Annotated in this window: 84 protein-coding genes; 47 read left to right on the forward strand and 37 right to left on the reverse strand. The window is 68.6% G+C overall.

The features are described 5' to 3' along the window. The first annotated feature begins 159 nt into the window (after positions 1-159). The 5 genes from LC068_RS13340 (at position 160) to aguB (ending at position 7224) form a co-directional block, all read left to right on the forward strand. Positions 160-1407: a capsular biosynthesis protein gene (locus LC068_RS13340; protein WP_226638003.1), complete on the forward strand. Its 1248-nt coding sequence runs from the start codon at positions 160-162 to the stop codon at positions 1405-1407. 175 nt (positions 1408-1582) lie between these two features. Next, a complete protein-coding gene (locus tag LC068_RS13345) occupies positions 1583-4774 on the forward strand; it encodes a TonB-dependent receptor (protein ID WP_226638005.1) in 3192 nt (1063 codons plus the stop codon). A gap of 229 nt (positions 4775-5003) precedes the next feature. Next, positions 5004-5990 carry an agmatine deiminase family protein gene (locus LC068_RS13350; RefSeq protein ID WP_226638007.1) on the forward strand — a complete coding sequence of 329 codons (987 nt, stop codon included), beginning with the start codon at positions 5004-5006 and terminating at the stop codon, positions 5988-5990. Beyond that, on the forward strand, positions 5987-6361 hold the full coding sequence (locus LC068_RS13355; RefSeq protein WP_226638009.1) for a hypothetical protein: 375 nt from the start codon (positions 5987-5989) through the stop codon (positions 6359-6361). Before LC068_RS13350 ends, LC068_RS13355 begins: the two co-directional genes overlap by 4 nt. After that, positions 6358-7224: an N-carbamoylputrescine amidase gene (aguB, locus tag LC068_RS13360; protein ID WP_226638011.1), complete on the forward strand. Its 867-nt coding sequence runs from the start codon at positions 6358-6360 to the stop codon at positions 7222-7224. Before LC068_RS13355 ends, aguB begins: the two co-directional genes overlap by 4 nt. Here the strand turns inward: aguB and LC068_RS13365 are convergent. From LC068_RS13365 to LC068_RS13385, 5 genes are all read right to left on the reverse strand, one after another. Then, positions 7208-8041, reverse strand: coding sequence for a phosphatase PAP2 family protein (locus tag LC068_RS13365; RefSeq protein WP_226638012.1), 834 nt, complete (start codon positions 8039-8041; stop codon positions 7208-7210). The genes aguB and LC068_RS13365 overlap by 17 nt on opposite strands. Next, complete coding sequence (locus tag LC068_RS13370) at positions 8023-8550, reverse strand: hypothetical protein (RefSeq protein ID WP_226638013.1); 528 nt, start codon at positions 8548-8550, stop codon at positions 8023-8025. Before LC068_RS13370 ends, LC068_RS13365 begins: the two co-directional genes overlap by 19 nt. An 88-nt stretch (positions 8551-8638) precedes the next feature. Further along, complete coding sequence (locus LC068_RS13375) at positions 8639-8914, reverse strand: ribonuclease (RefSeq protein WP_226638014.1); 276 nt, start codon at positions 8912-8914, stop codon at positions 8639-8641. Positions 8915-8986: 72 nt separating this feature from the next. After that, positions 8987-10033: a 1,9-bis(guanidino)-5-aza-nonane synthase gene (locus LC068_RS13380; protein WP_226638015.1), complete on the reverse strand. Its 1047-nt coding sequence runs from the start codon at positions 10031-10033 to the stop codon at positions 8987-8989. Positions 10034-10135: 102 nt separating this feature from the next. Then, on the reverse strand, positions 10136-11401 hold the full coding sequence (locus LC068_RS13385; RefSeq protein WP_226638016.1) for a type III PLP-dependent enzyme: 1266 nt from the start codon (positions 11399-11401) through the stop codon (positions 10136-10138). A gap of 204 nt (positions 11402-11605) precedes the next feature. On the opposite strand from LC068_RS13385, the gene LC068_RS13390 reads away from it, so the two are divergent. Next, positions 11606-12361 carry a LytTR family DNA-binding domain-containing protein gene (locus tag LC068_RS13390; RefSeq protein WP_226638018.1) on the forward strand — a complete coding sequence of 252 codons (756 nt, stop codon included), beginning with the start codon at positions 11606-11608 and terminating at the stop codon, positions 12359-12361. Between the two features lie 3 nt (positions 12362-12364). Here LC068_RS13390 and LC068_RS13395 read toward each other — a convergent pair whose 3' ends face one another. From LC068_RS13395 to LC068_RS13405, 3 genes are all read right to left on the reverse strand, one after another. Beyond that, the gene (locus tag LC068_RS13395) at positions 12365-13840 is read right to left on the reverse strand and encodes a carotenoid oxygenase family protein (RefSeq protein ID WP_226638020.1); all 1476 of its coding nucleotides are present in this window, start codon (positions 13838-13840) and stop codon (positions 12365-12367) included. 23 nt (positions 13841-13863) lie between these two features. Beyond that, positions 13864-14295: a DUF2141 domain-containing protein gene (locus tag LC068_RS13400; protein WP_226638022.1), complete on the reverse strand. Its 432-nt coding sequence runs from the start codon at positions 14293-14295 to the stop codon at positions 13864-13866. 197 nt (positions 14296-14492) lie between these two features. Further along, positions 14493-14891, reverse strand: a complete 399-nt coding sequence (locus LC068_RS13405) for a metallopeptidase family protein (protein ID WP_209120068.1) — start codon at positions 14889-14891, stop codon at positions 14493-14495. 146 nt (positions 14892-15037) lie between these two features. On the opposite strand from LC068_RS13405, the gene LC068_RS13410 reads away from it, so the two are divergent. Further along, positions 15038-17377, forward strand: coding sequence for a sensor histidine kinase (locus tag LC068_RS13410; RefSeq protein ID WP_404825223.1), 2340 nt, complete (start codon positions 15038-15040; stop codon positions 17375-17377). Between the two features lie 32 nt (positions 17378-17409). Further along, entirely contained in the window at positions 17410-18264 is an 855-nt protein-coding gene (locus LC068_RS13415; RefSeq protein WP_226638026.1) for a haloacid dehalogenase-like hydrolase, read from the forward strand. Between the two features lie 6 nt (positions 18265-18270). Here the strand turns inward: LC068_RS13415 and LC068_RS13420 are convergent, their stop codons facing one another. Genes LC068_RS13420 through sdhC form a run of 7 tightly spaced genes read right to left on the reverse strand, consistent with a single transcriptional unit; the run spans position 18271 to position 23199 of the window. Then, entirely contained in the window at positions 18271-18594 is a 324-nt protein-coding gene (locus LC068_RS13420; protein WP_226638028.1) for a PilZ domain-containing protein, read from the reverse strand. Further along, a complete protein-coding gene (locus tag LC068_RS13425; RefSeq protein ID WP_226638030.1) occupies positions 18591-19367 on the reverse strand; it encodes a kinase in 777 nt (258 codons plus the stop codon). Before LC068_RS13425 ends, LC068_RS13420 begins: the two co-directional genes overlap by 4 nt. Positions 19368-19399: 32 nt before the next feature. Continuing rightward, complete coding sequence (locus LC068_RS13430; RefSeq protein WP_209120046.1) at positions 19400-19720, reverse strand: 2Fe-2S iron-sulfur cluster-binding protein; 321 nt, start codon at positions 19718-19720, stop codon at positions 19400-19402. Further along, entirely contained in the window at positions 19720-20523 is an 804-nt protein-coding gene (locus LC068_RS13435) for a succinate dehydrogenase iron-sulfur subunit (protein WP_226638032.1), read from the reverse strand. The genes LC068_RS13430 and LC068_RS13435 overlap by 1 nt, the downstream gene beginning before the upstream one ends. A 3-nt stretch (positions 20524-20526) precedes the next feature. Continuing rightward, on the reverse strand, positions 20527-22326 hold the full coding sequence (gene sdhA, locus LC068_RS13440) for a succinate dehydrogenase flavoprotein subunit (protein WP_226638034.1): 1800 nt from the start codon (positions 22324-22326) through the stop codon (positions 20527-20529). A 1-nt stretch (position 22327) separates the two neighbouring features. Further along, positions 22328-22738 (reverse strand): succinate dehydrogenase, hydrophobic membrane anchor protein, encoded by a 411-nt coding sequence (gene sdhD, locus LC068_RS13445; RefSeq protein ID WP_226638036.1) that lies wholly within the window; start codon positions 22736-22738, stop codon positions 22328-22330. Further along, positions 22735-23199 carry a succinate dehydrogenase, cytochrome b556 subunit gene (sdhC, locus tag LC068_RS13450; protein WP_226638037.1) on the reverse strand — a complete coding sequence of 155 codons (465 nt, stop codon included), beginning with the start codon at positions 23197-23199 and terminating at the stop codon, positions 22735-22737. The genes sdhD and sdhC overlap by 4 nt, the downstream gene beginning before the upstream one ends. 176 nt (positions 23200-23375) lie before the next feature. Between sdhC and LC068_RS13455 the strand changes: the two genes are divergently transcribed. Beyond that, positions 23376-23987 (forward strand): hypothetical protein, encoded by a 612-nt coding sequence (locus LC068_RS13455; protein ID WP_226638039.1) that lies wholly within the window; start codon positions 23376-23378, stop codon positions 23985-23987. On the opposite strand, the gene LC068_RS13460 is transcribed toward LC068_RS13455, so the two are convergent. Continuing rightward, a complete protein-coding gene (locus LC068_RS13460; protein ID WP_226638041.1) occupies positions 23962-24399 on the reverse strand; it encodes an HIT domain-containing protein in 438 nt (145 codons plus the stop codon). The two genes, LC068_RS13455 and LC068_RS13460, sit on opposite strands and share 26 nt — an antisense overlap. Before the next feature lie 84 nt (positions 24400-24483). On the opposite strand from LC068_RS13460, the gene mdh reads away from it, so the two are divergent. Beyond that, a complete protein-coding gene (gene mdh / locus LC068_RS13465) occupies positions 24484-25446 on the forward strand; it encodes a malate dehydrogenase (RefSeq protein ID WP_209120039.1) in 963 nt (320 codons plus the stop codon). 86 nt (positions 25447-25532) lie between these two features. Then, on the forward strand, positions 25533-26870 hold the full coding sequence (locus LC068_RS13470) for a TrkH family potassium uptake protein (protein ID WP_226638043.1): 1338 nt from the start codon (positions 25533-25535) through the stop codon (positions 26868-26870). Between the two features lie 4 nt (positions 26871-26874). Here LC068_RS13470 and LC068_RS13475 read toward each other — a convergent pair whose 3' ends face one another. Beyond that, complete coding sequence (locus tag LC068_RS13475; RefSeq protein ID WP_226638045.1) at positions 26875-27459, reverse strand: YbjN domain-containing protein; 585 nt, start codon at positions 27457-27459, stop codon at positions 26875-26877. After that, complete coding sequence (gene zapE, locus LC068_RS13480; protein WP_226638047.1) at positions 27459-28604, reverse strand: cell division protein ZapE; 1146 nt, start codon at positions 28602-28604, stop codon at positions 27459-27461. The genes LC068_RS13475 and zapE overlap by 1 nt, the downstream gene beginning before the upstream one ends. 152 nt (positions 28605-28756) lie before the next feature. On the opposite strand from zapE, the gene LC068_RS13485 reads away from it, so the two are divergent. Then, entirely contained in the window at positions 28757-29803 is a 1047-nt protein-coding gene (locus LC068_RS13485; RefSeq protein WP_226638049.1) for an aspartate-semialdehyde dehydrogenase, read from the forward strand. Then, positions 29803-30726 (forward strand): EamA family transporter RarD, encoded by a 924-nt coding sequence (gene rarD, locus LC068_RS13490; protein ID WP_209120035.1) that lies wholly within the window; start codon positions 29803-29805, stop codon positions 30724-30726. Before LC068_RS13485 ends, rarD begins: the two co-directional genes overlap by 1 nt. On the opposite strand, the gene hisN is transcribed toward rarD, so the two are convergent. Both hisN and LC068_RS13500 read right to left on the reverse strand, forming a co-directional pair. Continuing rightward, entirely contained in the window at positions 30723-31508 is a 786-nt protein-coding gene (gene hisN / locus LC068_RS13495) for a histidinol-phosphatase (RefSeq protein ID WP_226638051.1), read from the reverse strand. The genes rarD and hisN overlap by 4 nt on opposite strands. A gap of 41 nt (positions 31509-31549) precedes the next feature. After that, entirely contained in the window at positions 31550-31939 is a 390-nt protein-coding gene (locus tag LC068_RS13500; protein WP_404825221.1) for a helix-turn-helix domain-containing protein, read from the reverse strand. Positions 31940-32127: 188 nt separating this feature from the next. On the opposite strand from LC068_RS13500, the gene LC068_RS13505 reads away from it, so the two are divergent. Continuing rightward, positions 32128-32370 (forward strand): GlsB/YeaQ/YmgE family stress response membrane protein, encoded by a 243-nt coding sequence (locus tag LC068_RS13505; protein WP_226638053.1) that lies wholly within the window; start codon positions 32128-32130, stop codon positions 32368-32370. A 77-nt stretch (positions 32371-32447) separates the two neighbouring features. Here the strand turns inward: LC068_RS13505 and typA are convergent, their stop codons facing one another. The 5 genes from typA to LC068_RS13530 all read right to left on the reverse strand — a co-directional run bounded on the left by typA (position 32448) and on the right by LC068_RS13530 (position 40064). Then, on the reverse strand, positions 32448-34280 hold the full coding sequence (typA, locus tag LC068_RS13510) for a translational GTPase TypA (protein ID WP_226638055.1): 1833 nt from the start codon (positions 34278-34280) through the stop codon (positions 32448-32450). A 171-nt stretch (positions 34281-34451) separates the two neighbouring features. Then, positions 34452-36506 (reverse strand): OPT family oligopeptide transporter, encoded by a 2055-nt coding sequence (locus tag LC068_RS13515; protein WP_226638057.1) that lies wholly within the window; start codon positions 36504-36506, stop codon positions 34452-34454. Positions 36507-36637: 131 nt separating this feature from the next. After that, entirely contained in the window at positions 36638-38062 is a 1425-nt protein-coding gene (locus LC068_RS13520) for an ArnT family glycosyltransferase (protein WP_226638059.1), read from the reverse strand. 41 nt (positions 38063-38103) lie between these two features. Next, positions 38104-38928, reverse strand: a complete 825-nt coding sequence (locus LC068_RS13525; protein ID WP_226638061.1) for a phosphatase PAP2 family protein — start codon at positions 38926-38928, stop codon at positions 38104-38106. A gap of 338 nt (positions 38929-39266) precedes the next feature. Next, entirely contained in the window at positions 39267-40064 is a 798-nt protein-coding gene (locus LC068_RS13530) for a LytTR family DNA-binding domain-containing protein (protein WP_226638064.1), read from the reverse strand. Positions 40065-40177: 113 nt separating this feature from the next. On the opposite strand from LC068_RS13530, the gene mutM reads away from it, so the two are divergent. The 9 genes from mutM (at position 40178) to gyrB (ending at position 50303) form a co-directional block, all read left to right on the forward strand. Next, entirely contained in the window at positions 40178-41041 is an 864-nt protein-coding gene (mutM, locus tag LC068_RS13535; RefSeq protein ID WP_226638066.1) for a bifunctional DNA-formamidopyrimidine glycosylase/DNA-(apurinic or apyrimidinic site) lyase, read from the forward strand. A gap of 3 nt (positions 41042-41044) precedes the next feature. Beyond that, positions 41045-41587: a DUF1697 domain-containing protein gene (locus tag LC068_RS13540; protein WP_226638068.1), complete on the forward strand. Its 543-nt coding sequence runs from the start codon at positions 41045-41047 to the stop codon at positions 41585-41587. Positions 41588-41629: 42 nt separating this feature from the next. Continuing rightward, complete coding sequence (locus LC068_RS13545) at positions 41630-42430, forward strand: enoyl-CoA hydratase-related protein (RefSeq protein WP_226638071.1); 801 nt, start codon at positions 41630-41632, stop codon at positions 42428-42430. A 116-nt stretch (positions 42431-42546) separates the two neighbouring features. Then, positions 42547-42816, forward strand: a complete 270-nt coding sequence (gene rpsT, locus LC068_RS13550) for a 30S ribosomal protein S20 (RefSeq protein ID WP_209120025.1) — start codon at positions 42547-42549, stop codon at positions 42814-42816. A gap of 490 nt (positions 42817-43306) precedes the next feature. Continuing rightward, the gene (dnaA, locus tag LC068_RS13555) at positions 43307-44755 is read left to right on the forward strand and encodes a chromosomal replication initiator protein DnaA (RefSeq protein ID WP_319002528.1); all 1449 of its coding nucleotides are present in this window, start codon (positions 43307-43309) and stop codon (positions 44753-44755) included. A 190-nt stretch (positions 44756-44945) separates the two neighbouring features. Then, positions 44946-46064, forward strand: coding sequence for a DNA polymerase III subunit beta (gene dnaN / locus LC068_RS13560; protein ID WP_226638073.1), 1119 nt, complete (start codon positions 44946-44948; stop codon positions 46062-46064). Positions 46065-46067: 3 nt separating this feature from the next. After that, complete coding sequence (locus tag LC068_RS13565) at positions 46068-46484, forward strand: SseB family protein (protein WP_226638075.1); 417 nt, start codon at positions 46068-46070, stop codon at positions 46482-46484. Positions 46485-46582: 98 nt separating this feature from the next. Continuing rightward, complete coding sequence (gene recF, locus LC068_RS13570) at positions 46583-47716, forward strand: DNA replication/repair protein RecF (protein WP_226638151.1); 1134 nt, start codon at positions 46583-46585, stop codon at positions 47714-47716. Positions 47717-47873: 157 nt separating this feature from the next. Then, complete coding sequence (gene gyrB / locus LC068_RS13575) at positions 47874-50303, forward strand: DNA topoisomerase (ATP-hydrolyzing) subunit B (protein WP_226638078.1); 2430 nt, start codon at positions 47874-47876, stop codon at positions 50301-50303. Here gyrB and LC068_RS13580 read toward each other — a convergent pair. Together LC068_RS13580 and LC068_RS13585 are read right to left on the reverse strand one after the other, a co-directional pair. Next, complete coding sequence (locus LC068_RS13580; RefSeq protein WP_226638079.1) at positions 50300-53428, reverse strand: ATP-binding protein; 3129 nt, start codon at positions 53426-53428, stop codon at positions 50300-50302. The genes gyrB and LC068_RS13580 overlap by 4 nt on opposite strands. Positions 53429-53490: 62 nt before the next feature. Beyond that, positions 53491-54102 (reverse strand): response regulator transcription factor, encoded by a 612-nt coding sequence (locus LC068_RS13585; protein ID WP_226638081.1) that lies wholly within the window; start codon positions 54100-54102, stop codon positions 53491-53493. 383 nt (positions 54103-54485) lie between these two features. Between LC068_RS13585 and LC068_RS13590 the strand changes: the two genes are divergently transcribed. The 13 genes from LC068_RS13590 to LC068_RS13650 are packed head-to-tail and all read left to right on the forward strand — an operon-like array spanning position 54486 to position 65560. Then, entirely contained in the window at positions 54486-55187 is a 702-nt protein-coding gene (locus tag LC068_RS13590; RefSeq protein WP_226638083.1) for a TorF family putative porin, read from the forward strand. A 30-nt stretch (positions 55188-55217) separates the two neighbouring features. Beyond that, positions 55218-57854, forward strand: a complete 2637-nt coding sequence (locus LC068_RS13595; RefSeq protein WP_226638085.1) for a methyl-accepting chemotaxis protein — start codon at positions 55218-55220, stop codon at positions 57852-57854. After that, positions 57854-58144 carry an STAS domain-containing protein gene (locus LC068_RS13600; protein WP_209120016.1) on the forward strand — a complete coding sequence of 97 codons (291 nt, stop codon included), beginning with the start codon at positions 57854-57856 and terminating at the stop codon, positions 58142-58144. The genes LC068_RS13595 and LC068_RS13600 overlap by 1 nt, the downstream gene beginning before the upstream one ends. Beyond that, entirely contained in the window at positions 58141-58506 is a 366-nt protein-coding gene (locus LC068_RS13605; protein WP_226638087.1) for a response regulator, read from the forward strand. The genes LC068_RS13600 and LC068_RS13605 overlap by 4 nt, the downstream gene beginning before the upstream one ends. Positions 58507-58515: 9 nt before the next feature. After that, positions 58516-60789: a chemotaxis protein CheA gene (locus LC068_RS13610; protein WP_226638089.1), complete on the forward strand. Its 2274-nt coding sequence runs from the start codon at positions 58516-58518 to the stop codon at positions 60787-60789. A gap of 3 nt (positions 60790-60792) precedes the next feature. Next, positions 60793-61251 (forward strand): chemotaxis protein CheW, encoded by a 459-nt coding sequence (locus LC068_RS13615; protein WP_209120013.1) that lies wholly within the window; start codon positions 60793-60795, stop codon positions 61249-61251. Then, positions 61248-62111, forward strand: coding sequence for a CheR family methyltransferase (locus tag LC068_RS13620; protein ID WP_226638090.1), 864 nt, complete (start codon positions 61248-61250; stop codon positions 62109-62111). Before LC068_RS13615 ends, LC068_RS13620 begins: the two co-directional genes overlap by 4 nt. Further along, the gene (locus LC068_RS13625) at positions 62104-63153 is read left to right on the forward strand and encodes a protein-glutamate methylesterase/protein-glutamine glutaminase (RefSeq protein ID WP_226638092.1); all 1050 of its coding nucleotides are present in this window, start codon (positions 62104-62106) and stop codon (positions 63151-63153) included. The genes LC068_RS13620 and LC068_RS13625 overlap by 8 nt, the downstream gene beginning before the upstream one ends. Continuing rightward, on the forward strand, positions 63153-63542 hold the full coding sequence (locus LC068_RS13630) for a response regulator (RefSeq protein WP_226638094.1): 390 nt from the start codon (positions 63153-63155) through the stop codon (positions 63540-63542). The genes LC068_RS13625 and LC068_RS13630 overlap by 1 nt, the downstream gene beginning before the upstream one ends. Further along, positions 63542-64108, forward strand: a complete 567-nt coding sequence (locus tag LC068_RS13635) for a chemotaxis protein CheD (RefSeq protein ID WP_226638096.1) — start codon at positions 63542-63544, stop codon at positions 64106-64108. The genes LC068_RS13630 and LC068_RS13635 overlap by 1 nt, the downstream gene beginning before the upstream one ends. Positions 64109-64119: 11 nt before the next feature. After that, positions 64120-64464, forward strand: coding sequence for a hypothetical protein (locus LC068_RS13640; protein ID WP_226638098.1), 345 nt, complete (start codon positions 64120-64122; stop codon positions 64462-64464). Then, positions 64458-65072 carry a response regulator gene (locus LC068_RS13645; protein WP_226638100.1) on the forward strand — a complete coding sequence of 205 codons (615 nt, stop codon included), beginning with the start codon at positions 64458-64460 and terminating at the stop codon, positions 65070-65072. The genes LC068_RS13640 and LC068_RS13645 overlap by 7 nt, the downstream gene beginning before the upstream one ends. Next, positions 65069-65560 (forward strand): hypothetical protein, encoded by a 492-nt coding sequence (locus LC068_RS13650; protein WP_226638102.1) that lies wholly within the window; start codon positions 65069-65071, stop codon positions 65558-65560. Before LC068_RS13645 ends, LC068_RS13650 begins: the two co-directional genes overlap by 4 nt. Here LC068_RS13650 and LC068_RS13655 read toward each other — a convergent pair. After that, the gene (locus LC068_RS13655) at positions 65557-65994 is read right to left on the reverse strand and encodes a surface-adhesin E family protein (protein WP_226638104.1); all 438 of its coding nucleotides are present in this window, start codon (positions 65992-65994) and stop codon (positions 65557-65559) included. The two genes, LC068_RS13650 and LC068_RS13655, sit on opposite strands and share 4 nt — an antisense overlap. 122 nt (positions 65995-66116) lie before the next feature. Between LC068_RS13655 and LC068_RS13660 the strand changes: the two genes are divergently transcribed. Then, positions 66117-67106 carry an alpha/beta fold hydrolase gene (locus LC068_RS13660; protein WP_226638106.1) on the forward strand — a complete coding sequence of 330 codons (990 nt, stop codon included), beginning with the start codon at positions 66117-66119 and terminating at the stop codon, positions 67104-67106. A gap of 4 nt (positions 67107-67110) precedes the next feature. On the opposite strand, the gene recQ is transcribed toward LC068_RS13660, so the two are convergent. Next, a complete protein-coding gene (gene recQ / locus LC068_RS13665; protein WP_226638108.1) occupies positions 67111-68976 on the reverse strand; it encodes a DNA helicase RecQ in 1866 nt (621 codons plus the stop codon). Between the two features lie 72 nt (positions 68977-69048). On the opposite strand from recQ, the gene LC068_RS13670 reads away from it, so the two are divergent. The 9 genes from LC068_RS13670 (at position 69049) to LC068_RS13710 (ending at position 77499) form a co-directional block, all read left to right on the forward strand. Further along, positions 69049-69948 (forward strand): class I SAM-dependent methyltransferase, encoded by a 900-nt coding sequence (locus LC068_RS13670; protein WP_226638110.1) that lies wholly within the window; start codon positions 69049-69051, stop codon positions 69946-69948. After that, positions 69945-70679, forward strand: a complete 735-nt coding sequence (locus LC068_RS13675; RefSeq protein WP_226638112.1) for a 16S rRNA pseudouridine(516) synthase — start codon at positions 69945-69947, stop codon at positions 70677-70679. Before LC068_RS13670 ends, LC068_RS13675 begins: the two co-directional genes overlap by 4 nt. A gap of 57 nt (positions 70680-70736) precedes the next feature. Further along, a complete protein-coding gene (locus tag LC068_RS13680; RefSeq protein ID WP_226638114.1) occupies positions 70737-71951 on the forward strand; it encodes an NAD(P)/FAD-dependent oxidoreductase in 1215 nt (404 codons plus the stop codon). 32 nt (positions 71952-71983) lie between these two features. Continuing rightward, positions 71984-72652, forward strand: a complete 669-nt coding sequence (locus LC068_RS13685) for a phosphoribosylanthranilate isomerase (RefSeq protein WP_226638117.1) — start codon at positions 71984-71986, stop codon at positions 72650-72652. Beyond that, entirely contained in the window at positions 72649-73863 is a 1215-nt protein-coding gene (gene trpB, locus LC068_RS13690) for a tryptophan synthase subunit beta (protein WP_226638119.1), read from the forward strand. Before LC068_RS13685 ends, trpB begins: the two co-directional genes overlap by 4 nt. 160 nt (positions 73864-74023) lie before the next feature. Next, the gene (gene trpA, locus LC068_RS13695) at positions 74024-74854 is read left to right on the forward strand and encodes a tryptophan synthase subunit alpha (RefSeq protein ID WP_226638121.1); all 831 of its coding nucleotides are present in this window, start codon (positions 74024-74026) and stop codon (positions 74852-74854) included. A 10-nt stretch (positions 74855-74864) separates the two neighbouring features. Continuing rightward, positions 74865-75764 (forward strand): acetyl-CoA carboxylase, carboxyltransferase subunit beta, encoded by a 900-nt coding sequence (gene accD / locus LC068_RS13700; protein WP_226638123.1) that lies wholly within the window; start codon positions 74865-74867, stop codon positions 75762-75764. A 107-nt stretch (positions 75765-75871) separates the two neighbouring features. After that, complete coding sequence (locus LC068_RS13705; RefSeq protein ID WP_264182441.1) at positions 75872-76219, forward strand: endonuclease domain-containing protein; 348 nt, start codon at positions 75872-75874, stop codon at positions 76217-76219. A gap of 5 nt (positions 76220-76224) precedes the next feature. Beyond that, entirely contained in the window at positions 76225-77499 is a 1275-nt protein-coding gene (locus LC068_RS13710) for a bifunctional folylpolyglutamate synthase/dihydrofolate synthase (RefSeq protein ID WP_226638128.1), read from the forward strand. On the opposite strand, the gene trxA is transcribed toward LC068_RS13710, so the two are convergent. The 7 genes from trxA to LC068_RS13745 all read right to left on the reverse strand — a co-directional run bounded on the left by trxA (position 77496) and on the right by LC068_RS13745 (position 87566). Continuing rightward, positions 77496-77837, reverse strand: a complete 342-nt coding sequence (gene trxA / locus LC068_RS13715) for a thioredoxin TrxA (RefSeq protein ID WP_226638131.1) — start codon at positions 77835-77837, stop codon at positions 77496-77498. The two genes, LC068_RS13710 and trxA, sit on opposite strands and share 4 nt — an antisense overlap. 82 nt (positions 77838-77919) lie before the next feature. Next, a complete protein-coding gene (addA, locus tag LC068_RS13720) occupies positions 77920-81375 on the reverse strand; it encodes a double-strand break repair helicase AddA (protein ID WP_226638133.1) in 3456 nt (1151 codons plus the stop codon). After that, positions 81372-84452, reverse strand: a complete 3081-nt coding sequence (gene addB / locus LC068_RS13725) for a double-strand break repair protein AddB (protein WP_226638135.1) — start codon at positions 84450-84452, stop codon at positions 81372-81374. The genes addA and addB overlap by 4 nt, the downstream gene beginning before the upstream one ends. Continuing rightward, entirely contained in the window at positions 84449-85147 is a 699-nt protein-coding gene (gene murU / locus LC068_RS13730; protein ID WP_226638153.1) for an N-acetylmuramate alpha-1-phosphate uridylyltransferase MurU, read from the reverse strand. Before murU ends, addB begins: the two co-directional genes overlap by 4 nt. A 29-nt stretch (positions 85148-85176) precedes the next feature. Continuing rightward, entirely contained in the window at positions 85177-86265 is a 1089-nt protein-coding gene (gene amgK / locus LC068_RS13735) for an N-acetylmuramate/N-acetylglucosamine kinase AmgK (protein ID WP_226638137.1), read from the reverse strand. Continuing rightward, positions 86258-86728, reverse strand: a complete 471-nt coding sequence (gene tsaE, locus LC068_RS13740) for a tRNA (adenosine(37)-N6)-threonylcarbamoyltransferase complex ATPase subunit type 1 TsaE (protein WP_226638140.1) — start codon at positions 86726-86728, stop codon at positions 86258-86260. The genes amgK and tsaE overlap by 8 nt, the downstream gene beginning before the upstream one ends. Next, the gene (locus tag LC068_RS13745; RefSeq protein ID WP_226638141.1) at positions 86721-87566 is read right to left on the reverse strand and encodes a 1-acyl-sn-glycerol-3-phosphate acyltransferase; all 846 of its coding nucleotides are present in this window, start codon (positions 87564-87566) and stop codon (positions 86721-86723) included. Before LC068_RS13745 ends, tsaE begins: the two co-directional genes overlap by 8 nt. Before the next feature lie 121 nt (positions 87567-87687). On the opposite strand from LC068_RS13745, the gene LC068_RS13750 reads away from it, so the two are divergent. Beyond that, positions 87688-89829 carry an alpha/beta hydrolase family protein gene (locus LC068_RS13750; protein ID WP_226638144.1) on the forward strand — a complete coding sequence of 714 codons (2142 nt, stop codon included), beginning with the start codon at positions 87688-87690 and terminating at the stop codon, positions 89827-89829. Between the two features lie 135 nt (positions 89830-89964). Here the strand turns inward: LC068_RS13750 and LC068_RS13755 are convergent, their stop codons facing one another. Then, positions 89965-90276 (reverse strand): hypothetical protein, encoded by a 312-nt coding sequence (locus LC068_RS13755; RefSeq protein WP_226638146.1) that lies wholly within the window; start codon positions 90274-90276, stop codon positions 89965-89967. Positions 90277-90663 lie beyond the last annotated feature (387 nt).

Raw genomic sequence — 90663 nt, forward strand, 5'->3', positions numbered from 1 at the left:
GGCTTCCGGACCGGTCCGGCCTCTCCCCGCGAGAGACCGGACCCCCGGAGCCCTTCAGGCGGATAACGCCTTTGCGCACCCCCGTCGTGGTCACCCACGGCGGGGGTGTCGCTTTGGGGGGCACTGGACAGCCGGGCCGGGCCGGGGGATGGGGAAGGCGTGTCCCTCGCTGCTCATCCTTCGTCAGCCCGACCCCCGGAACCGGCTTCCCTTGAGGGGCGCCGCTTTCTGATCGCGAGCGCCCCCTACGGGCCCTTCTCCCGCGCCCTTGCCCGGTCGCTGGAATCGCGCGGCGGCCATGTCGAGCGGCTGATCCTCAATGTCGGCGACCTGTGGGATTGGCGCAGGCCAGGGGGGCAGCGCCATCGCGGCTCGCTGGAGGCGTTTCGACGCGGCCTCGCCGCCCGCCTTGAGCCCTTCACCGATGTGATCGTCTTTGGCGACACCAGCGCCCACGCCCGCGCGGTGCTGGCCGAAGCCCGCGCCCTCGGATTGGGCATCTGGCTCCTAGAGAACGGCTATTTCCGTCCGGACTGGATCACTCTGGAGCGTCAGGGGGTGAATGCGGAAAGCGCGGTCCCGCGCGACCCGCGCGCCTTTGCGACCGTTGTCGCCGTTGAGCCGAAGCCTGCACCGGTCGGCCGGATCCTGCCCTGGCATGTCCTGCACATCAGCCGATACTATCTGCTTGAGCTGCTCGGCCGCCCGGTCTTTCCCCATTTCCGGCCGGAGTACGACCCGTCGCCCTGGCGCCAGGCGCTGGGCCATGTCGGTCGTGCGGCGAGGATCCGGCGTCACCCCGCCCGCCGGCGGGTCCGGCGGCTGCTGGATGAGCGCACACCCTTCATTCTGGTCTGCCTGCAGAGGGACGGCGACAGCCAGCTGGTCCGCCACTCAGAGTTCAGGGACAACCGGTCGTTTCTGGGCGCGGTGCTGGACAGCTTCGCCGACCATGCGCCCGAAGGTCTGCATCTCGTGGTCAAGGGCCACCCGCTGGATGCCGGAGTGGTCGATCTGGAGCGGATGACGCGCGACCTCGCCCGGGCGCGGGGTGTCGGCGCCCGGGTCCATCCCCTGGATGGCGGAAGCTTGGCCGAACTGTGCCGGGCCTCCTGCGGACTGGTCGTGAACAACTCCAGCGCGGCCCTGTCGGCCCTCGGTTTCGGAACGCCGGTCAAGGTGCTGGGTCGCGCCTTTTTTGACATGCCGGGCCTGACCGATCCGGCACCCCTCGATGCCTTCTGGCATAACCAGACACCGCCGGACCCGGACCTGTTTGCCCGATTCCGGACCTGGGTCATCGACAACACCCAGATAAACGGCGGCTTTCACGGACCGGCTGTTCGCCGCCCGACGGCAGATGCGATCGCCAGGGCCATGGCTGCAGCAGCGCGCCCTGCTGACTAGCCAGGGGGCCGAAGTGTGGCCGCCGCGCCACCCTCGGGGCCCTGTCATATCACTGTCATCTTATTGTCGTCGGAGCTTCCCATCCCCGGCCTAGAGGGGGCCCACTGTCATCTTTCGTCGCGCGTGTGCCCAATTCCGGGCCGTTCCGTGGCGAGTCAGCGGGGATACGCAAGACATGCTGAAGAAGTTCGCCTACGGCGCCTCGGTTGCCGTGCTCATGATGACCGCGGCCACCGCGGTTCATGCCCAGGAAACCACCGGTGCCCTGCGCGGCACCGTCCTGAACGACAGCGGTACGCCGGTGGCCAACGCCACGGTCACCGTGACCCACGTGCCGTCGGGCACCCGTTCGGTCGCCGTCACCGGCGCCAACGGCCAGTACAGCACCCGCGGCCTGCGCGTCGGCGGTCCGTACACAGTGTCGGTCGAGGCTGCCGGCCTGTCGGGCAGCCGCGAGATCGCCAACATCGGCATCGGTGATGCCTCGGTCGCCGACGTCTACATCTCGGACGGCTCGACCGTTCTGGACGAAGTGGTCGTGATGGGCACCGCCGGCGGCGTCGTTCAGACCGCCATCGGCCCGAACGCTGTCTTCACCGCTGAAGACCTGCAGAACGCCCCGGCCATCAACCGCGACATCCGCGACGTGATCGCCATCGACCCGCGCGTCTACGTCGACGAAGCCTTCGTCGATGCCGTCCAGTGCGGTGGCGCCAACCCGCGCTTCAACAGCCTGACGGTCGACGGCGTCCGTCTGAACGACAACTTCGGCCTGAACTCGTCGGGCTATCCGACCGAGCGCATGCCTTTCTCGTACGACGCCATCCAGCAGGTGGCCGTCGAGCTGGCCCCGTTCGACGTCGAATACGGGAACTTCACCGCCTGCAACATCAACGCGGTCACCAAGTCGGGCGGCAACACCCTGTCGGGCGGCTTCTTCTACGACTACAGCGACAACGAGCTGACCGGCGCCGACCTGGAAGGCCGCTCGGTCGATCTGGGCGTGTTCGAGGAAACCCGCTGGGGCATCAACGTCGGCGGGCCGATCATCCCCGATCGCCTGTTCTTCTTCGCCGCCTATGAAAAGCTGGACGGCGTGAACTTCTTCGACCGCGCGCCGGCCGGTGCCGGTGGCGCCGAAGTGCAGGGCTTCTCTCAGGCCCAGTACGACGAAATCCTCGACATCGCCCGCAACGTCTACGGTTTCGACCCCGGTGGCGTCCCCGCCCCGCAGCCGAACGAAGACGAAAAGCTGCTCATCAAGCTGGACTGGAACATCAACGACCAGCACCGCGCGGCCTACACCTATAACTACAACGACGGCTTCAACATCACCGAGTCGGACGGTGACTCGGACGAGTTCGAGTTCTCGGGCCACCTGTATGAGCGCGGCGCCGAACTGAACGCTCACGTCCTGCAGGTCTTCTCGGACTGGACCGACAACTTCTCGACCGAGTTCCGCATCGCCTATTCGACGCTGGACAACCGCCAGATCCCGCAAGGCGGCCTCGATGTCGGTGAAATCCAGATCAACACCTCGTTCGACCACGACAACGACGGCAACGCCTCGCGCGCCATCGTCTACCTTGGCGCTGACGACTCGCGTCACGCCAACGTGCTCAGCTACGAAACCATGAGCTACAAGCTGGGCGGCGCCTACCGGATGGGCGACCACCAGTTCACCTTCGGCTACGAGCGTGAAGAGCTGGACGTGTTCAACCTGTTCGTCCAGCACGTGCAGGGTGAGTTCCGCTTCAACAGCATCACCGATTTCCGCAACGGTAATGCCTCGCGCGTCTATTACGGCAACGCGGCCTCGCTGGACCCGAACGATGCGGCGGCCAGCTTCGCCTACGCCACCAACACCGCCTATGCCCAGGACGAATGGGTCGTCTCGAACGACCTGACCGTCACCTTCGGTCTGCGCTATGACTGGTACGGTTCGGACGATGAGCCGATCCTGAACGCGAACTTCGTTGCCCGTAACGGCTTTGCCAACACGGCCACCCTGGACGGCAAGGGTCTGCTGCAGCCGCGCTTCGGTTTCCGCTACGACTTCAACGAAAGCCTGCAGTTCCGCGGTGGTTTCGGCCTGTACTCGGGCGGCAACCCCAACGTCTGGCTGTCGAACAACTATTCGAACGACGGCATCACCAACATCCAGGTCAACCGTCGCAACATCAACGTCTTCACCGGCACCAGCGGCACGCCGCTGTTCGACATCCCCGATGTCCTGATCTCGGATGTGACCTCGGGCGCGCCGAACGTTGCCACCAACGCCCTGGATCCCGACTTCGACCTGCCGTCGTCGTGGAAGTTCGCCCTGGGTGCGACCTACTGGTTCGACAATGCGTTCCTGGGTGAAGGTGTCCGCTTCGACATGGACCTGCTGCACTCGGAAACGAATAATGCGGCGATCATCAAGGACCTGACCCTGGAGCAGGTCGACACCATGGCTGACGGCCGTCCGGTGTACCGCGCCATCGACCGCAGCGATCCCGACTGCGCCGTTGACCCGGCCTCGGCCGCCTGCTCGAGCCGTTCGTTCAACAACGACTTCCTGCTGACCAATACGGACGGCGGATCGCAGACGGTGGTCTCGGCCAGCCTGACCCAGTCGTATGACTGGGGCTTCGACTGGACCCTGGGCTATGCCTACACCCAGGCCGAGGACGTCAACCCGATGACCTCGTCGGTGGCCTTCTCGAACTTCGCCAACGTCGCGGTGTTCGATCCGAACAACCCGGATACGGCCAAGTCGAACTACGAAATCCCGCACCGCATCACCCTGCAGCTCAACTATGAGCGCGAGATCTTCGGCGACTACGCGACCCGCTTCACCCTGTTCGGCCGCGCCAACGAAGGCCGTCCGTACAGCTTCGTCTTCGCCAGCGATGACGGCGACGTGTTCGGTGACAGCGTCGACTTCCGCCACCTGCTGTACATCCCGACCGGTCCGTCGGACCCGAACGTGGTGTTCCAGCCGGGCTTCGACCAGGCTGCCTTCTTCAACTTCATCGACGCCAATGATCTCGGCCAGTACGCGGGCTCGACCATGCCCCGTAACGCCGTCCAGAGCGGCTGGTGGAGCAAGTTCGACCTGCGGATCGAACAGGAGCTGCCGGGCCTGATGGAAGGTCACCGCACCGCGGCCTTCATCGTGGTCGAGAACCTCGGCAACCTGCTGAACGACGAATGGGGCATCCTGCGTGAAGCCTCCTTCCCGCTCGCCCAGGGCGTGGTCGATGTCGATCGCAACGCCGCCGGCCAGTACATCTTCCAGGAGTACATCCAGCCCGCCGGTCAATCGCGCGTGACGGATGCCTCGCTGTGGGAAATCCGCGTCGGCCTGCGCTACAGCTTCTAAGACGTAGCCACAGACTGAAGATCAGGGGCGGGCCGGAAACGGTCCGCCCTTTTTCTTTTTTTGCCCTAACGCTCGCGACGCGGTCGCTCGCTGCTTGAGGGCGGGATATTCGCCCTACTGCTCGGCCCGCGGCGCCTCGCTGCTTGAGGGCTGTCTTGAGGGTTGGGTTGAGGGGGGGGCGGTTCATGCCTATCTGGTGCGGCCCGCCGCGATGAAGGATGATCCCCGCATGAGCGTTTTCCCCGTGCCCGCCGAATGGACGCCGCATCGCGCGATGTGGGTCGGCTGGCCCAGCCATGCCGAGCTGTGGGAAGACGACCTGCCGGCGGCCCAGGACGAGGTCGAGGCCCTGGTCCGGGCGCTGGCAGGTCCCGGGCGCGAGCAGGTGCGCCTGATGGTCGGCAAGGCCGAGGTGCTGGAGGCCGCGCGGGCGCGCTTTGCCGACGTGGACGGGGTGACGGTGGTCGGGGGCCGGTTCGGGGATATCTGGCTGAGGGACACGGGCCCGATCTTCGGTCAGGGCTCGGCGCGGGCGGCCGCGTTCCGGTTCAACGGCTGGGGCGGGAAATACGAGCTGGAGCATGACGACACGGTCGCCACCCAGATCGGCGAGGCCTCGGGCACGCCGCTGGACCGGCACGACTTCATCCTCGAGGGCGGGGCGCTGGATCATGACGGCCGGGGTACGATCCTGACGACGCGCCAGTGCGTGCTGAACCCCAACCGCAATCCGGACTGGACCGAGGCGAAGGCCGAGGCGGCCCTGTCGGACGCGCTTGGCGCGACGCGGGTGGTGTGGCTGGGCGATGGCCTGCTGAACGATCACACCGACGGCCATGTCGACAATCTGGCCCGGTTCGTCGGGCCGGGCATGGTGGCCTGTCCGGTCGGCTGGGGCGAGGACGATCCCAATGCCGACGTCTACGATGCCGCGGCACGGGCGCTCACAGCCGAGGGCCTGACAGTCATCCGCATTCCCTCCCCCGGCCGGATCGAGGACGAGGACGGCGAGCCCATCCCTGCCAGCCACATGAATTTCCTGATCGCCAACGGCGCGGTCATTGTGCCGACCTATGGCGACGAGGGGGCCGCGAGGGCTGCTTGCGGCGCGCTGGCCACCGTCTTTTCGGGCCGCGAGATCATTGCCCTGCCGTCGCTGGCCATCCTGACCGGCGGTGGGTCGTTCCACTGCATTTCGCAGCAGGAACCGGAATGAGTGACGTCACCCTCTTTCGGCCGGTCGGCGATGCCGAACTGAAGCTCATCGAGGAGTCCGGTTGGACGGCATTTCCGCCGCGTCTTCCGGAGCAGCCGATCTTCTATCCGGTCATGAACATGGACTATGCCGAGCAGATTGCCCGGGACTGGAACTCGAAGCATGAGCCCTCCGGTTGCGGTCACGTTGTCGCCTTTCGCATGCCCGATGAAGTGACCCGGCGCTGGCCGGTACAGGTCGCGGGCGGACGCATCCATGAAGAGCTGTGGGTGCCAGCGGACCAACTGGGCGACTTCAACGCCATGATCCTTGGCCCAATCCAGCGTATCGCAACCTATCGCGAAGGCGTTCGCGCAAAGGAGGTCTCATGACCCGCTCGATTTCTGTCGCCGCCATCCAGACCGCGTATGGCGAGGATATGCAGGCCAATATCGACAAGACGGTCGACCTCGTCCGCCAGGCGGCGTCGAAGGGCGCGCAGGTGATCCTGCCCTCGGAGCTGTTTCAGGGGCCGTATTTCTGTGTGTCGCAGGAGGAGCACTGGTTCGGCACCGCGTATCCGTGGCGCGAGCACCCGTGTGTGACCGCCCTGTCGCCCGTGGCGGCCGAACTGGGGGTGGCCATTCCGGTGTCGATCTTCGAGCGCGAGGGGCCGCACTATTTCAACAGTCTGGTGATGCTGGACGCCGACGGGCGACCGCTGGGCGTCTACCGCAAGAGCCACATCCCTGATGGCCCGGGGTATCAGGAGAAATACTATTTCCGGCCGGGTGATACGGGCTTCAAGGTCTGGGACACGCGCTTCGGGCGGGTCGGGGTCGGCATCTGCTGGGACCAGTGGTATCCGGAGACGGCGCGCGCCATGATGCTGCAGGGCGCCGAGGTCCTGATGTATCCGACCGCCATCGGGTCTGAGCCGCACGACGAAGAACTGGACACGGCCGAGCCCTGGCGCCGGGCCATGCAGGGCCATGCGGTGTCGAACGTGGTGCCGGTCGTCGGTGCCAACCGCATCGGTCATGAGATGGTGACCGACAAGGGGCAGACCTTCTACGGGCATTCCTTCATCGCCGATCACCGGGGCGATCTGGTCGAGAGTCTGGGCCGGGACGAGGAGGGCGTGCTGGTGCACAGCTTCGACCTCGATTTTCTGGATCGCCACCGGGCGGCCTGGGGCTTTTTCCGCGACCGGCGGACGGACCTTTACGGACCTCTGGTCAGCCCTCGCCCCTGAGGGCGCGCCGCTCGGCCGCGCAGGCCGGGTTTTCGAGCGGATCCTGCTGGGCCCGGTCGATCTCGGCTGCGGCGCGCCGGGCGAGGGCGGCATAGTCCGGATCGGCACGCACCGCCTGCCAGATGCTGTGGCCCAGCCGCTCCCCTGCCGTGACGTCCTGCGGCCAGGCGAGGCCACAGATCGACAGGCTGTGGCCGATCTGGCGTCCGGTTTCACGGATGGCATCGGCCCGCCCGGGGGCCACCTCGGCCATGGCCTCGGCCCAGACGGTCGCCAGTCCCGCCCCGCCCGACGGCGACCAGCCATGACCCGCATCGCCGTCCGGCAGACGGACACAGGCCGTGCGGCCGGTGCCGAGGTCGATGGGACGCGGACGGGCGGTGCGAAGGCGCTGCCACAGGGCCTCCACATCGCGACTGAGGCGGGTGAACAGCTCGATGACGGCAGGCGTGTCGGCGTCGCCCAGCCGCGTTCCGAGCGCACAATCGAAATGCTGAGGGGCGAAGACCGGGCGCAGCTCCACATGGCGAATGGCCAGGTACCAGCGGTCGGAGCCGGGGGTTTGCCCCTCCCGCAACCACACCGCCCGATCGGCGGCGACATCCGCCGCGGTGGGTCCGGCGGCAGGCTGCTGGGCACCCGCGAGGTCATCGAGGGCGGAGGGCGTGAGGAACCCCGGCTGGGCCACGGCAACCGGCAAGGGATGCGAGCGGGCGCTCTCGCCGATGGGCGCACAGCCGGTTGCGAGCAAGAGGGCGCACAGCGCCGGGGCGACCCCGGTCGGCGTGCGACGCCGCCCTATTGGGCGACGGTCCACGTCACCGAGACCTGGGTCTGGTCGGCGTCGCCCTCGGCGGGCTGGGCGACGACCTGCAGGGTGGCACCGCGGCCTTCGGGATCGACGGCGGCATAGGCCTGGGCCTCGCCCTGTTTGAGGGCGGAGACGGTCGACAGGCCACTGTCGCGGGCCCGGCTCTGGTAGAAGTCGATCACGGCTTCGGGGCTGTCGGTCGTGGTGAAGCGTACCGAGCCACCAAGATCCGTTTCGGCTGCGTCGCCGGCGGGCAGGATTTCAGCGCCGGGATAGGCGCGGGCATAGGCGGGTGCGGAAGAGTCCGACGCCGCCACCGGGGCGGGGCTGTCGCTGGCCGGCCGGGCCATGCCGGACCCGTCGGTGGAGGGGGCAGCCGCCTCGGCCGCGTCGGCTTGCGGCGCCGGTTGGTCAGACCCCTGACTGCACGCCGCAACGCCGAGGCAGGCCGCGATGGCGGTGGTCAGGGCGAGGCGCACAGGCATTCCGCGCGCGATGGCTTGAACTCTCATCATCCCGTTTCTGACTCTGGTCCGGAGCACATGTCCGGAAGCGTGGGCGCGTGACGTTGGCCCATGACCGTGACGCCATCAAGGCGTTTGTTCAGCCCTTGTCCGAGGCGCCTTCGCGCGCCAGACGGGCGTTGATGGCCTCGGAATCCGGGTCGATGTCCGAACCGGTGGCCGAGCCGCCCTGGAGCGAGCCGGCGCGGGTGTCCGAGCCCGAGTCGCTGCCGGTCAGGGCGCGATCGAGGTGGGCCTGATCGAGGCTGTCCGACAGGGCATCCGGCGTATGGCCCAGATCGGCGCGCTCACCGACGCTGCGGGCCTCGCGGGACTCGTCCGTCTCAAGGGTGTCGGGGGTGTCGGGATCGGCCATCTGCGGTCTTGCCTCCTTGATCGAAGGTAAGCGCTCGCAGACGGCCCGGGTTCCCGTATCGATCGGGGGCGATCAGCCCTCGAACAGCTTTTGCCAGCGCGGCTTCACGCGGTTCTTCCACGCGCCGCGGTGATAGGCATCCGAGCCGATCAGCGGCACGACCGTGGTCGCTTCGGCGAACACCATCTGTTCGTAGGTCGTCGAGACCTTGCCCCAGCTGGCGGCTTCCTTGAGCGTCGACGACGAGCAGGCGCCGTCGCGCACATCGGCGACCGTGATCTGGACGGCGTATTTGTGCATGTCCGCCTCGACGCCGAGGATTTCGGCGCAGACGACCGTGTCCTGGGCGAAATTCTTGGGCACGCCGCCGCCGACCATGAACAGGCCGGTGGTGCCGGCCGCGATCTTGATGTCGGTCAGTTCGCGGAAGTCGGCGATGGCGTCCAGCATCATATAGGGCTGACGGGCTGCGGCGCGTTCCTTCTGGTGCTTGACCAGACCGAAGCCGGCCGAGGAGTCGACGAAGGCCGGGCAGAAGATCGGCACGCCCTCTTCATAGGCGGTCTGGATCAGCGAGCCGGGCTTTTTGGCGTTGCCCTCGGACAGCCATTTGCCCATTTCCCAGATGAATTCGCGCGAGGAATAGCCGCGCGGTTCAAGGCGGTTGGCGATCTCCAGGATGGTGTGGTCGCAGGCCTGGAGCTCTTCCTCATCGATGTAGGTGTCGTAGATCCGGTCGATGTAGTTGTCGCGCAGCACATTGTCGTCGACGGGGCCGGCGGCCTGATAGTGTTTGAAGCCGAGGGCCTCGAAGAAATCCATGTCGACGATCGAGGCGCCCGTGGCGACCACGGCATCGATCATGCCCATCTTCACCATGTCCCGGTAGACGTGCATGCAGCCGCCCGCCGAGGTCGAGCCGGCCAGGATCAGCCACGGCGAGCAGTCCTTGTCTTCCAGCGCCATGTTGAAGATGTCGGCGGCGCGGGCGGTGTCGCGCGACGAGAAGCTCATCTTGCGCATCGAGTCGATGATCGGACGCGCGTCGAAGCTGGTGATGTCGATGTGCTCGACGGTGTTCTGAAGCAGTTCGGCCTTCTGATTGGACGGTGCGTTCATTTCAGCGGTTTCCCTTTTGATTTGAGCGCCCGTCCGTAATGAAGATGCAGCGGCCCGGACGGAGCGACGGGCCGCTGCTTATACCCTTGTCTGTGTAACCGTTCAGCGTCGACGCGACTTGCGCTGTCCGGCCTTGCCCTTCGGACGGCTGAAACGAACGACCTTGCGGGCCTGTTCCTCGGCCGAGGTGCGCACGGTCGGGATCGACCGGGGCGCCAGGCCGTAGAGCGAGGCCATGGGGGCGTCCTCGACCGCGGCGATGTCGTGCACGCCATAGCCGTTGAAGCCGGTGGACATGGCCACGCCATAGGCGCCCAGCATGCCGATCTCGATATAGTCACCCTCGCGGATGTCGGCCGGCAGGTAGAAGGGCCCGGGCATGTGGTCGATCGAGTCGCAGGTCGGCCCGTAGAAACGGAACGGCTTGAGATCGCCCGAGGCCGGCGCGTCCCGCACCAGCTTGACCGGGAAGGGCCAGCGCGAGTGGGTCGCGTCGAACAGCGAGCCATAGCTGCCGTCGTTCAGATACAGGGCGTCGCCCTTGCGCAGCTCGACCTGGCACAGGATGGAGCTGGACTCGGCGACCAGCGCCCGGCCAGGCTCGCACCACAGCTCGGTGGTTTCCGAGACGGGCATTTCGTTGAAGCCGCGGTGAATGGCGTCGGCATATTCCTGCATGTCCGGCGGGACCATGCCCGGATAGACCGAGGGGAAGCCGCCGCCGACATCGACGATGTCGACGAACACGCCCGCGCGGCTGATCGACCGGCCGACCTGGGCCATGGCGGCCTCATAGGCGGACGGGCGCATGCACTGCGAGCCGACGTGGAAGCTGACGCCCATCAGCCCGTCCTTGACCGCCTGACGCACGGCCAGCAGCAGGGACGGGGCCTGATCCGGCGAGACGCCGAACTTGCCCGACAGGGTATAGGCCGCGCCGTCGGCCGAGACGGCCATGCGCACCACGAGGTTCAGATCGGTGGCCTGACCGGTGGCGTCCAGAATCTTGTGCAGTTCCTCGACGCAATCGAGCGAGAAGGTGCGGACGCCGTGATCGAAATAGGCCTTGGTGATCGCGGACCGGCTCTTGACCGGGTGCATGAAGGCCAGACGTGCCGAAGGGCTGACCGAACGGACCAGTTCGATCTCGGCGAGGGAGGCAACGTCAAAGGCGGTGACACCGGCGTCGACCAGGGTCTCGATGACCCAGCGCGACGGATTGGCCTTCACCGCATAGAAGACGTCGGCCTTCAGATTGTCCTGGAACCAGCGCGCCGCTACGGAAACTGAACGCGGCCGCACGAGGGCGACGGGACGTTCAGGGGACCGCTCACGGACCAGGTCCAGGGGAAGCTGGTACGTGCGCAATTCACGTAACCCCCTGTAAATTGTTAACCCAGACCGGCGTTAGCGGCGCAAGCATGGGACCTACGGGGTCCGCCGGAACCCGCGATATGGGGAAAAGCCCCTGTCATGTAAAGCGGTAATTTCATGTCCGTTCCCTCGACTGTCCTTGCGGGGCGGGGAGGGAGGCGCCATTCAGGGGGCCGGTTCGGGGAGAGGCGCGACGGCATGAGCCTGACGTCAGAGACAACGCGGGACTTTCTGCGGGGGGTCGGCATTGCGGCCCTGGCCGGGGTCGTGATCGCGCTGAGCGGGGCCTTCACCGGGCCGGGCCTGTCGCTGACCGCGCGGCTGACCTACTGGGTGCCGATGATGGTGGCGGGGGCCAGCTGGGGGCAGGTCTGCTCGCTCGTGGTGGACCGCTTTATCAATCTGGACGACCGGCCTTGGCTGATGGCCGGTACCCTGACCGCCGTCATGTTCGGGCCTCTGCTGCTGATGGTCTGGGCGGCCACGGGGCTCTATTTCGAGCGCGAGCTCTATCCGGTGGCGGCCATGCGCGACATGGCCCTGCCGGTGCTGATCGTCACCGCGACCATGAGCGCCATCAATGTCTTCGTCACCCGGGCGCGGACGGTCGAGACCCATGAGGCCCCGGCCGGACAGGCCCCGGCGCGGTTTCTGGATCGGTTGCCGCCGAAGCTGAAGGGGGCGCGGCTGATCGCGGTGCAGTCCGAGGACCATTATCTGCGCCTGCACACCGACCGGGGCTCGGACCTGATCCTGATGCGGCTGGCCGACGCGTTGGGCGAGCTGGAGGGGCTGGAGGGGGCCCAGACGCACCGCAGCTGGTGGGTGGCGCGCGATGCCGTGACCGAGGTGGCGCGGGGCGACGGGCGCGCCGTGCTGACGCTGGACGGCGGGCTGACGGTGCCGGTCAGCCGCCGCCATGCCCGCGCCCTGCGCGCTGCGGGCTGGTACTGAACCTCACCCGGCCCAGATGCCGTGGAAGCCGGCGGGCACGGCCGTGTGCGAGCGCCAGCTGGCCACCGGGCCGTCGGCCAGCCGGGCCATGTCCAGCACATGGAGCTCGGTCGCCTGTTCGCGCAGATTGATGGTCGGCCCGACCAGCCAGGCGTCGGTCTCGCCGCTGCGGCCCGGTTTGGGCACCACGACCATTTCCTCGACCACCTGATCAGGACCGAAGTCGTACTGGGCGTCGCGGCCGGTCGACCAGTCATAGAGGCCGACGGCGCTGGCAAACGGCCGGTCGGCGTGCTCGCCCGAAGTGTGCAGGCTGTAGCGCCGTGCCAGACCTGCCCGGCGCGGATCGCTGCGCGGAAACTCGGCGATGAAGGCCGTCCGCTCCAGCTGCGCGGAGCCGTCCGGACGCAGGGCCGCCAGCGCCAGACGGGCGGGCTCGCCACCGACGGGCACGCCGTTCAGGATTTTCGAGGCGCCGGCTGCGGCAAAGCGCATGTCGTCGGTGGCGCAGACGTCGAAGCGGATGGTGCCGTCCGCCTCCTCCCAGGCCTCGCCCAGATGAAAGAAGCCGAAGTCGGGCAGTTCGAACTCGCGGCGCACGGCGAGGTCGTCCTTGTCCAGCACCAGAACCCGGGTGCCGGTGCCGGCCTGCCACTCGAAGCCGCTGGAGAAGGGCATGGTCTGGCGGACCTGCACCCAGGGCTGCAGCACGATCACCAGATGGCGGGCCGTGGCGGTGAAGTCGTGCACATAGGACGCGCGCGGCAGGCGGACGACGCGGGCGTCCTCCAGCGCACCGTCGGCGGCGAGGCGCCAGACAATGGCCTGGGTGCCGTTCATGCCGAGGTTCCAGATGCGGCCGTCGCGCTCGACCCGGGGGTGGGCGAGGAAGGGCATGGACTTCAGGTCGTCGCGCAGGGTGACGAAGCCGCGTGTCTCGAGGGTGTCAGGGTCCATGGCCATGGGTGAGCCGCCCTCCCACAGGGCCCACAGGTCGTCGCCGACCCGGAGCACCGAGGTATTGGCCGCATTGGCGTCGTCGTTGGATCCGATGCGGGCGCGCGGGTCGCCCGGGCTGCCGAAGCCGGGCACGACCATGGCGTCCATCTCGGCTTCCTGACGGCGCTTGGGCGTGTCGGCGAAGCGGGCCGACAGGGTCGCCTGACCGTCCGCGACGCCGAACCGGCGGATCAGGCCGTCCCCGTCGAACCAGTGCTCGGCCGAGCCGCCCGGACGGCGGAATTTGGCCGGTCCGTTGCGGTAGAGGGCGCCCTCCAGTCCCGCCGGGGCCCGGCCGTGGATGCGGGTCAGGCGATGGGGTGCCAGATCCCGTTCGACATCGCGGGTGACCAGGCCCCAGTCCGAGGTGACGGCCTCCTGGGCGCTGATCAGCCGGGCGGCCTCGGCCACATCGGGGGTGACCACGGTGCTGCCGAGGGCTGCGGCCCCCAGCAGGAAGGATCGACGGGACGGGATCATGGCGGAGCTCCTCTCGCGTTCGATCAGCGCAGGATCAGGGTCTGGACGGTGTCGCCCTCAACGGTGAAGCGGGCTTCGCTCCAGCTGGCCGGACCCATGTTGCCGAGCGCATTGTTGGAGAAGGCATAGGGCTCGATCGGCATGCCGAACGGATTGGTGTCCATGTCGCCATTGCCGTTGATGTCGTGGAACGACTTGATGGCGTAGCTGCCGGGCTCCAGCCCCTCGAAGGTGACGCTGACGGTCGTGGCGTCGGCGGGGATGACGGCGTTCCGCACGGGGCGGTTGGTGTTGTAGTCCGCCTCGGAGGCGAACAGCACCAGCATGACCGAGCCGGTCGAGCGGCCCAGTTCGAACTCAACCTTGACCGACGCATCCTGGGCGTGGGCATCGGGGGTCAGGGTGGCGGTGGCGAGGGCGGCGACGGCGGCCATCAGGGCGATGCGGGTCTTCATGACAATCTCTCCGGTCAGGGGGACGGGGCGGGGCGCCCTGTCGATGACCAGACCCTGACCGTGCGCTCCGGCTGGCGCCACGCCGCTTACGGAAAGTGCCGCCCCGCCTTCGCCAACGGACAGGTCGAACCCCCGCCCGTTCACTGGCGATGCGCGAATGACCAGCTGTTATCGGGACGGGCGACGGTGCCCGGGACTCAGTCGTCCTCGATCCGGTCGATGTCGTCGTCGGTCAGGCCGAAATGGTGCCCGATCTCGTGGATCAGCACATGGGTGATCAGGGTGCCCAGCCCCACATCGCCGCGCTCGCACCATTCGTCGAGGATGGGACGGCGGTAGAGGAAGATGCGAGAGGGTTCGGCCGCGGGGCCCATCTCGTCGCGCCGTCCGACATCGACGCCGTGATAGAGGCCGGTCAGCTCGAACGGATCCTCCATGTCGAACGCCGCCAGGGTCCCGGCATCGGCAAAGTCGTCGACGCGCAGCACCACATCCTCGGCCAGGCCCTTGAAGGGTTGGGGCAGGGCATCGAGCGCCGCGCGGGCGAGGGCGGCGAAATCATCCAGCGACGGGGCGAGGGGGTCCGCCTGCCACAGGGCGGTCGGAGGCGAGGAGGCGTGGGCCAGGGCGGGTCTCCGGAAGCGTGCGGGGGTGGCGGTGCAAGCGGCCCATCTTGGGGTATGGTGAACGGGCGAATCAAGCCGCCGGTCCCGGTCCGGCGGATGGAGGTAGGGCTAGCGTGATCGCGGGAGCGGACATCGCCTATGTGGCCACGGTGGGAGCCGCAGGCCTTGCGCTGGCGGTCAGCGCCTGGGCGTGGCGGCTGGACGCCCGTGCGCGCCGCACCGAGGCCGCGCTGGAAGCCGAGCTGGAAAGCCGGGCGGACCTGATCGCCACCCGCGATGCCTGTCTGGCCATGATGCGCGAGGTGCGGGTGCAGATCGTCGCCGATACGGACGGTGGTCTCTGCGCCGGTCAGGTGTTTGGAGACCCAGCCCTGATGGAGGCCCTGTCCGAGGGCGAGCGGGCGGCCGGCGATGTGCTGATCGACCGTGTGGTGGCGGCCGATGCCGCGCGGATGAAGGCGCTGGTCGACTCGGGCGTCGCCTTTGACCTGGCGCTGCAGACCGACAGTGGCGTGTGGCGTATCGAAGGGCGGGCGCTGGCGGGATCGGCCTGGCTGCGGTTCACCGATGCCGAGATCACGGCGGGGCTGGGCGCCGGCGAGAGCGCGGCGGGTTTGCTGGCCGATGCCTCTCCGGTGCCGACCTGGGTGGTGGACTCGACCGGTCGTCTGGCCTGGGCCAACCGGGCGTGGCTGGCGGCGGTGCGCGCCGAAAGCCTCGAGGACGCCCTGCAACGCCAGCTGACCTTTGACCGCGGGGCCGAGGCGATCGTGGCCGATGCCCTGCGGCAGGCGACCCGGCAGGAAGGTTTCCGCTGGACCACCACGGATGGCCGCAGGAAGGCCTGGCGCATTCTGGCCGAGCCCAGCGTGGGCGGTGGTGCGGTGACCGCCTTTGCCATCGAGATGACCGAGGCCGAGGAGACGCGCGACACCCTGCGTCGTCACGTCGAGGCCCATGACGAGACGCTGAACCATCTGGCCGATGCGGTGGCGATCTTCGGCCCGTCCAAGCGGCTGGCCTTCCACAATACGGCCTTCCAGACCCTCTTCGATCTCGACCCCGCCTGGCTGGACGAGCGGCCCACCCATGCCGAGCTGCTGGACCGGTTGCGTCAGCGGCGCCTGCTGCCCGAGGTGATCGACTATGCCGGCTGGCGCGCGCGCGAGCTGGAGTTCTACGGGGCGACCGAGGCCGCGCCTGACGACAGCTGGTCCCTGCCCGACGGGCGCACCCTGCGCGTCGTGCGCCAGCCCCACCCGCTGGGCGGCATCCTGCTGATCTTCTCGGACATCACCGACGAGCTGAACCTGCGCAGCCGCTTCAATGGCCAGTTGCAGGTGCAGCGCGCCACGCTGGACAAGCTGAACGATGCGGTGGCCGTGTTCGGGTCGGACGGGCGGCTGCGGCTGCACAATGAGGCGTTTTCCGCCTTCTGGGGCCCGTCGCCCCAGCGCTTCGACCCGCAGGCCGATTTCGAGGCCGTGGCCGAGGTGTGCCGCAAGGTTCTGCCCGATCCCGGCCTGTGGCTGGGGCTGAAGGCGCGGGTGGCCGACCCCGATCCCGAAAGCCGCGTGGCGGTGTCGGGCGAGGGACGCACGGTCGATGGCCGCATCACGGCCTGGCAGACGCGCCCGCTGCCGGACGGGGCGACCCTGGTGGCCTTTTCCGATGTGACGGCCCAGCGCGCGCTGGAACAGGCGTTGCGCGAACGCGAGGCGGCGCTGGCCGAGAGCCAGGCGCTGAAGCGCGAGTTCGTCGGCAGTGTGTCCTATGAATTGCGCACGCCGCTGACGACCATCGTCGGATATTCGGAACTGCTGGAAGCCTCGGGCGAACTGCCGGATCGCAGCCGCCAGCATGCGGGCGCCATCCGCGTGGCCGCTACCCAGCTGGCGCGCTCGATCGACGATGTGCTGGATATGGCCCAGATCGACGCCGGCGAGATGGACCTGACGCTGCAACCGATCCGGCTGGCCGATCTGCTGAGCGAGGCGGCCGAGGCTGTCCGGCCACGGATCGAGGGGCGCGGGGCGCGCCTGCTGGTCAGCATTCCGCGCGACATCGGCGAGATCGAGGCCGACCGCACCCGCGTGGCCCAAGCGCTGGATCACCTGCTGGACAATGCCGCCCGGGCCGTCGCGGAGGATGGTCTGGTGACGCTGGAGGCCGTGGCGGGCGAGGGCGAGGTGCGGCTGCGCGTCTCGGACACCGGGCGGGGCATTCCCTACCACCTGCAGCCGCATGTGTTCGACCGGTTCGTCCGGCGTGAGCGGGGCGGGCCGGGCGTGGGGCTGGCCCTGACCAAGGCGCTGGTCGAGCTGCACGGTGGGTGGGCCGAGGTCGAGAGCGTGCCGGGCGAGGGGGCGACCTTCAGCCTGCACCTGCCGCGGGTGACCCCGGCGGCGGTGGCTGGCGAAGCGGTTCGCTTTGACAGGGCGGGTCCGGCTCACTAACCCGTCGCGGCATCAACGCCGAGGGACATTCCATGGCCAGACCGCTGCTGAAGACCGCCCTGATCTATGATTTCGACGGCACGCTTGCCCGCGGAAACATGCAGGAGGTCAGCTTCATCCCTTCGGTCGGGATGGAGAAGGGCGCCTTCTGGGAAGAGGCCGAGACCCTGACCCGGCAGGCCGACGGCGACGGCATCCTGATGTACATGCAGCTGATGCTGCAGCGGGCGCGCGAGAATGATGCGCCGATCACGAAGCGGGCGCTGCGCGACCATGGCCATGATGTGAAGCTGTTCGACGGGCTGAAGACCGATCTGACGGGGCCGGGCTGGTTCGACCGCATGAACGCCTTCGGCCGGTCCTATGGTCTTGATATCGAACACTATATCATCTCGGCCGGGCTGGAGGAGATGATCGACGGCTGTCCGATCCGCGACGCCTTCCGCCACGTGTTCGCGTCGAAATTTGTCTATGACGAGCACGGGGTGGCCGTCTGGCCGGCGGTGGGCGTGAACTACACGACCAAGACCCAGTATCTGTTCCGCATCAACAAGGGCGTGCTCAACCACTTTGAGCACGACAAGATCAATCGCTTCATCCCGGACGCCGAACGCCCGGTCCCGTTCGAGCGGATGATCTTCCTCGGCGATGGCGACACCGATGTGCCGACCATGAAGATGATGCACACCAAGGGCGGCTTCTCGATCGCCGTCTATGACCCGCGCAACAGCGAGCGTGACCAGCAGAAAATCTATTCGCTGATCAGCGAGGACCGGGTGAATTTCGTGGCGGCAGCGGACTATCGCGAGGGCTCACCGCTGGACCTGATCGTCAAGGGATTGGTCGGCCGGATCGCCGTCAATGCCGGGACCATGCCGGCGGGCTGACCGGCGTCAGCGGCCTCCGGCCCGGTGCCAGGCGTCGCGCACCGCGATCAGGCGGGAGGGCACCAGACCGCGCAGGGTGGCGCCCTCGCCGGTGCGCTTCAGCCCGGCGTCCATGCCCTTTTGCCAGACGACCTGGACCGGGGTGGCGACGCCGAGGGCGATGTCGACGATGTGGAGCGCCGGCGGCAGGCTGATCTGGCGGTCCAGACGGATGCGCAGGCCCGAGCGCGACTGGTCCACCAGCCGGCAGGTGTGCTCGACCGCATGGGCGACCAGCAGGGCGCGGCCATTGGCCGGGCTGCGGGGTTCAAGGCGACGCTCGATGCTCATCCGGATATAGGCCCCGGCACACGGTTTCGATCCAGTTTCACGGTGACGTCACCGGTGACGCCGCCTGCCAGCATGCGCCGGGTGACGCGTTCGAAATACTGGATGAAGTCGGCAAGGCGCGCGCGCTCTTCTGCCGGCAGGTCGACGGGATCGACACCCAGCAGATCGGCCTCCTGCTGGCAACGCCAGTCGAGCACCCCGTCGAACGACGGCGCCTGAAGGAACAGGATGGCGTCGAGGCTGTCGGCGAACGCGCGGTACGGCCCGCCGACGAACCCGTTGACTGCGCGGCGCCACTGGCCGTCCGGGTCGCGGCCCTGCTCCAGCGCATTGACCGGGCGGTCGAGGGCGGCGTCGTCCTCGGCCAGGGCGCCCAGGCACCAGGCGTCGATCAGTATGGCCGAGGGCCGCCCCCGATACGGTCGCCAGCGATCGCGGGGCAGGCGGTCGTCGCCGCGCTTGTCGAAGTCAGGCAGCCAGGTGGTGTCGTCGGGTCCGGCCGCCGCCAGTCGATCCATGATGTCCGACAGCAGGTCCAGATCGTGGGTGCCCGGCGGGCCGCGCATGACGAACAGGGGGTGGACGTCGCGGGCCATGGCCTCGCGCTCGGCCCGGGTCAGATAGACGTCGTCGATCGAGATCTGGGCGGCGCCATGAGCATGGGCGGCGGCCCGGGCCAGGGTGGTCTTGCCGGACCCTTGGGCGCCGACGATGGCGATGCGGGCGGGGCGATCTCCGGGCGCCGCCTCGATCAACCGGCCTACCAGAGCCACCAGATCGGGGGCCGCGATGTCGGCCGGGGCGCTCAGTGCTGGTGTTCGGGCAGGCGCACGATCAGGCCGTCCAGGTCGTCGGAGACCCGGATCTGGCACGACAGGCGCGAATTGGGTTCGACGTTTTCGGCGAAGTCGAGCATCGACTCCTCCATGGCGCTGGCCCGGCCGGTCTCGGCGGCAAACGCCTCGTCCACATAGACGTGACAGGTGGCGCAGGCGCAGGCCCCGCCGCAGTCGGCGTCGATGCCCGGGACATTGTTGCGAATGGCGCCTTCCATGACGCTGAGGCCGTTCTTGACCTCCACGACATGCTCGGTGCCGTCATGCTCGATATAGGTGATCTTCGCCATCAGGCGGGCGCCTTGGCCTTCTTGCGGGCCGGCGAGACCATCAGCTTCTTGGTCTCGGCGATGGCCTTGGCCGGGTTCAGGCCCTTCGGACACACCTGGGCGCAGTTCATGATGGTGTGGCAGCGATAGAGCTTGAACGGGTCCTTGAGGTCGTCGAGGCGCTTGTCGGTGGCGTCGTCGCGGCTGTCGGCGATCCAGCGGTAGGACTGCAGCAGGGCGGCCGGCCCGAGGTATTCGGTCTGGTTCCACCAGTAGCTGGGGCAGGAGGTCGAGCAGCAGGCGCACAGGATGCACTCGTACAGGCCGTCCAGCTTCTCGCGGTCCGCCGGGGTCTGCAGGCGTTCGGTGGTCGGGTCGGGCTCGTCCGACTGCAGGTAGGGCTGGATCGAGTCGTACTGGGCGTAGAACAGGGTCAGGTCGGTGACCAGATCCTTGACCACAGGCTGGTGCGGCAGGGGCGCGATCGAGATGTTGGACGACGAGCATTCGTCCCAGCCCTTGGTGCAGGCCAAGGTGTTGCGCCCGTCGATGTTCATCGAGCACGAGCCGCAGATGCCCTCGCGGCACGAGCGCCGGAACGACAGGGTCGGGTCGATGGTGTTCTTGATGTGGATCAGGGCGTCCAGCAGCATCGGGCCGTGGTCGTCGGCCGACACCTCGAACACGTCCCAGCGCGGATTGGCATCGACCTCGGGGTCGTAGCGATAGACCTTGTAGGTCTTGACGTTCTTCGCCCCCTTCGGGGCCTTGTGCACCTTGCCGCGCTTGGGCTGGGACGCACGGGGGAGGGAGAGTTCAGCCATGGCTTAGTACACCCGCGCCTTGGGTTTGATGTAGTCGATCTCGTCGGTCAGGGTGAAGTCGTGGACGGCGCGATAGTCGATCTTCACCGTCTCGCCCGGGCCCTTCCAGGCCAGGGTGTGCTTCATCCAGTTGGCGTCGTCGCGGTCGGGGAAGTCCTCGCGCGCGTGGGCGCCGCGGCTTTCCTTGCGGTTGGCCGCGCTCTCGATCGTGACCACGGCCTGGGCGATCAGATTGTCGTATTCCAGGGTCTCGATCAGGTCGGTGTTCCAGATCATGCCGCGGTCGGTGACGCGGATGTCGCCGATGGCGCCGTCGATGTCGCGCAGCTTGGCGACGCCCTCGTCCAGCGTCTTGCCGGTGCGGAAGACGGCGGCGTCGGACTGCATGGCCTTTTGCATGCGCAGGCGCAGCTGGGCCGTCGGGGTGTCGCCCGAAGCGTTGCGGAAGCGATCAAGGCGGGCCAGGTGGCCGTCGGTCGCCGAGGCCGGGGCGTCGGGGACCTTGGAGGCCTTGTCGACGACCTGACCGGCGCGCAGGCCGGCCGCGCGGCCGAACACCACCAGGTCGGTCAGGGAGTTGGAGCCCAGACGGTTGGCGCCGTGCACCGACACGCAGGCGGCCTCGCCCACAGCCATCAGGCCGGGGACCACCACGCTGTCGTCGTCGCCGGCCTTGGTCAGGACCTCGCCGTGATAGTTCGTGGGGATGCCGCCCATGTTGTAATGGACCGTCGGCAGCACCGGGATCGGCGCCTTGGTCACATCGACCCCGGCGAAGATCTTGGCCGACTCGGAAATCCCCGGCAGGCGCTGGTGCAGGATCTTCGGGTCGAGGTGGTCGAGGTGCAGGAAGATGTGGTCCTTGTTCGGACCGACGCCGCGACCCTCGCGGATCTCGATGGTCATCGAGCGGCTGACGACGTCACGGCTGGCCAGATCCTTGGCCGAGGGGGCGTAGCGCTCCATGAAGCGCTCCCCTTCCGAATTGGTCAGATAGCCACCCTCGCCCCGAGCACCCTCGGTGATCAGGCAGCCGGCGCCATAGATGCCGGTCGGGTGGAACTGGACGAACTCCATGTCCTGCAGCGGCAGGCCGGCACGCAGCACCATGGCATTGCCGTCACCCGTGCAGGTGTGGGCGCTGGTGGCCGAGAAGTAGGCGCGGCCGTATCCGCCGGTCGCCAGGATGACCATCTTGGCGCGGAAGCGGTGCAGCTGCCCGGTGTCGAGTTGGAGCGCGGTGACGCCGGTGCAGGCGGCGGGGCCCGAGGCCTGCTCCTGCATGATCAGGTCGAGTGCGAAATATTCGACGAAGAACTTCACCTCGCGGCGCACCGACTGGCCGTACAGGGTGTGCAGGATGGCGTGGCCGGTGCGGTCGGCGGCGGCGCAGGTGCGCTGCACCGGGCCCTCGCCAAAATTCTTGGTCATGCCGCCGAAGGCGCGCTGGTAGATCTTGCCCTGCTCGTTCCGGCTGAAGGGCACACCCCAGTGCTCCAGCTCATAGACGGCCTTGGGGGCTTCGCGGACCAGATATTCGATGGCGTCCTGATCGCCCAGCCAGTCCGACCCCTTGACGGTGTCGTACATGTGCCAGCGCCAGTCGTCCTCGCCCATATTGCCGAGGCTGGCCGAGATGCCGCCCTGGGCCGCGACCGTGTGCGAGCGGGTCGGGAAGACCTTGGTGACGCAGGCGACCTTGAGGCCCTCGCGGGCCGCGCCGAGCGCCGCGCGCAGGCCTGATCCGCCCGCGCCCACGACGACGACGTCATATTCGTGATCGACGAATTCGTAAGAGGCCAATCTACCAGACTCCGAAGCCCGCCGGCAGCGGGTCCGAACCCGTCGCCAGTCGCGTGATGAACAACAGGCCGACCGCCGCCAGCCCCAGACAGACAAGCGCGTTGAGGCCCAGCAGCAGGCCGAGGGTCGAGCGCTTGTGGATATAGTCCTCGACGATTACCGTGATACCCATGTTGGCGTGCCACAGGGTGACCAGCCAGGTTGCGGCCAGCACCCAGGCGTTGAGGGGCTGGGCGAACCAGTCCAGCGCGCCCTGATAGCCGGTGCCCGCGATCATGGCGGCGGACCACAGGGCCCACAGGATCAGCGGCACCAGAACCAGCGACGACAGCCGCTCGGCCAGCCAGGCGCCGGCGCCCTTGTGCTCGGCGACCTTCACATTCTTGCGGTACAGGGCCTTGTGCGCGCTCACAGCGTGACCTTTCCGGCAGAGAAGAGCCAGGCCCAGAAGGCCAGGGTGGCGACCAGGGCGAACACCAGGGTGGCGGTGGTCAGGGTCGAGGCACCCTTCGGCGTCAGGCCCGCGCCCGTATCCCAGATCAGGTGCCGGACGCCCGAGGCTAAGTGATAAAAGCCCGCCAGCGACAGGGCGAACCAGACGATCAGGCCCAGCGGCGAGCCCGCCAGGGCGGCAAAGGTGTCGTAGGCTTCAGGCCCGAACGCCAGGGCGCCCAGCCACAGGGCCACCAGCACCAGTCCGCCGACCAGACCCGCGCCGGTGATCCGGTGCAGGATCGATCCCAGCATGGTCACGTGCCAGCGCCAGATCTGCAGGTGGGGCGAGGTCGGACGCACGCGTCCGTTCGGCTGCGGGGTGTAGAATTGGGGCGGCGTGGCCTGGGGCGCGGCGCTGCCCGGAATCGGGTCCGACATGCGAATGGTTCTCAAAAACCTGGGACAAAACAACGGACGGAGGAACAGGGAAGGCTTTAGAGAGGCGCGCGCGGCCCTGTCAACGAACCGCGGCGCCACGGGAGAATATACGGCCCCGGACACAGACCGGTCGCATGGGGTGGCCGAATGTCGCGCTGACGCGTTAGGGTCGGGCCATGAAGCTGACTGCCCTTGCCCTGCTGATCGCCCTTGCTGCCCCCGGGATCGCCACTGCACAGGATCCCGGCGTCGCCCCCCTGCCCAGTCAGGCCCTCTATGAGGCCCCGCCCATCCGGCCGTTCGAGCCCACGGGGGATCTGGGCGGCGAGGCGGAGGGCGACTCCAGTTCGACCTATCGCGGTCCGGTGCGCGCGACCGTCGCCATCGATGATTACCGCGGCCAGTTCGAGGCCGGGCCCACCGATGCGGCACTCGCCTATGACCAGGGCGTGACCTCGGCCGAGCAGCGCATGGACCAGCGCATGGGGCCGATGGACGGTGCCTGGCAGCTGGTGGGCGAGGACGGCGCCGTGCTGATGGCGCTTGTGCTGAGCGATCCCGGCTCGGGCCTGCCGATCGAGGGGGCGTGGATGTCGCGGGTGACGCCGGGCGCCGGCACCCTGACATCCGGCCGGCGTGAGAGCGACGCCGTAACCCTGCTGCTGATTGCCCAGGGCCCGGCCGAGGGCGGCACGCTGGAGCTGGTACGGTCCGGTCGCGGCTGGAGCGGCACGCTTCAGGGCGAACGCCGGCGCCTGACGGTCAGTCTGGTCCCGCGTCAGGACTAGACGCGCGGATCAGGGCCAGCAGCCGGTCGCGCTCCGACCCGGTCCAGCGATGCGCCGTGCCCCGGCCCCAGACGGGGTCGGGCCAGACCGGATCATCGCGCCGACGCCCGATCACATGCAGGTGCAGCTGGGCGGTGACATTGCCGAGCGCGGCCATGTTCAGCTTGTCGACCGGCCGCCCCAGCGCCTCGCCCATCCTGCGGATCAGCCGCCCGGCGCTCAGGCCCTCGTTCAGGAACCGTGTGCGGTCCCCGGGCGACAGATCCTCGATCTCGACCGCGCCCGGCACGCGCGGGATCAGGATCAGCCACGGAAACCGGGCATCGTCCTGCAACCGCAGCTGACAGAGCGGCCAGTCGGCGACGGCAAGGGATCCGGGATCAAAGGCCGGGTCGGCGGCAAAGGCGGTCATGCGCCCAGCCTTGCAGTGCGCCCCGCCCGGGTCTAGACCGCGCGCACCGAATTCCTCCCTCAAGCCTTCTTCAGGAGACTGTCCATGGCTCGCGCCAAGATCGCCCTCATCGGTGCCGGAATGATCGGCGGCACCCTGGCCCACATCGCGGCGCGCGAAGCGCTGGGGGATGTGGTGCTGTTCGACATCGCCGAGGGCATGCCGCAGGGCAAGGCGCTGGACATCGCCGAAGCCACCGCCGTGATCGGCACCGACGTCGCCCTGAAGGGCGCCAATGACTATGCCGACATCGCGGGCGCCGACGTCTGCATCGTCACCGCCGGTGTGCCGCGCAAGCCGGGCATGAGCCGCGACGACCTGATCGGCATCAACCTCAAGGTCATGAAGGCCGTCGGTGAGGGCATCAAGGCCCACGCGCCGAACGCCTTCGTCATCTGCATCACCAACCCGCTCGACGCCATGGTCTGGGCCCTGCAGAAATTCTCGGGCCTGCCCAAGGAGAAGGTCGTCGGCATGGCCGGCGTGCTGGACTCGGCCCGCTTTGCCTATTTCCTCGCCGAGAAGACCGGCGTGTCGATCCAGGATATCCACGCCTGGACCCTGGGCGGTCACGGCGACGACATGGTGCCGATGGTGCGCCACTCGACCGTCGGCGGCCTGCCCCTGCCGGACGCGGTTTCGGCCGGTTTCCTGTCGCAGGGCGAGCTGGACGCCATCGTCGAGCGCACCCGCAAGGGCGGCGGCGAGATCGTGGCCCTGCTGAAGACCGGTTCGGCCTTCTATGCCCCGGCGGAATCGGCCATCGCCATGGCCCGCTCCTATCTGCTGGACCAGAAGCGCGTCCTGCCCTGCGCCGTGCACCTGAACGGCGAATACGGCCTGTCGGACCTGTATGTCGGTGTTCCGGCCCTGATCGGCGCCGCGGGCGTCGAGAAGATCATCGAATTCTCGACCAATGACGACGAGAAGGCGATGCTGCAGAAGTCGGTCGACTCGGTGAAGGGCCTGATCCAGGCCTGCAAGGACGTCGACGGCTCGCTGGCCTGATATCCCGCAACCGGGGCGGCTTCGGCCGCCCCGCTGCACCGGCGCATCGTGCGCCCTTTCGGACATGAAGTCCGGAGACATCCTCAATGACACGCGCGCTTCGGGGCTTGCGGTTCTGGCTGGGAACGCTCAGCACGCCGCGTCTGCTGCTGCTCGGATACGGGGTATACATGTTGGCGGGGTGGGCCTTGCTGGCCCTGCCGCTGGCACACTCGGAACCTGTCCGACTGATCGACAGCCTGTTCATTGCCGTCTCGGCCGTATCGACCACGGGTCTGGTCTCGATCGACCCGGGCGGCAGTTTCAACCTGTTCGGCGAGATCGTCATCCTGGCACTGATCCAGGCCGGAGGTCTGGGCTATATGACGCTCGGCTCGATCGCCGCCCTGGCCCTGAAACGTCGGCTCAGTCTGGCCCAGCAGCACGCCGCTCTCGGCGCCTTTGGACTGCCGGCCGACTTCGATCTGAGGCGGTTCCTGCGGGAGATCGGCGGGTTTGTGCTGTGCGTCGAGGCCGCGGGCGCGGTCCTCCTGTGGATCCTGTTCGCCCGGGCCGGGGTCGAGAATGCCCTGTGGAACGGCATCTTCCACAGTGTGTCGGCCTTCTGCACCGCCGGCTTCAGCCTGTTCGCCAACAGTCTTGAGGACTTCCGGGCGGACACCGCCGTCAATCTGGTCGTCGCGGTTCTGGCCTATCTGGGTGCCATCGGCTTTCTGGTGTTCGCCGATATCTGGGAGAACCTTCGGAGGCGCCGACACGCGCTGGGCTTCGTGAGCCGGGTGATCCTTGTGACCACGCTGGCGTTCTCAGCCTTCGGGACGCTGCTTCTGTATTTCGTGGAGCCGACCATCGCTGCCCTGTCGGGGGGAGACCGCCTGCTGGCCGCCTTCTTCCAGGCGATGACCGCCACGACGACCGTCGGCTTCAACACCGTGCCCATGGGGCCGCTGGCGGTCGGCTCGGTGATGGTCATGTATCTGTTGATGATGTTCGGCGCCTCACCGGCAGGGACCGGCGGGGGCCTGAAGTCCACCACCTTGGCCACGCTGGTTGCGCTGGTCGTCGCCACCCTGAGAGGCCAGACCCAAGTCAGCGTGTTGGGGCATGCGGTGCCGCCCGACCGCATCCAGCTGGCTGCGGCTTCGATCTCGTTCTACGTGCTGGTGCTGTTCGTGGCGGTGTTCGGCCTCGCCTGGTTCGAGGACGTTCCGCTGGAGGCGCTGGCCTTCGAGGCAATTTCGGCGATCGGCACGGTCGGCTTGTCGACCGGCGTCACCGGGGGCCTGACGGACTTCGGCAAGGCCACCATCATCGCCCTCATGTTCATGGGGCGCGTCGGGGTTCTGACCTTCGGCCTCGCGCTGGCCGCCAATGTCAGGCGCGGGCCCGGCGAGCGAGCCGGACCCGACGACCTGATCTATTGAGGGCCTAGGAGCCGGTGGTCGGCAGGGTCACCGGAGCGGCCGGAGCAATCTCGGTCGTCGGCGCGATCAGGCTTTCGATGAAGCGGGCCAGCAGTTCCAGCCAGACCACGGTCGGGTCGTTCAGCTGTTCGGCGTCCAGACCCGGCTGCAGCAGCACATCGAACTGCAGCACCGCCGAAGGGCTGCCATCGAGGTTCGACTGCAGATAGGCCTTCACAAAGCGCTGCTCGCGGTTCCAGGCATTGATCCGCTCCAGCGACAGGCCGCCGGCCACGACATTGGCGGCGAACTGAATGTCCTGGCAGCGGCCGGTGGCGTCGCAGCCGTAGAAGAAGATCAGCCAGTTGGTGGTGCCGTCGTTGACCTGCAGCAGGGTCTGACCCTCGACCGTCCGGGGCTCCTCGACCGTGGCGCCCTTGGCCACCAGCCAGGTGCGGACTTCGGACGGGGTGAGGCCGAGCACCGGGTCCTGTGCGGCGGGCCGGGCGGCGGGCGCTGTGCCCGGATCGGTCGCCGCCAGCGACGGGGCCGCCATCAGCAGCAGCGGGGCGACGGCCAGGGCGGCCAGGGTGCGGGGGGTGGTGAACATCAATCTCTCCCTTGGAGCTTTGGGTCGTTCATGGTGGGCGACGGCGGCGATCCTGTGGCGGCCAGCCAGCCCTTGCCGGTCATTTCCTTGAGCCGGGATACGGTCCGGCCGAATTCGAAGGTCTCCTGCCCCTCCGGATAGAGGCGTTCGGCGGGGGCCGCTGCCAGCACAACCAGACGGGTCCTGGCTTCATACAGGGCGTCGATCAGGGTCACCAGACGGCGGGCGGCGGCGTGGTCGTCGGGGCGCAGGACCGGGACTTCCTCGAGGAACAGGGTGTGGAAGCGGTCGGCGAGGGCGAGGTAGTCGTTCGGGCCCAGCGCGCGCTGGCACAGATCGGCGAAGGTGGCGCGGGCCATGCCGCCGACCGTGCGGGGCAGCCGGATTTCCCGGCCCAGCACGTCGAGGGCGGCCTCGGCCTCGGGCTCGTCCCCGCGCAGACGCTGCCACAGGGCGTCGAACCCCGCCCGCCCGTCGGCGTCGGTGGAGTCGTACCAGGCCGGGGCCGAGGCGAGGGCGTCGATGCGCCAGTCCCTCGAACCTGCGACCTCGACCCGTTCGCAGCGCGCCTCGATAAGATCGATGAAGGGGACGAAGAGCTCGCGGTTGACCCCGTTCAGATACAGGTCCTGCGGCCGGCGGTTCGAGGTGACGGCCAGCACCACCTTGTGCTCGAACAGAGCCTGGAACAGGCGTCCGAGGATCAGGGCATCGGCGATATCGGTGACCTGCAGCTCGTCGAAGCACAGCAGGCGGGCCTCGGAGGCGATCAGGGCGGCGACCGGTCCGATCGGATCATCGCCTTTCCACTGGCCGAAGGTGGCCTTGCGCGCCCGCTTGTCGCCCTCGCGCCAGCTGCGGATCAGCCCATGGACGCGCGACAGGAAGGCGTGGAAGTGGGCGCGCTTCTTCCGGGGCTCCTGCACCTGGGCGAAGAACAGGTCCATCAGCATGGACTTGCCGCGTCCGGGCGGGCCGTAGAGATAGACGCCGCGCACATCGGGCACGCCGCCGAACAGGCCGCGCCGGCCCAGGTCCTTCTCCAGCCGGGCCAGGGCCTTGAGGGCTGCGTCCTGACCCGGATCGGGCTTGAGGATGCCGTCTTTCAGCTTTTTCGCGTGGGCGCGTTCGATACGGGAAGCCATGGGTCCCGCCTAGCGGGTGCGCGCGGGACTGAAAAGCGATTGCGTGGGGCGGGGGAATGATTACATGGGCACCGTACCCCGCATCCCCCACCCTGCCCTTGAGCAGCGCGCGTCCGTGGCGCGCGCGCAGGGCGTCCGAAGGACAGACCATAATGGGCTATCGCGTCGCCGTCGTAGGTGCCACCGGCAATGTCGGCCAGGAAATGCTGAACATCCTGGAGGAGCTGAACTTTCCGGTGTCGCAGCTGCACGCCATCGCCTCGCGCAAGTCGCAGGGCGTCGAGGTGGCCTTTGGCGAGAAGACCGTCAAATGCGAAAATCTTGAGACCTTCGACTTCTCGAAGGTCGATGTGGTGCTGATGAGCGCCGGCGGCGACGTCAGCCGCGAATGGTCGGAACGGATCGGCAAGGCCGGCCCGATCGTCATCGACAACTCCTCGGCCTTCCGCATGGACCCGGACGTGCCGCTGATCGTGCCGGAAGTGAACCCGGACGCGGTCAAGGATGCGCGGAAGAAGAACATCATCGCCAATCCGAACTGTTCGACCGCCCAGCTGGTGGTGGCGCTGAAGCCCCTGCATGACGCCGCGAAGATCAGGCGCTGCGTGGTCTCGACCTATCAATCGGTGTCCGGCGCGGGCAAGGAGGCCATGGACGAGCTGTGGACCCAGACCAAGGCCATCTATGGTCTGGGCGACGCCACGCCGAAGGTCTTCCCCAAGCAGATCGCCTTCAACCTGATCCCGATGATCGGGGCTTTCCGCGACGACGGCTATACGGATGAGGAAGCCAAGATGTGGGCCGAGACCCACAAGATCCTCGATCCGGAGATCAAGCTGACCGTCACCTGCGTGCGGGTGCCGGTGTTCGTCGGCCATTCGGAATCGGTCACGGTCGAGTTCGACCGTCCCATCTCGCCCGATGAGGCCCGGGAGATCCTGCGTGAGGCGCCCGGCGTGCTGGTCGTCGACAAGCAGGAGGCCGATGGCTACGTCACTCCGGTTGACGCAGCGGGCGACTTTGCCGTGTTCGTCAGCCGGATCCGCAAGGATCCGACCGTCGAGAACGGCCTGAACCTGTGGGTCGTGTCCGACAATCTGCGCAAGGGCGCGGCGCTGAACGCCGTCCAGATCGCCCAGCTGCTGGACGAGACCGGCACCATCAAGCCCGCTGACGGCTATCGCGGCCTGACCGTCTGATGACGACGGCCGCGCCGGACGGTCGCGCCGCCCTGCTGGCGGGGTTGGGGTGCTATGTGCTGTGGGGGCTGTCGCCCCTGATCTATCAGCCCATGGGTGCGGCGGGGGCCGATGCCTTCGAGATCATGGGCCACCGGGCCGTCTGGGGCGTGGTCTGGGCCGCGGTGCTGGTCGTCTGGGCCCGGCAGTCGGATCAGGTGAAGGCCGCCTTTGCCGATCGCCGGACACTGGGCTGGCTGATCCTGTCGACCACGCTGATCGCGCTGAACTGGGGCCTGTTCGTCTGGGCGGTGAACCACGGCCACACGCTGGAGACCAGCCTCGGCTACTATCTGAACCCGCTGTTCAACATGGCGCTGGGCGCATGGCTGTTCCGCGAGCGGCTGAGCCGGGCGGGACTGGTGGCTATTGCGCTGGCGGCCACGGGCGTGGCCCTGCAGGCCGTGGCGCTGGGCCGGCTGCCGATCATCTCGCTGACGCTGGCGGTGTCGTTCGCCGCGTATGGGGTCATCCGGAAGCGCGTGCGGGCCGAGGCCCAGGCGGGCCTGTTTGTGGAATGCCTGATCATGGCGCCCTTCGGTCTGGCCTGGCTGATCTGGCTGCAGATGCAGGGCACGGGCGTGTTCTTCGACAGTCCGAACGCGGCCTTCTGGCTGGCCATGGCCGGGCCCGTGACGGTCGGCCCACTGGTGCTGTTCTCGTGGGCGGCCCGACGGCTGCCGCTGACGACCATCGGCTTCCTGCAGTTCATCGCCCCGACGATCAGCTTCGTCATCGGGGTGAGTCAGGGTGAGGAGTTCACTTGGCTGCGCGGGGTGTCGTTCGGCTTCATCTGGCTGGGGGCCGCTGTCTTCCTGTGGGCGGCGTGGCGGCGCGCTCGCCTGTCGCGCAAGGCCCTGGAATCGCAGGCCGAGCCGGTCTAACCGACCGCGCGGCGCAGCGTCAGGAGCGCCTGATCCGTGAGGGCGGCATCGCCCACAGCCAGAATGCGGCCGTCGTCACGGGGCGTTTCACCCAGCCAGTCGGTGACCCGCCCGCCCGCGGCCTCGATCAGGGCGACCAGGGCCGTCCAGTCCCAGGGCTTGAGACCCGTCTCGGCCACCAGATCGATGTGGCCCGAGGCCAGCATGGCATAGGCATAGGCGTCGCAGCCCAGCCGCGCGAGGCGGGCGGTCGCGCGGACCTGTCGCCAGCCGCCCAACTCGGCCCCGGTGAAGATGTCTGGGTCGGTGGTGGCGATGACGGCATCATTCAGTTTCGGGCAGGGGCGGGTGGCGATCGGCGTCTCGGCTCCGCGCGTGACGCAGCGCGCGCCGGACGGACCGCCGAGGAAGACTTCGTCGAGATAGGGCTGGGCGACGGCGCCCACCACGGGGCGTCCCCGATGGGTCAGGCCGATCAATGTGGTCCACAGCGGCAGGCCGGCGACGAAGGCGCGGGTGCCGTCGACGGGATCCAGGACCCAGACATAGTCGGCGTCCGGGCGGTCGGCGCCGTATTCCTCGCCGACGATGCCGTGGTCGGGAAAGTGCGACTCGATCAGGCGTCGCATGGCCGCCTCGGCGCCCCGGTCGGCCTCGGTCACCGGGTCGAAGGCGCCCGGTTTGCCCTTGTCCTCGGCGGCGGCCCCCGTGCGGAACAGGGGCAGGGTCACGTCGGCGGCGACGCGAGCGAGCTCGAGGGCGAAGGCTTCATGTGCGGTCATGGGTGGGCGGCATACAGACGCCGCCGCCCGTCGTCACCCATTTAAGCTACGGCGTCGCCTTCAGAATGCAGCGACTTGGCCAGATCCAGCAGGCGACGGCGCGGACGCTCGCCCAGCTGATAGTAGGCCTGGATCAGGTCGAGGGTTTCCTTGCGCGAGAACATCTCGCCTCCGGCGCCGCCGGCGGTCTCGCTGCGCTCCAGCGCCTCGGTCAGGCCGTCGTAGAAATAGCTGACGGGCGTTTCCAGCGCCTCGGACAGCTGCCACAGGCGGGCGGCCGAGATGCGGTTGGCGCCGCACTCATACTTCTGGATCTGCTGGAAGCGGATGCCGACCTGGGTGGCCAGCTGCTGTTGCGTCAGGCCCAGAAGGCGGCGGCGGCGGCGCAGGCGGCGCCCCAGGTGAAGATCGATGTCAGTGGCCATGGCCATTTCCCCATGTTGCGACCTGTCCCGAAACGGAACGGCTCGCCCTTCACGCGGCAAACCTCGTGCCGGGGTCGCGTGACGGGGGAATGACGGCGGTATGCGAATCCCGATGGGGCGCGGCCTGCATGCAACCCGGGGGCAGGGGCGCGCATTAAAGGTTCAGCTTGGACGCTCTAAGGAAGGAAGCTCACATGAATATCATTTTCTGGATCATCGTCGGTATCATTGCCGGCTGGCTGGCTGAACAGATCATGGGCCGCAGCCACGGCCTTCTCACCAATCTGATCGTCGGTATCGTGGGTGCCGTGATCGGTGGTGTCCTGGCCAATGCCCTCGGCTTTGCCTGGGGTGGCTGGATCGGTTCGACCATCGTCGCCACCATCGGCGCCATCATCCTGCTGTTCCTGCTGGGACTGGTGAAGCGTCGCGCCTGATCGGCTGACGATCTGAAAACAGAAAGGGCGGCTCCCTGCGGAGCCGCCCTTTTTCATGTCCGGAAGGAACGCCAGCCCTATTCGGGGCGGACGCGCTTCTTGCGGAAGCTGGGATTCAGGACCTGCTTGCGCAGGCGGATCGACTTGGGCGTCACCTCGACCAGTTCGTCCTCGTCGATATAGGCGATGGCCTGTTCCAGGCTCATGACGCGCGGCGGGGTCAGGCGCACGGCCTCGTCCTTGCCGGCGGCGCGGACGTTGGTCAGCTGCTTGCCCTTGATCGGGTTGACGTCGAGATCGTCCCAGCGGCTGTTCTCGCCGATGATCATGCCCTGATAGGTGCGCTCGCCCGCGCCCACGAACATGACGCCGCGGTCCTCGAGGTTCCACAGGGCGAAGGCGGCGGTTTCGCCATCCGAGTTGGAGATCAGCACGCCCTTCAGGCGGCCGGCGATCTCGCCCTTGTGCGGTTCATAGTGGCTGAAGACGCGGTTCAGCACGCCCGAACCGCGCGTGTCGGTCAGGAATTCGCCCTGATAGCCGATCAGCGAGCGCGACGGGCACATCAGGCTGATGCGGGTCTTGCCGGCACCCGAGGGGCCCATGTCCTTCAGCTCGGCCTTGCGGGCCGACAGCTTTTCGATGACCACGCCGGTGTATTCGTCATCGACGTCGACGACGACTTCCTCGATCGGCTCCAGCCGCTCGCCGTTCTCGCCGGTCTTGTAGACCACGCGGGGGCGGCTGATGGACACCTCGAAGCCTTCGCGGCGCATGTTCTCGATCAGCACGCCCAGCTGCAGTTCGCCGCGACCGGCGACCTCATAGGCGTCGGCGCCCGGGGTCTGGGTGACGCGGATGGCGACATTGGCCTCGGCTTCTTTCAGCAGGCGGTCGCGGATGACGCGCGACTGGACCTTGTCGCCCTCGCGGCCGGCCAGCGGGCTGTCGTTGACGCCGACGGTCATGGAGATGGTGGGCGGATCGATCGGCTGGGCGTCGAGCGCTTCGGTGACCTCGAGCGCGCACAGGGTGTCGGCCACGGTGGCCTTGGCCATGCCCGCGATGGCGACGATGTCACCGGCCTCGGCGCCCTCGTCGATCGGCTGGCGCTTCAGGCCCCGGAAGGCCAGCACCTTGGTGATGCGGCCCTGCTCGATCATCTTGCCGTCGCGCGACAGGGCCTTGATCGGCATGCCGGGGATGGCCTTGCCGGACTCGATGCGTCCGGTCAGCAGGCGGCCCAGGAAGGGGTCGCTCTCGATCAGCACATTGAGCATCTGGAACGGCTTGTCGGTGTTCTCGGCAACGGCGGGCGGCGGCACATGGTCGACGATCAGGTCGAACAGGGGCGCGAGGTTGTCGTTGGGCTTGTCCAGATCCAGCGTCGCCCAGCCGTTGCGGCCCGAGGCGTAGATGTGGGGGAAGTCCAGCTGTTCCGGGGTGGCGCCGATGGCCTCGAACAGCTCCATGGTCTCGAGGTGCACGCGGTCGGGATCGGCGTGGGCGCGGTCGACCTTGTTGATGCAGAGGATGGGGCGCAGGCCCATCTTGAGCGCCTTGGTCAGCACGAATTTGGTCTGGGGCATGACGCCCTCTTCGGCGTCGACCAGGATGACGCAGCCGTCGACCATGCCGAGGATCCGCTCGACCTCGCCGCCGAAGTCGGCGTGGCCGGGGGTGTCGATGATGTTGATGCGGGTCTCGCCCGCCTTGCCGTTCCACAGGACCGAGGTGGCCTTGGCCAGGATGGTGATGCCGCGCTCGCGCTCCTGATCGTTGGAGTCCATGGCGCGCTCGGTGGTCGCCTCATTGGCGCGGAACACGCCGGACTGGGCCAGCAGCTGGTCCACCAGGGTGGTCTTGCCGTGGTCGACGTGGGCGATGATGGCGACGTTGCGAAGGTTCATGGAGCTATCAGACGTGCAGGGCGGCCGGCAGATGCGGGCCGCAGGGTGAGGGCGACGGTGCGGGGAGCGCGCGCCTCATACAGGTCCGGGCGACGAAAGGCCAGCCGTCGCCGGTTTTCATTGCCGGGGAGGAGGGGCCCCGGCGCCGCTCCGGACGCCAAGGCCCTTGGATCAGACTTTCGCCGAGCGTCCGCGGACCCAGCTGTAGAGCGCAAAGGTCAGGACGACGAAGGCGACAATGCCCGCAGTCATGGCCGGCCAAGCGCTGCCCTCGGGCAGCAGGGCCAGTGGCGCCTCGTTGCGGGTGGCGACGATGATGCCGGCGTAGATGACGCCGAACAGGCTCTCGCCGACGATCAGGCCGGACGCCAGCAACACGCCCATGCGCCGCGCCACATCGGCAAAGCGGGTGCCCGAGACGGCCCGGTCATACAGCCAGCCGCAGACGGCGCCCACGACCAGCATCATGGTGACGGCGGCCGGCAGGTAGAAGCCGATGCCGACGGCCAGCGGCGGCAGCTTGATCCGCCCCTTGCTGGCGCCCGACAGCACGATGTCGAGGACGATGATGACGACGCCGATCAGGGCGCCGAGGCCGATCAGGTCCCAGCGCAGGTCGCCGCCGATCACGCCGCGGGCGAGCGCCGAGATCAGGGTGGCTTGCGGGGCGGCCAGGGGCTGGTTGGCGATGCCGGGAGGGCCCCCCTCGAAGCCGAACGCGCCGTTCATCTGGTTCAGGATGAAGGGGATGACCAGGGCGCCGGCGACCACGCCGACGATCAGGGCCGTCTGCTGGCGCCAGGGGGTGGCGCCGACCAGCTGGCCGGTCTTGAGGTCCTGGAGGTTGTCATTGGCGATGACCGCGACGGCAAAGACCACGGCAGTGACGATCAGGGCAAAGGCGATGATGGCGGGATCGGCGGGCACGCCGGCCACGGCCATGACGCCCAGCATCAGCACCGAGGCGATGACGATGGCGAGGATGCCGACGCCCGAGACCGGGCTGTTCGACGAGCCGATCAGGCCGGCCATATAGCCGCAGATGGCCGCCACGGCGAAGCCGATCAGGGTCACATAGACCAGCCCGCCGGCGACCAGCATGGCGGTCGATCCGGCCAGAACCGGCGTGGTCTGGGCGAACCAGGCCAGCACGGCGGTGATGCCGGCGAGCGCGGCCAACGACAGGCCGCCGACGATCCGGATCGGAATGTCCTGCTCGGTGATGTCCAGGGCCATGCCCTCATTGCGGCGGGCCTGGGCGGCCAGCGCCGAGGTGAGGCCGCCGATCAGGGGGCCGGCCAGCTTGATCAGGGTCCAGATGGCGGCCACGCCGATCACGCCGGCGCCCATGAAGCGAACCTCGCGGCTCCAGACGGTCCCGGCCAGCTCCTCGGCGGACACGCCCGCAGGCAGGGTGCCGGCGATCGAGGGAATGCCGTGGGCGGTCAGCCAGGCGATGGTGTCGGGCGAGGTCAGGATCGGCACGGCGATCGCCCAGGCCAGGATCAGGCCGAACAGCTGGGCCAGACCAACCGACAGGCCGATCAGATGGCCCGCGCCCAGCAGGGCGAACTGCATGCCGAAGCCCATGCCCGTCGCGCCGCCGCCCAGGGCGGCCGGCAGTTTGAAGTAGCGGGCGGCTTCTCCGGCAAAGGCCCGGGCGGCGATCAGCCAAGCATAGACGGCCGAGACCACGGCGCCGACGACAACGACCAGCAGGCCGGCCTTGTTCTCGCGGACGGCGCTTTCGGTCTGCTGGGCGCCGCGCGAGCCGACCTTCAGCACCTCGGCGGCGGCGACGCCTTCGGGGTAGGGCAGGCCGCCGCCGGTGACGAGCGCCCGTCGCAGCGGGATGGAGAAGGTCACGCCCAGAATGCCGCCGAAGATGCAGATCAGGGTCGAGATCCAGAAGGGGAATTCCAGCCACCAGCCGATCATCACCAGCCCGGGCAGGACGAAGATGATCGAGCTCATCGCGCCGCCGACCGAGGCGACGGTCTGGACGGTCATGTTTTCCCAGATGGTCGAGGTGCGGAAGCCGCGCAGCAGGGCCATGGAAATGACCGCCGCCGGAATGGCCGAGGCGAAGGTCAGGCCGACCTTGAGCCCCAGATAGGTGTTGGCGGCGGTGAAGATCACCGCCAGTACGCAGCCCAGCACGAGCGCGCGGAGCGTCAGTTCAAGGCGCCGGCGCTTTCCGGACGCGGAAGTATCGATGTCGGTCATGATGGTCCCCTCGTTGAGGGGAACCTAGGCCCGGGAAGCGCCTCCCGACAACTGGATTTGCAGACCGCCTGGCCTCCTCCGTCGCAAAAGGCCGGGGCGGGTCGGACCTCAACGCTCCGGGGTCGAAACCGTCAGGGGGCGTCCGGGGTCGGCGCCGGCCCCGAGGTGCACGGGGCCGGTCGACTGGCGGCCCCGCCGGTCACCACGAACAGATGGCGCGTCCGGCGGCCGATCCGTCCGGTCCTCACCGTGACGGGGGCGAGGCGGCGTGCGGCCGGAAGGCGATCCATGTCAGGGCAGGCCGTAGCCAGCAGGGCGGGGCGCCCTGCGTCGGCGGCGTCCAGCGCGCGGGTCATCTCATAGTAGTTGGCCGGCCCCTGCCCCTCCGGGGTCGGCCAGACGCGCACCTGAAGGGGACTGTTCCGAAGGTAATAGGTCAGCTGGGCGGCGTCGGCCCGCGTCTCGGCGATCACGGTGCTGACCCCCTGTTCCCGTGCCTGCCTTGCGACCGCCCGGGACAGGTCGGACCAGCCGCGGACCTGCCTGTACGGCTCGCTCCCGGACACGCCGACCCGGTCCGGCCAGGCATCTCCCACCAGCAGCAGAGCCTGAAGCGCCACCCCGAGAAGAAGCCCGACCGGCCAGAGGGGGAGGCGCTGCCGTGCAAACAGCAGCCCACTGAGGACCCAGACCGCGATCAGGGCCGTGGCCGCCCAATTGGCATGGGCCCGACCCATAAAGGCCAGCACCGTCAGAGCCAGCAGGACCGGCAGCGACAGCGCCAGCAACAGCCGCTCGTCCGGGCGGAGCGTCGAGCCGCGGGCGGCCTCCATGGCGACCGCCGCCAATGCCACCGGCCCGGCCAGAAGGAATTGCGCCGCGATGAACTCAAGGCCGCTGCCGACGTCCAGCGCCAGACCCTCGCCCCGGGCATTGTCGGCCGTGTGCTGAAGGGTGACGGCACCGTTCAGGGCGTTCCAGGCGAGGTTGGGACTGAAGATGAACAGACCGGCGGCCAGGGCCAGCCAGACGTCGGGCCGCCGGAGGGTCCGTCGGCTGTCAGCGTCGACCAGCGCGGCGATCGCCAGACAGGGCAGCAGATAGGCCATGGCATATTTGGAGAGCAGGCCGAGGCCGAAGGACACGGCCATCAGGGCCAGCCAGCCCCGGCCGCTCCCCGCCCGGAGCCGCAGGAAGGCCAGCACAGCCAGCGCCCAGAACATCAGCAGCGGTGCGTCGGTCGAGGCGATCCGCGCCGAGAAGGCTGCGCCGGGGGCCAGCAGCACGCCGAGGCCCGCCCACCACGCCGCCCTGCGTCCGCCGAGGGTGGCGGCGGTGGCCGAAACAGCGAGGGCGGTGATCGCCCAGCTCAGGGTCGAGGGGGCACGGACGCAGGCCTCGGTCGATCCGCACAGGGGCTCGGCCGCAGCGATCATCCAGGCCAGAAATGGCGGCTTGGAAAAATAGCCCCAGGCGAGGTTCTGGCTCCACGCCCAGTATTGGGCTTCATCGACATAGAGGTCGGTCCGGGCGGTCCACAGGCCGATCAGGCGCACGGCGGTGAGGGCCGCGACAGCGCCAACCAGGCCGAGAGGGATCAGGCCAGGGCGGGATCCCCCTGCCGCGCGCGACGTCTGCGCCGCGCCCGGCGCGCCGCCAGGGGGCAGTGGAGCATAAGGCGATGTAGAAGGCAGAGAACCAGAGCGGTGATGGCCCATGACAACACAATGTCCGACAGGAAGTGACCGCCGAACACCAGGCGGTTGAACGACAGGGCGGCCGCGTAGGCGAAGGCCGCCGGGATCAGGATGGCGCGCCACGGTTGCGGCGTCATGACGACCGCTGCCGCCGCAATCCAGGCGGCGGAAGAGGCCTCGCCCGAGACAAAGGAACAGTTGGAGGCGCACTGGTCGGTCATCGCCCAGGCCCGGGTGAAAACGGCCTCGCCGCCGAATGTGTCGATCTGGATCGGGCGGGCCCGGCCCCAGCTGGACTTGAACAGGCCGTTCACGACCAGACCCGAGGCCATAGCCAGGCCGGCGATCAGGAACAGCGCCTTCCTCGCCTCGCGGCGACGGGTCCACACGCCGCGCACGGCAACGACGAGTAACGCCAGCAGGACCAGACCCATGACCCAGGTCGACGACCGGCGCAACGCCTTCAGCGCCGGGTGAGAGGCGGCGACGAACCCTTGATCGGCATCGAAGAAGACCTGGCTGACGGCAAGATCCACGCCCGGAAGCAGGACGAAGAAGGCCGACAGGATGACGGTCGCGACGAGGGCGACGTGCACGGGCGAGGCGGTGTCGATGCCTGCGGCCCACGACAGCCTGAGCCGCTGGATCTCCCGGCGCAGGCCGTGCGGGGTTCCGGTCCATCGACCGGCCGGGGCCGCTCCGGACACCGTCTCCACATGCGTCATCGATTTCCCCGAACCGGACGTCGCCCGGGGAATGCGAATGCCTGACTCGTGCGGCGCCCGCGTCACCGATCCGTGTGGGCCCGGTGTCGTTTCGGCGCCGGTTCTGTTGCAGGCCGTCCCGGATCGGACGGACGGCGGGGACAGGTTCAGCGTGTCCGCGGGTCGCGGACTCATGGGTAGGAGCTCATCGGTCTTGCCGTCCGGGCTGGCGCTTGCGGTACGGGAAGCACTGATGAGGGAGGCCGGGAGACCCGGCTAACGCCAATGCACGAACGGTCGTCCTGGCTGCACGAGTGGCGCGATCAGGGCACGAAAGTCGCGCCCGGCCTCACGAAAGGTCAGGCCCGCGCGAGGTTGGCGGCCACCTCTGCCCGCCGGTTTCGCGCCACCGGCAGGGTCAGACCGTTGGACAGACGCACGGTGGTGCGGCCCCCCTCCCGCGTCACCTCGGCGACGAACGCCGGGTCGATCCAGTGCGAGCGATGGATGCGGACCCCGGCGTCGGGACACAACTGCTCAAGGGCCTCGCCGAAGCCCTGCAGGATCAGGCTGTCGCCCCTCGTGGTATGGACCCGCAGATAATGCAGCTCTGCGCTCAGGGCGATGAGTTGCCCCCGTCGACCCGGCGGCAGCCGCCGCATGAAATCCGGCTCCGCGCCCTGACCGTTGCCCTCTGGCGTTGACGGGGGCGCCGGCTCGGACAGGCGCAGAAACCGCACGGCGTTCAGGCCCAGCCAGACCAGGGTCGCCGGGGCGGCGAGGCTGGCCCATTCCTCGATCAGCCCGACCCAGGTCCAGCCGCTCGCTTCGGCGGGATCGAGGGGGCCGACCATCAGATGGTCGAGCAGCAGCGCTATCGGCGTCAGAACGGTCGACGCCAGGATTCCCGCCGCCAGGATTGCGGCCCAGGGGTTGGCCTTGGGCGCGACATGGCGGGAGACGAGGACCTGCGCCCCCTGTGCGAGCGCGAGGAACAGGAAGACATGCGCGCCCCAGAAAGCGATCAGCGCGGGCACACTCAACACCTGCGTCGGCGTCGGCTCCAGAAAGACGAACAGGGCGGTCAGGCCTGCGCCCGCCGTGGCCAGAAAGCCGGGCCATGTGCGCGTCGGGTCGATCCGCTCAAGCAGGGTCATGGCCGAGAAATACCACCACTGCCCGGCAAGCCAAGCGACAGACTGCCCTTTCGGCGTGTCGCTGTCGCCGCCCGTCTGCTAGGGACCGGGCAGTTGTTCCGAAGGCCCATGCGATGCCCGAACTTCCCGAGGTCGAAACCGTCAGGCGGGGTCTGGAGCCGGTGCTGGCCGGGGCCACCCTTGGCCGGGTGCGCCAGAACCGCGCCGATCTGCGCTTTCCGTTCCCCGACCGGTTCGCGGACCGGCTGGAGGGGGCGACCGTGCTGTCGGTCGGGCGCCGGGCCAAATATCTGCAGCTGCCGCTGTCGACGGGCGAGACCTGGGTGACCCATCTGGGCATGACCGGGCGGTTCACCCTGGATGGCGATCCGCTGGGGGAGTTCGAGACCGATGCCCCGGCGCGCGGGCCGCACGAACATCTCAGCCTGTGTGCCACGCGAGACGGAACGGCCACGCGGGTCGGCTATGCCGACGCGCGCCGGTTCGGCTTCATGGGCCTGATCCCGACCGATGAGGTCGAGGCGCATCCGTGGTTCGCCGGCCTGGGCCCCGAGCCGATGGGCAACGGCTTTTCTGCGGATCATCTGAAGGCCCGCTTCAGGGGCCGCAATCAGCCGGTCAAGGTGGCCCTGTTGGACCAACGGCATGTGGCGGGGCTGGGCAATATCTATGTGTGCGAGGCGCTGTGGCGGGCGCAGATCTCGCCCTTTGCCGCGTCGGGCAGCCTGTCGGCCGCGCGGCTGGAGCGGCTGACGGTCGCCGTGCGCGATGTGCTGGCCGAAGCCATTGCGGCGGGCGGATCGACCCTGCGTGACTTTGCCAATGCCGAGGGCGGGCAGGGCTATTTCCAGCACCGCTTTGATGTCTATGGCCGGGAAGGAAAGCCCTGTCGCCGCAATGAAGACCATCCGGTCATCCGGCGCGAGGTCCAGGGCGGTCGCTCGACCTTCTGGTGCCCGGCCTGTCAGAGGAGGTAGGGCGTGGACCAGCGCATCATCCTGTTTCGCGGCATGAATACCGGCGGGGTGCGGGCGCCCGTGGCCGAGCAGCGGGCCATGGCGGCGGAGATGGGGCTCGGCAACCCGCGCACGCTCCTGGCCAGCGGCAATCTGGTGGTCGAAAGCGACCGCGATCCCGCCCGGCTGGAGGGCGAGGTTGAGGCGGCCATGGAGGCCCGGTTCGGTCTGAAGGTCGCGGTCATGGTCCGGACGCTCGCCGACTGGCGCAGCCTGATCGACGCCAATCCCTTTGGGTCCGAGGCCGCGGCCGAACCCTCAAAGGTGCTGGCCATGGTGATGAAGGCAGGGGTCAAGGCAGACGCGCTCGAGGCCTGTCGCGCCCTGGCCGAGGGTGGCGAGCGGGTCGAGGCGGTGGGCGACGTCCTCTATCTCTGGTTCCCGGAGGGTCAGGGCCGATCAAAGATGGCCGAGAAGGCCACGCCCCGCCTGCTGGGCATGGGGACCGGGCGCAACTGGAACACGGTGCTGAAGCTGGGCGCCATGGTCGGGCTATCGCCGGACTGACGGTCTTTGGTAGGAAGGCGCCGGATTCAGAAGGAGTGCCCCATGACCGACGCCGCGACCGACACCTATGACACCCTGGCGATCGAGCGCCACGACGACGGCTATGCGGTGGTGACGCTGAACCGGCCCGAGGCGCTGAATGCGCTGAACTCGGCCCTGTTTCGCGATCTGGCGGCCTTTCTGGACGCGGTCGAGCACGATGATACGGTGCGTTGCCTGATCCTGACCGGCTCGGGCGACAAGGCCTTTGCGGCTGGGGCCGACATCAAGGAGATGGCCGACCAGACCTATGCCCAGATGTATACGGCCAACTTCTTTGCCCTCGGCCACGACCGGATCACCCGGTTCAGAAAGCCGATCATCGCCGCGGTCAACGGCTTTGCCCTGGGCGGCGGGTGCGAACTGGCCATGCTGTGCGACTTCATCGTGGCCAGCGAAAAGGCGAAGTTCGGCCAGCCGGAGATCAATCTGGGCGTGGCGCCGGGGATCGGTGGCTCGCAGCGGCTGACGCGACTGGTGGGCAAGTCCAAGGCCATGGATATGGTGCTCACCGCCCGGATGATGGACGCGGAAGAGGCCGAGCGCGCCGGGCTGGCCAGCCGGGTTGTCCCGCACGACACCCTGATGGACGAGGTCCGCAAGATCGCCGCCCGCATCGCCGCCCAAAGCCCGCTGGCGGTCATGGCCAACAAGGAGATGGTCAACGCTGCGCTGGAAACGACCCTGACCCAGGGCGTCCAGTTCGAGCGGCGCCTGTTCCACAGCCTGTTCGCCTTCGAGGACCAGAAGGAAGGCATGGGAGCCTTCGTCGAGAAGCGGAAGCCGGCGTTCAAGGGCCGGTAAGACAGCCGTGTGACTCGCGTTGACCCCTCAAGAGCTTTCCGCTATAGCCGCGCGCTCTTGAGATTTCCGCGCCGTGGACGGGTTCCGCGGCGCTTTCCGTTCAAAGGTTCTGACTGATGGCCAATAACGCCGGTGCCAAGAAGGCGATCCGCAAGATCGAGGCCCGTACCGAAGTGAACAAGGCGCGCCGCACGCGCGTCCGTACCTTCCTGCGCAAGTTCCAGGAAGCCGTGACGGCCGGTGACGCCACCGCCGCCAAGACCGCTTTCGTGGAAGCCCAGTCGGAGCTGATGCGCGCCGTCTCGAAGGGTGTGGTTCACAAGAATACGGGCTCGCGCAAGGTGTCGCGCCTGGCCGCCCAGCTGAAGAAAATTTCTGCAGCCTGAGGCCCGCCGCTTCGGCGGCACGCGGACGGCCCTTAACGCGGCTGTCATGTGAAAACCGAGATATTTCAACGGCGAGACGGGGTTTCCTGTCTCGCCGTTTTTGCGTTCGCCGATAACCGTTCGCAGTGGAATTCGCACTCGCCCGGGTGGCGAAATCGACAATTTCCCAAGCAAGAAACGGCTTTAGCCGAGTCAACAAATTTAACTGCATTTCGGGCCGCGAATCAGCGTTGACGCTCCCCGCCGCCGGAGTAGTTTGGACCTCCATCGCACTTCCATCCCACCACGGATGAAGGCGGCGCGGAACGTGATTTCGTGTCGGCGGGAGATGTCTGATCGAGTGCCTGACCAGGCCCGAAAAGCGCAAGCTTTTCGGGACGGGCGGAGCTTTCCCTGACACCGGGTGACCGGATCGGGGGAGGGCCACAGGGACGCGACGGGGCGGAAGGGCGAACGGGGCTGAGCTTTGGGAAGCGTGATGCAGGGTGGCATGGTGATGGCGAGCGGCGTGACGACGATGACCGATCCGGACCGGATCTGGACCGAGGCGGCTGTGCGCCTGCGCTCGGAAATCGGCGACGGGCCCTTCAGCTCCTATATCGCACCGTCGGCGGTGCGCATGGACGCCTCGGGCCAGCTGGTTCTGGTGACTCCGACCGCCTATGCCCGCGACTGGGTGCGCAAGAATGCCCTGCGCCGCGTGAATGAACTGTGGCTGGGCCTGGACGGGCTGGCGCGCCGTCTGGATGTGCGTTGCCGTGCCGAGATGGGCTCGGTGCCGCCGGCCTCGGCCGGGCAGGGCGCGCCCGCCGCCGTCACGCCTTCGGCCGGCTTTCGCCCGATGCCGGCCCCGACGGTCGGTCCCGTGGCCGACGGTCCTCGGGCCGTGCGCGCCGCCGGGCTGCAGGACCGCCTGACCTTTGACGGTTTCGTCGAGGGGCACGGCAATGCCTTTGCCTTGGCGGTGGCCCGTCAGGTCGCGGCCTGGGCCGATGGCCATTTCAATCCGGTGTTCCTGTGCGGACCCTATGGCTTCGGCAAGACCCACCTGCTGAACGCCATCGCCTGGGAAGCCCAGCGCCTGCGCCCCGAGGCGCGGGTGGTCTATCTGACCGCCGAGCGTTTCCTGTCGACCTTCGTCAAGGCGATGCAGGACCGCCAGACCGCCGCCTTCAAGGATAGCCTGCGCAATGCCGATATGCTGCTGATCGACGATGTGCAGTTCGTCGGCGGCAAGACCTCGACCCAGGAAGAGCTGCTGTCGACCCTGACCGCCCTGATCCAGGACGGGCGCCGGGTTGTGCTGTCGGCCGACCGGCCGCCGCTGGCCCTGACCGAGATCGAGCCGCGCCTGCGCGGGCATATGGCCTCGGGCCTGACCTGCCCGATCGAGCCGGGCGACCGGGCGCTGAAGCTGGCTGTGGCCCGCAACCGTCTGGAGGCCCTGTCGCGTCTGGGCGTGGTGGACGGCACCATCGGCGATGCTGTGCTGGAGCATCTGGTGGATCGGACCCCGGGCTCGATGCGCGAACTGGAGGGGGCGGTCACGACCCTGGCGGCGGTGTCGGGCGGGCGGCTGTCCAGCCTGACGGTCGAGGATACGCAAAAGCTGCTGGGCACGGCCTTGCGCGGCGGACCCGAGCGCCGCATCACCGTCGACGAGATCCAGAAGACGGTGTCCGAGCACTTCAACCTGAAACAGGCCGATTTGCTGAGCGAGCGCCGCACCCGGTCGGTCGCCCGCCCGCGCCAGATCGCCATGTATCTGTGCAAGCAGCACACGACCCGCTCCTATCCCGACATCGGGCGGCGGTTCGGCGGCCGTGACCACACGACCGTCCTGCACGGGGTGCGCAAGATCGACAGCCTGCTGGCCACCGACGAGCAGATCGCGCGCGACGTCGAGACCCTGACCCGCAAGCTGCGCGGCCAGGCCTGAGGCCAGGCAGCACGGTGACCGGGGGCTATCCCCGGCCGATCCACATCCTTATCCACATCCGGGCCCGGGCAGCGGCCGGGCGGAGGGGCCGATATTCACGGCCTTTCTTGCTCTGGCCGCGCGATCCGCTAGTGTCCAAGGCCCTTCATACTCGCGGCGGCCCTGAGTCGCCGCGTCCGGGCGAGACGACATGCAGCTGACTATCGAACGATCCGCGCTCCTTCGGGCTCTCAGCCACGTCCAGAGCGTCGTTGAACGTCGCAACACCATTCCGATCCTGGCCAATGTGCTGCTGAGCGCCGGCCGCGACCGCCTGTCCTTCTCGGCGACCGACCTCGACATGGAAATGGTCGACGAGGCCGAGGCCGTCGTCCAGGTCGAGGGGCAGATCACCGCCCCCGCCCACACCCTGTATGAAATCGCCCGCAAGCTGCCCGAGGGGGCCGAGGTCTCGCTGGCCTATTCGGGAGACGATCCGCGCCTGACGGTTCAGGCCGGACGCTCGAAATTCAATCTGCCGGTCCTGCCGGCCGGTGATTTCCCGGTCATGTCGACCGAGGCGGGCGGCGCGCGCTATGCCCTGTCGAAAGAGGACCTGATCCGCCTGATCGACAAGACGCGCTTTGCCGTCTCGACCGAGGAAACCCGCTACTATCTGAACGGCCTGTACCTGCACACGGTGGCCGAGGACGGCGTGCCCCTGCTGCGCACCGTGGCGACCGACGGGCACCGTCTGGCGCTGGCCGAGACCCCGGCGCCCGAGGGCGCGGCCGGCAGCCCCGGCGTGATTGTGCCGCGCAAGACCATCGATCAGGTCCGCCGCCTGCTGGATGACGGCTCGGGCTCGGTCGAGGTGATCGTCTCGCCGCAGAAGATCCGCTTCGAGTTCGGCCAGGCGGCCCTGACCTCCAAGGTCATCGACGGCGCCTTCCCCGACTATATGCGCGTCATCCCGAAGGGGAATGACAAGCAGGCCGACATCGACCGTGCCGACTTCGCCGCCGCCGTCGACCGGGTGGCCACCATCTCGGCCGAGAAGAGCCGCAGCGTGAAGCTGGCCTTCGAACTGGACCGCGTGACCCTGACGGTGCGCAACATGGAAGCCGGTCAGGGCGTCGAGGAGGTCGAGATCGGCTATTCCGAAGAGCCGTTCGAGATCGGCTTCAACGCCCGCTATCTGCTGGATGTCTGCGGACAGATCACCGGCGAGACCGCCGCCTTCAAATTCGCCGACCCGGCCAGCCCGACGCTGGTCCTCGATCCGGGCGATCCGGGCGTGCAGTATGTGCTGATGCCGCTGCGGGTCTAGGGCGTGCAGTCTCCCCCGCCCGAAGAGGTCGGCGCGCCGCTGGAAGCCGCGATCGCCGCGGCACAGGATGGCGGAAACCTGGATGACCTCGCGGCGGTGTTCATGCGGGCGCAGGTGGTCGTCATGCTTGCAGAAGACCCGGGGCCCGAGCCGCAGACCCTGTCCCCGCTGACGGTATCGACGCCGCAGGGCCACCCTGCGCTGGTCGTCTTCACCACCGCCGGCAAGTGTGCCGTCTGGGCCCCCAATGCGCCGCAGTATCCCTATGCTCGTCAGGTTCGTGCCGACTGGGTCCTGGATGTGGTCGGCGAGGACTACGGCGTCGTCGTGAACCCCGGCCACACCCTCGGCTTCAGCATGCCGCCCCACGGCGTGGCCCGGATGAAGGCGCGGGGCACCGCGTCGGGTCAAAGCGTCTAGGCCTGCCCTCTGCGGCTTGGGCGGGCCCTCAATAGGGACTAGGGAAGGGGGCGGACGCCCTTGAGCCCTCCGTGCCTCACCAGCCCCTCGTCGAAGCCTTGATCACCGCCCTCACCCTCACCGATTTCCGTTCGTACGGGACCGCGCGGCTGGAGCCGGGGGCCGGCCCTGTGGTGCTGCATGGGCCGAACGGGGCGGGCAAGACCAATCTGCTGGAGGCGCTGAGCCTGCTGACGCCCGGCAAGGGGCTGCGCGGAGCGACGGCGGCCGAGATGGGGCGCCGCGAGCCGGGCGAGGCCTCGGGGCGGCCCTGGGCGGTGGCGGTCGAGCTGGACGACGATACCCGTCTGGGCACGGGCGTACCCGGCGGCGGTGCGGCCCGGCGGATCGTGCGCATCAATGGCGAGACGGCCCAGCCGGGGCGGCTGCTGGAATATCTGCGGCCGGTGTGGGCGACCCCCGATCAGGACCGGCTGTTTTCCGATGCGCGGGCTGACCGGCTGCGCTTCTTCGACCGGCTGGTGTTTGCGGCCCTGCCCGACCATGCGGCGGCCGTGGCCGCCTATGACAAGGCGCTCCGCGAACGGCTGAGACTGCTGGTGCAGGCCGCCGATGGCGGAGAGGCCGATCCGCTGTGGCTGGATGCACTGGAGGGGCGGCTTGCCGAGGCCGGGGCGCGGATCGCCGAGGCGCGGGTGGCGGCGCTGGTGACCCTGCAGTCGGCCATCGACGGGCGCGGCGACCGGCCCTTCCCCCAGGCCGATCTGGGGCTGGCGGGCGAGGCCGAGCAGCAGATTGCGTCGGGTGCGGCGCCGGCCGAGGTCGAGGCCTTCCTGCGCGAGGGACTGGCGCGGGCGCGGGCCCGCGACGGGGCCGCCGGACGTTCGCTGTTCGGGCCGCACCGGACCGACCTGACCGCGCTTCACCGCGAGAAGAACCGCCCGGCGGCCGAGGGGTCCTCGGGGGAGCAGAAGGCGCTGGTGCTCAATCTGGTGCTGGCCCAGATCACGCGTCTGGCGCACCAGACGGCGCGGTCGATGCTGCTGCTGGACGAGGCCCCGGCCCATCTGGATGCGGCGCGCCGCGCGGCCCTGTTCGACGAGATCGAGGTGCTGGGGCGCGAGCACGGCCTGCAGGCCTTCATGACCGGCACCGAACGGCCCCTGTTCGAGGGTCTGGAAGGCCGCGCCCGGTTCGTGCGGGTGGCCGCCGGAGGACTTGCGGAGGACTGAATTCCGGGGGCGTCCGCAACGCCCCTTTTCCTCGCAATTCCCGGCGAATTTCCTATATATTTAGCCGGTTCGATACGGGGCAGATTCGTCTGGCCACCCTTCCGTGTCCGCCCCTGTTTTTCAGGCCCGCTCGCCGGGCGTCTCATCGACCGACTTCATGACCGATCCGACTGCCGACATGCCCGAATACGGCGCAGATTCCATCAAGGTTCTCAAGGGACTGGATGCCGTTCGAAAACGGCCCGGCATGTATATCGGCGACACCGACGACGGCTCGGGCCTGCACCACATGGTCTATGAGGTGGTCGACAACGCCATCGACGAGGCCCTGGCCGGGCATGCCGATCTGGTCCAGGTGATCCTGAATGCCGACGGATCGGTCACCGTGACCGACAACGGCCGGGGCATTCCGACCGACATCCACGAGGGCGAGGGCGTCTCGGCGGCCGAGGTTATCATGACCCAGCTGCACGCGGGCGGTAAGTTCGACCAGAATTCCTACAAGGTATCGGGCGGCCTGCACGGCGTGGGCGTGTCGGTGGTCAATGCGCTCAGCGACTGGCTGCAGCTGAAGATCTATCGCAACGGCAAAGCGCACGAGATGCGCTTCGAGCGCGGCGATACGGTCAAGTCGCTGGAAGTGACCGGAGACGCCCCGATCCGCGAGGACACCGGCAAGGCCCTGACGGGCACCGAGGTGACCTTCTATCCGTCGGTCACCACCTTTTCGCACATCGACTTTGACCTGAAGACGCTGGAGCACCGGCTGCGCGAGCTGGCCTTCCTCAACTCGGGTGTGGTGATCAAGCTGACCGACCGGCGCCATGCCGAGCCGGTCGAGATCCTGCTGCACTATGAGGGCGGGGTGGAGGCCTTTGTGCGCCACCTGGACAAGTCGAAGTCGCCGATCCTCAAGGACGTCATCGTCATCCGGGGCAAGAAGGAAGGCATCGAGCTGGATCTCGCCCTGTGGTGGAACGACAGCTACCACGAGACCATGTTGTGCTTCACCAACAACATCCCCCAGCGGGATGGGGGCACCCACCTGTCGGCCTTCCGCGCCAGCCTGACGCGCGTGATGGGCAGCTATATCGAAAGCTCGGGGCTGGCGAAGAAGGAGAAGGTCTCGGTCTCGGGCGAGGATGCGCGCGAGGGCCTGACCTGCGTGCTGTCGGTCAAGGTGCCCGACCCCAAATTCTCCAGCCAGACCAAGGACAAGCTGGTGTCGTCCGAGGTGCGCCCGGCCGTCGAGGGCCTGTGCAGCGAGGGACTGGCGACCTGGTTCGAGGAGCATCCGGTCGAGGCCAAGATGGTCGTCGCCAAGATCGTCGAGGCCGCCGCCGCGCGCGAAGCCGCCCGCAAGGCCCGCGACCTGACCCGGCGCAAGTCGGCGCTGGAAATCTCGAGCCTGCCCGGCAAGCTGGCCGACTGTCAGGAACGCGACCCGGCCAAGTCGGAATTGTTCATCGTCGAGGGTGACTCCGCCGGCGGTTCGGCCAAACAGGCGCGCAACCGCGAGAACCAAGCCGTCCTGCCGCTGCGCGGCAAGATCCTCAACGTCGAACGTGCCCGCTTTGACCGGATGCTGTCGTCCGACCTGATCGGCACCCTGATCCTGGCGCTGGGCACCGGCATCGGGCGCGACGACTTCAACATCGACAAGCTGCGCTACCACAAGATCGTGCTGATGGCCGACGCCGACGTCGACGGCGCCCACATCCGCACCCTGCTGCTGACCTTCTTCTACCGGCAGATGCCCGAGCTGATCGAGCGCGGGCACGTCTTCATTGCCCAGCCGCCGCTCTACAAGGTGACCAAGGGCAAGCAGAGCCGCTACCTCAAGGATCAGGCCGAGATGGACGCCTATCTGATCGAGGAAGGCATTTCGGACGCCACCCTCGACCTGCCCGACGGCGTGCGCCGCGCGGGCATGGACCTGCAGGGCGTGGTGCGCGAGGCCAAGGCCTTCAAGGCGGGTGTGGACCGGCTTTCCCAACGCGCGCCGGCCTTCGCCATCGAACAGGCGGCCCTGGGCGGCCTGTTCGCCGAGAACGCCGATCTGGATCAGGCCGTGCTGGATCGCGTCGCGGCCGGTCTCGACCGCTATGCCGAGGAAGGCGACGGACCGTGGTCCGGGGCGCCGGGCGATCAGGGCGCCGTGGTCTTCAACCGGGTGCGTCGCGCCGTGGCCGAGACCATTGTGCTGGAAGAGGCGCTGATCCGCTCGCTGGACGCCCGTCGTCTGGCGGACCGGGCGCGGGCCTTTGACGGCCTGTTCAACACCCTGGCGACCTTTGTGCGCAAGGACCGCAGCACCTCGGTGCGCGGGCCGCTCGACCTGCTGGCCGGAGTGCTCGAGGCCGGCCGCAAGGGTCTGTCGATCCAGCGGTACAAGGGTCTGGGCGAGATGAACCCCGACCAGCTGTGGGAAACCACCCTGGATGCCAATGCCCGTACCCTGCTGAAGGTGCAGATCAATCAGGCGGACGAGGCCGACGATCTGTTCGCCAAGCTGATGGGCGATGTGGTCGAGCCGCGCCGCGAGTTCATCCAGGAAAACGCGCTGGACGCCGCCGTCGACGTCTAGTCGGCGTCGCTCGCGGCGTCGATCTGCTCCAGAAGGGCCTTGCCGAGCTTGCGCAGGGCGGGGATGTCCGCGCCCTCCAGCGCCGCCCGTTCCAGGCGGATGGCGGCACCCGACAGGTCGCTGAAGCCCAGACTGCCCGCGGCGCCGGCCAGCTTGTGGGCCAGGCGGCTCAGGGCGGTCCTCTGGTCCGGATCGTCCAGCTGGCTCAACGCCGTCACGAGCGTCGGGCGGACTCCGGTCAGGTGATACCGGTAGCGGGTCTTGAGCGCCTCATAGGCCGGATCCTGCTCCAGGTCCGCTGACGCCTTCCTCGTGTCACGCGGTGCACCACACAGGCGGTCGGTGAGGGCGATCAGCTTTTCCATATCGACCGGCTTGCCCAGATGGTCGTCCATGCCGGCCTCCAGACAGGCGTCGATCTGGGCGGGCAGGACGTTGGCCGACAAGCCGACTATCGGAATGTCCCCGGCCCGTCCCGGCAGGGCGCGTATGGCGCGGGTGGCGGCCAGGCCGTCCATGCCGGGCATGTGGACGTCCATGAGGATCAGGTCCCAGGCCGGGTCGGCCGTGATCGTGGCCAGGGCGTCCTCGCCGGAGGCAAAGCCCGTCACGGTGTGGCCCGCCTTGCCGAGACCGATCTCGATCAGCTCACGGTTGGTGTCGACGTCGTCGACGACCATGACCCGCCCGCAAGGCGCGGCGCCGCGCGGACGGGGCGTCGCCGCCGGGGCCTTGAGGGCCTCACGGGCCGCGCGCTCGGCCGGAAGCTCGAGGGTGACGCGGGTGCCCTTGCCGACCTGGCTCTCGAGGGTGATGTCGCCGCCCATCAGTCGTGCGAGCGACCGGCTGATGGACAGGCCGAGGCCCGAGCCGCCGAAGGTCCGCGAGATGGAGGCGTCGGCCTGGGAGAAGCTGTCGAAGACGGTCTCCAGCCGTTCCGGCGGGATGCCCGGCCCGGTGTCGTCCACGACCATGCGCAGCCGGCCCTTGCGGACGGACCAGGTGACCTTGACCGACCCGCGCCGCGTAAACTTGGCGGCATTGCCGATCAGGTTCAGCAGGATCTGCCGGATACGGTCGTCGTCGCCCAGATACAGGGTACCGGTCGATCGTTTGAACGGCGTTGTGATGGCCAGAGCAGGATCGGGATAGGCGGCGGCCACGAGGTCGACGACCTCGGCCACCAGCTGACCGGGATCGAAGGGGCGCACCTGGACCGACATCATGCCGGCCTCAATGCGCGAGAAGTCGAGGATGTCGTTGACGATCGACAGCAGGGCCCGGGCGGAGGTCTGGATACGGGTCGCATAGCCGCTCGCCGGAGGCTCCAGCTTCTCCTTGGCGAGCAGGTCGGCAAAGCCGATCACGCCGTTCAGCGGCGTGCGGATTTCGTGGCTCATGTTGGCCAGGAACTCGGTCTTGGCCCGGGTCGCGCTCTCGGCGACCGCGGTCGCCCGGGCGAGGGCCTCCTCGCGCTCGCGCCGGTCGCTGACGTCGCGCACCGTATCGATGAAATCGATGATGTCGCCCCTGGCGTCCCGGGTCACAGTAGGCCTGGCTTCAAGCCAGACGACCCGACCGTCCCGATGAAGGGCCCTGTATTCGACACTGAACGGTTGCTGGGACGCCAGACCCTCACGCCAGGCCGCGAGCACGTGCTCGACGTCGTCGGGGTGCAGGAGGGTGAAGGTCGGCTTTCCGATCAGTTCTTCGGGGCTGTAGCCGAGCACCGTCGTGATGGAGGGCGAGAGATAGGTGAAGACCGAGTCCCGACCGTAACGCGCGATGATGTCAGACGAGTTGTCGGCCAGGAGGCGGTAGAGCAGTTCCTGCTCGCGGGCCCGCTCGAGCAGCTCGTGGTCCACCGTCACATCCTTGAACACCCCAAACAGGGCATCGATCTCGCCGGTCGGTGTCAGTCGCAGTTCACCGACAGAGCGGACGCGCACGATCTCTCCCGACGGTCGCATCAGGTCCGCATCGAGCTGCCAGCCGGTCCGCTCGGCGATGGCCCGCTGGATCACCTCGGCAAAGCGCTGGCGATGCTCCGGCAGGAAGGGAGCCAGGGTGTCCTGGGTGACGGGATCGTAGGTCTCGGGCGTAACTCCGTAGATCCTGTAGACCTCGGGCGACCAGAAGACCTCGCCCGTCAGGGGACGGAATGACCAGTAGCCCACCTGACCGATGCGTTCGGCCAACTGGGCCTGCTGGATCATGAGACGTTCGCGCAGGGACCGTTCGGCGAGGCGCGACTTCGCGCCCCTGAACCGTTCGGTCAGGTCCCGCCGGTGCGCCGCCGACGCTCCCACGGTCAGCGCCATCAAGGCATTGGCCGCGAGGAAGACCTGAAGCACCAGCACGCGGACCTGTGGTCCCCCGTGAAGGGTCGGCCCGCCGTGCACCAGCATCGTCGGGCCGCGGTCGGCGAGCGTGAAGGCGATCGATATCAGGGCCACCACAACCATGCCGACGGCCGCCCCCGCCAGCCCCTTGCGAATGGCCACCAGAACCAGGGCGGGCGGAACCAGGAACAGGAGCGGAAACCGCGACTGCGCAAAGACCAGCACCGTCATGACGATGAGCAGTATCAGCTCGGGGCCGAGAGCCAGCCGCTGCCAGAGGTGAGTCTCGCGGGTCGGAGGCGACAGCAGCACCCAAAGGATCGGCACATGGATCAGCAGGCCGAGAAGGTCTGCGGCGAACCAGATGGTCGCCTCCTGAAGGGCCGGGACGCCGCTTCCGACCTGCTGAAGCAGACACAGGGCGATCAGGGTCGAGATCATGCAGGCCACGATCGTCGCCGCAACAAACCGCACGATGGAGGACCGGCGCAGCAGGCGCACGCTTCGTCGCCAGGTCATGGCAAAGGCGACGACGAGAATCTCGACGAGGTTCGCGACGACGAACAGACTGCCCGTGACCAGATCGTCGCCGGCCATCACATTGGCTGCAGAATTGCCGACCAGCAGGGCCCCGAGGATGCCGGACCATTCGCGGCGCGGCGCCCGCAGCAGGAGCACGAGGAAGACGGCATTGACCGGCCAGATGGCGGCGGTGCGCCCAGCCTCGCGCGTCAGGGTGATGGAGAGGTGGGCTAGGCCCCAGGCCACGGCCGCGAGCAGCACCAGCCAAGCCGCCTGGCGCAGGGCGGGTCCGACCTGCAGACGATGCGCCTGTCCTGTGGCGGTCAGCTGCCCCCCCGGATCAGGGCGACCAGGGCGGCGACATTGTTGGTATTGGTCTTGCGCAGGATGCTCGAGCGGAAGACCTCGACCGTCCGGTAGCTGATGCCCAGCCTGAGAGCGATCTCCTTGCTGGTCAGCCCCTCGGCGATCAGGTCGGCCACCTGGCGCTCGCGGTTGGTCAGCCGGACGGCCTTCCAGCCGGTATCCTCTTCCGCAAGGGTGGCCATGGCGTCCTCGACGGCCTGGAGCAGGGCCGCGGGCATGATCGGCTTTTGCAGCACGCTGACGGCGCCGGTCTTCATGGCGAGCACGGCAAGGGGGATGTCGGCAAAGGCGCTCATGATGACGGTGGGCCGGCTCTCAAGCGCGCGGTCCTGAAGGGCCTTGAGCAGGGCCATGCCGTCCATGCCGGGCATCTTCAGATCGGTCAGCACAATCCCGGGGGGCAGGTTGACGACGTTGTCGAGAAAGGCCTCGGCGCTCTCGAATACGGCAATGCGGTAGGGGGTCTTGCCCAGCGCCAGCGACAGATATTCCAGCATGAAGGGGTCGTCGTCGACGATGGCGACCGACCGGACGGCCGCCGCCGTCGAAGGCTCCTCGTTTGGAGTCATACTGACCTACCCGTCTTCTTTCAGGTCGAATCGGGACCCTGTCCTGATACGCCCGCCCTTGTTGCCATTAAGCGGTTCCACGCTTGAAATAATGGTTAACGGCGCCGCTTCGGCCTCGCGCCGCACGTGCAACCACGTACTTAAGACCTCATAAATCTAGGGTCCGCGATCCGGTCTCCCATGCAAGGGAGCGAAGAATGCGCTTGATCACATCAGTACTGGCTTTTGGGCATGCGCCCCGGTCCGACACCCCCGTCCGGGGTGCCGCGTCGGAGGCGAGAAGCCTGCGCGCCGTTCCCTCCGCGACCTCCCCTCTCATGAGCCTGCCCCGCAGGCCCCTCACGCGGGCCTGCCCGGCCCCCCGCCATTCCGGAATGAACACCATGAAGCTCGCTCGAACCTCCTCTGTCCTCGCCCTTGTTGCCGGCTCGCTGCTGGCCGCGTCCCCTGCCGCCGCCTCTGCGGGCGACCCGGATCCCATCACCGGCCAGATCGGTATTGCCAGCGAGTATACCGGCAAGGGCCTCGGCAAGAGCAATGAGGACCCGGCCGCCTTCGGTTCGGTGCGGTGGCAGCCCAACGCCTTCTACGTCAACGCCTTCATCTCCGAGGCGACCTCGTCCCGGGGCGCCGACTCGGAGTTCATCCTCTCGGCCGGCTATGAGCACGAGCTGGGCGACTGGGACGTCGATGTCGTCGTCATGCACCGCCAGATGCTGAATGAAACCAATGGCGTCGACAGCAGCTACGTCGAGTTCCAGGGCGACCTGTCACGCGCCCTGACGGATCGCATCAGCGCCCGCTTCCGCGTCAACTATTCGGCCGACGGCTATGGCGCCACAGAGGAGGCGTGGTGGACCGAGGCCCAGGCCACTTTCAAACTCACGTCGAACGACAAGCTGAGCGTGGCCTACGGCCTGCGCCGGCTCGACGGCGGAAACGACTACGACGCCTGGAATATCGGCGTGAAGCACAAGTTCACCCCCGCCATCTCGGGTGATCTGCGCTGGTACGACACCGACAGCCACGAACTGGGCAGCCGCTACGACGGCCGCCTGGTCGCCTCGATCTCCTACAGCTTCTGACCGCCTCCGCGAATTCAAGGGATATAAAAGATGCGCCTGTCCAACTGGAAAATCGGCCGCAAGCTCGCCGCCGCCTTCGCCGTGGTCGTCGCCCTGATGGCGGTGGTCGGGGCCGTCTCGGTTCTGGAATTCCGCCAGATCAATCTTCGCCAGGAACAGGCGAGGGTGGCGGGTAACGCCTACGACACCACCGCCATGGCGCGCTTTTACCTGACCCGTCAGGAGAACAGCTTCCGGGGCTACACCCTCACCGGCGAGCCGTACTACCGCGAGCGTCTGGATGCCCACCGCGGCAACTTCGAAAAGTCCCTTGCCGAACTGAGGGAGGCCGCGGGAGACAACCCCGAGCAGATCGCGCAGCTCGACAAGGCCGGCCAGGCCGCCGAAGCCTGGTATCAGGCGGTCACGAACAGCGCCTCGGCCACCGCTCTCCGCCCGGCCGTCGGCAGCCAGGGTACGGCTGACCAGATGATGTCCGGCGCCGAAGACGCCCTCGAGGCAACCCAGGGCCTGTTCGCCGCGCAGCGCGACACCGCGCGCGCGCAGCTGTCCGGCTCGGTCAACAAGGGCAAGATCCAGATCGCCGGCGGCATTCTGGTGCTCGTTCTGATGTCGATCGGCATCGCCTGGCTTCTGACCCGTGCTGTCGCCAAGCCGCTGGTCGGCCTCACCGATGCCATGGGCGCCCTGGTGCAGAACCGGCTGGACGGTGAGATCGTCGGTCGCGATCGCGGCGATGAGATCGGTGCCATGGCCCGGGCCCTGGTGCAGTTCAAGCAGAACGCGGATCTGCTGGACGCCAGCCGTGCCGAGGCGTGGAACGACGCCTTCAAGTCGGCCGCCTTCGAGGGGTCGCCCACGGCGATGATGACCATCGACCGCGACTTCAAGGTCCTGCACATCAACGGCGCGACCAAGAAAATGCTGTCCGAGAATGCGCAGGCGTTCCGTACCCTGTGGGCCGGCTTCGACCCTGCCAAAATCCTGGGACAGAGCATCGACGTCTTCCCCAGGAATCCGAGCCACCAGCGCGAGGTTCTGTCGGATCCGTCGCGCCTGCCGCACCACGCCGAGATCAAGGTCGGGGACATGTTGTTCGACCTGACCATCAGCGCCGTGCGCGACCGGGACGGGAACTATATCGGCAACGCCCTGCAGTGGCAGGATGTGACCGAGCTGCGTGCCAAGGAGGCCCAGGTCGCCGACGTTGTCGCCCAGCTCACGGCCGCCGGCCGCGCCCAGGCCATCATCGAGTTCGACCTGTCCGGCAAGATCCTGACGGCCAATGAGAATTTCCTGAAGGTGGTCGGCTATTCTCTGGAAGAGGTCCAGGGCCGTCACCACAGCATGTTCGTCGACAAGGAGTATGGCGCGTCGGCCGAGTACCAGGCCTTCTGGCGTCGCCTGAACGCCGGCGAGTTCATCGTCGACAAATTCACCCGCTATGGCCGCGGCGGTGCCCGCGCGGTGATCGAGGCCAGCTACAACCCGATCCTCGACGCGAACGGCAAGCCCTACAAGGTCGTGAAGTTCGCCACGGACGTCACCCAGGTCGAGAAGGAGCGCGAGGAACGCCAGGAAGCGGATCGCCGGGCCGCCGAGATCCAGGCCCGCGTGGTCGCCGAAACCGGTCGTGGCCTGAGCGCCCTGGCCGCCGGCAAGCTGGCGCACCGCATCAATGCCGACTTCCCCGGTGATTACGCCGCGCTGAAGTCCGACTTCAACGATGCGATGAGCAAGCTGGAAGACGCCATGGGCGTGATCACCACCAACGCCCTGGCCATGCAGACCGGGGCCGGTGAGATCAGCCAGGCCGCCGACGACCTGTCGCGCCGGACGGAGCAACAGGCCGCCACCCTGGAAGAGACCGCTGCGGCCCTCGACCAGATCACGGCCACTGTGCGCCGGACCGCCGAGGGGGCCCAGCGCGCCAATGTGGTCGTCACCGACGCCCGCAACGACGCCGAGGTCAGCGGCAATGTGGTGGCCAAGGCCATCACCGCCATGGGCGAGATCGAGGCCTCGGCCGACCAGATCAGCCAGATCATCGGCGTGATCGACGAAATCGCCTTCCAGACCAACCTGCTGGCCCTGAACGCCGGGGTCGAGGCGGCCCGGGCGGGCGATGCCGGTCGCGGCTTCGCGGTCGTCGCCTCCGAAGTGCGGGCTCTGGCCCAGCGCTCGGCCGAGGCAGCCAAGGAGATCAAGACCCTGATTTCCGCCTCGACCGGACAGGTCAAGGATGGGGTGAGCCTGGTGGGCCAGACCGGTCAGGCCCTGACCGCCATCGTTGGTCGCGTCAGCGAGATCAACGCCCTGATGGCCGAGATCAATGCCTCCGCCCAGGAACAGGCGACCGCGCTCAGCCAGGTCAATACAGCCGTCAACCAGATGGACCAGACGACGCAGCAGAACGCGGCCATGGTCGAGGAATCCACCGCGGCCAGCCACAATCTGACGCAGGAAGCCGCCGAACTGGCCCGTCTGGTCGGTCGCTTCGAGGTCGGCAACCAGCGCCCGGTCGAGGCCAGCGCCGATCGCCACCGCGCCGCCCCCAGCCCTGCACGGGCGGCCCAGGCTCGCGTGTCGGAGTTCGCCAGCCGCCAATCGATGCCGCGTGCGGCCGGTAACACCGCCCTGGCGGTCGACAGCTGGGAAGAGTTCTGATGACGGAGGCCGGCCCCCACTTCGTCCTCCCGGCCCGGCTGGACAGCTCGACCGCCACGACGGTTGCGGAGGGGCTCAAGCCCCTCCGCGGCCGGGACCTGGACCTCTACGGCTTCGATGTGGAGCGGGTCGGCGGTCAGGGTCTGCAGGTGCTGCTCGCCGCGTTCAAGACCTGGGCCCAGGACGGCCACGCCCTCCGGATCACGGACCCTTCACCCGCCTTCTGTTCGGGCCTTGAGGCCCTCGGTTTTCCCTTCCGCGCCCCCCTGGCTGAGGAGCTTTCCCAGTGAGCATGACCGTTCTGACCGTCGATGACTCGCCGACCATGCGTCGCATGCTGCGCATGGCCCTCGAGAAGGCCTCCTTCAACGTCGTCCAGGCGGACGACGGGGTTCAGGGGCTGGAAGTCCTGGCCGACAGCACGCCCGACGTGGTGATCACCGACATCAACATGCCGAACCTCGACGGCTTCGGCTTCATCGAAGCGGTGCGCGCCGACGGTCGCTATACCGGCATGCCCATCCTGGTCCTCTCGACCGAGAGCAGCATGGACAAGAAGAAGCGGGCCCGCGACGCCGGCGCCACCGGCTGGATCGTCAAACCCTTCGACCCCGAAAAGCTCGTCGACGCCGTTCGCCGCGTGTCTGCCTGAGGTCTCGACATGGATCCGATGGAAGAAATCAAGGCTACCTTCTTTCAGGAATGCGACGAACTGCTCGCGGACCTGGAAAGCGGCCTGCTGGAGATGGAGGCCGGTGCCACCGACCCCGAAACCGTCAACGCCGTCTTCCGTGCGGTCCATTCGGTGAAGGGCGGGGCCGGCGCCTTCGGTCTCGACACCCTGGTACGCTTTGCCCACGTCTTTGAAACCACCCTGGATGCGGTCCGCAACCAGACGCTTGAGGCCGACGCGGCCGTCGTCCGGGTCATGCTGCGCTCGGCCGACCGCCTGTCCGACCACATCACCGCGGCCAAGGCCGGGGAGGATCTGGGCGAGGAGGGCGATCAGGCCCTGATCCAGGAACTGCAGGCCTTCCTCGGCGATGTCGAGGACGACACCGCCGGCGACGACATGCCCGACTTCGGCTTCAAGCCGATGCTGATCTCGCTGGGCGATGATCCGGCGCCGCTCGAGCTCGCGCCGGTCGCCAACGGTCCATGGGAAATCATCCTGCGGCCCCAGGCGGCCCTGTACCGGAACGGCAATGATCCGGCGGTCCTGCTGCGGGAACTGGCGATGCTGGGCCAGACCACGGTCACCCTGGACGACAGCGGCGTGCCCGACCTCAACGATCTCGACGCCCAGGGCGCCTATCTGTGCTGGACGGTCAGCATGCCGGGCACGGTCGAGGAAGACCGTATCCGGGAGGTCTTCGAATTTGCGGACTTTGACTGCGATCTGACCATCCGGCGCTCGGCCGGAGAGGGTGCAAACGAGATCGTCGAGGCGCCGCTGCCGGTGCTGGCGGTGGAAGAGGCCCCCGCCGTGCCGGAGCCGCTCGCCGATGCCCCCGTCGAGGGCGAGGCCTTCTCGCTGGACGCCATCCTGGCCATGGCGCGGGATGCCGCTGCCGCAACGGAACTGACCGGGGATGTCCCGGCCCCGCAGGCTGACGTTTCTGATGTTTCTCAAGCTCCGGCCCCCCAAGGGTCGGCGGTCGAGGCCTCGCCTCCTGCCTCCGCGCCCCCCCGTGCGGCGAGCGAGGCCTCGACCGGGTCTTCCGCGACGCCGACGCAGCAGACCATCCGCGTCGATCTGGACCGCGTGGATCGCCTGATCGATCTGGTCGGCGAGCTGGTCATCAACCAGGCCATGCTGGCGCAGAAGGTTCTGGAGGAGGGCGCCGCGCCCTCGGGCAGCGTCGCCTTGGGTCTGGACGACCTGGAGCAGCTGACGCGCGAAATCCAGGACAGCGTCATGGCCATCCGCGCCCAGCCGGTGAAGTCGGTCTTCCAGCGCATGCCGCGCCTGGTCCGCGAAGTGGCGGGCATGACGGGCAAGTCCGTCCGACTGGTCACCGAGGGCGAGAACACCGAGGTCGACAAGACGGTAATCGAACGCCTGTCCGATCCGCTGACCCACATGATCCGCAATGCGATCGATCATGGTCTGGAGACGCCGGAGCAGCGGCGCGAGGCCGGCAAGCCTGAAGAGGGCACCATCCGTCTGGCCGCCCTGCACCGCTCGGGCCGGATCGTCATCGAGATCTCGGATGACGGCAAGGGCATTGACCGGACCCGGGTCAAGGCGATCGCCGTCGAGCGCGGCCTGATCGATGCCGACGCGACGCTGACGGATGAGGAGATCGACAATCTGATCTTCGCGCCGGGCTTCTCGACCGCCTCGACCATTTCGGACATCTCGGGCCGCGGCGTGGGCATGGATGTGGTCAAGCGCTCGATCCAGGCGCTGGGCGGCCGCATCACCATTACCTCGACGCCCGGCAAAGGCTCGCTGTTCACCCTCAGCCTGCCGCTGACGCTGGCGGTGCTGGACGGCATGGTGGTGACGGTCGGTGACCAGACCCTGGTCGTGCCGATCACCGTCATCGTCGAGACGCTGCAGCCCAAGGCGTCGGACATCCGGGGCCTGGGCCCCGAAGGCACGGTTCTGGCCGTGCGCGGCAGCCATGTGCCGATGGTCGACGTCGGCCAGGCGCTGAAGTTCCCGAGCCAAGGCAACGCCCGTGCCGGTGTGACCCTGCTGGTCGAGAGCGAACTGGGCGGCCTGATCGCCTTGCGTGTCGACGCGATCCAGGGCCAGCGCCAGGTGGTGATCAAGAGCCTGGAACAGAACTACCGCCAGGTCAGCGGCATCGCCGCCGCAACCATCCTCGGGGACGGCCGCGTGGCCCTGATCCTCGATGTCGACGGTCTCGTGGCCACCCGGCGCCCGGCCGTCGCCCCCCAACAACCCCTTGCCCAGGCGAGCTGACCCATGACCCAGGATAACGACAAGACGCACGAGCTCATCGCCTTCCGCATCGGCGCCCAGCAATTCTGCGTGGACATCCGCGCGGTGCGCGAGATCCGGGGCTGGGCCATGGCCACCCCGCTGCCGCAGGCCCCGACCTGGGTGAAGGGGGTCATCAACCTGCGCGGTACGGTGCTGCCCATCATCGACCTGGGCGCCCGTCTGGGGTTTGGCGCCACCGAGCCATCGCAACGTCACGTGATCATCGTGGCCCGCATCGGCGACAAGACCGTCGGCCTGCTGGTCGAGGCCGTGTCCGACATCCTGACGGTGGGCTCGGAATCCATCCAGCCGGCGCCCGATGTGTCGTGCGAGGCGGTGCGCTGCTTCGTGAAGGGCGTCATCGCTCAGGAAGCTGACATGATCAGCCTGGTCTCGCTCGACGGCATTCTGCCCGAGGCCGAACTGCGCGAGGCCGCATGACCGCTGCCGCCCGCCAACGCAACTCGGACATCGCCTCTCCCGGCGAATATCTCTTCACCTGGAAGGATTTCTCGGAGATCGCGGGCCTGCTGTACGCCATGTCGGGCATCCACATGGTCGAGGCCAAGGCGTCGCTCATGTATTCGCGGCTGGCCAAGCGCGTGCGCGCGCTGAAGTTGCCGGACTTTGCCGCCTATTGCGAGCTGGTGCGCGACGAATCCCAGGTCGAGGAGCGCAGCGCCATGCTGAGCGCGTTGACGACCAATGTGACCCGCTTCTACCGCGAGCCGCACCATTTCGATCACCTGCGCAGCAAGGTCATGCCCCGGCTGGCCGAGACGGCGCGCGCCGGCGGCCGGGTGCGTCTGTGGTCTGCCGGCTGCTCGGCCGGCCATGAGCCCTATTCCATGGCCATGACGGTGCTGGAGGCGCTGCCGGAGGCCGCCAGGCTGGACGTGCGCATCCTGGCCTCGGACATCGATCCGCAGATCGTCGCCCGGGCGGCGGCCGGCATCTATTCGGACGACGACGTCGACCCCATCCCGACCGCTGTACGCAGCCGCCATGTGCGCCGGGTCGAGGGGGGCTGGAAGGTTTCGGACGAGGTCCAGGGCCTGATCACCTTCCGCACCCTGAACCTCCTGGGCGACTGGCCGATGCGCGGCCGGTTCGACGTCATCTTCTGTCGCAACGTCGCCATCTATTTCGACGACCAGACCCAGAACCGGCTGTTCGAGCGGTTCAGTGAACAACTGCATGACGGTGCCCAGCTGTACATCGGTCACTCGGAGCGGGCCATGAACCCGAACCTCAAGCCTGAGGGCCTGACGGGCTATCGCCGGGAGTCGCGCCGTGGCTAATCCTGTTACTGTCCTGATCGTTGATGACTCGGCCACCATGCGGGCCCTGATCGCCCAGCAGCTGCGCGCCGATCCCGGCATTCAGGTCGTGGGCGAGGCCGCGGATCCGCTTGAGGCCCGCGAGGCCATCAAGGCGCTGAACCCCGATGTCATCACCCTGGATATCGAGATGCCGAACATGAACGGCCTCGACTTCCTCGAGCGGCTGATGCGCCTGCGCCCGACGCCGGTGGTCATGGTCTCGACCCTGACCCAACGCGGCGCGGAAGCGACGCTGGAGGCCCTCGAACTGGGCGCGGTCGATTGTGTGGGCAAGCCGGTCGGCGCCTCGGCCGGCGAGTTCGGCAGCCTGTGCGAAAAGGTGCATGTGGCGGCTCGCGCCAGGGTCCGCGACCGGGCACCGCGCGAAGCGGCCCCGACCTCGCACGCCCCCTACACGCCCGGCGACCGGATCATTGCCATCGGCGCCTCGACCGGTGGCGTCGAGGCCATACTGACGGTGCTGAGCCAGTTCCCCGCCAACTGTCCGCCGACGGTCATCACCCAGCATATGCCGGCGACCTTCACGACCAGTTTTGCCGCCCGTATGGACAGGTCCTGCGCCCCGCACGTGACCGAAGCGCGCCCGGGTGCGCCGCTGGAAGTCGGCCACATCTATCTGGCGCCCGGTGGCCCCGCGCACCTGCGCGTCGCGGCCCGCGGCAACGGTCTGGTCTGTGCGCTGGACGAGTCGGACCTCGTCTCGGGACACCGGCCGTCGGTCGATGTGCTGTTCAGCTCGGTCGCCCGCGCCACCTCCCAGGCCGTGGGTGTGATCCTGACCGGCATGGGCCGCGATGGCGCCGAAGGCCTGCTGCGCATGCGTGAGGCGGGCGCGACGACGATCGGCCAGGATGAGGCCAGCTGTATCGTCTACGGCATGCCGCGCGCGGCTCAGGAAATCGGCGCGGTCCAGCGCCAACTGCCTCTCAACCAGATCGGAGGCGCCCTGTTGCGTGCGGCATCCGCCTCCTCCGCCTCCCCCCGGAAAGGAGCTGCCTGATGCCCGCCGGCTCTGACATTCGTGCCCTGATCGTCGACGATCAACAGACGATACGCTCGCTGGTGCGCGCGGGCCTGAAGGACATCGGCATCCACAACATCGAGGATGCCGTGGATGGTGAGGACGCGCTGCGTGTGCTGCTCAGCGCGCGCATCAATCTGATCATCTCGGACTTCAACATGCCGAAGCTGGACGGGCTTGGCCTGTTGCGTGCGGTGCGTATGACGCCGCAGCTGAAGTCGACAGGCTTCATCATGCTGACCGGCCGGGCCGATACCGAACTGGTGCAGCGGGCCCAGCAGTTCGGGGTCAACAACTATCTGGTCAAGCCGTTCACGGTCGCCACCCTGCGGGCCAAGATCGAGGAAGTGTACGGGGCGATCACGTGATGACGGCACCCCCCCGCCCTGTTGCCGAACCCGAGACCCGCGTCCATGTCGGACAGGGCGAGTTCGAGGTGACCGATCGCCACGACCTGGTGTTCTCGACCATCCTCGGCTCGTGCGTGTCGGCCTGCATCCGCGACCCGTCGCTGGGCATTGGCGGCATGAACCACTTCCTGCTGCCTGCCGCCCCCGGCAGTGGCGCCGACGACCGGCGCTATGGCGTTCAGGCCATGGAACTGCTCGTCAACGCCCTGCTGGCCATGGGGGCCAACCGCCATCGGCTGGAGGCCAAGGTGTTCGGCGGTGGCCGGATGAGCGCCGGCTTGGTCGATATCGGCAGCAAGAACGTCACCTTCGTGCGCCAGTTTCTGGGGGACGAAGGCATTCCGATCGTGGGCGAGAGCCTGGGCGGTCTTCAGGCGCGGCGAATTCACTACTGGCCGGCAACCGGTCGGGCCAAGCAGCAGCTGGTGGCGGATCCGGGTCTGGCGGCCCGCGAACGCGCCCTGGCCGAGCGCGCCTCCCGGGTGGTCGAGCGCGAACCGGTCGGCGATCTGGAGCTGTTTTGATGGGGCGCGCAATGGAGACAGAAACGGTTCTGCAGACGATCCTGGCGAGGCTGGCGGCCGAGGTTGCCGACCTTGCGGCCCGGTCACGTGTCCTCGAGGACCGCCTCGCCGGCGAGACCGAGCCCCCGACCGACGTGGACATCCAGGACCTCGACTCGCTGACCCAGCATCTGGAGGGCACCGCCTCGGTGCTCGCGGCGCTGTCGCTCGCCACGTCCGGACGCCAGTCGATCGACGAAGCCTGGCTGGGCCGGATCACCGGCGCCTTGCAGCTGCAGGGGCTGGCCAGCCGTCTGGCAGGGGGCACGCCGCGGGGGGACACCGCTCGAAACACAGGTGAGTACGAGCTATGGTAGTCGCCGAAAAACCCGCCGCTGGCGGCAGCGCCCGCATCAATCTGCGCAATGTGACGGTGCTGTGCGTGGACTCCAATTCGCTGGGCCTCGATGTGCTCGGCCAGATGCTGATGGGCTTTGGCGTGGAGCGTATCCGCCGCGCCGCCACGCTGGAAGATGCCAAGTCCGTCCTGTCGCGCGAGCAGATAGACTTCACCCTCGTCGACAGCACGGTGAACGAGGAGTCGGGCTATGAACTGGTGCGCTGGCTGCGCCAGTCGACGCTGGACCCCAACCGGTTCGCCCCCGTCATCGTGACCAGCTCGCATACACCCAAGAGCGAGATCGCCTCGGCGCGCGACTGTGGCGCCAACTTCGTGGTGGCCAAGCCGCTGTCACCCAGCGTGCTGATGCAGCGGATGCTCTGGATCTCCAAGGGCGGTCGCCAGTTTGTCGAGGCCGCGAAGTATGTCGGCCCGGACCGGCGGTTCAAATACGACGGCGTGCCCGAGGGCACGAAGGGCCGGCGAGGATCCGACCTGTCCACCGCGCTCGGCGCGGCCAAGGAACCGAACCTCGATCAGGAGCAAATCAACAGCGTGCTCAAACCCCAGAAGGTCGCCCTATGAGTGGCACAAAATTCCGAATGGTCGAGACGGCCTTCGAGCGCGAGGCACGCCGGCCGGGCGGCAAGCGGGTCTCTGAATGTCTGGTCGAGGCGCATGCCAATCTCGAGGTGCTGGCCCCCCGCACCCTGCCGCGGTTCCAGGAAGGTCTGGACCGGATCCGCACCATTGTCGGCAACGGGCGCGACCGGCCTTCGGACGAGCACCTCAGGCACATCTTCCGCATCGCCGACGGGCTGATCGCCTTTTGCCTGACGGTGAACCGGCCGGGGCTGGACCAGGTCCTGCTGCGGACCGCGCTGCTGAGCGACGCCGTGCACGGCAGCGATCTCTGGATCCCGGGGACCTTTGCGCCGCTGATCGAGACGTTCCAGTTGACCCTGGACGGGTCGCTGGAGCTGCCGCAGGTCAGCACCCTGATCGAGAACATCGACCTGTGCATTGTCCGCTACAAGAAGGCCGAGCGGGACGCGGTGCTGATCGACGCCTAGCGGTTCTGGCCGATGTAGGCGGTCACCGAGGGCCAGGAGCCCTGGCTGGAGCGCTTTTCGTTGCAGGCCACCTCATAGAGGAAGCCGTAGTTGGTGCCCTCGACGACGGGCTCCCAGTCGGCCTCTTCCTCGTAGCGATCCACCATCGCCCCCGAGCCGTCGTAGGTTTCGGTCGCCATGAAGCGGATTTCGCGCGCCCCGCAGCGCAGGGCATAGGTGTCGATCTCGTGGCTGAAGTCGGTGAGCGTCAGCGGCACGCGCGCCACCTTCACCCGAGTCGCGCCATCGACCAGCGCCAGCGTCCCGGCATCGGCCATGTAGACAGTCGAACTGCTGCGCGAGAACGGGTGCCAGTCCGAGGCAGGTGTCGGTGGGTCCTGAACCTGAGCCGACGTCATCGTCAGAGTCAGGGCGGTCAAAATCGGGATCAGCATCGGTTCCTCCCCCAGAAGATCCGGGAGATAGATGAAGCCGATCACGCAACTTTGGCAAGCCCGGTGGTGTTTGCCCCATCCGGGCCGTTTTCCTGCCCGGATCGCCGTCGCAGGATAGGGTCATGATTTCGCTGCTCGCCTTCTCCGGCCTGATCCTGTCGCTGGCCCTGCCGACCGGCGGGGCTCCCGCAGAGTTGCCGCCGGCCCCGGCGCCGGCCCCGACGCCCGTGTCGGAGGCCCCGGCCGCCCCGGCTATCGGGACCGAGGCGGCTCCGCAGGCCCGCTTCACTTCGCGGCGGATCACGGTCGAGGTGCGAGGGCCACAAAACGTCGACCCTGACCGACCGGTCCGCGACGTGATCCTGATCCCGGGTCTGGCCTCCACCAGTCTGGTCTGGGAGCCGGTCGCGCAGAGGCTGAGTGAAACCTACCGGGTGCATCTGGTCTCCGTGCGCGGCTTCGGAGACCTGGCGGCGGGGGACAACGGCACGGGTCTGGTCGCCGGCCCCGTGGCGGAGGAGGTCGCCCGCTACATCCGCAGCCAGCGCCTGCGCGCCCCGGCGGTGATCGGCCATTCAATGGGCGGGCAGATCGCGGTGAGACTGGCCAGCGACGGCCGGTCGGGCGTGGGGCGGATCATGATCGTCGACGCGGCGCCCTTCTTTCCGGCCCTGCTCGACGACCGGGCGACCGGAGAAGACCTGCAGCCGATCGCCGCGATCGCCTATCAGGCTGTCCTGTTCCTGGGCGACGACGCCCTGTCGCGGCAGGTCTGGGCCGAGGGCATGGGCTCGACCTCCGAGGCGCTCGAATCCTGGGTCGGCTGGCAGGGCGGCGACGCCCGGGTGCTGGCCCAGAGCCTCTATGAAGTCATGACCGTCGACCTGCGCCCCCGTCTGGCCCGCATCGATGTGCCGGTCACAGTGGTCTACGGCTGGAGCCGGCGTGAGGATTCGCCGCGCTACCGGCTGCAGTCCTCCTGGCGTCAGGCCTGGACCGGACTGCCGCGACCGCCGCGACTGGTGCCCATCGCGGGGGCCGAGCATATGGTGATGATCGACCAGCCCGCGCGCTTCATGGCGGCCGTCGACGAGTTCCTGGGCGCGCCGTGAGGGATCAGGCGGCCTCGGCCTGCTCGGCGCGGGTCAGCACCTCCAGAACCGCGCGGCCATAGGTGGTCAGCTTGGACTTGCCGATGCCGGAGACGCCCGACAGGGCCTCCAGACTGGCGGGGCGGGCCTCGGCCAGCGCCAGCAGGGTGCGATCCTGGAAGATCACATAGGGGGGCACGCCCTGGGCATGGGCCGCCTCGCGCCGCCAGGAGCGCAGGGCCTCGAAGCGCGCGCGGGCGCCGGGTGACAGCTGCGCCATCAGATCGGTGGCCGGCGCGCGGCGACCGGCCGGTCGGGCGGCCTGTGGTGTCTCCCGCTTCAGCTCGACCGCATGCTCGCCGCGATAGACCGCGCGCACGGCCGCGGGATCGCCCAGTCCGATCAGGGGGCGACCGTCGTTCGGGTCCTCGATCAGCAGGCCCTCGAACACCAGATGATCGAGGATGCGGCGCCATTCCGCTGCGGGAAGATCGCGACCGATGCCCCAGGTCGACAGGCTCTCGCCCAGACCTTCGCCGTCCTTGCGACGCCCGGTCAGGTGGTCGATCACCCGCCCCCGGCCGTAACGGCCTTCCAGCCGGTGAACGGCGGCCAGGGCTTTCTGCGCCTCGGTGGTCATGGCGACCAATTCGGGCGGATGGCGGCACAGGTCGCAGACGCCGCAGGGCTCGGCGCCCTCTTCCCCGAAATAGTGGCGAACGGCTTGGGGGCGACAGACGGCGCCGTCCAGCATGGCGTACAGCTGCCAGACCTTGCGGCGCTGGGCGGCCATGACCTCGGGGTCCAGCGCACCCCCGTCCAGACGCTTGAGTGACCAGGCGACGTCGGCCGAGCCGAACAGGGTGATGCCCTCGGCCGGATCGCCGTCACGGCCCGCGCGGCCGACCTCCTGCCAATAGGCCTCCAGCGAGCCCGGCGGATCGGCGTGGATGACAAAGCGCACGTCCGGCTTGTCGACCCCCATGCCGAAGGCGATGGTCGCGACGATCACCCCCTGATCGGCCTCGAGGAACCGGGTCAGCCGGTCGTGACGTTCCCGGGCGTCCAGCCCCGCGTGATAGGCGACCGCATCATGGCCCGCCGCCGAAAGGGCCTCGGCCAGCCGCTCGCAGCCCTTCCTCGACCCGCAATAGACGACGCCGGACACGCCGCGCCGGGCCTCGACCAATTCCTGAACCTGGGTCTCGGTCTTCGCCTGACCGCCCGCCTTGGGCAGGGCCGAAAGGCGCAGGTTCGGCCGGGCGAAGCTGTCGACGAACACTTCGGCGCCGCTGATGTTGAGCGATTGCAGGATGTCGGCGCGGGTGCGGGCATCGGCGGTGGCGGTCAGGGCCACGGTCGGCACCGAGGGGAAGCGCGCCTTCAGCCGCCCCAGATTGCGATAGTCGGGCCGGAAGTCATGACCCCATTGCGAGACGCAGTGCGCCTCGTCGACGGCGATGAAGGACAGGTCCAGCTCGGCCAGCCGGTCGAGCAGCCAGGACGAGGCCAGACCCTCGGGCGAGACATACAGCAGCTTGATCTCGCCCGCCCGGATGCGCGTCCAGAGGGCCGCTCGCGCCTCGGAATCGAGCGAGGAATCCAGCCGCGCGGCGGGCACGCCCAGCTGGTCCAGCGCGGCGACCTGATCGCTCATCAGGGCGATGAGCGGCGAGACCACCAGCGTCAGGCCGGGCCGCAGCAGGGCCGGGATCTGGTAGCACAGGCTCTTGCCGCCGCCGGTCGGCAGGACGGCCAGGACATCGCAGCCCTCCAGCACGGCCGTGATCACCGGGGCCTGAAGACCGCGAAAGTCGTCATGGCCCCAGATACGCTGCAGGAGGGCGCGGGCGTCCGGAAGGCTCCGGCTGGCGGACGAATCACAGGCCATGCCCGGTTCTGCCGGATGAGGCCGGATGTGTCACCCGTGCCCGGGGCGACAATTGCCGCTATAGGCCGCCTTATGAACAGCCTGATCTTCGGTCGCCCCCCTCTCGTCTTCGATCCGCCCACCGATGCGGTGCAGGTCTCGCCCCGCGTGCCCGGCGCGGCCGTGCTGGAAGACCTCGTGCCCGAAAGCGTGGATCAGGCCGTGGTTCTGGCCCCGGCGGGTGCGATCGAGCGACAGTACACGCTGGCGCTGGTGCTGCGGGCCCTGAAGCCGGGCGGTCGCCTCGATGTCATGGCGCCCAAGACGAAGGGCGGGGCGCGGCTGGCGAAGGAGCTGAAGGGCTTCGGGGTCGACTGCGAGGTCGTCTCCAAGGCCCACCACAAACGCTGTCTGGCGACGCGGCCGCAGACGTTGAGCGGTATCGAGACGGGGATTGCGGCCGGCGCGCTGCGGCAGGACCCGGAGTCCGGCATCTGGACCCAGCCGGGCCTGTTTGCCTGGGACCGGGTCGACCCGGGCACCGCCCTGCTGATCCGGCATCTGGAGGGCCTGAAGGGGCGCGGCGCGGACTTCGGCTGTGGCTATGGCGCGCTGGGCCGGGTGGTGTTGGCGCAGGAGGCGGTCACCGAACTGACCCTGATCGATCTGGACCGTCGGGCGGTCGAGGCGGCGCGGCGCAACCTCGACGATCCGCGCGCGCGGTTCCTGTGGGCCGATGTGCGCACCCTGACCGATCTGGCGGATCTGGATTTTGTCGTCGCCAATCCGCCCTTCCACGATGGCGGGGCCGAGGATCGCGCCTTGGGCCAGGCCTTTATCGATCGGGCGGCAAAGTCGCTGCGCACGGGCGGCACGCTCTGGATGGTGGCCAACCGACACCTGCCCTACGAGACCACCTTGAATGCGGCCTTCAAGACCGTGCGGCCGGTCGTGGAAGCCGAGGGCTACAAGATCATCGAGGCGAAGAAGTGAGCAAGGTCCCCAGCCTGCGCATCGACCGGCTGCTGTCATCGCTCGGCTATGGCTCGCGCACCGAAATGGCGCGGATGGCCCGGGCCGGCGGGATTGCGCTGGACGGCGCGGACCTGACCGATGTGTCGAAGCGGATCGCGCTCTCGCCCGACCTGCCCACGCGGATGGAGATCGATGGCGAACCGCTCGACCCGCTGCCGGGGCTGGTGATGATGATGCACAAGCCGCTGGGCATGACCTGTTCGCACAAGGAGGACGGGGCGCTGGTGTTCGACCTGTTGCCCGAGCGCTGGCGCAGGCGCGACCCGGCCATTTCGACCGTCGGGCGGCTGGACAAGGCGACCACCGGCCTGCTGCTGCTGACCGACGACGGCGCCCTGCTGCACCGGATCATCAGTCCGAAGCGCCATGTGGCCAAGGTCTACCGCGCCACGCTCGCCCGGCCCCTGGAGGGCGGGGAGGGCGCGCTGTTCGCCTCGGGCGAACTGGTGCTGGAGGGCGAGGACAAGCCCCTGTCGCCGGCCGTCCTCGAGGTCATCACCCCGACCGAGGCGACCCTGACGGTCACCGAAGGCCGCTATCACCAGGTGCGGCGCATGTTCGCCGCCGTCGGCAACCACGTCGAGGCCCTGCACCGCGAGCGGGTCGGGGCCCTGACCCTGCCCGACGATCTGGCGCCCGGCGATTGGCGCCTGCTGACGCCCGAAGAGGTCGATCTGATCTTTCAGTGACGCCGCCGGAACCCCCGGACCTCTGGGGCTCTATCGCTCCGCCACAGGGGACGGTCGATGAGCGGTGCCACACAGAAGCGCGATCTCCGGACCGGCCGGTCGGTCTGGGCCGACAGTTATGGCCTCGGCGTGCCGGTCAGGACGCTGACCGGGGCGATCTCCGTCGATATCGCCATCATAGGGGCCGGGATCAGCGGCGCCTTCATGGCGCGCGAGCTGAGCCGCGATCATTCGGTGGCGGTGCTGGACCGACGCCCGCCCCTGACCGGATCGACCATGGCCTCGACGGCCCTGCTGCAATGGGAAATCGACCTGCCGTTGACCGCCTTGGCGGACCGGATCGGCATGGCGGATGCGCGCCGGGCGTATCTGCGCTCCCGCGCGGCGGTGGACGCGCTGAAGCAGATCGTGGCGGACGAGGGCATCCGCTGTGGCCTTGAGGGCAAGGACACCCTCTATCTGGCCGGCGATGAGTACGGCCGTCGCGCGCTGGACGCCGAAGCCGACGCGCGGGCCGACATCGGTCTGGACAGCACCTTCTTCGGTCCCGCCGACCTTCGTGAGCGGTTCGGCCTCGACCGGACCGGGGCGATCCTGTCCACCGGCTCGGCCAGCGCCGACCCCGCCCAGCTGGCGGCCGGCCTCCTGCGGCGGGCCCAGGCGGACGGGGCGGTGGTCTATTCGCCGGTCGAGGTGACGCAGGCGGCCTCCGACCCCGACGGTGTCACCCTGCTGACCGATACGGGCCATGCCGTGCGCGCGCGGCATGTTGTGTTCTGCTGTGGCTATGAGTTCCCGGAGGGCGTGCCGACCCCGGGTGCAAAGGTCATCTCGACCTGGGCGCTGGCCTCCACCGAACGCACGCCGTGCCCGGCCTGGTTGCGCGACACCCTCGTGTGGGAAGCGTCCGACCCCTACCTCTATTTCCGCATGGCCGGCGACGGCCGCCTGATCGTGGGCGGCGAGGATGAGGACGCCCCCGGCGCCCACGAAAACCCCGACAAGCTGAAGCGCAAATGCGCCACCATCCGCGAGAAGCTGCTCACCCTGCTGCCCGATCTGGAATTCGAGGTCGACTACAGCTGGGCCGGGGCGTTCGGCGAGAGCGCGACCGGCCTGCCCTCCATCGCGCCGGTGCCCGACATGGCGCACGCCTGGGCCGTCATGGGCTTTGGTGGCAACGGCATCACCTATTCGGTGATCGCCAGCCAGGTGGTCTCGGCGGCGATCCGGGGGCACCCCGATCCGGACGCCGACCTCTATCAGACTTGACGCCCGGCCCGGCTGTGCGCAGGTCACGGCCCATGACCCTGGCGAAGATCTGCGGACTGACGACCCCCGAGACCCTGACGGTTGCGCTGGACGCGGGCGCGGCCTTCGTGGGTCTGGTGGCGTTCGGGAAGAGCCCCCGCAACCTCGCGCCCGAACACGCCCGGCGTCTGCTGGACCAGACCGGCATGGCCGGGGACCGCCGGGCGAAGGTGGTGGTCGTGACGGTCGATCCCGACGATGCCCTGCTGGACGCCCTGAGCCGCAACGTCGCCCCCGACTTCATCCAGCTGCACGGCCGTGAGACGCCCGAGCGGGCCGCAGAGGTGCGCCAGCGGACCGGGGCCGGGATCATCAAATGCCTGCCGGTCTCCGACCCCGACGACATGAGGCCGGTCGCCGACTGGGCCGGAGTGGCCGATCACCTGATGTTTGACGCCCGCACCCCGGCCGACGCGACCCTCCCCGGCGGCATGGGGTTGAGCTTCGACTGGACGCTGCTGGCGGAGCTCAAGCTTGAGCGCCCGTGGTTCCTGGCGGGCGGGCTCAATCCGGCGAATGTCGCCGAAGCTGTGCGGCTGTCCGGCGCACCCATGGTCGATGTGTCCTCTGGCGTCGAGCGCGCGCCGGGTGTTAAGGAACCGGCCCTCATCCGCGCCTTCCTTCAGGCCGTAGGTACCCTCCCCGGGAAACAGTCATCTTGAACGCTTCGCTTTCCAACGCTTACGCCTGGCCCGACGCCGAGGGCCGGTTCGGTCCGTTCGGCGGCCGGTTCGTGGCCGAGACCCTGATGCCCGCCATCCACGAGCTGGAGGCGGCCTGGGATGCCGCGCGCGCCGATCCGTCGTTTCAGGCCGAGCTGGATGACTTCCTGACCCACTATGTCGGCCGGCCCAGCCCGCTCTATTTCGCCGAGCGGCTGACGGAACACCACGGCGGCGCCAACATCTGGTTCAAGCGCGACGAGCTGAATCACACCGGCGCGCACAAGATCAACAATTGCATGGGCCAGATTCTGCTGGCCCGCCGCATGGGCAAGACCCGCATCATCGCCGAGACCGGCGCCGGCCAGCACGGGGTGGCGACCGCCACTGTCTGCGCCCGCTTCGGCCTGCCCTGCGTCGTCTATATGGGCGCCGCCGACATCGAGCGTCAGGCACCGAACGTCTTCCGCATGAAGCTGCTGGGGGCCGAGGTGCGGCCCGTCACCAATGGCCGGGCGACGCTGAAGGAGGCCATGAACGAGGCCATGCGCGACTGGGTCTCGAACGTCGGCGACACCTTCTACATCATCGGCACGGCCGCGGGTCCGCACCCCTATCCCGCCATGGTCCGCGACTTCCAGAGCGTCATCGGCCGCGAGACGAAAGAGCAGCTGATGGCCCGCACCGGCCGCCTGCCCGACGCCTGCGTCGCGGCGATCGGCGGCGGGTCCAATGCCATCGGCCTGTTCCACCCCTTTATCGGCGACGAGGGCGTGCGCCTGATCGGGATCGAGGCCGCCGGTCTGGGGCTGAAGGGCAATTCCCACGCCGCCAGCCTGCAGGGCGGTCGCCCGGGCGTGCTGCACGGCAACCGCACCTATCTGCTGCAGGACGACGACGGCCAGATCCTTGAGGGGCACTCCATTTCGGCGGGCCTCGACTATCCGGGGATCGGACCCGAGCACGCCTGGCTGCACCAGACCGGCCGCGCCGAATACCGCGCCACCACGGACGCCGAGGCACTGGAGGCCTTCCAGCTGTGCTCCAGGCTGGAGGGCATCATCCCGGCGCTGGAACCCAGTCACGCCCTGGCCCGCATCGGCGAGATCGCGAACGAGGTCGGCAAGGACGGCAATGTCGTGGTCAATCTGTGCGGCCGCGGCGACAAGGACATCTTCTCGGTCGCCAAACATCTGGGGGTGGAGCTGTGACTGGCAGCCTTCGATCCTCCCTCGCGAAGCGGGGGAGGGGGACCACGAAGTGGTGGAGGGGGCAAGCCCCGGACGCTGCGCCTGAAGCCGCCCCCTCCACCATGCTGCGCATGGTCCCCCTCCCCCGTGCCGCTACGCTCCACAGGGGAGGATCTGACGCATGACCACCGCCCGTATCGACGCCCGCTTTGCGGCGCTGAAGGCCGAGGGCCGCGCCGGTTTTGTCGCCTATGTCATGGCGGGCGATCCGTCGCCCGAAGCCACGCTCGACATCCTGAACGGTCTGGTCGAGGCCGGGGCCGATGTGCTGGAGCTGGGCTTTCCCTTCTCCGATCCGATGGCCGAGGGGCCGACCATCCAGCGTGCCGCCCTGCGCGGGCTGAAATCCGGCCTGACGCTGAAGGGCACCCTGGAGCTGGCCCGCCGCTTCCGGGCGGGGAATGCCGACACGCCCCTGATCCTGATGGGCTATCTCAATCCGGTCGAGCAGATGGGCTACCGGGCCTTTGCCCAGGCCGCCGATGCGGCGGGGGTTGATGGGGTCATCCTGGTCGACTGCCCGCCCGAGGAGTCCGCGGAACTGGTCGAGGCGCTGGATGCCTCGCACCTGTCGCTGATCCGGCTGGCCACCCCGACCTCGGACGATGACCGGCTGAAGGTCATCGCGCGCGGCACCTCGGGCTTTGTCTATTATGTCTCGGTCGCCGGTGTGACCGGGGTCAAGGAAGCCGTGGCCGGCGATGTGGCGCCGGCGGTGGCGCGGGTGCGCTCCGCGATCGGCCTTCCCGTCGCCGTCGGCTTTGGCGTAAAGACCGCCGAACGGGCCGCCGAAATCGCCCGGGTCGCCGATGCGGTGGTGGTCGGCTCGGCCCTGGTCGACCGGGTCGAGGCGGCCGTGACCGAGAACCGCGACCCGGTGGCCGACGTTCTCTCCCTGGCGCGGGACCTGTCGCACGCCGTGCACACCGCCCGCGCCGCCGAAACCGTGTAGAAGACGACCCATGGCTGATCGCAAGACTCCCGACCGTCCGCAACCGCCCGCCCGGGGTGGCTGGCTGAGCCGCTTCGCGCCCGGCGTGCGCAAGATCGTCGGCCGCCGCGACACGCCCGACAATCTCTGGGTCAAGGACCCCGACACCGGCGAGATGCTGTATCGCTCGGACCTCGAGGGCAGCCTGTGGGTGACCCCGTCCGGGCGCCATATGCGCATCAATGCCCCGACCCGGCTGCGCTACACTTTCGACGACGGCGAGTATGAGCCGATCGACACCCCCGAGGTGCCCGAGGATCCGCTGAACTTCTCGGACGGCAAGCCGTACCGCGACCGTCTGGCTGCGGCGCGCAAGGCGGCGGGACGCAAGGACACCATGGCCATCGGCTATGGCGATGTCGGCGGAACACCCGCCGTGGTGATCGTCCAGGATTTCACCTTCATGGGCGGGTCGCTGGGCATGGCCGCCGGCGAAGCCTTCATCGCCGCCGCTGAGGCCGCCATCGAACGCAAGGTGCCGCTGGTCTGCTACACCGCCGCCGGCGGCGCCCGCATGCAGGAGGGCGCGCTGTCCCTCATGCAGATGGCCCGCACCACCCTGGCCATCCAGGACCTGAAGGCACATCGTCTGCCGTTCGTGGTGGTGCTGACCGATCCGACTACGGGCGGGGTGACCGCCAGCTATGCCATGCTGGGCGATGTCCACCTCGCCGAGCCGGGCGCCCTGATCGGCTTTGCCGGTCCGCGCGTGATCGAGGCCACCATCCGCGAAAAGCTGCCCCCCGGCTTCCAGCGCGCTGAATATCTGCAGGAAAAAGGCATGGTCGACCGCGTCGTGCCCCGCGCCGACCTGCCCCGCGTGCTGGGCCAGATCCTGTCCATGCTGATGGACGGCCGAAAGGCGGCTTAAGTCATATCCTCCCCCGCCTGCGGGGGAGGGGGACCGCGGAGCGGTGGAGGGGGCGAGTGCGAGCGAAGGTCCTGACAGCGAAACGTGCCCGAACGTTGAGACGCGCGATGTCGCTTCCTGAAGTCCTGCTATGGGGCTGTCTGCGCGGGGAGAGGCTGCAGGGACTAAGGGTTCGCCGTCAGCATGCCATCGGGAGCTACATTCTGGACTTCTATTGCCCATCCGCCCGACTGGCTGTCGAGGTGGACGGAGAGTTCCACGGCGAGGCTGATCAAGCGCGCCACGACGCTGTGCGAACGCGTTGGCTGCACGAAGAGGGCATTCAGGTTTTGAGGATCGCCGCTCGAGATGTGCTGGACGAGAAGACCCGCCCCGATGTTCTCGACGCGATTGTGCACGCTGCCGCCCCCTCCACCCCTACGGGGTCCCCCTCCCCCATGAATGGGGGAGGATGAAGGACATGGACCCCATTTCTGAACGCCTCAGGCAGCGGCACCCCCAGAGGATTGATCTGTCGCTGGAGCGGATGACCGCCCTGTGCGCGGCGCTGGGTGATCCGCAGCGGAGACTGCCGCCCGTGGTCCATGTGGCCGGGACCAACGGCAAGGGCTCGACCATCGCCTTCCTGCGGGCCATGGCCGAGGCGGCGGGCTTGCGCGTCCATGTCTACTCCTCACCCCATCTCGTGCGGTTCAATGAGCGGATCCGGCTGGCCGGCAGCCTGATCAGCGATGCGGCGCTGGACGCCATCCTCGACCGGATCGAGGCCATTCCGGGCGAGGCGACGGTGTTCGAGAGCACCACGGCCGCGGCCTTCGTCGCCATGAGCGAGGTCGAGGCTGATCTGGCCCTGATCGAGGTCGGGCTGGGGGGCTCACTGGATGCGACCAATGTCCTGCCCGTGCCCCAGCTGGCGGTCATCACGCCGGTGGACCATGACCACGCCGAATTCCTCGGCGCCGATCTGGCCGGGATCGCGCACGAAAAGGCCGGCATCCTGAAGCGGGGCGGCCGCGCGGTCGTCGCCCGCCAGCCCGAGGTCGCCCGCGACGTCATCGGCCACGCCGCGGCCGGAAATGGCGTCGCCTTGTCGGTCCTGGGCGAGGATATCGACGCCTTCACCGAGCATGGGCGGCTGGTGTTCCAGGGCGTCGACCGGCTGCTGGACCTGCCCCTGCCGAACCTCACGGGCCCGCACCAGATCGACAATGCCGGTCTGGCGGTCGCCGCCGCGCTCGACTTCGGCCTGACCGTGGACGCCATCGAGGCCGGCCTGACCGCGGCGGTCTGGCCCGCCCGCATGCAGCGGCTGAAGGCCGGCCCCTATGGACAGAAGGCCGAGGCGGCGGGCGTCGAACTGTGGCTGGATGGCGGGCACAATCCGCACGCGGGCCGCGCCCTGTCCGAAGCCCTGCTGGAGCGCCAGCGGCGCGACCCGCGGCCCATGGCCCTGATCGTGGGCCTGCTGGCCTCAAAGGACGCGGGCGGCTTTTTCCAGACCCTGCGCGGGCTGGACGCCCCGGTCATCACGGTGGCGTTCGAGGGCGCCGCCGTCCCGGCCGAGGCCCTGGCCGCCGTCGCCCAAGGGCAGGGTTTCGGCGCCATGGCCGCCGACAGCGTCGGTGAGGCGGTTCAGCGCGCGCTCGACCTCGGCGCCGGCCGCATCATCATCTGCGGCTCGCTCTATCTGGCAGGGGAAGTGCTCGGCGCGTCCGAAGACACCTGGCCGGTCTAGGCGGCGTCGCTGCTGGCGATGCCCTGTTCGGCCAGCCATTCGGCGATCTTGCCCTTGGGGATGGCGCCGACCTTCATCGAGGTCATCTGGCCGTCCTTGAACAGCATCAGGGTCGGGATGCCCTTCACGCCCAGTTTTGACGGGGTCATGGGGCTGTCGTCGATGTTCAGCTTGGCGACCGTGACCTGACCGGCCATTTCGTCGGCGATCTGTTCGAGGGCCGGGCCGATCTGTTTGCAGGGCCCGCACCATTCGGCCCAGAAGTCCACCAGCACGGGGGTGGAGGCCTTCAGCACGTCGGTCTCGAAGCTGTCGTCGGTGACCTTGATCGTCGTCATGGAACTCTCTCGGGAAGCGGGGCGCCGGGCACCCGTCGGCTTTCGGATGTGGGGCGATTCCCGCCCCGTTCAAGGTGACAGCCTACAGGGCGGGCGCCAGTGCGTGAAGCGCCTCGTCGATCAGGGCGTCCGGCACGGGCATCAGGCGCGGCCCGTCGGCCCAGACCAGCGCCGCCTCGACCGCCCGGCCGGGATAGAGCCGCCGCAGCAGGGCGACATAGGCCGCCATCTGCAACAGATGGGCGGGGTCGGTGCGGTCGATGTGGTCCGGTGCCGGGCGCTGGGTCTTGTAGTCGATCACCAGAATCCGGTCGGGCAGGACCACCAGCCGGTCCATGCGTCCCGACCAGGCGATGCCCTCGACCGTGCCGGTCAGGGCCACCTCGGCGCGCGACCCGGGGCCGAAGACGGCCGCGAACCGGTCGTCCTCCAGCACACCGAAGGCCGCGCCCGTCATCTCGGTGATCTGGGCGGGTGTCAGGCCGGGCTCGCGCGCCAGCAGGCGGTCGGCCGCCGCGCGGCGATCGGCGGCGGGCAGTTCGGGCAGCCGCTCCAGCAAGCGGTGGATCAGTGTCCCCCGGCGCAGGCGCGACAGGCCGCCGTCCCGGCCCCGATCCAGCGGTGAGGGCGAGGGCGGTCCGGCATCCTCGCCGTCCCCGGCCAGCCGTGACGGGGCGCGGGCGCGCAGGCCGGCGTCCGCCGGCGGGTCGGTGCGGCACCAGTCGGGCAGGGTCTGCCGTTCGGGGATGGCGGGCACGACGCGCAGGACGGACGCGGGGGCCGGACCAAAGCGCCGGCGGCCATCGTCCATATCCGCGACTGCGTCCAGCCGGTCGAAGGTCTGGCTGAGCAGGTCCCACCAGCTGCCGTCGGCAAAGCCGTCCTTTCGCCCGGCCATGCCCCGGCCCATGATCACCAGCCGGTCGCGGGCCCGCGTCAGGCCGACGTAGAGCAGGCGCAGGCTCTCGTCGGACGAGGCCTGTTCGCGGGCCGTACGGGCGGCTGCAAGCGCGGCGCAATCCTCATCCTTCCGTCCGCCCATCAGCCATCCGGCGGGGGGTGGTGTTTGACCTTCCTCGACCTCGGTCGGCACCTCGAACAGGGCGGTGCCGCGCGCGCCGGCCCGGGCCGTGGTGTCGGGCAGGAAGACGACCGGCGCCTCCAGCCCCTTGGCCCCGTGCACGGTCATAATGCGCACCTCGCCGCGCGGGCCCTCCAGATCACGTTTGACCTCGACCTCGGCCGCCTCCAGCCGGTCGAGCACCGTCTCCAGGTCCGACAGCCCCTGTTTGTCCAGCGACAGGATCAGCGACAGGGTTTCGTCCAGGGCCTCCTCGGCCTCGCGACCCAGCCGCTCCAGCATCCGCACCCGGCCGGTGACGCCCGCATCGTCCTTGCGGTTCAGCAGGCCGGAGGCGAAGGCAAAGGCCTCGCGATCCCGAGCGTCCCGCGCCCAGGTGGCGAGCGCCAGCGCCCGGGCCCACAGGGGCTGCTCATGGGCGCGGGCCTGAAGCTCTTCCCACAGCGGGCCGCGGCCCTTTTGACCGGCCAGGGCGTACAGGCTGTCGGGTCCCTCGAAGTCCGGCAGGTCGCACAGCGGCCCGCGCAGGATTTCGGCGAGGCTGAGCTCGTCGCCGGGGAAGAGGGCAAAGCGCATCACGGCCTTGATGTCGTCAAAGGCGATATGGCTGGACAGCTTCAGCCGGTCGGCGCCGGCCACGGGCACGCCCTCGGCCTTCAGCGCGCGAATGATCTCCTCAAAGGTCGGATCGCGCCGCCGGACGAGGATCAGGAAATCGTCATAGCCACAGGCCCGCCAGGCCTTGTCCTTCGGGTCATAGACGGCGTCGCCCTGATCGACCGCGCGTCGGATTTCGCGGGCCAGTGCCCGGGCCAGCTTCTTCCGGCCATGGGTGGCGGGTTCATGGTCGACCGGCACCCACGGATCCTGCTCGACCGCCTCATCGTCGAAGAACAGGGGCCACAGCTCGATCGAGCCGGCATGACCGGTGCGGGCGGCGACGTGTTCGGGCGCCTGCTGAAGCGTCTGGCCGGTCAGGGCGCGGGCCCGCTCGGGCCCCTCGAAGACGGCGTCGACGAACTTCAGCACCTGCGGCGTCGACCGGTAGGAGGTGGTCAGCTCAATGCCCTCGAAGGCGCCGCCCGTGCCCTTGATCCTCTGGTCATAGGCCTGGGCCTCGCGCCGCAGCCGCTCGGGACGCGCCCCCTGGAAGGAATAGATCGACTGCTTCTCGTCCCCGACCGCGAACACGGTGCGGGCCGAGGTATCGCCGCCGAAGAACTCGCCGGTCAGGGCGGTGATGATGTCCCATTGCTCGGGGGCGGTGTCCTGCGCCTCGTCGACCAGCACATGGTCGATGCCACCGTCCATCTTGTAGAGCACCCAGGCGGCGGCCTGCGCCTCGGTCAGGAGGGCGCGCGTGCGGTCCACCAGATCGGCGAAATCGAGGCCCCCCGACCGGTCCTTGGCCTGCTGATAGAGGGCGGCATAGGCGGTCGCGAGCGTCGCCGCATGGCGCGACCGCTCGGCCGTGCAGGCCGCGCGGCACGCCCCCAGCGTCTGGCAGTAGCTGTCCTGAAGCTCGGTCAGGCGTGTCATCACGCCGGGCGGCACCGACTTTGTACCCATTTTCGCATGGGGCGCGCCGTCGGCCTTCAGGAACAGGCGGCGCAGCCCGGCAAAGCTCAGGCCCTCGGCCAGCGCCTGTTGCAGGACGGCGGCCTTCTTCTGGTCGGTGACGGCGCCCGCTGCCAACTCCGCCGCCAGCGCCCGCGCTTCGGCCGGGTCGAACGCCGCCAGCCAGTCGCGCTCCAGCCCCTCGACCGTCACGCCGGCTTCGGTGCCGGTCAGGGTATGGATGTCGCAGGCCTCGCCCTGTGCGACCGCCTCGACCCAGGCCGAGATCTTCAGCCGCTCGGCCTCAAGCGTCGCCAGCAGGCCCTCGAAGGTCTGGAAGTCGAGCGTGACGGCGAAATGGCGATAGGCCTCGCCCAGCGGTCTGTCCCCGTCGGCCAGCGCCGCCCGCGCCAGATCATCGCGCGCCTCGCGCGACAGACGCCGCGCCGCCTCATCCTCCAGCACGCTGAAGCCCGGTGTGACCCCGGCCTCCATGGGAAAACGCCGCAGCAGCTTTTCGCAGAAGGCGTGCAGGGTCTGGATCTTCAGCCCGCCGGGGGTCTCGAGCGCGCGGGCGAACAGGCGCCGGGCGCGGGACAGGGCCTCGTCGTCATAGTCGCCCGGCGCGCCCCCCTCGAGCTCAGCAAGGGCGCGGGACAGCTTGTCGTCGTCCATGACGGCCCAGCCGCCCAGCCGCGCGAACAGCCGGCTCTGCATCTCCGAGGCGGCGGCCTTGGTGAAGGTCACGCACAGAATGGCGCCGGGCGCCGTTCCGCCCAGCAACAGCCGCGCCACCCGGCTGACCAGGGTGGTGGTCTTGCCCGACCCGGCATTGGCCGAGACGAACACCGACAGCGTCGGATCGGCAGCGCGCGTCTGGGGGTGCACGGGGTCGCTCATCCGCCCTCTCCCTCGCCGTCGGCCGCGCCCATGACATGCCACTCCCAGACCCGCGCCAGATGGTCATAGTTGCCGCCGCGCAAGGTCATGAATTTGGGCACGGCCCATGACCGATAGGGCGTCTCGTCCCGGTCGAAATGGGCGATGCGCCGGGTCAGGCCCTCCAGCGCGTCGCCGGTCGCGGTGGCGGTGTCCTCAAGCCCGGCGGCCACGGTCTTCCACTCTCCTCCCTCGCCGCGCCCGGTGGGGCGGACATAGGCCAGCTCGGCCACCGGGCCCCGGCCGATGTCAGGGCCAAAGCCCCCGGCCTCCAGAATGGCGGCGGTCAGGGTCAGCTGGGGCGCGAGGCCGGCCTCGACCTCCTTCTTCGACGGCCCCATGCCGGTCTTGAAGTCGAGGACGGCGGCACCGCCCGGCCAGGTCTCGATCCGGTCGGCATAGGCCTGCAGCACGAAGTCGCCGCCCGGCAGGGTCAGGGTCATCCGCCCCTTCCTTTCCGCATGCAGGGTGACGGGTCCGTCCGTGCGGGCGCGGCGGATCCGCTCCTGCTCCGCCAGCCAGCGGGCCGAGGCTTCGGCCAGCGGCTGCTCACGCGCCAGGGCCGCGTCGTCAAAGCCCGCCTTGACCAGTTCGGCGACGATCCGCCCGGCCAGCGCCTCGGCAAAGTCGTCGCCCATGTCGTCGGGGCGCTCCAGCGTCAGGGCCTCGATGGCGGCGTGAATGGCATTGCCCCGCTCCATGGCGGTGGCCGGCTGGCCGGGCCGGTCGAGGGATTCCAGCCCCAGGATCCACTGGGCATAGAGGGCATAGGGATCGCGGATCCAGCGCTCGACACGGGTGACGTACAGGCTGCGGGGGCGCTGCTCCACCGGCGGCCGGGGCTCGGGCCGGCTGGCCGGTCGCGGCACCAGATCGGGCGGGCTGTCCAGCATGCGGGCCAGCTCGCGCACCGGATCGTCCGTGGTCAGGGCCACCGGGTGTTTCGCGGTATTGGCCCCGGTCGCCAGCATCTGCAGCCGCCACAGCCAGCGCGAGCGCACGGTCGGCTGGCCGTTCCGTCGCTGGCAATGGACCAGCAGGGCCTCGGGTCCCGCCGCCGCCTGAACGAAGTCCTGCGCCGACTGGCCGATGCGCTTTTCCGGCGAGGGCAGGCCCAGGGTCGCGCGCATCGGTCGGGACAGGAAGGGATCGACGGGGGCGGCGGGCGGCCAGACGGTTTCCTCCAGCCCGGCCAGGATCATCCGGTCTGACCGGACCAGCCGCCCCTCGATGGCGCCGAGAATGCGCAGGCGCGGATGGGTGGCGCCGCCCTGACGCACCGTCTGTTCGTCCAGCAGCGAACCGATCAGGGCGGCAAACTCGGGCCGGGTGACGGCGCCCAGCGCCCCACCCGCCTCGATCAATTCGGCCAGCAGGGCGGACGCCGTGTCCCCATCGCTGCCGGACCAGGCCGAGGGACCGGCGAGGCTTTCGATCGCCGTGACCAGCGCCCGGGCGGCCTCATCCAGCGGCGCCTCGGGCCGGAAAGCCGACCGGGCGGCGGCCGAGAGTGTCTCCAGTCGATCGACCAGAGCCAGAGCTTCGGTCGCGCCTTCGGGCGGGGTGTCGCCGGCGCTACCCCGGCCCCGGCCCCCGCCTCGGCCTTGGGGCTTCAGAAGCCTGTGGCGCAGGACCGACCCGTCGCGCGGCGCGGCGCCTCGAAAGCCATACAGTTCCAGATGCGCGACGGCGGCCTCGTCCAGACCGGGTCGCACGCGCGGATGCTTCAGCAGCGACAGCAGCGTCGCGGCATCCAGAGGCCGCTCCATCCAGCGCGCCACCAGATCGACCAGCCGTCCGGCGGGCAGGGTGCGCAGGCTGACGCCGGCGGAATTGTCCGGCCGGATCCCCCATCGCTCCAGCCGGGCAGCGACGCGCCGGCCCAGATCCAGATCGGGCGTGACGAGGGCGCAGGTGCGGCCCGGCACTTCCAGCGCCTCGCGCATGGCCAGGGCGAGGGTCGCGGCCGTCGACTCCTCGTCGGGCAGGTCCAGCAGGGTCAGGCCCTCCAGGCCGCGCACCACCGGATCGACGGGATCATGCGGCGCGGCCTCGGCGCGAAGACCTGAGATGGCGGTCCGCCAGTCGCCTGTGGTCTCGGCCGGCCTGAGGGCCTCGTTCAGCACCCGCTCGCGGGCCCGGCCGCCGGTCTGGTCGACGCCACCCGGCACGGGCCAGGGCCGCACATCGGCGCGCGCGATCCCGCTGCGCTCCAGCAGCAGTTTCAGGGCGCCCTGCGGATGCAGATCATCGACCTTCGTCCACACATCGTCCGGCAGCGCGCGATCCAGTCCGGGCAGGATGACGGCCCCCTGAGGAGCATGGGCCACAGCATCGAGCACGGCAGCGGCGGCCGGGACCGTGCCGGTCGATCCGGCGGCCAGCACCGGGGTCACCGGGGGGTGTTTCGACCAGTGCTCGGCCAGCAGCCGCAACAGGGTCACCCGCCGCCAGGCCGGGTCGACCAGCCCCAGCGCCGCCAGCCGCTTCGGCCAGGCCTCGACCCCGAGGGACAGGAACCGGGCCTGCTTCCGCCAATGGTCGGCCAGATCGCCTTCGACCAGATCCGCGACGCGGCCGGGATCCTCGATCTCCTCGATCTGGCAGGACTCCAGGAACCGGCCGAGGGTGTCCGCGTGGGCCAGGGCTTCCCGCACCGAGAGACTGGTGTCGAACTCCTCGACGATCATCCGGGCCAGCTCGAACCGGCGATGCAGGGGTGAGATGGCGGGCGGCAGGTCCAGCCCCAGCGCGCCGGGCGTGAAGGGCGCCTCGTCCTCCTCCAGATCGCCGAGCGCGCGCACCTGCGGCATCAACACCGGCCGACCGTCGCCCACCGCCAGCAGGGCCTGCTCGAACGAGCGCACCGCCCGCCGGTTCGGCAGCAACAGCATGGCGTCGCTCAGGATTTCCGGTGACTGGCGCCCGGACCAGTCCAGCAGGGCCGCCGCCAGATCGTTCAGGAAGGGCCGGTGCGCGTCGATGGAGTACCAGCGCGGCGCGAAGATATGCGGGAAGGGGTCGAAGGCGTCCGTCACCCGGCCTCTCGCGCCAGCCGGGCCTCGGCCTCATCGCGCGCTCCGGGATCGCCGACGTGCATCCAGTTGCCATCCAGCACACAGCCGAACAGCCGCCCCGCCGCGGCCGACCTGCGCCACAGCCCGCTGAGCGAGAAGGGCCCGTCAGGGCCGTCGGCGACATAGCCGGGACGGCAGATGTGCACGCCCATATAGGCATAGGGCGCCTCGGCGGCCTCGCCCCGAAAGGTCAGCTGTCCGTCCTCACCGAGAAAGAAGTCCCCGCCGCCCTCAAAGCCGATCGCGCCCTCGCGCCGCGCCAGCAGCAGGGCGGCATCCATCCGCTCGGGATCCCACAGGTTGGACAGCTCCGCCAGGGCATCCCCCCGGTCGGTCCAGACGCTGTCGATATTGGCGACGAAGACCGGGTCATCGCCCAGAAGCGGGATGGCCTTCTTCAGACCACCGCCGGTCTCGAGAAGCTCGGCGCGCTCGTCCGAAATCGTGATCTCCGGCCCGCGCCCGCGGCCAGCCAGATGGGCCTCCAGCCGGTCGGCGAACCAGTGGACATTGACCACGGCGCGCGCGACGCCGGCGTCCGCCAGCCGGTCCAGCACATGGTCGATCAGGGCCCTTCCGCCGACCTCGACCAGCGCCTTGGGCCGGTCATCGGTCAGGGGCCGCATGCGCGTGCCCAGCCCTGCGGCCAGCACCATAGCGGTCTTGGGCGCTGTCTTCGGAACCGTCATCCGCGCATCTCCCTCGGAACATGACGGTCGAACCAAACCCGGACCTGCGACAGTTCCGGTCGTTTCAGGTTTTGTTCCAGATGGCCCCACATGCGCGGCATGAACTGGCGATAGCGCGGCTTGCCGTCGCGCGCGATCAGCCGGGCGAAGACGCCGAGGATGCGCCCCTCGTTCAGCGCTGCCAGCGCGGCATAGTCGGCCCGGTAGGTGTCGCCATCCACCTGCATGACGTCAATGTAGTGGTCCAGCGCGGCGCGCTCGACCTCGGGCGAGACGTCGCGGCGCGCGTCCTGGAGCAGGGAGTGCAGGTCCCAGACGGGATGGGCCAGCACCGCATCCTGAAAATCGATCAGGCCGACCCGCCGGAAGCCCTCACGGTCCGGCAGCCACAGCAGGTTCTCGGCATGATAGTCGCGGTGCGCCATCACCCAGGCCCGGGCCTCGCCCATGGCCGCGACCGGGGCCCAGGCAGCGTGCCATTCGGCGCGCGCTTCGGCACCGAAGTCGAGGTCGGGTAGAAGCTTCGGCATCCATTCGATGAACAGGTCGGCCCCGGCCTGCAGCGCGGTCGCGTCATAGGTCAGCAGCGGCCAGTCCCCGCCCGGTCCTTCCAGCCGGTCCGGCAGGGGGGCCACGAGATGCAGCCGGGCCAGCGCCTCGACCGCCTCGATATAGAGGGGCAACTCATCCGCGCCGCGCTCGATCACCCGGGCATAGAGGTCGTCGCCGAGGTCCTCGAGGATCGCCAGACCGTTGGCGGCATCCAGCGCCACCACTTCGGGTGCCGAGAGGCCGGCGGCCCGCAGGTGCTGCGCCACGGCGGCAAAGGCCTCGATCCGCCCCGCCGACAGACGTGCCGTCGCGTTCCAGCCATGGGCCAGACGCTGCTCGGGCGACCAGGCCGGATCGCACGGCGGGCTCTCGAGGGCCGGGGCCTGATCCATCAGCATCAGCCGCCCGCCCGAGGGCGTGGTCAGCCGCTCGTAGCGCCGGGTCGAGGCGTCACCCGGCAGGGGGTCGCGCCGCGCGTCGGCAAGACCCGCTCCGGCGAGGAAATCAGCGATCAGCGCACCACGCTCAGACATGCAGATCCTTCAGCTTTTCCGCCCAGGCGCCGTAGCCCGACAGCCGCGCGCGACGGCCCTCGCCGTCGGTCTCCAGCGTGACCGACAGCCGGTCGGGGCTCAAGGCCCCGGCGCCGTTCTCGCCCAGCCGTTCGGGCCATTCGATCAGGGCCACGCCGTCGTCGATGGCCTCATGGAGGCCGATCTCGTCCACCTCGCGCGGGTCGTCCAGCCGGTAGAGGTCGAAATGGGCGACGGGCGGCGCGCTCTCATAGAACTGCACCAGGGTGAAGGTCGGGCTGGGTACATCCTCGTCAGGCCGGGTCAGGGCCCGGATCAGGCCGCGCGCCAGCGTCGACTTGCCCATGCCCAGCGCGCCGCTCAGCAAGACGACTTCCCCCGCCGTCAAGTGCCCGGCCAGTGCCTGTCCCAGCCGGGTCGTGGCAGCCTCGTCGGCCAGGGCGATATCGCGGACTTCAGGCATAGGGCGCATCCGGCTGTCCGGGCAGGACCCGCTCGATATAGGCTTTCAGCCCATAGGTGGCGCGGGCGGCGTCCGCATCCAGCCGCTCCGGCGGGATGGGCGGCCCGACCGTCAGGCGGAAGGTCCCGCCGGTCTTGTTCAGCATCTCATGAAACAGGGTGATGTCGCGCAGCTCGGGCGAGATGCGGTCGAAGGTGTGGAACAGCCGCGACCACGGCCCGCTCATATGGATCGGCACGATCGGCGCCTGATATTTGCGGGCCAGGCTGACGGCGGTCGGGGACCATTCCGGATCAGTCAGCTGGCCGTCGCCCGCCACCCGCGCCAGTCGCCCGGCGGGAAACAGCACCACGGCGCGGTCTTCCTCGAAGGCGCGCCGCGCCGCATCCAGGGTGGCGCGGGTCTTTTCGCGCGTGCGCTTGGCGGTGACCCATTCGACCGGAATGATCACCTCGTCCAACCGGGGCGAAACCCGCAGCGCATCGGCATTGGCAAAGAAGATGGCATCGTCCCGCTGCGCGCGGATGGCGTCATAGGCGGCAATGCCGTCGGCGATTCCGGTCGGGTGGTTGCTGACCACCACGCAGCGGCCCGCCTGCGGAATCCGGTCGGCATTCAGGATGCGCACGTCCAGAGCAAGCAGTTTCGAGACGTAATCCAGCGCCTCGGCCCCGCCCATGGGCGCCACGGCATCCGCCATGGATCGTGCCCGGCCATAGCCCAGCAGCCCGTAGAGGAAGGGCCGGATCAGCGGCCAGGCCATCGACGCCGTCAGGCGCGGCGCGCGCTCGGCGATCAGCACATCGCAGATATGTCGGGAATCGGAGGCCGCCGTCATGCCTTGCTTGTCGCCGCTCCGCTCGCATCGGGCAAGCGGGCTGTGCGGGCCTTTGCCGGGACGGGCGGGCGGTGCTAGGCCTGCGTCCCACAGTTCTGGCACAGGCTATGAGGTCCGGCGCATGCGCTCGCTTTCCACATCCTTCTTCCGGTCGCGCCGTATGGCCACGGCCGCCGCGGCCCTGATGGCCTTCAGCCTGACGGCGGTCCCGGCGCTCGCCCTTGATCCGCAGACGGCGCCGGTCGAGGCGCCCACCCCGGCCGCGGACCCCGAGCCCTTTACCTATGAGGTAATGCTGCGCCTGAACCGGCTGTCCGATCCCCAGGTCTCGCCCGATGGTCACTGGCTGACCTATCAGGTGCGCGCGGTCGATCCGTTCAATGGCGGGGGCGGCACCACCCTCTGGCTTCAGGACCTGACCAGTGACGCCGAGCCTCGTCCGCTGTTTGCCGGCGGGGGGCAGGGCAATACGGTCCGCTGGGCTCCCGACGGCCAGACCCTGTACTTCCTCTCCTCGCGCTCGGGCTCGAACCAGATCTGGGCCACGGGACCGGATGGGGCCGAGGTCATGCAGGTGACCGACCTGCCGGTCGATGTGCAGGCCTACAAGGTCTCGCCCGACGGTGGGCGTCTGGCGGTTGCCTTGGCGGTCTATCCCGATTGCGACAGCCTGGCGTGTTCGGTGGCGCGGGGTGAGGCCGAGGCCGCCCGCAAGACGACCGGCCGCGTCTATGACCGGATGTTCGTGCGCCACTGGGATACCTGGAACGACGGCACCCAGAACCACCTGTTTGTCGTCGAACTGGGCGAGGACGGTAAGGCCGAAGGCGAGCCGGTCTGGGTCACGCGCGGCTTTGACGGCGACACACCCTCCAAGCCGTTCGGCGGCGAGGAGGATTTCACCTTCAGCCCCGACAGCCAGTCGCTGGTCTTCTCGGCCCGCGAGGCCGGATCGTCGGAGCCGTGGAGCACCGACTTCGACCTCTGGATGACCGACGGCCTGACCGACAGTGGCGACTTCACCAATCTGACCGGGAACAATCCCGCCTGGGACGCCGGACCGGTGTTCTCGCCCGACGGCCGGACCCTGGCGTATCGGGCCATGGCGCGCCCCGGCTTCGAGGCCGACAAGTTCGCCATCATGCTGCGCGACATGGAGACCGGTCAGGTCCGCCAGATCGCTGCCAACTGGGACCGCTCGGCCGACAGCCTGGCCTTCAGCACGGACGGCAATACCCTCTACGTCACGGCGCAGGACACTGGCCAGCACCGGCTGTTCGCTGTTGATACGCGCAACGGCGCCGTCATCCCCTTCACCGGCGAAGGCTCGGTCGGCAGCCATGTACTGACCCCGTCGGGCATCGTCTATGCCCAGGCCGCGCTGGATCAGCCGGGTGACCTCTGGTTCAAGACCTATCGCGGCCGCGAAATGCCGCGCCGCCTGACCGAGGTGAACCCGGAGCTGGCCGATCTGGCCTTTGGCGAGGCCGAGCAGTTTACCTTTGAGGGCTGGAACGACGAAACCGTCCACGGCTATGTCATCAAGCCCGCCAACTATGTCGAAGGCCGGAAGTACCCGGTCGCCTTCCTGATCCACGGCGGGCCGCAGGGCTCGTTCGGCAATGGCTGGTCCTATCGCTGGAACCCCCAGACCTATGCGGGCGCCGGCTATGCGGTGGTGATGATCGATTTCCACGGCTCGATCGGCTACGGCCAGGCCTTCACCGACTCGATCAGCCAGCACTGGGGCGATCGCCCGCTGGAAGACCTGCAAAAGGGCTGGGCCGCGGCGCAGGAGAAGTATGACTTCCTCGACGGTGACCGGGCCTGCGCGCTCGGGGCCTCCTACGGCGGCTATATGATCAACTGGATCTCGGGCAACTGGCCGAATGCCTTCAAGTGCATGGTCAACCACGACGGAGTGTTCGACACCTTCGCCATGGGCTTTGCCACCGAGGAGCTGTGGTTCACCGAGTGGGAGAACGGCGGCACGCCCTGGGAAAATCCGCGCGCCTATCAGGAATTTAACCCGGCCAACCACGTCAACAAGTGGAACACGCCGATGCTGGTCATCCAGGGCGAGCAGGACTTCCGCATCCCGACGTCGCAGGGTCTGTCGGCCTTCACCGCGCTCCAGCGTCAGGGAATCGAAAGCCGCCTGCTGGTCTTCCCGGACGAGAACCACTGGGTGCTGAAACCCCAGAACAGCCTGCAATGGCACAATGAAGTGTTTGGCTGGCTGGACAAATACCTCGGCGACTAGGCGCAATCATCTCCTCCCCCATCGGGGGAGGGGGACCGCCGAAGGTGGCGGAGGGGGCGACACGCCGTATCTCGACGAAAAAGGGGACGCCGGAGTGATCCGGCGTCCCCTTGCTGTTTCAGGCGGGTACAGACCCTAGCGGCGCAGTTCGGCGCGCTGCTCGGTCATCCGCTCGAAGCGGGCGAACTCCCGCTCGGTCATGCAGCGCGGCGCCTCCCAGCGCTCGCCGGCATCGCGGGCCGCCAGCAGGTCCTGGGCCGAGACGAACACCGGCCGCTCGCCATATTCGCGCTGGAAGCTGGCGCGGGTCGCCGCATCCTCGGAACAGATCATAACGGCCTGACCGGGCGTGTCGCCCGTGGTCGGATCGACCGAGGCCAGGACAGGCGCAGCGGCGCCAAGGGCCAGGCCGGCGGCCAGAACAAGGGACAGGGCAGGGCGGATCATGGGCGTAACCTCCATAGGGACAGGGACGCTCCCCGGCGTCTTCCCCCGCAGAATGCGCCGATCTGCGAGAATGTAAATGTTCTATGACAGTTTGTGACATGAAAAATGACATGTGCTTGGCATACGGTCGGAATTTCTGAGTTGCTGTGCCCGGCCGAGCCGCTGTCCTGCCCCTTCTCCCCACCGGGGGAGAAGGTGTCAGGCGGAGCCTGACGGATGAGGGGGACGCCTGACACGATACCGAGAGCGTGGGCGTTTGCTCTCAACCGCCCCCTCATCCGAGCCGCTCTCGCGGCCCACCTTCTCCCCCGAGGGGAGAAGGGCCGTTGGGTCAATCGCCCCAGCCATCACAGCCGCCCCGAAATTCCCCCGCCCTTTCAACACCCC

It is taken from the genome of Brevundimonas poindexterae (genome assembly GCF_020524625.1).
Taxonomy (GTDB): Bacteria; Pseudomonadota; Alphaproteobacteria; order Caulobacterales; family Caulobacteraceae; genus Brevundimonas; species Brevundimonas poindexterae_A.

Coding starts and splice junctions, on each gene's coding strand:
- recQ (WP_226638108.1), bottom strand. CDS start 68,976: ATGGCCTGTGATTCGTCCGCCAGCCGGAGCCTTCCGGACGCCCGCGCC.
- sdhC (WP_226638037.1), bottom strand. CDS start 23,199: ATGTCGGACCCGATTCCGGGCAGCGCCGCGCCCCAGGCCACGCCGCCC.
- LC068_RS13685 (WP_226638117.1), top strand. CDS start 71,984: ATGACCCTGGCGAAGATCTGCGGACTGACGACCCCCGAGACCCTGACG.
- zapE (WP_226638047.1), bottom strand. CDS start 28,604: ATGGCTTCCCGTATCGAACGCGCCCACGCGAAAAAGCTGAAAGACGGC.
- LC068_RS13630 (WP_226638094.1), top strand. CDS start 63,153: ATGCCCGCCGGCTCTGACATTCGTGCCCTGATCGTCGACGATCAACAG.
- LC068_RS13345 (WP_226638005.1), top strand. CDS start 1,583: ATGCTGAAGAAGTTCGCCTACGGCGCCTCGGTTGCCGTGCTCATGATG.
- LC068_RS13470 (WP_226638043.1), top strand. CDS start 25,533: ATGACACGCGCGCTTCGGGGCTTGCGGTTCTGGCTGGGAACGCTCAGC.
- dnaN (WP_226638073.1), top strand. CDS start 44,946: ATGCAGCTGACTATCGAACGATCCGCGCTCCTTCGGGCTCTCAGCCAC.
- LC068_RS13670 (WP_226638110.1), top strand. CDS start 69,049: ATGAACAGCCTGATCTTCGGTCGCCCCCCTCTCGTCTTCGATCCGCCC.
- LC068_RS13660 (WP_226638106.1), top strand. CDS start 66,117: ATGATTTCGCTGCTCGCCTTCTCCGGCCTGATCCTGTCGCTGGCCCTG.
- typA (WP_226638055.1), bottom strand. CDS start 34,280: ATGAACCTTCGCAACGTCGCCATCATCGCCCACGTCGACCACGGCAAG.
- LC068_RS13475 (WP_226638045.1), bottom strand. CDS start 27,459: ATGTTCACCACCCCCCGCACCCTGGCCGCCCTGGCCGTCGCCCCGCTG.
- LC068_RS13515 (WP_226638057.1), bottom strand. CDS start 36,506: ATGACCGACATCGATACTTCCGCGTCCGGAAAGCGCCGGCGCCTTGAA.
- LC068_RS13375 (WP_226638014.1), bottom strand. CDS start 8,914: ATGGCCGATCCCGACACCCCCGACACCCTTGAGACGGACGAGTCCCGC.
- LC068_RS13650 (WP_226638102.1), top strand. CDS start 65,069: ATGAGTGGCACAAAATTCCGAATGGTCGAGACGGCCTTCGAGCGCGAG.
- trxA (WP_226638131.1), bottom strand. CDS start 77,837: ATGACGACGATCAAGGTCACCGACGACAGCTTCGAGACCGACGTGCTG.
- LC068_RS13435 (WP_226638032.1), bottom strand. CDS start 20,523: ATGGCTGAACTCTCCCTCCCCCGTGCGTCCCAGCCCAAGCGCGGCAAG.
- trpA (WP_226638121.1), top strand. CDS start 74,024: ATGACCACCGCCCGTATCGACGCCCGCTTTGCGGCGCTGAAGGCCGAG.
- murU (WP_226638153.1), bottom strand. CDS start 85,147: ATGGTGCTGGCCGCAGGGCTGGGCACGCGCATGCGGCCCCTGACCGAT.
- LC068_RS13615 (WP_209120013.1), top strand. CDS start 60,793: ATGACCCAGGATAACGACAAGACGCACGAGCTCATCGCCTTCCGCATC.
- aguB (WP_226638011.1), top strand. CDS start 6,358: ATGACCCGCTCGATTTCTGTCGCCGCCATCCAGACCGCGTATGGCGAG.
- rpsT (WP_209120025.1), top strand. CDS start 42,547: ATGGCCAATAACGCCGGTGCCAAGAAGGCGATCCGCAAGATCGAGGCC.
- tsaE (WP_226638140.1), bottom strand. CDS start 86,728: ATGCCTGAAGTCCGCGATATCGCCCTGGCCGACGAGGCTGCCACGACC.
- gyrB (WP_226638078.1), top strand. CDS start 47,874: ATGACCGATCCGACTGCCGACATGCCCGAATACGGCGCAGATTCCATC.
- LC068_RS13415 (WP_226638026.1), top strand. CDS start 17,410: ATGGCCAGACCGCTGCTGAAGACCGCCCTGATCTATGATTTCGACGGC.
- LC068_RS13400 (WP_226638022.1), bottom strand. CDS start 14,295: ATGAAGACCCGCATCGCCCTGATGGCCGCCGTCGCCGCCCTCGCCACC.
- dnaA (WP_319002528.1), top strand. CDS start 43,307: ATGGTGATGGCGAGCGGCGTGACGACGATGACCGATCCGGACCGGATC.
- LC068_RS13655 (WP_226638104.1), bottom strand. CDS start 65,994: ATGCTGATCCCGATTTTGACCGCCCTGACTCTGACGATGACGTCGGCT.
- LC068_RS13525 (WP_226638061.1), bottom strand. CDS start 38,928: ATGACGCATGTGGAGACGGTGTCCGGAGCGGCCCCGGCCGGTCGATGG.
- LC068_RS13590 (WP_226638083.1), top strand. CDS start 54,486: ATGAAGCTCGCTCGAACCTCCTCTGTCCTCGCCCTTGTTGCCGGCTCG.
- LC068_RS13640 (WP_226638098.1), top strand. CDS start 64,120: ATGGAGACAGAAACGGTTCTGCAGACGATCCTGGCGAGGCTGGCGGCC.
- LC068_RS13505 (WP_226638053.1), top strand. CDS start 32,128: ATGAATATCATTTTCTGGATCATCGTCGGTATCATTGCCGGCTGGCTG.
- LC068_RS13485 (WP_226638049.1), top strand. CDS start 28,757: ATGGGCTATCGCGTCGCCGTCGTAGGTGCCACCGGCAATGTCGGCCAG.
- LC068_RS13460 (WP_226638041.1), bottom strand. CDS start 24,399: ATGACCGCCTTTGCCGCCGACCCGGCCTTTGATCCCGGATCCCTTGCC.
- LC068_RS13350 (WP_226638007.1), top strand. CDS start 5,004: ATGAGCGTTTTCCCCGTGCCCGCCGAATGGACGCCGCATCGCGCGATG.
- LC068_RS13545 (WP_226638071.1), top strand. CDS start 41,630: ATGACCGACGCCGCGACCGACACCTATGACACCCTGGCGATCGAGCGC.
- LC068_RS13755 (WP_226638146.1), bottom strand. CDS start 90,276: ATGATCCGCCCTGCCCTGTCCCTTGTTCTGGCCGCCGGCCTGGCCCTT.
- rarD (WP_209120035.1), top strand. CDS start 29,803: ATGACGACGGCCGCGCCGGACGGTCGCGCCGCCCTGCTGGCGGGGTTG.
- hisN (WP_226638051.1), bottom strand. CDS start 31,508: ATGACCGCACATGAAGCCTTCGCCCTCGAGCTCGCTCGCGTCGCCGCC.
- LC068_RS13420 (WP_226638028.1), bottom strand. CDS start 18,594: ATGAGCATCGAGCGTCGCCTTGAACCCCGCAGCCCGGCCAATGGCCGC.
- LC068_RS13595 (WP_226638085.1), top strand. CDS start 55,218: ATGCGCCTGTCCAACTGGAAAATCGGCCGCAAGCTCGCCGCCGCCTTC.
- addA (WP_226638133.1), bottom strand. CDS start 81,375: ATGAGCGACCCCGTGCACCCCCAGACGCGCGCTGCCGATCCGACGCTG.
- LC068_RS13705 (WP_264182441.1), top strand. CDS start 75,872: ATGTCGCTTCCTGAAGTCCTGCTATGGGGCTGTCTGCGCGGGGAGAGG.
- LC068_RS13380 (WP_226638015.1), bottom strand. CDS start 10,033: ATGAACGCACCGTCCAATCAGAAGGCCGAACTGCTTCAGAACACCGTC.
- LC068_RS13745 (WP_226638141.1), bottom strand. CDS start 87,566: ATGACGGCGGCCTCCGATTCCCGACATATCTGCGATGTGCTGATCGCC.
- LC068_RS13585 (WP_226638081.1), bottom strand. CDS start 54,102: ATGACTCCAAACGAGGAGCCTTCGACGGCGGCGGCCGTCCGGTCGGTC.
- LC068_RS13390 (WP_226638018.1), top strand. CDS start 11,606: ATGAGCCTGACGTCAGAGACAACGCGGGACTTTCTGCGGGGGGTCGGC.
- LC068_RS13620 (WP_226638090.1), top strand. CDS start 61,248: ATGACCGCTGCCGCCCGCCAACGCAACTCGGACATCGCCTCTCCCGGC.
- LC068_RS13455 (WP_226638039.1), top strand. CDS start 23,376: ATGAAGCTGACTGCCCTTGCCCTGCTGATCGCCCTTGCTGCCCCCGGG.
- LC068_RS13355 (WP_226638009.1), top strand. CDS start 5,987: ATGAGTGACGTCACCCTCTTTCGGCCGGTCGGCGATGCCGAACTGAAG.
- mdh (WP_209120039.1), top strand. CDS start 24,484: ATGGCTCGCGCCAAGATCGCCCTCATCGGTGCCGGAATGATCGGCGGC.
- LC068_RS13370 (WP_226638013.1), bottom strand. CDS start 8,550: ATGATGAGAGTTCAAGCCATCGCGCGCGGAATGCCTGTGCGCCTCGCC.
- LC068_RS13530 (WP_226638064.1), bottom strand. CDS start 40,064: ATGACCCTGCTTGAGCGGATCGACCCGACGCGCACATGGCCCGGCTTT.
- LC068_RS13645 (WP_226638100.1), top strand. CDS start 64,458: ATGGTAGTCGCCGAAAAACCCGCCGCTGGCGGCAGCGCCCGCATCAAT.
- mutM (WP_226638066.1), top strand. CDS start 40,178: ATGCCCGAACTTCCCGAGGTCGAAACCGTCAGGCGGGGTCTGGAGCCG.
- LC068_RS13395 (WP_226638020.1), bottom strand. CDS start 13,840: ATGATCCCGTCCCGTCGATCCTTCCTGCTGGGGGCCGCAGCCCTCGGC.
- LC068_RS13430 (WP_209120046.1), bottom strand. CDS start 19,720: ATGGCGAAGATCACCTATATCGAGCATGACGGCACCGAGCATGTCGTG.
- LC068_RS13600 (WP_209120016.1), top strand. CDS start 57,854: ATGACGGAGGCCGGCCCCCACTTCGTCCTCCCGGCCCGGCTGGACAGC.
- LC068_RS13710 (WP_226638128.1), top strand. CDS start 76,225: ATGGACCCCATTTCTGAACGCCTCAGGCAGCGGCACCCCCAGAGGATT.
- amgK (WP_226638137.1), bottom strand. CDS start 86,265: ATGTCTGAGCGTGGTGCGCTGATCGCTGATTTCCTCGCCGGAGCGGGT.
- LC068_RS13750 (WP_226638144.1), top strand. CDS start 87,688: ATGCGCTCGCTTTCCACATCCTTCTTCCGGTCGCGCCGTATGGCCACG.
- LC068_RS13500 (WP_404825221.1), bottom strand. CDS start 31,939: ATGGCCATGGCCACTGACATCGATCTTCACCTGGGGCGCCGCCTGCGC.
- accD (WP_226638123.1), top strand. CDS start 74,865: ATGGCTGATCGCAAGACTCCCGACCGTCCGCAACCGCCCGCCCGGGGT.
- LC068_RS13610 (WP_226638089.1), top strand. CDS start 58,516: ATGGATCCGATGGAAGAAATCAAGGCTACCTTCTTTCAGGAATGCGAC.
- LC068_RS13635 (WP_226638096.1), top strand. CDS start 63,542: ATGACGGCACCCCCCCGCCCTGTTGCCGAACCCGAGACCCGCGTCCAT.
- LC068_RS13680 (WP_226638114.1), top strand. CDS start 70,737: ATGAGCGGTGCCACACAGAAGCGCGATCTCCGGACCGGCCGGTCGGTC.